This is a genomic window from Novosphingobium sp. GW821-FHT09E05 (assembly GCF_059416165.1).
The window spans coordinates 1,574,091-1,689,433 of record NZ_JBWKOQ010000001.1; the positions used below are offsets into that span (position 1 = coordinate 1,574,091).

General features: G+C 65.8%; 100 protein-coding genes, 3 tRNA genes and 2 pseudogenes (1 of these 105 only partly in view). 62 read left to right on the forward strand and 43 right to left on the reverse strand.

Features of this window, described 5'->3' with window-relative positions; translation table 11 throughout:
* Together grpE and AC07M9_RS07445 are read left to right on the forward strand one after the other, a co-directional pair.
* Positions 1-143, forward strand: partial view of a nucleotide exchange factor GrpE gene (gene grpE, locus AC07M9_RS07440; RefSeq protein ID WP_494882617.1) — the end only. Its footprint begins 433 nt before the window's first position; only the last 143 of its 576 coding nucleotides appear in the window; the start codon falls outside the window, past its left edge; its stop codon occupies positions 141-143.
* A 211-nt stretch (positions 144-354) separates the two neighbouring features.
* Positions 355-618, forward strand: a complete 264-nt coding sequence (locus tag AC07M9_RS07445) for a YMGG-like glycine zipper-containing protein (protein WP_494882619.1) — start codon at positions 355-357, stop codon at positions 616-618.
* A gap of 72 nt (positions 619-690) precedes the next feature.
* Here AC07M9_RS07445 and AC07M9_RS07450 read toward each other — a convergent pair whose 3' ends face one another.
* Positions 691-1,176 (reverse strand): vgr related protein, encoded by a 486-nt coding sequence (locus AC07M9_RS07450; protein WP_494883902.1) that lies wholly within the window; start codon positions 1,174-1,176, stop codon positions 691-693.
* Positions 1,173-1,694, reverse strand: coding sequence for a copper chaperone PCu(A)C (locus AC07M9_RS07455; RefSeq protein ID WP_494882621.1), 522 nt, complete (start codon positions 1,692-1,694; stop codon positions 1,173-1,175). The genes AC07M9_RS07450 and AC07M9_RS07455 overlap by 4 nt, the downstream gene beginning before the upstream one ends.
* Before the next feature lie 219 nt (positions 1,695-1,913).
* On the opposite strand from AC07M9_RS07455, the gene dnaK reads away from it, so the two are divergent.
* Entirely contained in the window at positions 1,914-3,821 is a 1,908-nt protein-coding gene (gene dnaK / locus AC07M9_RS07460; protein WP_494882623.1) for a molecular chaperone DnaK, read from the forward strand.
* Between the two features lie 81 nt (positions 3,822-3,902).
* Positions 3,903-5,033 carry a molecular chaperone DnaJ gene (gene dnaJ, locus AC07M9_RS07465; protein WP_494882625.1) on the forward strand — a complete coding sequence of 377 codons (1,131 nt, stop codon included), beginning with the start codon at positions 3,903-3,905 and terminating at the stop codon, positions 5,031-5,033.
* Positions 5,034-5,209: 176 nt separating this feature from the next.
* On the opposite strand, the gene AC07M9_RS07470 is transcribed toward dnaJ, so the two are convergent.
* On the reverse strand, positions 5,210-7,564 hold the full coding sequence (locus AC07M9_RS07470) for a patatin-like protein (protein WP_494882627.1): 2,355 nt from the start codon (positions 7,562-7,564) through the stop codon (positions 5,210-5,212).
* An 88-nt stretch (positions 7,565-7,652) separates the two neighbouring features.
* Here AC07M9_RS07470 and radA point away from each other — a divergent pair, with 88 nt between their 5' ends.
* The 8 genes from radA to rnr all read left to right on the forward strand — a co-directional run bounded on the left by radA (position 7,653) and on the right by rnr (position 16,084).
* A complete protein-coding gene (gene radA / locus AC07M9_RS07475) occupies positions 7,653-9,020 on the forward strand; it encodes a DNA repair protein RadA (protein ID WP_494882629.1) in 1,368 nt (455 codons plus the stop codon).
* A gap of 12 nt (positions 9,021-9,032) precedes the next feature.
* Positions 9,033-9,560, forward strand: a complete 528-nt coding sequence (locus AC07M9_RS07480) for a CvpA family protein (RefSeq protein ID WP_494882631.1) — start codon at positions 9,033-9,035, stop codon at positions 9,558-9,560.
* 4 nt (positions 9,561-9,564) lie between these two features.
* The gene (locus AC07M9_RS07485) at positions 9,565-9,981 is read left to right on the forward strand and encodes an iron-sulfur cluster assembly scaffold protein (protein ID WP_494882633.1); all 417 of its coding nucleotides are present in this window, start codon (positions 9,565-9,567) and stop codon (positions 9,979-9,981) included.
* Positions 9,982-10,265: 284 nt separating this feature from the next.
* Positions 10,266-10,835 (forward strand): polyhydroxyalkanoate synthesis repressor PhaR, encoded by a 570-nt coding sequence (gene phaR / locus AC07M9_RS07490; protein ID WP_494882635.1) that lies wholly within the window; start codon positions 10,266-10,268, stop codon positions 10,833-10,835.
* Positions 10,836-10,856: 21 nt separating this feature from the next.
* A complete protein-coding gene (locus AC07M9_RS07495; protein WP_494882637.1) occupies positions 10,857-11,294 on the forward strand; it encodes an NUDIX hydrolase in 438 nt (145 codons plus the stop codon).
* A 163-nt stretch (positions 11,295-11,457) separates the two neighbouring features.
* Positions 11,458-13,008 carry a proline--tRNA ligase gene (proS, locus tag AC07M9_RS07500; RefSeq protein ID WP_494882638.1) on the forward strand — a complete coding sequence of 517 codons (1,551 nt, stop codon included), beginning with the start codon at positions 11,458-11,460 and terminating at the stop codon, positions 13,006-13,008.
* 19 nt (positions 13,009-13,027) lie between these two features.
* Positions 13,028-13,612: a DUF805 domain-containing protein gene (locus tag AC07M9_RS07505; RefSeq protein WP_494882640.1), complete on the forward strand. Its 585-nt coding sequence runs from the start codon at positions 13,028-13,030 to the stop codon at positions 13,610-13,612.
* Between the two features lie 201 nt (positions 13,613-13,813).
* Entirely contained in the window at positions 13,814-16,084 is a 2,271-nt protein-coding gene (rnr, locus tag AC07M9_RS07510; protein WP_494882641.1) for a ribonuclease R, read from the forward strand.
* A 128-nt stretch (positions 16,085-16,212) separates the two neighbouring features.
* On the opposite strand, the gene AC07M9_RS07515 is transcribed toward rnr, so the two are convergent.
* A complete protein-coding gene (locus AC07M9_RS07515) occupies positions 16,213-16,668 on the reverse strand; it encodes a universal stress protein (RefSeq protein ID WP_007680300.1) in 456 nt (151 codons plus the stop codon).
* A gap of 171 nt (positions 16,669-16,839) precedes the next feature.
* Between AC07M9_RS07515 and AC07M9_RS07520 the strand changes: the two genes are divergently transcribed.
* The 4 genes from AC07M9_RS07520 to lpdA are packed head-to-tail and all read left to right on the forward strand — an operon-like array spanning position 16,840 to position 20,372.
* On the forward strand, positions 16,840-18,180 hold the full coding sequence (locus AC07M9_RS07520) for a pyruvate dehydrogenase complex dihydrolipoamide acetyltransferase (RefSeq protein WP_494882644.1): 1,341 nt from the start codon (positions 16,840-16,842) through the stop codon (positions 18,178-18,180).
* A gap of 1 nt (position 18,181) precedes the next feature.
* Complete coding sequence (locus AC07M9_RS07525) at positions 18,182-18,571, forward strand: acyl-CoA thioesterase (protein WP_494882646.1); 390 nt, start codon at positions 18,182-18,184, stop codon at positions 18,569-18,571.
* Complete coding sequence (locus tag AC07M9_RS07530) at positions 18,572-18,952, forward strand: acyl-CoA thioesterase (RefSeq protein ID WP_494882648.1); 381 nt, start codon at positions 18,572-18,574, stop codon at positions 18,950-18,952.
* Positions 18,953-18,956: 4 nt separating this feature from the next.
* On the forward strand, positions 18,957-20,372 hold the full coding sequence (lpdA, locus tag AC07M9_RS07535) for a dihydrolipoyl dehydrogenase (protein WP_494882650.1): 1,416 nt from the start codon (positions 18,957-18,959) through the stop codon (positions 20,370-20,372).
* Positions 20,373-20,867: 495 nt separating this feature from the next.
* Here lpdA and AC07M9_RS07540 read toward each other — a convergent pair whose 3' ends face one another.
* Together AC07M9_RS07540 and AC07M9_RS07545 are read right to left on the reverse strand one after the other, a co-directional pair.
* On the reverse strand, positions 20,868-21,320 hold the full coding sequence (locus AC07M9_RS07540) for a hypothetical protein (protein WP_494882651.1): 453 nt from the start codon (positions 21,318-21,320) through the stop codon (positions 20,868-20,870).
* Between the two features lie 248 nt (positions 21,321-21,568).
* On the reverse strand, positions 21,569-21,856 hold the full coding sequence (locus tag AC07M9_RS07545; protein ID WP_494882653.1) for a PilZ domain-containing protein: 288 nt from the start codon (positions 21,854-21,856) through the stop codon (positions 21,569-21,571).
* A gap of 144 nt (positions 21,857-22,000) precedes the next feature.
* Between AC07M9_RS07545 and acs the strand changes: the two genes are divergently transcribed.
* Positions 22,001-23,950, forward strand: a complete 1,950-nt coding sequence (acs, locus tag AC07M9_RS07550) for an acetate--CoA ligase (protein ID WP_494882655.1) — start codon at positions 22,001-22,003, stop codon at positions 23,948-23,950.
* Between the two features lie 28 nt (positions 23,951-23,978).
* Here the strand turns inward: acs and AC07M9_RS07555 are convergent.
* Positions 23,979-24,068: transfer RNA gene (locus AC07M9_RS07555), tRNA-Ser, on the reverse strand.
* Between the two features lie 168 nt (positions 24,069-24,236).
* On the opposite strand from AC07M9_RS07555, the gene AC07M9_RS07560 reads away from it, so the two are divergent.
* The 10 genes and pseudogenes from AC07M9_RS07560 to mazG all read left to right on the forward strand — a co-directional run bounded on the left by AC07M9_RS07560 (position 24,237) and on the right by mazG (position 33,276).
* Positions 24,237-25,271, forward strand: a complete 1,035-nt coding sequence (locus AC07M9_RS07560) for a lytic murein transglycosylase (protein WP_494882657.1) — start codon at positions 24,237-24,239, stop codon at positions 25,269-25,271.
* A complete protein-coding gene (locus AC07M9_RS07565; RefSeq protein WP_494882659.1) occupies positions 25,255-26,226 on the forward strand; it encodes an SPOR domain-containing protein in 972 nt (323 codons plus the stop codon). The genes AC07M9_RS07560 and AC07M9_RS07565 overlap by 17 nt, the downstream gene beginning before the upstream one ends.
* 57 nt (positions 26,227-26,283) lie before the next feature.
* Positions 26,284-27,447 (forward strand): D-alanyl-D-alanine carboxypeptidase family protein, encoded by a 1,164-nt coding sequence (locus AC07M9_RS07570; RefSeq protein ID WP_494882661.1) that lies wholly within the window; start codon positions 26,284-26,286, stop codon positions 27,445-27,447.
* On the forward strand, positions 27,444-28,085 hold the full coding sequence (tmk, locus tag AC07M9_RS07575; protein ID WP_494882663.1) for a dTMP kinase: 642 nt from the start codon (positions 27,444-27,446) through the stop codon (positions 28,083-28,085). Before AC07M9_RS07570 ends, tmk begins: the two co-directional genes overlap by 4 nt.
* On the forward strand, positions 28,082-29,056 hold the full coding sequence (locus tag AC07M9_RS07580; RefSeq protein WP_494882665.1) for a DNA polymerase III delta subunit-related protein: 975 nt from the start codon (positions 28,082-28,084) through the stop codon (positions 29,054-29,056). The genes tmk and AC07M9_RS07580 overlap by 4 nt, the downstream gene beginning before the upstream one ends.
* Before the next feature lie 76 nt (positions 29,057-29,132).
* A pseudogene (gene metG / locus AC07M9_RS07585) lies at positions 29,133-30,704 on the forward strand (methionine--tRNA ligase); the annotation flags it as partial.
* On the forward strand, positions 30,704-31,483 hold the full coding sequence (locus AC07M9_RS07590; protein WP_494882667.1) for a TatD family hydrolase: 780 nt from the start codon (positions 30,704-30,706) through the stop codon (positions 31,481-31,483). The pseudogene metG and the gene AC07M9_RS07590, both read left to right, overlap by 1 nt.
* On the forward strand, positions 31,480-32,262 hold the full coding sequence (locus AC07M9_RS07595; RefSeq protein ID WP_494882669.1) for an MBL fold metallo-hydrolase: 783 nt from the start codon (positions 31,480-31,482) through the stop codon (positions 32,260-32,262). The genes AC07M9_RS07590 and AC07M9_RS07595 overlap by 4 nt, the downstream gene beginning before the upstream one ends.
* On the forward strand, positions 32,259-32,444 hold the full coding sequence (locus tag AC07M9_RS07600; RefSeq protein ID WP_494882671.1) for a hypothetical protein: 186 nt from the start codon (positions 32,259-32,261) through the stop codon (positions 32,442-32,444). The genes AC07M9_RS07595 and AC07M9_RS07600 overlap by 4 nt, the downstream gene beginning before the upstream one ends.
* A gap of 55 nt (positions 32,445-32,499) precedes the next feature.
* Positions 32,500-33,276 (forward strand): nucleoside triphosphate pyrophosphohydrolase, encoded by a 777-nt coding sequence (gene mazG / locus AC07M9_RS07605; RefSeq protein WP_494882672.1) that lies wholly within the window; start codon positions 32,500-32,502, stop codon positions 33,274-33,276.
* A 34-nt stretch (positions 33,277-33,310) separates the two neighbouring features.
* Here mazG and hflX read toward each other — a convergent pair whose 3' ends face one another.
* The 7 genes from hflX to dusB all read right to left on the reverse strand — a co-directional run bounded on the left by hflX (position 33,311) and on the right by dusB (position 42,842).
* Entirely contained in the window at positions 33,311-34,723 is a 1,413-nt protein-coding gene (hflX, locus tag AC07M9_RS07610) for a GTPase HflX (RefSeq protein ID WP_494882673.1), read from the reverse strand.
* A gap of 31 nt (positions 34,724-34,754) precedes the next feature.
* On the reverse strand, positions 34,755-35,348 hold the full coding sequence (gene hfq, locus AC07M9_RS07615; protein WP_494883903.1) for an RNA chaperone Hfq: 594 nt from the start codon (positions 35,346-35,348) through the stop codon (positions 34,755-34,757).
* A 142-nt stretch (positions 35,349-35,490) separates the two neighbouring features.
* Positions 35,491-36,906 (reverse strand): nitrogen assimilation response regulator NtrX, encoded by a 1,416-nt coding sequence (gene ntrX / locus AC07M9_RS07620; RefSeq protein WP_494882674.1) that lies wholly within the window; start codon positions 36,904-36,906, stop codon positions 35,491-35,493.
* Positions 36,907-36,955: 49 nt separating this feature from the next.
* Entirely contained in the window at positions 36,956-39,133 is a 2,178-nt protein-coding gene (locus AC07M9_RS07625) for a sensor histidine kinase (protein ID WP_494883904.1), read from the reverse strand.
* 123 nt (positions 39,134-39,256) lie between these two features.
* The gene (locus tag AC07M9_RS07630; protein ID WP_494882676.1) at positions 39,257-40,690 is read right to left on the reverse strand and encodes a sigma-54-dependent transcriptional regulator; all 1,434 of its coding nucleotides are present in this window, start codon (positions 40,688-40,690) and stop codon (positions 39,257-39,259) included.
* Entirely contained in the window at positions 40,687-41,808 is a 1,122-nt protein-coding gene (locus tag AC07M9_RS07635; protein ID WP_494882678.1) for a two-component system sensor histidine kinase NtrB, read from the reverse strand. Before AC07M9_RS07635 ends, AC07M9_RS07630 begins: the two co-directional genes overlap by 4 nt.
* Complete coding sequence (dusB, locus tag AC07M9_RS07640; protein WP_494882680.1) at positions 41,805-42,842, reverse strand: tRNA dihydrouridine synthase DusB; 1,038 nt, start codon at positions 42,840-42,842, stop codon at positions 41,805-41,807. The genes AC07M9_RS07635 and dusB overlap by 4 nt, the downstream gene beginning before the upstream one ends.
* Before the next feature lie 80 nt (positions 42,843-42,922).
* Between dusB and AC07M9_RS07645 the strand changes: the two genes are divergently transcribed.
* From AC07M9_RS07645 to AC07M9_RS07655, 3 genes are read left to right on the forward strand one after another with little or no spacing between them, the layout of a single operon-like run.
* Positions 42,923-44,098 (forward strand): bifunctional 2-C-methyl-D-erythritol 4-phosphate cytidylyltransferase/2-C-methyl-D-erythritol 2,4-cyclodiphosphate synthase, encoded by a 1,176-nt coding sequence (locus AC07M9_RS07645; protein WP_494882682.1) that lies wholly within the window; start codon positions 42,923-42,925, stop codon positions 44,096-44,098.
* 25 nt (positions 44,099-44,123) lie between these two features.
* Positions 44,124-44,651 (forward strand): hypothetical protein, encoded by a 528-nt coding sequence (locus tag AC07M9_RS07650; RefSeq protein ID WP_494882684.1) that lies wholly within the window; start codon positions 44,124-44,126, stop codon positions 44,649-44,651.
* Between the two features lie 19 nt (positions 44,652-44,670).
* A complete protein-coding gene (locus tag AC07M9_RS07655) occupies positions 44,671-45,165 on the forward strand; it encodes a CinA family protein (RefSeq protein WP_494882686.1) in 495 nt (164 codons plus the stop codon).
* 358 nt (positions 45,166-45,523) lie between these two features.
* Here AC07M9_RS07655 and AC07M9_RS07660 read toward each other — a convergent pair whose 3' ends face one another.
* Positions 45,524-45,970, reverse strand: coding sequence for a type II toxin-antitoxin system RatA family toxin (locus AC07M9_RS07660; RefSeq protein ID WP_494882688.1), 447 nt, complete (start codon positions 45,968-45,970; stop codon positions 45,524-45,526).
* Positions 45,971-45,973: 3 nt separating this feature from the next.
* Positions 45,974-46,927, reverse strand: a complete 954-nt coding sequence (gene lipA / locus AC07M9_RS07665) for a lipoyl synthase (protein ID WP_494882690.1) — start codon at positions 46,925-46,927, stop codon at positions 45,974-45,976.
* Between the two features lie 85 nt (positions 46,928-47,012).
* Between lipA and AC07M9_RS07670 the strand changes: the two genes are divergently transcribed.
* A complete protein-coding gene (locus AC07M9_RS07670) occupies positions 47,013-47,681 on the forward strand; it encodes a carbonic anhydrase (protein ID WP_494882692.1) in 669 nt (222 codons plus the stop codon).
* Positions 47,682-47,760: 79 nt separating this feature from the next.
* On the opposite strand, the gene hisI is transcribed toward AC07M9_RS07670, so the two are convergent.
* Positions 47,761-48,144, reverse strand: a complete 384-nt coding sequence (gene hisI / locus AC07M9_RS07675; RefSeq protein WP_494882693.1) for a phosphoribosyl-AMP cyclohydrolase — start codon at positions 48,142-48,144, stop codon at positions 47,761-47,763.
* A gap of 374 nt (positions 48,145-48,518) precedes the next feature.
* Complete coding sequence (locus AC07M9_RS07680; protein ID WP_494882695.1) at positions 48,519-49,259, reverse strand: ComF family protein; 741 nt, start codon at positions 49,257-49,259, stop codon at positions 48,519-48,521.
* 76 nt (positions 49,260-49,335) lie between these two features.
* Between AC07M9_RS07680 and AC07M9_RS07685 the strand changes: the two genes are divergently transcribed.
* Positions 49,336-50,094 (forward strand): methyltransferase domain-containing protein, encoded by a 759-nt coding sequence (locus AC07M9_RS07685; RefSeq protein ID WP_494882697.1) that lies wholly within the window; start codon positions 49,336-49,338, stop codon positions 50,092-50,094.
* Between the two features lie 81 nt (positions 50,095-50,175).
* Here AC07M9_RS07685 and ppdK read toward each other — a convergent pair whose 3' ends face one another.
* The 3 genes from ppdK to AC07M9_RS07700 form a co-directional block, all read right to left on the reverse strand.
* On the reverse strand, positions 50,176-52,839 hold the full coding sequence (ppdK, locus tag AC07M9_RS07690; protein ID WP_494882699.1) for a pyruvate, phosphate dikinase: 2,664 nt from the start codon (positions 52,837-52,839) through the stop codon (positions 50,176-50,178).
* A 61-nt stretch (positions 52,840-52,900) separates the two neighbouring features.
* A complete protein-coding gene (glyS, locus tag AC07M9_RS07695) occupies positions 52,901-55,129 on the reverse strand; it encodes a glycine--tRNA ligase subunit beta (RefSeq protein ID WP_494882701.1) in 2,229 nt (742 codons plus the stop codon).
* Complete coding sequence (locus AC07M9_RS07700; protein ID WP_494882703.1) at positions 55,126-56,040, reverse strand: glycine--tRNA ligase subunit alpha; 915 nt, start codon at positions 56,038-56,040, stop codon at positions 55,126-55,128. Before AC07M9_RS07700 ends, glyS begins: the two co-directional genes overlap by 4 nt.
* Positions 56,041-56,240: 200 nt before the next feature.
* Between AC07M9_RS07700 and AC07M9_RS07705 the strand changes: the two genes are divergently transcribed.
* The 5 genes from AC07M9_RS07705 (at position 56,241) to AC07M9_RS07725 (ending at position 59,965) form a co-directional block, all read left to right on the forward strand.
* Positions 56,241-57,158, forward strand: a complete 918-nt coding sequence (locus AC07M9_RS07705; protein ID WP_494882705.1) for a TraB/GumN family protein — start codon at positions 56,241-56,243, stop codon at positions 57,156-57,158.
* 3 nt (positions 57,159-57,161) lie between these two features.
* Positions 57,162-58,022: a TraB/GumN family protein gene (locus AC07M9_RS07710; protein ID WP_494882707.1), complete on the forward strand. Its 861-nt coding sequence runs from the start codon at positions 57,162-57,164 to the stop codon at positions 58,020-58,022.
* 156 nt (positions 58,023-58,178) lie between these two features.
* Positions 58,179-58,793 carry a 50S ribosomal protein L25/general stress protein Ctc gene (locus AC07M9_RS07715; protein ID WP_494882708.1) on the forward strand — a complete coding sequence of 205 codons (615 nt, stop codon included), beginning with the start codon at positions 58,179-58,181 and terminating at the stop codon, positions 58,791-58,793.
* Positions 58,794-58,897: 104 nt separating this feature from the next.
* A complete protein-coding gene (gene pth, locus AC07M9_RS07720; RefSeq protein ID WP_494882710.1) occupies positions 58,898-59,473 on the forward strand; it encodes an aminoacyl-tRNA hydrolase in 576 nt (191 codons plus the stop codon).
* A 132-nt stretch (positions 59,474-59,605) separates the two neighbouring features.
* Positions 59,606-59,965 carry a PEP-CTERM sorting domain-containing protein gene (locus AC07M9_RS07725; protein WP_494882712.1) on the forward strand — a complete coding sequence of 120 codons (360 nt, stop codon included), beginning with the start codon at positions 59,606-59,608 and terminating at the stop codon, positions 59,963-59,965.
* Between the two features lie 86 nt (positions 59,966-60,051).
* Here AC07M9_RS07725 and AC07M9_RS07730 read toward each other — a convergent pair whose 3' ends face one another.
* Positions 60,052-61,572 (reverse strand): tetratricopeptide repeat protein, encoded by a 1,521-nt coding sequence (locus tag AC07M9_RS07730; RefSeq protein ID WP_494882714.1) that lies wholly within the window; start codon positions 61,570-61,572, stop codon positions 60,052-60,054.
* Positions 61,573-61,710: 138 nt separating this feature from the next.
* Between AC07M9_RS07730 and ychF the strand changes: the two genes are divergently transcribed.
* Together ychF and AC07M9_RS07740 are read left to right on the forward strand one after the other, a co-directional pair.
* Entirely contained in the window at positions 61,711-62,811 is a 1,101-nt protein-coding gene (ychF, locus tag AC07M9_RS07735; protein WP_494882715.1) for a redox-regulated ATPase YchF, read from the forward strand.
* Between the two features lie 214 nt (positions 62,812-63,025).
* Positions 63,026-63,778: a MauE/DoxX family redox-associated membrane protein gene (locus tag AC07M9_RS07740; RefSeq protein WP_494882716.1), complete on the forward strand. Its 753-nt coding sequence runs from the start codon at positions 63,026-63,028 to the stop codon at positions 63,776-63,778.
* A gap of 52 nt (positions 63,779-63,830) precedes the next feature.
* On the opposite strand, the gene AC07M9_RS07745 is transcribed toward AC07M9_RS07740, so the two are convergent.
* Both AC07M9_RS07745 and mutL read right to left on the reverse strand, forming a co-directional pair.
* Positions 63,831-64,322 carry a hypothetical protein gene (locus AC07M9_RS07745; protein ID WP_494882717.1) on the reverse strand — a complete coding sequence of 164 codons (492 nt, stop codon included), beginning with the start codon at positions 64,320-64,322 and terminating at the stop codon, positions 63,831-63,833.
* Positions 64,322-66,133, reverse strand: a complete 1,812-nt coding sequence (mutL, locus tag AC07M9_RS07750) for a DNA mismatch repair endonuclease MutL (RefSeq protein WP_494882718.1) — start codon at positions 66,131-66,133, stop codon at positions 64,322-64,324. The genes AC07M9_RS07745 and mutL overlap by 1 nt, the downstream gene beginning before the upstream one ends.
* Before the next feature lie 239 nt (positions 66,134-66,372).
* Here mutL and AC07M9_RS07755 point away from each other — a divergent pair, with 239 nt between their 5' ends.
* The 11 genes from AC07M9_RS07755 to AC07M9_RS07805 all read left to right on the forward strand — a co-directional run bounded on the left by AC07M9_RS07755 (position 66,373) and on the right by AC07M9_RS07805 (position 84,039).
* A complete protein-coding gene (locus tag AC07M9_RS07755) occupies positions 66,373-67,419 on the forward strand; it encodes a rod shape-determining protein (RefSeq protein ID WP_494882719.1) in 1,047 nt (348 codons plus the stop codon).
* A 111-nt stretch (positions 67,420-67,530) separates the two neighbouring features.
* Positions 67,531-68,415, forward strand: a complete 885-nt coding sequence (locus tag AC07M9_RS07760; RefSeq protein ID WP_494882720.1) for a rod shape-determining protein MreC — start codon at positions 67,531-67,533, stop codon at positions 68,413-68,415.
* Between the two features lies 1 nt (position 68,416).
* Positions 68,417-68,965 carry a rod shape-determining protein MreD gene (locus AC07M9_RS07765; protein WP_494882721.1) on the forward strand — a complete coding sequence of 183 codons (549 nt, stop codon included), beginning with the start codon at positions 68,417-68,419 and terminating at the stop codon, positions 68,963-68,965.
* Positions 68,962-71,055 carry a penicillin-binding protein 2 gene (gene mrdA / locus AC07M9_RS07770; RefSeq protein ID WP_494882722.1) on the forward strand — a complete coding sequence of 698 codons (2,094 nt, stop codon included), beginning with the start codon at positions 68,962-68,964 and terminating at the stop codon, positions 71,053-71,055. Before AC07M9_RS07765 ends, mrdA begins: the two co-directional genes overlap by 4 nt.
* Positions 71,052-72,164 (forward strand): rod shape-determining protein RodA, encoded by a 1,113-nt coding sequence (gene rodA / locus AC07M9_RS07775; RefSeq protein WP_494882724.1) that lies wholly within the window; start codon positions 71,052-71,054, stop codon positions 72,162-72,164. Before mrdA ends, rodA begins: the two co-directional genes overlap by 4 nt.
* A gap of 111 nt (positions 72,165-72,275) precedes the next feature.
* A tRNA-Lys gene (locus tag AC07M9_RS07780) sits at positions 72,276-72,351 on the forward strand.
* 25 nt (positions 72,352-72,376) lie between these two features.
* Positions 72,377-72,452: transfer RNA gene (locus tag AC07M9_RS07785), tRNA-Lys, on the forward strand.
* 965 nt (positions 72,453-73,417) lie between these two features.
* Positions 73,418-74,575 carry a Druantia anti-phage system protein DruA gene (locus AC07M9_RS07790; protein WP_494882725.1) on the forward strand — a complete coding sequence of 386 codons (1,158 nt, stop codon included), beginning with the start codon at positions 73,418-73,420 and terminating at the stop codon, positions 74,573-74,575.
* 7 nt (positions 74,576-74,582) lie between these two features.
* Complete coding sequence (locus tag AC07M9_RS07795) at positions 74,583-77,390, forward strand: hypothetical protein (protein ID WP_494882726.1); 2,808 nt, start codon at positions 74,583-74,585, stop codon at positions 77,388-77,390.
* On the forward strand, positions 77,390-78,448 hold the full coding sequence (locus AC07M9_RS07800) for a hypothetical protein (protein WP_494882728.1): 1,059 nt from the start codon (positions 77,390-77,392) through the stop codon (positions 78,446-78,448). Before AC07M9_RS07795 ends, AC07M9_RS07800 begins: the two co-directional genes overlap by 1 nt.
* A gap of 86 nt (positions 78,449-78,534) precedes the next feature.
* Positions 78,535-84,039, forward strand: coding sequence for a DEAD/DEAH box helicase (locus AC07M9_RS07805; protein ID WP_494882729.1), 5,505 nt, complete (start codon positions 78,535-78,537; stop codon positions 84,037-84,039).
* A gap of 39 nt (positions 84,040-84,078) precedes the next feature.
* Here the strand turns inward: AC07M9_RS07805 and AC07M9_RS07810 are convergent, their stop codons facing one another.
* The 8 genes from AC07M9_RS07810 to AC07M9_RS07845 all read right to left on the reverse strand — a co-directional run bounded on the left by AC07M9_RS07810 (position 84,079) and on the right by AC07M9_RS07845 (position 90,843).
* Positions 84,079-85,167: a hypothetical protein gene (locus AC07M9_RS07810; protein WP_494882730.1), complete on the reverse strand. Its 1,089-nt coding sequence runs from the start codon at positions 85,165-85,167 to the stop codon at positions 84,079-84,081.
* 39 nt (positions 85,168-85,206) lie between these two features.
* The gene (locus AC07M9_RS07815; protein WP_494882731.1) at positions 85,207-85,467 is read right to left on the reverse strand and encodes a hypothetical protein; all 261 of its coding nucleotides are present in this window, start codon (positions 85,465-85,467) and stop codon (positions 85,207-85,209) included.
* Positions 85,468-85,534: 67 nt separating this feature from the next.
* A complete protein-coding gene (locus AC07M9_RS07820) occupies positions 85,535-85,822 on the reverse strand; it encodes a helix-turn-helix domain-containing protein (protein WP_494882732.1) in 288 nt (95 codons plus the stop codon).
* 3 nt (positions 85,823-85,825) lie between these two features.
* Positions 85,826-86,107, reverse strand: a complete 282-nt coding sequence (locus AC07M9_RS07825; protein ID WP_494882734.1) for a type II toxin-antitoxin system RelE/ParE family toxin — start codon at positions 86,105-86,107, stop codon at positions 85,826-85,828.
* Between the two features lie 254 nt (positions 86,108-86,361).
* A complete protein-coding gene (locus AC07M9_RS07830; RefSeq protein ID WP_494882736.1) occupies positions 86,362-87,411 on the reverse strand; it encodes a helix-turn-helix domain-containing protein in 1,050 nt (349 codons plus the stop codon).
* Positions 87,412-87,414: 3 nt separating this feature from the next.
* A complete protein-coding gene (locus AC07M9_RS07835) occupies positions 87,415-88,056 on the reverse strand; it encodes a hypothetical protein (RefSeq protein WP_494882738.1) in 642 nt (213 codons plus the stop codon).
* A 27-nt stretch (positions 88,057-88,083) separates the two neighbouring features.
* Positions 88,084-88,815 carry a tyrosine-type recombinase/integrase gene (locus AC07M9_RS07840; protein ID WP_494882740.1) on the reverse strand — a complete coding sequence of 244 codons (732 nt, stop codon included), beginning with the start codon at positions 88,813-88,815 and terminating at the stop codon, positions 88,084-88,086.
* Between the two features lie 6 nt (positions 88,816-88,821).
* A complete protein-coding gene (locus tag AC07M9_RS07845; protein ID WP_494882742.1) occupies positions 88,822-90,843 on the reverse strand; it encodes a hypothetical protein in 2,022 nt (673 codons plus the stop codon).
* A gap of 147 nt (positions 90,844-90,990) precedes the next feature.
* Here AC07M9_RS07845 and AC07M9_RS07850 point away from each other — a divergent pair, with 147 nt between their 5' ends.
* From AC07M9_RS07850 to AC07M9_RS07860, 3 genes are read left to right on the forward strand one after another with little or no spacing between them, the layout of a single operon-like run.
* Positions 90,991-91,146, forward strand: a complete 156-nt coding sequence (locus AC07M9_RS07850; RefSeq protein WP_494882744.1) for a hypothetical protein — start codon at positions 90,991-90,993, stop codon at positions 91,144-91,146.
* A complete protein-coding gene (locus AC07M9_RS07855; RefSeq protein WP_494882746.1) occupies positions 91,139-91,900 on the forward strand; it encodes a type II toxin-antitoxin system TacA family antitoxin in 762 nt (253 codons plus the stop codon). The genes AC07M9_RS07850 and AC07M9_RS07855 overlap by 8 nt, the downstream gene beginning before the upstream one ends.
* Positions 91,901-91,946: 46 nt before the next feature.
* Complete coding sequence (locus tag AC07M9_RS07860) at positions 91,947-92,384, forward strand: transposase (protein WP_494882748.1); 438 nt, start codon at positions 91,947-91,949, stop codon at positions 92,382-92,384.
* Between the two features lie 90 nt (positions 92,385-92,474).
* Here the strand turns inward: AC07M9_RS07860 and AC07M9_RS07865 are convergent, their stop codons facing one another.
* The 5 genes from AC07M9_RS07865 to AC07M9_RS07885 form a co-directional block, all read right to left on the reverse strand.
* The gene (locus AC07M9_RS07865; RefSeq protein ID WP_494882750.1) at positions 92,475-93,185 is read right to left on the reverse strand and encodes a carboxymuconolactone decarboxylase family protein; all 711 of its coding nucleotides are present in this window, start codon (positions 93,183-93,185) and stop codon (positions 92,475-92,477) included.
* Between the two features lie 99 nt (positions 93,186-93,284).
* A complete protein-coding gene (locus AC07M9_RS07870) occupies positions 93,285-93,992 on the reverse strand; it encodes an SDR family NAD(P)-dependent oxidoreductase (protein ID WP_494882751.1) in 708 nt (235 codons plus the stop codon).
* Between the two features lie 27 nt (positions 93,993-94,019).
* Positions 94,020-94,349, reverse strand: coding sequence for a putative quinol monooxygenase (locus AC07M9_RS07875; protein WP_494882752.1), 330 nt, complete (start codon positions 94,347-94,349; stop codon positions 94,020-94,022).
* A 36-nt stretch (positions 94,350-94,385) separates the two neighbouring features.
* Positions 94,386-95,159 (reverse strand): SDR family oxidoreductase, encoded by a 774-nt coding sequence (locus AC07M9_RS07880; protein ID WP_494882753.1) that lies wholly within the window; start codon positions 95,157-95,159, stop codon positions 94,386-94,388.
* 62 nt (positions 95,160-95,221) lie between these two features.
* A complete protein-coding gene (locus AC07M9_RS07885; RefSeq protein WP_494882755.1) occupies positions 95,222-96,202 on the reverse strand; it encodes an aldo/keto reductase in 981 nt (326 codons plus the stop codon).
* Positions 96,203-96,352: 150 nt separating this feature from the next.
* Between AC07M9_RS07885 and AC07M9_RS07890 the strand changes: the two genes are divergently transcribed.
* Positions 96,353-97,246, forward strand: coding sequence for a LysR family transcriptional regulator (locus AC07M9_RS07890; RefSeq protein WP_494883905.1), 894 nt, complete (start codon positions 96,353-96,355; stop codon positions 97,244-97,246).
* A gap of 87 nt (positions 97,247-97,333) precedes the next feature.
* Here AC07M9_RS07890 and AC07M9_RS07895 read toward each other — a convergent pair whose 3' ends face one another.
* Entirely contained in the window at positions 97,334-97,855 is a 522-nt protein-coding gene (locus AC07M9_RS07895) for a TetR/AcrR family transcriptional regulator (RefSeq protein ID WP_494882756.1), read from the reverse strand.
* A 150-nt stretch (positions 97,856-98,005) separates the two neighbouring features.
* On the opposite strand from AC07M9_RS07895, the gene AC07M9_RS07900 reads away from it, so the two are divergent.
* On the forward strand, positions 98,006-98,761 hold the full coding sequence (locus AC07M9_RS07900; RefSeq protein ID WP_494882757.1) for an SDR family NAD(P)-dependent oxidoreductase: 756 nt from the start codon (positions 98,006-98,008) through the stop codon (positions 98,759-98,761).
* Positions 98,762-99,202: 441 nt separating this feature from the next.
* On the opposite strand, the pseudogene AC07M9_RS07905 reads toward AC07M9_RS07900, so the two are convergent.
* From AC07M9_RS07905 to AC07M9_RS07925, 5 genes and pseudogenes are all read right to left on the reverse strand, one after another.
* Positions 99,203-99,342: pseudogene (locus AC07M9_RS07905) on the reverse strand (transposase); the annotation flags it as partial.
* A gap of 426 nt (positions 99,343-99,768) precedes the next feature.
* Entirely contained in the window at positions 99,769-100,089 is a 321-nt protein-coding gene (locus AC07M9_RS07910) for a PilZ domain-containing protein (RefSeq protein ID WP_494882758.1), read from the reverse strand.
* Positions 100,090-100,150: 61 nt separating this feature from the next.
* Positions 100,151-100,342, reverse strand: coding sequence for a hypothetical protein (locus tag AC07M9_RS07915; protein ID WP_494882760.1), 192 nt, complete (start codon positions 100,340-100,342; stop codon positions 100,151-100,153).
* Between the two features lie 11 nt (positions 100,343-100,353).
* The gene (locus tag AC07M9_RS07920; RefSeq protein WP_494882762.1) at positions 100,354-104,625 is read right to left on the reverse strand and encodes a translocation/assembly module TamB domain-containing protein; all 4,272 of its coding nucleotides are present in this window, start codon (positions 104,623-104,625) and stop codon (positions 100,354-100,356) included.
* On the reverse strand, positions 104,625-106,937 hold the full coding sequence (locus tag AC07M9_RS07925; protein WP_494882763.1) for an autotransporter assembly complex protein TamA: 2,313 nt from the start codon (positions 106,935-106,937) through the stop codon (positions 104,625-104,627). Before AC07M9_RS07925 ends, AC07M9_RS07920 begins: the two co-directional genes overlap by 1 nt.
* Positions 106,938-107,044: 107 nt before the next feature.
* Between AC07M9_RS07925 and AC07M9_RS07930 the strand changes: the two genes are divergently transcribed.
* From AC07M9_RS07930 to AC07M9_RS07960, 7 genes are all read left to right on the forward strand, one after another.
* Entirely contained in the window at positions 107,045-108,139 is a 1,095-nt protein-coding gene (locus AC07M9_RS07930; RefSeq protein WP_494882765.1) for a YihY/virulence factor BrkB family protein, read from the forward strand.
* A gap of 111 nt (positions 108,140-108,250) precedes the next feature.
* Positions 108,251-110,350: a PQQ-dependent dehydrogenase, methanol/ethanol family gene (locus tag AC07M9_RS07935; RefSeq protein WP_494882767.1), complete on the forward strand. Its 2,100-nt coding sequence runs from the start codon at positions 108,251-108,253 to the stop codon at positions 110,348-110,350.
* A 198-nt stretch (positions 110,351-110,548) separates the two neighbouring features.
* Positions 110,549-111,385: a coniferyl-alcohol dehydrogenase gene (locus tag AC07M9_RS07940; RefSeq protein WP_007686419.1), complete on the forward strand. Its 837-nt coding sequence runs from the start codon at positions 110,549-110,551 to the stop codon at positions 111,383-111,385.
* A 408-nt stretch (positions 111,386-111,793) separates the two neighbouring features.
* Positions 111,794-112,597 carry a crotonase/enoyl-CoA hydratase family protein gene (locus tag AC07M9_RS07945; RefSeq protein WP_494882769.1) on the forward strand — a complete coding sequence of 268 codons (804 nt, stop codon included), beginning with the start codon at positions 111,794-111,796 and terminating at the stop codon, positions 112,595-112,597.
* 57 nt (positions 112,598-112,654) lie between these two features.
* Complete coding sequence (gene ribB, locus AC07M9_RS07950; RefSeq protein ID WP_494882770.1) at positions 112,655-113,965, forward strand: 3,4-dihydroxy-2-butanone-4-phosphate synthase; 1,311 nt, start codon at positions 112,655-112,657, stop codon at positions 113,963-113,965.
* A gap of 1 nt (position 113,966) precedes the next feature.
* Positions 113,967-114,386, forward strand: a complete 420-nt coding sequence (ribH, locus tag AC07M9_RS07955; protein ID WP_494882771.1) for a 6,7-dimethyl-8-ribityllumazine synthase — start codon at positions 113,967-113,969, stop codon at positions 114,384-114,386.
* A 10-nt stretch (positions 114,387-114,396) separates the two neighbouring features.
* Positions 114,397-115,338, forward strand: a complete 942-nt coding sequence (locus tag AC07M9_RS07960) for an aldo/keto reductase (protein ID WP_494882773.1) — start codon at positions 114,397-114,399, stop codon at positions 115,336-115,338.
* Positions 115,339-115,343: the final 5 nt, after the last annotated feature.

The following is a 115,343-nucleotide window of genomic DNA, read 5'->3' on the forward strand; positions in this document are numbered from 1 at the left end:
CCAACCAGCACCAGGCGATGCTGGAAATCCCCTCGACCGACGCCGAGCCCGGCACCGTTCTTCAGGAACTCCAGGCCGGCTACATGATCAAGGACCGCCTGCTGCGGCCCGCCATGGTTGCGGTGGCCAAGAAGCCGGAGTGATCCGGGCCTGAATGGGCAGAACGGCAGTGCCAAAGACTTGGGGCGGGCTTGCGAAAGCCGGCCCCAAGTTGCGTTACGGCGTACGCTTTTACCGGGGTAACCGGGCGGCCGGCCGGACATGTCGTTTTGTTGCCGAGGAACCTCTTGCGGTCACTTCCGTTCACTTGGGCATAGCCAATATATTTGGGCCCTGATTTTTCGGAGAACAGCGATGCGCAAGTTTATCCTCCCTCTTCTCGCAGCCGGTGCGTTCAGCATGGCGGGCTGCGCCAGCAACTACGGCGGTGAAGGCGCCCTTGGCGGCGCTGCGCTGGGTGCGGGCGTCGGCGCGGTTGCAGGCGGCGATGTCGGGACCGGCGCCGCGATCGGCGCCGCAGCCGGTGCTCTGGCCGGCTCGCAGGTCAAGAAGGACGGCGACCGGGGCTGCTACCGCTACGACCGCAATGGCGACCGCTACTGGGATCGCGATTGCTGACCTGACGCAGGACACTCCCCCCGAGGGTCGCAAAGAGGCGTGGGCGAAATGTCGCCCGCGCCTCTCCTCTTTTCAGGCCAGGTCCTGCCCGGCGAAGGGCACGATACCGCGATAGCTCTGCAGTGGCGGCGCGCCCGCCACGTGGATGCCCGAGCGCAGCAGGAAGATGTGGCGCACGATCTCGGCCTGCTGCTCGATACCATAGCGTTCGAGCGTCCAGCCGGGCTTCAGGGCGTAGTCGTAGCGGCACAGCGGGTGGCGCATGAGCGGCAGATACCAGCGGCCCTTTTCCTGCGTCTGCCAGACATGCGTCATCTCGTGGACGAAGAGTCCCTGCAGCCCCGCATCCGCCAGCGAGAAATCCTCGCGATAGAGCGACGTGCGAGGGTGAAAATGCAGGTGGCCACAAGGGGCCATCACCGTGCCGACGGGCTGGAAGGGAAACCACCGCCGACGCCGCACACGCACGGGGCCGCAGTCGATGGCATCTCCGAAGACGGAGCGGACGAGATCGACCTCGCCCGCCGTCAGCGCCCGCTCGCCGCCAGGGGCCGTCAGTGGTGCATTCCTTCCATGTCGTGCCCGCCGTCGGCGCCGCCCATCGCCTCGACGTGGAGCGGCATCGAAAGCTTGTCGCCGTCGGAGAATGTCAGCGTGAGTTCCGCATTGCCGCCGGGCTTGAGGGTGTCCGCGAGTTCGAAGACCATGACGTGCAGGCCGCCCGGCGCGAACACGACCGAGGCGCCGGGGTCGATCGGCAGCGATGCGACGGCCGCCATCGAACCGCCCTTGCTTTCGTGCATCTCCGCCTTGCCCGCGCCCGATACGTGGACGCCGGCCAGCGTCACCGGCTCGGCCCCGTCGTTGCGCACGGTGAAGTACACCGCGGCGGGCCGCCCGGCGATGACCGGGAGCACCAGCTTGCCGTCGCTTGCCGCGAGGCCCGGCTTGGCGTCGGGGCCGGAGAGGGTGGCCTCGTTCGATTCGGTCGGGCTGTCGGGCTCCTTGCCGCAGCCGGCGAGACCCGCAATCAGGGCAGCGGAGGCGATGAGGGCGATCGGGCGGGCGAATTTCACGGTCGGTATTTCCTTCTCATGCCCCGGCAGGCGGCGCAGGCGCCGGCTTGGGGAAAAATCGCTCGGGTAATGCCATTCGCGCAGTCTTGTTCCAAGCAAAACCACCCCTATATCGCGGCTCGACGACTTGGAACGTCATCGAGCCGTGCAAGCCGCCTTGCCTTGTGGAAGGGAGGCGATCCGTGCGGTGTCAACCACTTGACGTGAGGAATGGGGATAATGGCAAAAGTAATTGGTATCGATCTGGGTACGACCAACAGCTGCATCGCGGTCATGGACGGCGGCAAGCCCAAGGTCATCGAGAATTCCGAAGGCGCGCGCACCACGCCCTCGATCGTCGCCTTCACCCGTGATGGTGAGCGCCTGATCGGGCAGCCCGCAAAGCGCCAGGCCGTGACCAACGGCGACAATACGATTTTCGCGGTGAAGCGCCTGATCGGCCGCCGCTTCGACGACCCGGTGACCAAGAAGGACACCGAGCTGGTCCCTTACACCATCGTCAAGGGCAAGAACGGCGATGCCTGGGTCAATGCCGGCGGCGAAGACTACAGCCCGTCGCAGATCTCGGCCTTCATCCTGCAGAAGATGAAGGAAACCGCCGAATCGTACCTCGGCGAGACCGTGACCCAGGCCGTCATCACCGTGCCTGCCTACTTCAACGACGCGCAGCGCCAGGCGACCAAGGACGCCGGCCAGATCGCCGGCCTTGAAGTGCTGCGCATCATCAACGAGCCGACCGCGGCGGCGCTGGCTTACGGCCTCGACAAGCAGGACGGCAAGACCATCGCCGTCTACGACCTTGGCGGCGGCACCTTCGACGTCTCGGTCCTCGAGATCGGCGACGGCGTCTTCGAGGTGAAGTCGACCAACGGCGACACCTTCCTGGGCGGCGAGGACTTCGACTCCAAGCTGGTCGAATGGCTGGCGGACAAGTTCAAGGCCAAGGAGAACATGGACCTGCGGACCGACAAGCTCGCTCTGCAGCGCCTGAAGGAAGCCGCCGAGAAGGCCAAGATCGAACTGTCGTCCACCGCGACGACCGAGATCAACCTGCCCTTCATCACCGCGCGCATGGAAGGCGGGGCGACGACCCCGCTGCACCTCGTCGAGACGGTCACCCGTTCCGACCTGGAGCGCATGGTCGCCGACCTCATCCAGCGCACGCTCGAGCCCTGCCGCAAGGCGATCGCCGATGCCGGCCTCTCGGCCAAGGACATCGACGAAGTGGTGCTCGTGGGCGGCATGACCCGCATGCCCAAGGTGCGCGAAGTCGTGAAGGAATTCTTCGGCAAGGAACCGCACACCGGCGTGAACCCTGACGAAGTCGTCGCCATGGGCGCGGCGATCCAGGCCGGCGTCCTCCAGGGCGACGTCAAGGACGTGCTGCTGCTCGACGTGACCCCGCTGTCACTGGGCATCGAGACGCTGGGCGGCATCATGACCAAGATGATCGACCGCAACACCACGATCCCGACCAAGAAGAGCCAGGTCTACTCGACCGCCGAGGACAACCAGCAGGCGGTGACGATCCGCGTGTTCCAGGGCGAGCGCGAGATGGCGCAGGACAACAAGCTGCTCGGCCAGTTCGACCTCGTCGGCATCCCGCCGTCGCGTCGGGGTGTCCCGCAGATCGAGGTGACCTTCGACATCGACGCCAACGGCCTCGTGAACGTGTCCGCCAAGGACAAGGGCACCGGCAAGGAACAGCAGATCCGCATCCAGGCCTCGGGCGGCCTTTCGGACAGCGACATCGACCAGATGGTCCGTGACGCCGAGAAGTTCGCCGAAGAGGACAAGAAGCGCCGCGAATCGGCCGAGGCCCGCAACCAGGCCGACAGCCTCGTCCACGCGACCGAGCAGCAGATCGCCGAGAACGGCGACAAGATCGACGACGCCCTCAAGGCAGAAGTCGAGGCCGCCATCGCCGCGACCAAGACCGCCCTTGGCGGTGACGACGCCGCGGAGATCAACGCCAAGGCCCAGGAACTGACCCAGGTCGCGATGAAGATGGGCCAGTCCATCTACGAGAAGGAGCAGGCTTCGGCCGCTGCTCCGAACGCGGCTCCGGCCGGTGACGACGACGTGGTCGACGCCGAGTTCTCGGAAGTCGACGAAAACAAGGGCTGACCAGTCCTGATGAAAACCCTGGCCGCCACCGGTGCAATCTGTGCCGGTGGCGGTTAGAGTATTCCGGCGGGGAACAATCACGTGTCAGCTACTGAAATAGACTACTACGAACTGCTCGAGGTCGAGCGCGGCGCCGACGACAAGGTCATCAAGTCGTCCTATCGCCGCCTTGCCATGCGCTATCACCCGGACAAGAACCCGGGCTGCGACGATTCCGAAGCGCGCTTCAAGCAGATCAGCGAGGCCTACGACTGCCTCAAGGACCCGCAGAAGCGCGCGGCCTACGACCGTTATGGCCATGCCGCCTTCCAGCAGGGCGCGGGCGGCGGTGGCGGCGGCCAGGGCGGTGACTTCGGCGATATCGGCGACATCTTCGAATCGATCTTCGGCAGTTCGTTCGGCGGCGGTGGACGCCAGCAGGCGCGCCGGGGCGCGGACCTGCGCTACGACATGGAAGTCAGCCTCGACGAGGCGTTCCGTGGCAAGAGCACCGAGATCACCATCGAAGTCTCGCAGGGCTGCGAGCCCTGCAAGGGCACCGGCGCCGAGCCGGGCACCGCCAAGCGCGGCTGCAACATGTGCGCCGGTCACGGCAAGGTGCGCGCGCAGCAGGGCTTCTTCGTGGTCGAGCGCACCTGCCCGACCTGCCATGGCCGCGGCGAGGTGATCGAGAAGCCGTGCCGCTCGTGCGGCGGCGAGGGCCGGGTCGACAAGCCGCAGACGCTGCAGGTCGATATCCCGCCGGGCGTCGATTCGGGCACCCGCATCCGCCTTTCCGGCAAGGGCGAGGCCGGCCCGTTCGGCGCGCCTCCGGGCGACCTCTATATCTTCCTCCACGTGAAGCCGAACCGGGTGTTCGAGCGCGAGGGCACCATGCTGCTCACCCGCGTGCCGATCACCTTCACCACGGCGGCGCTGGGCGGATCGATCGAGATCCCGGGCATCGACGGAGACCCGATCACGGTGGAAATCCCAGTGGGTATCCAGTCGGGCAAGCAGCTGCGCAAGCGCGGCGCCGGCATGCCGGTGCTGCAGGGCCGTGGCCGCGGCGATCTCGTCGTCGAGATTTCGGTGGAGACGCCCACCAAGCTCTCGGCGCGGCAGAAGGTACTGCTGCGCGAGTTGCAGGCGACCGAGACCGGGGACGAATGCCCGGGCTCCAAGGGCTTCTTCGACCGGTTGAAGGACGCCTGGAACGAGCTGAAGGAATGACGTGAGATGATATGCGACGGCCTGTGTGCCGCCGCATATCATCCGCGCATCTCTCCCACCGTCATCCCCGCGTAGGCCGGGATCCCGCTTTCTCGTTGGCGGTCCGCGTGCCCCAAGAAGGCGCGACCCCACCTATGCGCGGGCGACAAACAGGGAGGTGAAACTCTCTCGCATCGTCACACCCGCCAGCGATCCCGGATCATGTCCGGCATCGCTTCCGAGCCCAGCACCTCGCGGCGGATATGCGCGACCAGCCCCGGATCGGCGCGCAGGCGGTCCTGCTCCTCGTCGAGGATCGCGAGAAACGCCCGGCGCTTGAACCCCAGCAGTTCCGCCGCCGGCATCGCGTGCTCGGGGCCGAGGGTGGAGGCGATCATATCCATGACCCGTTCCGCACCGTGGAGGCGGCCCCAGAGGTAGTCGTTCTCCCGGTAGGCCCGGCTGAAGAAGGCGCCGAAGTTGTAGAACTCGTTGCCCCGCAGCGTCCCGTCGGTGCCGCCCCGGCGGATCGCGTGGCAGTCCTCGGGCGAGATGCGGTCGACCAGCACCGGGTCGAACTCGTTCATCCCCTCCCCGCGCAGCAGGGGCAGGGTGACGGTGTCGTAGAACGGAAAGCCTAGGTAGGCGAGCAGCACCCGCCGCCGCAGCGCCTGCGGCATGGCCGCCAAAGCCGTCGCGAGCAGTTCGTCGACCTTGGCGTCGGCTTCGGCGAGACTGCGCTGGTGCTCGACATGTGCGATCGCCGCCTGCGGGTCCTCGAAGAACCCCCGCGCCAGTCCCGCAAAATCCTCGCCCAGCGCAACCAGTGGCTCGCGTTCGATATAGAGCGCCAGCGCGGCGTAGATCGCCGTGCGCGCCGCGTCGCGGTCCTGTTCCGTGACGCCGGCCTCGGCCTCCCACTCCAGCGTCACCCGGCGCGCGAGAAGGCGCAGGCGGCGGACGCGGAAGGCGAGGTCGTGGGCGCGGAAGAACCCGATCATCGCCGGGGAACTGCCGTTGCGCAGCGCCTCGGTCCGGTCGATCCCGCTCGACGCGAGATGCGCCATCAACCGCGCGCGCACCGGCTGGGGCGAGGGCAGGTCCAGCTCCGGCGCCGCCTCCATCACCATGCGCGAGAGCATCGCGACGAGGCCGCTGAATTTGACTTGCGCATAGCCGTGGTAGGCATACCCCGCCTGCTCGAACGCCGCCGCCTGGGCCTTGGCTCGCCATGCGGCGAGGCGCTTGGGCGTGGGCCGGTCGAGGAACAGGGTATGGCCGAACAGCTTGTCGACTGCCTCCTCGATCTGCGGCCGCATGGCGACGACGATCTCGCGCAGCGTCGCCATCTCGCGCGACTGGCGGGCGAGGGTCTCCAGGTTATCGCGGATCGGCTGCTCGCGCGGGATCGACGAAAGCGAGCCGAAAATCACCGAAAAGAACCCCGGCAGCCCCGGATCGCGCCGCATCTCGGCGCCGAGGTGGTCGGGCGTGGGATCGACGTAGACGAAGCGCCGGTCGATCTCGCGCGTCGCCGGCCGGTCGCGCAGCACCGCCATGGCGTCGGCGAAGGGCGCGTTGACCAGCACGGAGCCGTCGATCAGCGATACCGAATCGAGTTCGCCGCGTCGCGCATGCTCGGGCATGACCCGCGCGAGAAACGCATCGCGCGCCGGCCATGCTGCGCCCTGTTCCTCGACGAGCCGGTCGATCTCCTCGATCCTGAGCGGCGGGAACGCGCCCGGGAAGCTGGCCGACGCCCGTGCGGCGAGCACCAGTTCCGGGATCGCCGCCAGCGCCTTGCCGCTTTCGCGCGCGGTGGCGGCGTGGAAGCCGAAGGTCAGGCGATGCTCGCTTTCCAGCACCAGTTCGGGCGAGTGCAGGCGCAGCGTCTCGAGGTGCCCCTTGAAGTCGGTCGCCGTCACGAACAGGTCGAGCGGATGCTCGGGCGGCAGCAGCGGCTTGCCCGCCGGCGCCTCGGCCATCGAAGTCAGCGCCCGGTAGAGCAGGCGCGAAAAGCCGATGCCGCTGAACGGCGGCTCGAACCAGCGCGAACGGATCAGGCGCGACAGCTTTTCGCGGACTTCGGCACGTGTCTCGGGCGCGACGGTGGCACTGACCGCGTTGCCGGGGCGGTGGAGCAGGTAGGTGACGATCGGGCTCGCCCAGAACTTCGCCGCGCGCGAACCGGGCCGCGCCTCGGGATCGAGCAGCGAATCGACGTCGGCGGTCTCCAGCCACAGGTCGGTCAGCGGCTCCAGCGACTGCCCGGAATGGATCGCCTGCGCCAGGAAGATCGAGTTGATGCCGCCCGCGCTGGCGCCCGCGACGATGTCCGTCAGGATGCGCAGCCGCAAGTTGCCGCCGCTTTCGAGCCGGCGCAGCAGCTCGAGGTAGACCGCTGGCGTGCCGCCCGGCGCGTCCTCGCCGGAGGAAAATGCCCGGCTTGCCTGCAGGGCCTTCCATAGCTCCTTGGTGACGCCGTGCATGTACACGGCCAGGCTGACACCCCCGTAGCAGACCAGCGAGATCCGCAGTTCTTTTTGCTGCATCCCCGTAGTTTGGCGGAAGGATGAAACAATGGCAATGTCGTGCGATAGGCAATTGCGTTCTTCTTCCGTTCCCTATAGTCGATCGGCCATGGCAAAGCCCAAGCGTCGATATGTCTGCCAGGCCTGCGGGGGCGTCTCCACGCGCTGGCAGGGCCAGTGTCCCGATTGCGCGGAGTGGAACACGCTCGCCGAGGACGTGCCGCAGACGGTGTTCTCCGCCAAGCACGACCTGTCCACGGGCGGGCGGCCGATCCACTTCACCCCGCTCGACAGGCCCGGCGAAATCCCCAGGCGGCGCCCCAGCGGCATCGCCGAGTTCGACCGTGCGCTGGGCGGCGGCTTCGTGCCCGGCTCGGCGATCCTGATGGGCGGTGACCCGGGCATCGGCAAGTCGACGCTGCTGCTGCAGGTCTCCGCGCACGTCGCCAATACGGGTGGGCTGTCGGTCTATGTCAGCGGCGAGGAAGCGGCGGGGCAGGTGCGCCTGCGTGCTGACCGGCTGGGCCTCACGAAAGCGCCGATCCAGCTCGCGGCGGCGACTTCGGTGCGCGATATCCTGACGACGCTCGGCATGATGGACCCGCCGGCGCTGCTGGTGATCGATTCGATCCAGACCATGCACTCCGACCAGATCGAGGGGGCGCCCGGCACCGTCAGCCAGGTGCGCGGCTGCGCGTTCGAACTGATCCGCTACGCCAAGGAGAATGGCGTCATCCTCGTCCTTGTCGGCCACGTCACCAAGGACGGCACGATCGCCGGCCCGCGCGTGCTCGAACACATGGTCGACGTGGTGATGAGCTTCGAGGGCGAGCGCAGCCACCAGTACCGTATCCTGCGCTCGCTGAAGAACCGCTTCGGCCCGGTGGACGAGATCGGCGTCTTCGCCATGGAAGGCGCAGGGCTCGCCGAAGTCGGCAATCCCTCGCTGCTGTTCCTTTCGGGACGCGAGGAGGAGATGGCGGGCAGCGCGGTGTTCCCGGCGATGGAGGGCACGCGGCCGGTGCTGGTCGAGATTCAGGCGCTGATCGTCCGGCTGCAGAGCGGGGCGACCCCGCGCCGCGCCGTCGTCGGCTGGGATTCGGGGCGTATGTCGATGCTGCTGGCGGTGCTGGAGGCGCGCTGCGGGCTCAACTTCTCGACCTGCGAAGTCTATCTCAACGTCGCGGGCGGCTACCGGCTGAGCGATCCCGCCGCCGATCTCGCGGTCGCGGCGGCGCTGGTCTCGGCGCTGGGCGACAAGCCGCTGGCCAAGGACGCGGTCTGGTTCGGCGAAGTCTCGCTTGCGGGAGAAATACGCCCCGTCGCCCACGGCTCCATCCGCCAGCGCGAATCGGCCAAGCTGGGCTTCAATGCCGCCTTCGGTCCGTCCGGAGGACCGCCGCCCGAGAAGGGGCTCAAGTTCAGCGGGCTGGCAATGCTGCCCAACCTCGTTGACCGCATCCTGTCGGATGCCTAATCCGGTTGGTCTATGACTGGCTTCGACATCGCCGTCCTGCTCTTCGTCGGGCTGGGTGCAATCACCGGCTTCATGCGCGGCTTCGTGCAGGAAATCCTTGCGCTGGCCGCGTGGGTCTTCGCGATCTTCGCGATCCGCATGCTCCACGCGCCCGCCACCGCCTGGCTCGAACCGCACATCGGCTCGGATTCTGGCGCTGCGGTGCTGGCCTTCGCGCTGTGCCTGGGCATTCCCTTCGCGCTGGTGAAGCTCGTTGCCAAATGGGCGGGAGCCAGGAGCCGGGCCTCGGTGCTGGGTCCAATCGACCGCGTGCTGGGGTTCGGCTTCGGCGCGGTCAAGGGCGTCATCATCATCGTGCTGGGCTTCTCGGTGCTGGTGCTGGGCTACGATACCATCTGGGGTGTAGGCGGCCGGCCCGAATGGATCCGCGGCGCACGCACCTATCCCTTCGTCAACGCCAGCAGCGAGGCGCTGGTCCAGGTGATTGCCGAGCGTCGCCGCGAGGCCGTGGCGGCCGAATCGGTGCAGGGCGCGAACTGACGCCATGGCGGCCGTGCTCTACACGCCCGATGTGCTCGGCCTCGCGATCGAACTGGCGCGCTATCCGCTTTCGGACGACATGCCCTTGCGCGGCGAGGCGCGTTCGAAAAGCTGCGGAAGCACCATCGCCCTCGCCCTGGCGACCGGCGTGGACGGCAGGATAGAGCGCGTCGGCGTTCGCAGCCAGGCCTGCGCCATCGGCCAGGCCTCGGCGGCGATCTTCGCGTCTGCGGGGATCGGAAGCGATGCGCTGCGGATCGAGGCCGCGCGCGCTGCCATCGTAGCGTGGCTCGCGGGTGACGGTCCGCTTCCCGACTGGCCGGGCCTCCCGGCCATCGCGGCGGCGCGGGACTATCCGGCCCGCCACGGTGCAGTCCTGCTGCCGTGGAATGCGGCCTGCGAGGCGCTGTCCTCACACTGAGTTGTCCTTGCTCCGCCGGCGAGTGGGGCTGACACTGCCTTCGCACATGCAGCGGGGGAGGGGCGGTGCGACCTCATCGCCGACCACGCGTTACTCGAAAGTGTCATCGCCGCAGGTCTTTCCCAATATGAGCTACCGACTGTGCCCGGACGGTACTTCGACGCTGAAAACGGAGGATTATCGCGGAGTTTCTGGTGTTTCCCTCTTTTGCTGCGCAGCAAATTGTGTTGCAATGCGATAATACGGAATGGTAACTTAACCATCAGCAGGATTGGGGACAGGAAATGGCTGAGACGGCGCCCGGCGACGACAACACCGTGATCATCAAGAAGTACGCCAACCGGCGGCTCTACAATACCCGGTCATCGAGCTACATCACGCTCGACCACCTTTCCAAGATGACGCGCGAAGGGGTGGACTACAAGGTCCTCGACGCCAAGACGGGCGCGGACATAACCCATACGATCCTGACCCAGATCATCATGGAAGAAGAATCCAACGGCGAGCAGATGCTGCCGGTGAATTTTCTGCGCGAACTGATCAGTATGTATGGCAATTCGATGCAATCGTTGATCCCGCATTACCTGGAAGCCTCGATGGAGAACTTCCGGGCCAACCAGACCAAGCTTGCCAAGGCGTTCGAGGACAGCCTGGGCAACAACCCGCTCGCCAAGCTCGCCGAACAGAACATGGCGATGTTCCGCGCCGCGTCCTCCGCGTTCATGCCCGGTGCCGAAAAGCCCGAGGCGAAGGCGCCCACGGCAACGCCTTCCGCATCCGACCCAGGCGACCTGTCGGCGCTGCGCGACCAGATGGCCGAAATCCAGAAGCGACTCGACGCGCTCGGCAAGTAGAGGCAGCGCGGGATCGCCGTCATGACAGCGCGAATCCCGCGTCCCGCCGCGCGCATCGTGCTCACCGACGATGCCGGGCGGGTGCTGCTGTTCCGCTTCGACCCGCCCGACCGTCCGCCATTCTGGTGCACGCCGGGCGGCGCGGTCGATCCGGGCGAGAGCTACGAGGAAGCGGCAAGGCGCGAACTGCTTGAGGAAACCGGGCTCTCCGCCGAGCCGGGGCCGCAGATCGCCCGCAAGCTCGCCGAATTCATTACCATCGAAGGCGTGCCGGTCATCGCTGACGAGCGCTATTTCCGCGTGCGCCTGCCACTGGGCGCCGACCCCGAGGGGATCGACACCGGCGGCCACACCGCGCTCGAACGCGAAGTGATGCGCAGCTGGCGCTGGTTCGACCCCGCCGCGCTGGCCGCATTGGACGAACCGTTTTTCCCCGAGGATCTCGCCGAGCTGATCTGAGCGCCTCGGATCTACCGCGGACCTCTGGGTACCATTGCGTCAACCCGCTGCAGCGTGCCGTCCCGACGAAATTCACACGGGCTTGCCAGCGGTACGCGATCAAGTCGGGGACGACGCATTCCTCCATTTGAACCTGCGCCCAAGTGCGGCTAACAGCGCTGCCATGAATCAGAAGACGCCCGCCATCCGCCACGCCCTCAACACCAAGCGCGAGGACGATTTCGCGCAGTGGTACCAGGAAGTCGTTTCCGAAGCCGAGATGGCCGAGGAATCGGGCGTCCGCGGCTGCATGGTCATCAAGCCGTGGGGCTACGGCGTGTGGGAGCGCATCCAGCGCCTGATGGACGACCGTATCAAGGCCGCGGGCGTGCAGAACTGCTACTTCCCGCTGTTCATCCCGCTCTCCTACTTCGCCAAGGAAGCCGAGCACGTCGAGGGCTTCGCCAAGGAAATGGCGGTCGTCACCCACCACCGCCTGATCGGCGACGGCAAGGGCGGCCTCGTGCCCGATCCCGAGGCCAAGCTGGAGGAGCCGCTCATCGTGCGTCCCACCTCGGAGACGGTGATCGGCCAGGCCATGGCCCGCTGGGTGCAGTCGTGGCGCGACCTGCCGCTGATGGTCAACCAATGGGCCAACGTCGTGCGCTGGGAAATGCGCACGCGCATGTTCCTGCGTACCAGCGAGTTCCTCTGGCAGGAGGGCCACACCGCCCACGCCGACCGCGACGACGCCATGGCCGAGACGCTGCGCGCGCTCGAGATGTACCGCGACTTCGCCGAGGACGAGCTGGCGATGCCGGTGATCGCCGGTGAAAAGCCCGAGAACGAGCGCTTCCCCGGCGCGGTGGCCACCTATTCGATCGAGGCGATGATGCAGGACGGCAAGGCGCTCCAGGCGGGCACCTCGCACTACCTGGGCACCGGCTTCGCGCATGCGGCGGGCATCACCTATCAGGACCGCGAAGGCGCGCAGCAATATGCGCACACGACCAGCTGGGGCACCTCGACCCGCATGATCGGCGGCCTCATCATGGTCCACGGCGACGACGATGGCCTGCGCGTGCCGCCGCGCGTCGCGCCGCAGCAGATCGTGATCCTCCCGATGCTGCGCGAAACGCCCGAGGACGACGCGCTGCTCGCCTACTGTGAGGACCTGCGCAAGGCGCTCGCCGGGCTGTCCGCGCTGGGCGAGCCGGTCCGCGTGCTGCTCGACAAGCGTCCGGGCAAGGCCACGCAGAAGCGCTGGGCCTGGGTCAAGAAGGGCGTGCCGCTGATCCTCGAGATCGGCGGGCGCGATGCCGCCGGCGGCCAGGTCTCGATGCTGCGCCGCGACCGCCTGTGGAACGAGGCTGCCAAGGCCAACTTCGTGGGCATGGCCAAGGACGATTTCGTCGCGCGCGCATCGACCGAGATCGAGGACATCCAGGCCTCGCTCCACGCCGAGGCCAAGGCTCGCCGCGATGCCAACATCTCGTCGGCTGCCAGCTTCGACGAGCTTGCCGCCGCTTTCGGCGACGACAAACGCTATCCGGGCTGGGTCGAGGTCGAATGGGCTCGCCCGACCGGGGATGAACTGGAAGCGGTGGTGCAGAAGCTGAAGGCACTCAAGCTGACCATGCGCAACACCCCGATCGACGCGACGCCGGCGACAGGTGCCTGTATTTTCACGGGACGCGCCGCGGTCGAGAAGATATACGTCGCCCGGTCCTACTGATTTCACGGGGAAGAACCGGATGCTGACGGCGATCAAATACAACCTGGCCAACCTGGGCAATTTCAGGGGCCGCGAGGGTCGTTCGCGTTTCTGGTTCTACATCCTGTTCCTGGTCATCATCCAGATCGCGATCTCGTTCCTGATCTCGATCGCGATGACCGGGCCGATGATGGGCGACGTGTTCTCCGCCGCGCAGCAGGGCGCCAGCGAGGCGGAAATCCAGACACGCATGTTCGACAGGCTGGCGGGCATGATGCGCGTTTCGGCCTGGACTTCGGCGGTCGTCACGCTGGTCATGATCGGGCTCATGCTCGCGGCGTTCACGCGGCGGCTGCACGATTCGAACAAGCCCGGCTGGATCGCCCCGCTGACCGCGCTGATCCAGCTTGGCGGCATTGCCCTGCAGATCGCCTCGATCGACAAGGCGGTGCGCGTCGTCACGCTCGCCCGCACCGGTGACATCGCCGGCATCCAGGAGGCGCAGGGCGCGCTGATGCTCAACGGCCTCGTCGCATGGATCCCGGTGGTGATCGTCATCGTGTTCGGCGTCTGGCCATCGAGCGACGGCGACAACCGCTACGGCCCGGAACCCGACCACCTCTGAATCGCCTGACAGGCTCCGCAAAACCCCTCGTTGTCCCCGCGTAGGCGGTGACCCCGCTTGTTCTTTCGAGCTCACGGAAGAAAGCGCCCCCCCCGCATGCGCGGGGGCGACGAGGCTATTGGCTGATAGGCAAGCGTGCCAGTTGCAGGCAGCAACACCCGCCCCATTGCATTAGCGCCGCGTCAGCCCCATTGCTGGCCGATGCCACAGAAGAACCGTCCCGCCCCCGGCCTGCCCACGCGCAAGCAGATACTCGAATTCATTCAGGCCTCGACCGAACCGGCCGGCAAGCGCGAGATTTCGCAGCACTTCGGCCTTCAGGGCGCGGAGAAGATCCAGCTCAAGGCGCTGCTCAAGGACATGGCCGAGGAAGGCCTGATCGACGGCAAGCGCACCGCCTTCCACAAGATGGGCGGCGTGCCGCGCGTCACCGTGCTGCGCGTGGTCGATATCGAGGAGGGCGAGGCGATCGCCGTTCCCGACACCTGGCAGCCCGACGATGCCACCCCGCCGCCGCGCATCCGTCTGATCGAGAAGGGCCCCGGCAGGCACAGGGGTTCCGCGCTGCGCAAGGGTGACCGCGTGCTCGCCCGCACCGAAGAGAATGACAACGGGTGGCGCGGCTACCCGATGAAGAAGCTGGAACTGAGCGCCGACCAGGTGCTCGGCGTGGTCGAGATGGACACCGCCGGCAAGCCCTGGCTGGCGCCGGTCGACAAGCGTATCCGCCACTCCTCGCCGATCGCCGATCTTGCGGGCGCCAAGCCGGGCGAGCTGGTGCTGGGCGAGCCGATCGGCAAGTCGGCGCGGCCCTCGGTCAAGGTCGTGCAGGTGCTGGGCGAGCCGCTGGCGCCGCGCGCGTTCAGCCTCATTGCCATCCACAAGCACGGCATTCCCAACCACTTCGGGCAGGAGACGCTGGAAGAGGCGCAGCTGGCCGCGAAGCTGCCGCTCAGCCACGAGCACCGCGAGGACCTGCGCCACCTGCCGATCGTGGCCATCGACCCCTCCGACGCGCGCGACCACGACGACGCGATCTGGGCGCAGCCGGACGGGCAGGGCGGCTTCGATGCCCTGATCGCCATCGCTGACGTGTCGTTCTACGTGCGCCCCGGCGGCGAGATCGACCGTGAAGCTCGCAAGCGCGGCAACTCGGTCTATTTCCCCGACCGCGTCGTGCCGATGCTGCCCGAAGTGCTGAGCGCCGACGTGTGCTCGCTGCGCTCGGGCGAGGACCGCGCGGCGATGGCCTGCCACATCAGGATCGACGCCGAAGGCCGCGTCTCCGACTGGCGCTTCACCCGCGCCCTGGTCCGCATTCACGAGGTCATCGCTTACGAAGAAGCACAGGCGCGCATCGACGAGGACCGGGCGGAAGAGCACCTCAAGCACCTGTGGTCGGCGTGGGCGGCTCTCGCCGCCGCGCGCAAGGCCCGCGATCCGCTGGAACTGGAATTGCCCGAACGCCGTGTCAGGCTCGACGAGCAGGGCCGCATCGCCGAGATCGCCATCCGCGAGCGGCTCGATGCGCACCGCGTGGTCGAGGACTTCATGATCGCCGCCAACGTCGCCGCCGCCAAGGCGCTGGAAGCCAAGACCGCGCCCGTGGTCTACCGCGTCCACGAGACGCCGAGCCGCGAGAAGCTGATGGCGCTGAAGGAATACCTCGCGACGTTCGGCAAGAAGCTGGCCATGGGGCAGGTCATCACGCCCGGCCTGTTCAACCGCATGCTCAAGGACATTGCCGACGAGACCGAGAAGGCGCTGATCATGGAAGCCGTGCTGCGCAGCCAGACCCAGGCCTATTACGGGCCGAGCAATGCCGGCCACTTCGGGCTGGCGCTGGGGTCCTACGCGCACTTTACCTCGCCGATCCGCCGCTACGCCGACCTTCTGGTCCACCGCGCGCTGGTCGATGCCTACAAGCTGGAGCAGCCCAGGCCGCAGGGCGACATTCCGGCGACCTCCGGCCTGTCCGAGCGTGACAAGGGCGATCTCGGCCGGGTCAGCGAGGCGATCAGCATGGCCGAGCGCCGCGCCATGGAGGCCGAACGCGAGACGATCGACCGCTACGTTGCCGCCTGGCTGTCGGCGCGTGTGGGCGAGGTGTTCGAGTGCCGCATCACCGGCGTCCAGAAGTTCGGCTTCTTCGCCACGATCCTGCGGCTCGGCGGCGACGGGCTGGTCCCCGTCTCGACGCTGGGCGACGAGCGGTTCGGCTACGACGAGAAGGCGCGCGTGCTGGTGGGCGAGCAGAGCGGCACGAAATATGCCGTCGGGCAGGTCCTGCCCTTGCGCCTTGCCGAGGCCAATCCGCTGACCGGTGCGCTCAAGTTCGAGCTGGAGGAAGGTGGCGGCCGCATCGAGCCGCGCGGGCGTCCCCAGACGGCCTTCGCCAAGCGCGGCAACCACCTCGTCGGCAAGCGCGGCCGGCCGGCGAACATCCGGCACAAGGGGAAGGGCAAGCGCTGAGCTTTCGATAGTTAAGACGTCGTCCCAGCGAAAGCTGGGACCGCTGGCGAGTCTTTAGGCAGAACCTCGCCGAAAGGTGGGTTCGGCCCTGCTAGCGATCCCAGCTTTCGCTGGGATGACGGGAGCTCTCAGCTGAACCGCTCGATCGCTTCGGCATCCAGCCCGCCCGGCACCACGAACACCGGGCAGGTCATATGCGCCATGCCCGCCCCGGTGAAGTGCGACACCAGCGGCCCCGGCCCACCCTCGCGCGCGGCGCCGAGGACCAGCGCGGAGACCTCGGGGTGTTCCTCCAGATACTTGCGCACCACCTTGATGTCCTCGCCGACGCGCACGGAAATCACCGGCATCTTCGCGCCCTGTGACAGGAGGTTGCCCGCCGCCGCGGTCACCAGCGTTTCGGCGCGGGCGCGGGCTTCTTCCTCGATGGTGGCCTGGACGCCGGCGAAGGCGTTGAAAGGCTGGGGCGGAACTAGCGCGAGAAGGTGCAGCGCACCGTCGGTCTTGGCCGCGCGCCGCGCCGCGAACTGCAGAGCGACAAGCGCTTCGTCGCTTTCGTCGACAATCACCAGGTAGACGCGCATTGCCTGTTCCCTCTCCATCGGGCTTATTGATACGCGAAGGCTGCAGTGCAAGCCACCACCGTTGCGAAAAAAGAAACTGCGGGGCGCTTGTGCGCAAGGGTCAAGTTGTCCAATGAGGGGCGAAATCTCTTTTCCGACCTCCCCCGGACAACAAGGAACGCGATAGTTTCCATGCCCATCGAGATCAAGATGCCCGCCCTGTCTCCCACGATGGAAGAAGGCAAACTGGCCAAGTGGCTGGTGAAGGAGGGTGACACCGTCGCTTCCGGCGACATCATGGCCGAGATCGAGACCGACAAGGCCACGATGGAGTTCGAGGCCGTAGACGAAGGCGTGATCGGCAAGATCAGCGTCGCCGAAGGCACCGAAGGCGTGAAGGTAGGCACCGTGATCGCCGTGCTCGTCGAAGAGGGCGAGGACGCCTCCGCGATCGAGGCCGCTCCCAAGGCCGAGGAACCCGCCAAGGAAGCCCCCAAGGCCGAAGCTCCCAAGGAAGAGTCTCCCAAGGCTGAACCCGCCGAAGCCGCGCCTGCCGCCACTCCCGCTCCCGCCGCCAAGACCGCATCCAACGAGGAGAGCCGCGTGATCGCTTCCCCGCTCGCCAAGCGCATTGCCACCGCCAAGGGCGTCGACCTCGAAGCCCTGACCGGCACCGGCCCCAACGGCCGCATCGTCAAGGCCGACGTCGAAGGCGCGCAGCCCGGCACTGCCAAGCCCAAGTCGGCAGCCCCCGCCGCCGCCAACGACACGGCAGCCGCACCCGCCAAGCCGGCCTCGGTCGAGATGGCCGCGGAGACCCGCGCGCTGCTCGACGACCGCATCCCGCACACCGTCGACAAGCTTTCGGGCATGCGCAAGACCATCGCGCGACGCCTCACGCAGTCGATGCAGGAAGCGCCGCACATCTACCTCACGGTCGACATCCGCCTCGACAAGCTGATGGCGATGCGCGCCGAACTCAACGCCGCGCTGGAAAAGCAGGGCGTCAAGGTCTCGGTCAACGACATGCTGATCAAGGCACTCGGCCTTGCGCTGGTCGACGTGCCCGAGTGCAACGTGACTTTCGCGGGCAGCGAGCTGATCCGCTACCAGCGCGCCGACGTCTCGGTCGCCGTGTCGATCCCGAACGGCCTCATCACCCCGATCGTGCAGGACGCGAACGGCAAGTCGTTCTCGGCGATTGCCAAGGCCACCAAGGACCTGGGCAAGCGCGCCAAGGAAGGCAAGCTCAAGCCCGAGGAATACCAGGGCGGCACCGCCTCGATCTCCAACATGGGGATGATGGGGATCAAGCAGTTCACCGCCGTGATCAATCCGCCGCAGTCGACCATCCTCGCCATTGGGGCAGGCGACAAGCGTCCCTGGGTCATGCCAGACGGGCAGCTTGGAGTAGCGACGATCATGACCGCGACTGGCAGCTTCGATCACCGGGCCGTTGACGGCGCCGACGGCGCGCGCCTGATGGCCGCGTTCCGCGCATACGTCGAGAACCCGCTGGGCATGGTCGCCTGACATGGAGTCTGAGGCCGGAGAACTGGTCATTCGCGTGACCGCGATGCCCACCGACCTCAATCCCTACGGCGGCGTTTTCGGGGGCTGGCTGATGAGCCAGCTCGCGCTGGGCGCCGCCTCGCTGGTGACCCGCCGCACCGGCTTCAAGGCCGTGGTGGTCGGCGCGACCGACTTCACCTTCCCGGGCGCCATGGCCGTGGGCGACGAGCTCAACGTGTATGCGCGGGTCGCAAGGACGGGGCGCACCTCGATGACGGTCGCCACGCGCGGCTTCGGCCGGGCGCGGGCGAGCGAGGATCACGTCGAGGTCGCCACCGGCATTTTCACGTTCGTGGCGCTGGGGGTGGACGATCGTCCGCAGCCTCTGGCCGCTACCGTAGAGGCACAGTAAATGGCGGAAGAGTACCGCGAACCCGTCATCCGCATCACCGCCATGCCCGCCGACGCCAATGCCTATGGCGACATCTTCGGCGGCTGGCTGATGAGCCTGATGGACATGGGCGCCGGCCTCATCGCCGCGCGCCACTCGCATGGCCGCGCGGTGACCATCGCCATGGACGGCATGCAGTTCCACTCGCCGGTCAAGGTCGGCGACGAGGTTTCCGTCTACGGGAACCTGCGCAAGGTGGGCCGCTCCTCGATGACCATCGCCATCGAGGCTTGGCGCCGCCACCGGCATGAAGAAGAGCAGGTGAAAGTGACCGAAGCGGTCTTCACCTTCGTTGCCATCGACGATGCGGGCAGGCCCCGCGCAATCGAACAGGAGAGTTGATTCAGTGGCTGATACTTACGACGTCATCGTTCTCGGTTCCGGCCCCGGTGGCTACGTCGCGGCGATCCGCGCATCGCAGCTGGGCCTGAAGACCGCCATCGTCGAGCGCGAGCTGCTGGGCGGCATCTGCCTCAACTGGGGCTGCATCCCGACCAAGGCGCTGCTGCGCTCGGCCGAAGTGCTGCACCACATGAAGCACGCCAAGGACTACGGGCTGGCCGCCGACAACATCACCGCCGACATCGACGCGGTGGTCAAGCGTTCGCGCGGCGTCGCTTCGCAGCTCAACAAGGGTGTCACGCACCTGATGAAGAAGAACAAGATTACCGTGCACATGGGCACCGGTAAGCTTGTGGCTCCCGGCAAGCTGGAAGTGACCGGCGAGAAGGGCACCGAGACCCTCGAAGCCAAGCACATCATCATCGCCACCGGCGCCCGCGCCCGCGACCTGCCCAAGGCCAAGGCCGACGGCAACCGCATCTGGACCTATCGCCACGCGATGACGCCCAAGGAACTGCCCAGCAAGCTGCTGGTCCTGGGCTCGGGCGCGATCGGCATCGAGTTCGCCAGCTTCTACAACGACATGGGCGTCGATGTGACGGTCGTCGAGATGATGGACCGCGTCGTGCCGGTCGAGGACGCCGACGTCTCGGCCTTCCTTGAAAAGGCGCTGACCAAGCAGGGCATCAAGATCCTCACCGGCGCCAAGGCGGGTGACATCACCACGTCCGACAAGGGTGTTTCGGTCAAGATCACGCCCAAGGGCAAGGCCGAGGAGACGCAGGAATACAGCCACGTCATCGTCGCCATCGGCATCGTGCCGAACGTCGAGAACATCGGCCTCGAAGAACTCGGCATCGAGCCGGACAAGCGCTTCCACGTCAAGGTCGATGGCTATGGCCGCACCAACGTGGCCGGCGTCTGGGCCATCGGCGACTGCGTCGAGGGTCCGTGGCTGGCGCACAAGGCGAGCCACGAAGGCGTCACCACCGCCGAGTCCATCGCCAAGGAACTGGGCAACAAGGACGTCCACCCGCACCCGCTCGACCGCCGCAACATCCCGGGCTGCACCTACTGCCACCCGCAGATCGCATCGGTCGGCCTGACCGAGGCGAAGGCCAGGGAAGAAGGCTACGAGGTCAAGGCCGGCACCTTCCCGTTCCTCGGCAACGGCAAGGCGATCGCGCTCGGCGAGCCCGAGGGCTTCGTGAAGACCGTGTTCGACGCCAAGACCGGCGAACTGCTCGGCGCCCACATGATCGGCGCGGAAGTGACCGAGATGATCCAGGGCTACGTCGTCGGCAAGACGCTCGAGACCACCGAGGCGGAGCTGATGAACACGGTGTTCCCGCATCCGACGATCTCGGAAACGATGCACGAATCGGTGCTCGCCGCCTATGGGCGCGCGCTGCACATGTGAGCCTCGGCTCCGATTGCGATATGAAGAGGGCGGGCCGCAAGGTCCGCCCTTTTTCGTCGGGGCGGAACGTCGGGCCGGAGTGCGGTCAGTTGGTTACGGAATGTCCGGTTTCAGGACCGAGAGCAGGGGCCTGAACGGCAGACTTTGAGTGGCAGCGGACGGTCTCTTTCAATCTGCGCGACGCCCTATCAGGCGATAAAGCACGACGATTACCAGAAGACCTGTTGCGACTCCTACGGCATCAGATGCAAACTTCGACATGTCCAAGTGTTGACCAAGGTGGGACATTCCGAAGCCTATCGCAGCCGCGCAAATGGGAGCTATCCATGTCGGGATGTTATAGCGTTTGAGCAACATGCCCGTAACTTGGAGCACATGCGCTATGTCCGCAAGGAGGGCGTGTCCTGAACGTTGCTGATCGGCGATTTTGGGTGGTTAGTTGCCATCCGCCACAGACATCTCATCCGTAGCCAATTCGCTTGGTAGGGCGTCTAATCAAGGCAAATTTTCGACCCTACCGTCTTCACGAATTCGAAAACGGCCTCCCCCATAACCTCCACTGCTAGCTGTTTCCACCTCGTAGATGACTCCAACCTTCAGAGGCTTCGCTTCAACACCCTTTTCGGTGGGGTCAGAATATTTAAACGGCTCGCCCTTCAGCTTTTGCCCATAAAATATCGGGAAAGCGTTCAAACAATCATCGACGGCGTAATCTTTATACCAAAATACGCCGTTACGAACCAAAACCGGATCGTCATCCGCCCCCGCTGATGCGATTGCATTTTCGTTACGAGCCGTTTGGACATGAATACTTCTGATGCAGTCGGCGCTACGCTGTGATCGTGGATCAACTATGAAGGCGATGCGACCGCCAATTTTTACAGCGCGCAGGTCGTAGGTATACGAACAGCCAGATAACGCGAAGGCGCAGAGGATGCTTCCCACCATGATTAATCGCCGCATTGGCTAAAGGTGTGCTGAAATCAGAACGACCGCAAGGGGCGCTCGCCGCCTGTCCAGATTTTCGCGCTAGAGCTGCGAAACCGTCTTAGCACTCTTCCCTTCAGAGCAACGGCTTGCGAGATGTGGGCGGCGCGCCCCGCTCAAGTGCGGATGGTTCGCTGCGCTCTCAGGCCTCCGTATCTCTCTCCTGAAGCGCAGAGAGCATTGGGAGAACGGCTGCACGCCCCCGGAATTTAGCCCGCGGCGCGAACGATATGCTCGAATACGGCGACGTGCAGCGGCTCGGCGAATTCGCAGCCCACGGCGCCTTCACGCACCCAGCAGATGCGCGCGCTCAGCAGCTGGAGGCCGGGAATGCGGATGCGCAGGGGCACTTCGGGCCGTGCATCGGGCAGCCTGGCGATGCGGAAGCCGCCGGGAGACAGGTCCTCCAGCCGCGCCGCCTTCCAGGGCCGGGTGCCCTGGCGGACCTCGCACAGGATCTCGACGCTGGCGCGCGTGGTGGTCCTGTCGTGCGGCACGGGTTTCTCCTAGGTTGAACGCTCGCTTGCGGCGCAAGGTGTTACCATGAGGTTATCACGGCGACTTGATCCGCATCACAAGCGCCGCCATGTTCGGTGCAAAGGTCCGCATACCGGGCCAGACCGGATCGAGAGGAAGTACCGATGGCCGAGGCCGTATATCCCGTCCCCGCCGACTGGGCCGAAAACGCCCTGATCGACGAGGCCCGCTACCGCGAGATGTACGAAAGCTCGGTCGCCGATCCCGAAGGCTTCTGGCGCCGCGAAGCGCAGCGGATCGACTGGATCAAGCCCTTCAGCGTGGTGAAGCAGGCGAGCTTCCACGAGGAGGACTTCGGCATCTCGTGGTTCGCGGACGGCACGCTGAACCTCTCGGCCAACTGCCTCGACCGGCACCTGGCGACCCGCGGCGACGACATCGCCATCCTCTGGGAACCCGACGATCCGAAGACCCCGGACCGCCGCATCACCTACCGCGAACTGCACGAGGCGGTCTGCCGCTTCGCCAACCTGCTCAGGGCCAAGGGTGTCAAAAAGGGCGAGCGCGTCACCATCTACCTGCCGATGGTGCCCGAGGCCGCGGTCGCCATGCTCGCCTGCGCGCGGATCGGGGCAATCCACTCGATCGTCTTCGCCGGCTTCTCGCCCGACGCGCTCGCGGGCCGCATCACCGACTGCGACAGCCGCGTGGTCCTGACCGCCGACGAGGGCCTGCGCGGCGGCAAGAAGATCCCGCTCAAGGCCAACGTCGATGAAGCGCTGACCCGCTGCGCCTGCGCCGATACGGTGATCGTCCTCTCGCACACCGGCGCCGACGTGCCGATGGTCGAAGGCCGCGACGTGGACTGGGCCTCCGCCGCCGCCGAACAGCCGGCCGCGTGCGAGCCGGTGGAGATGGGCGCGGAGGACCCGCTGTTCATCCTCTATACCTCGGGCTCCACCGGCAAGCCAAAGGGCGTGCTGCACACCACCGGCGGGTATTCGGTCTGGGCATCGATGACGCACGAGTACGTGTTCGACTACCGCCCCGGACAGGTGTTCTGGTGCGCCGCCGACATCGGCTGGGTCACCGGCCATTCCTACGCCGTCTACGGCCCCCTGATGAACGGCGCGACGACGGTGATGTTCGAGGGCGTGCCCAACTTCCCCGATCCGAGCCGCTTCTGGCAGGTGGTCGACAAGTTCGGCGTCGAGATCTTCTACGGCGCTCCGACCGCGCTGCGCGCGCTCATGCGCGAGGGCGACGACTGGGTGAAGAAGACCTCGCGCCGGTCGCTGCGCCTGCTGGGCTCGGTGGGCGAGCCGATCAATCCCGAGGCCTGGGGCTGGTACCACGACGTCGTGGGCGAGGGGCGCTGCCCGATCGTCGACACCTGGTGGCAGACCGAGACGGGCGGCATCATGATCTCCCCGCTGCCCGGCGCCACCGCGCTCAAGCCCGGCTCGGCGACGCGGCCGATGTTCGGCGTGCAGCTCAAGCTGCTCGATGCCGAGGGCCGGGAGATCGAAGGCGCCGGCAGCGGCAGCCTCGTCATCACCGACAGCTGGCCGGGGCAGATGCGCACCGTCTGGGGCGATCACGAGCGCTTCTTCCAGACCTATTTCAGCACGTACAAGGGCACCTACTTCACCGGCGACGGCTGCCGCCGCGACGAGGACGGGTACTACTGGATCACCGGCCGCATCGACGACGTCATCAACGTCTCGGGCCACCGCATGGGCACCGCCGAAGTCGAAAGCGCGCTCGTCGCTCATCCCAAGGTCGCCGAGGCGGCGGTCGTCGGCATGCCGCACGACATCAAGGGGCAGGGCATCTACGCCTTCGTCACCACCAACGCCGAGGTCGAGCCCGACGAGGCGCTGCGCAAGGAGCTGATCGCCTGGGTCCGCCACGAGATCGGCCCGATCGCGACGCCGGACGTCATCCAGTTCGCGCCGGGCCTGCCCAAGACCCGCTCGGGCAAGATCATGCGCCGCATCCTGCGCAAGATCGGCGAGAACGACGTCTCGAACCTGGGCGACACCTCGACGCTGGCCGACCCCTCGGTGGTCGACAACCTGATCGCCAACCGCCCGCAACCCGCATCGGCCTGAGATCGACGATCCGGGAGAAACGGAAATGTGGCGGACAGGGTGGGATTCGAACCCACGGTGAGCTTGCACCCACGGCGGTTTTCAAGACCGCTGCCTTAAACCACTCGGCCACCTGTCCGCACACTTGCGCGCATAGCCCAATGTCGCGTCGGCGCAAGAGGGGCAATGCGGGCCGATGCGGAGATGACGGTTGATCGGTGAGCGGCGCCGGGCTTGCGGCGGCTGTCCACGGCCAAGGAGGCCAGGCCATTTGCAACCTTCGTGCTTTGTGCGAAGTTCCCTCGCGATGACCTTTCGATCCTTCCTGCGTTCGCTGCGTTTTCCATCCATCGCCCTGGCCCTCGTCGTGGCACCGCTGCCCGCGATGCAGGCATGCGCCCAGACGGAGAGTTTTCCCGCCTACCTCGAGCAGGTCGCGTCCCATGCGCGCGCGCAGGGCGTCAGCGAGGCGACGATCGGCAGCGTGCTGACGGGCCTGACACCCAACGAGCGGGTGATCGCCCTCGACACCGCGCAGCCGGGCCGGCAGGCCGCGCCGCCGGCGCTGGCTCCGTACATCTCGCAGCACGTCGGGCCGTCGATCATCGACCGGGGACGGGCGCGCTATGCCTCGCTGGCCTCGATCTCGGCGCAGGTCGAGCGGCGCTACGGCGTGCCCGCGCCGATCCTCTTCGCGATCTGGGGGCACGAAACCAATTACGGCAGCTACACGGGCGACTTCGACCTTGCCCGCTCGCTCGCCACGCTGGCGTGGGAGGGGCGCCGCCGCCAGCTGTTCGAGGGCGAGCTGATCGCGCTGATGAAGATGGTCGACCGCGGCGTGCCGCGCTCCCAGCTCAAGGGCAGCTGGGCAGGGGCCTTCGGTTATCCGCAGTTCCTGCCCAGCGTCTACCTGCGCCTCGCCGTGGACGGCGACGGCGACGGGCGGCCCAACATCTTCAGCAGTTCCGCCGACACCATCGCCTCGATCGCCAACTACTTCCGCGACGCCGGCTGGCGGCAGGGCGAGCCCTGGGGCGTGCGCGCGGGCGTACCCGCCGGTTTCAACGTCGATGCCTACGCCACCAAGCTGGTCGCGCCCAGCTGCGACCGCGTCCATGCCCGCCATTCGCAGTGGAAGACCGTCGCGCAGTGGCGCGCACTGGGGGTGACGGCGCAGGGCGCGATCGGCGGCGACGTGCTGACCTCGCTGTTCCAGCCCGACGGACCGGGGACGCCCGCCTGGCTGTTAACCGGTAATTATCGGGTGATCCTCCAGTACAACTGCTCGAACTACTACGCCATGTCCGTGGGGTTGCTTGCAGATGAGATTTCCCGTTAACCATGCCCTGCCGCTCGCGGCGCTGATCCTGCTGGGAGCCGCCACCGGCGCCCCCGCCGCCGAGCGCAGGCAGGCGCCGCCAGACCTCCCGGTGACCGGCCCGGCCGCCGATTACCCGGTGGTGGTGGGTGATCCCTTCACCATCGACGGCAAGGTCTGGACCCCGGTCGACCAGCTCAACTACGATGCCGTGGGGGAGGCCGTCACCGGCGAAGGCTCGGGCGTGACGGGTGCGCACAAGACGCTGCCGCTGCCGTGCTATGTCGAGGTGACGGCACTCGACAGCGGCCGCACCATCCTTCTGCGCCTCGAACGGCGCGGGCCGATGAGCAACGACACGCTGGTCGAACTGTCGCCGGACGCGGCGGCGCAGCTTGGTCTCGCGCCCGGCGGCAAGGCGCCGGTGCGGGTGCGCCGGGTCAACCCGCCGGAGCAGGAGCGCGCACTCCTGCGCAACGGGGGCCGCGCACCCGATCGCATGGCGACGCCCGAGGGCCTGCTGAAGGTCCTGCGGCGCAAGCTGGCGGACCAGTCGCCGCTGGTGCCCGTGCCGGCAACCGCGCCGTCGATCCCCTCCAGCGTGCCCGCAGCGGCAGCCGCCAAGCCCGCGCCCAAGCCGGAGCCCGTTCCCGCAAGGGCGCCCGTGCCCAAGCCCGCGGCCGCTCCGGCGCCCGCCAAACCACCGGTCGCGGCGGCGCCCAGGCCTGCCTCGCAGCCCTCGCGCGCGCCCGCCACACCGCCTGCGAAGGGCACACTGGTCGTGCAGGTCGCGGCGTTCTCGTCAGAAGCCTCGGCGCGCAAGGTCGCGGGCCAGCTTGGCGGAACCGTCTCGAAGGCCGGAAAATTCTGGCGCGTGAAGGTCGGGCCCTACACCAACCGTGCACAAGCCGCGCCGGCGCTGGAGAAGGTGAAACGCGCGGGCTATAGCGACGCACGAATCCAGAGCGCGGAGTGACCTGAAGGCTCCCGCGCGAAACCAGGCGCCGACCGGGCGCGCGGGAGAATACGGGTCTTGAAGTCCTTTTCGCACGTTCTGAAGCTTGCCCTGATCGCCGCGCTGCCCGCCAGCGCCGTAGGAGCCGCCACGCCGCCGCCCACTCCGCCCGCCCAGCTGGCGACGATCCCGGTCAGCATCCTCGTCGACCTGGGATCGGGTCAGGTGCTCGTGCAGCGCCATCCCGACACGCCGTTCCTGCCCGCCTCGGTGACCAAGGTGATGACCGCCTACGTCGCCTTCGAGGAGATCGGCGCGGGTCGCCTCAGCCTCGACCGCAAGTTCGTGGAGCGCCCCGAAACCGAGCGCGAGTGGTTCGCCAAGGGCACCAACATGTACATCACCACCAAGGACCGGCCGACCGCGCGCGACCTGCTCCACGGGATCATGACCGCCTCGGCCAACGACGCGGCGGTGGTGCTCGGCGAAGGCTATGCCGGGAGCATCGAGGCGTGGGCCGCGAAGATGAACGACGCCGCCCGCCGCCTCGGCATGACGCGCAGCCACTACAACACCCCCAACGGCTGGATGGACGAGGGCAACACTTACGTCACCGCGAGCGACCTGGTGAAGCTCGCCGACGCCATGATAACCCGTTATCCGGACCTTTACCGCGAGTTTTCGGGCCACAAACGCTGGTTCTGGCGCGACGTCGCCATGCGCAGCCATGACCCCACCGTGGGCGTGGTGCCCGGCGCAGACGGCATCAAGACCGGCTACACCCGCGAGGCCGGCTACAACTTCCTCGGCACTGCAGAGCGCGGCGGACGCCGTCTGGTGATGGTGCTGGCGGGCTCGCCGCTGCCCAAGCCGCGCGACGAAGCGGCGAAGGCCCTGCTCGAATGGGGCTTTGCCGCCTGGGACACGCGCCACCTGTTCGACCAGGGGCAGACCGTGGCGCAGGCCCGCGTCCAGGGCGGCGACATGCGCTCGCTCCCGCTCGTCGCCAACCGCGAGGTCCACGCCACCATCCCGCGCGGGAGCAAGCCTGGCGTGACGCTAACCGCACGCTATCGCGGCCCTATTGCAGCGCCGATCCGCAAGGGCGAGCAGGTGGGCGAGCTCGAGATCCGCGTCGCCGGCCTCGCGCCGGGCCGCGTCCCGCTCTACGCCGGACGCGACGTGGCCGTGGCCGGACCGCTGGACAGGCTGTGGAACGGGCTTATCAACCTGTTCACATGACCCAGGGAAAATTCATCGCGCTCGAAGGCGGGGAGGGCGCGGGCAAGTCAACGCAGGCCCGCCTGCTCGCCGAAACGCTGCGCCAGCGCGGCCTGGAGGTCGTCGTAACCCGCGAACCCGGCGGAACTCCTGGCGCCGAGGCCATCCGCGCCCTGCTGCTCGACGGGGTTGAGGGTGACGGGGGCGTCAGCTGGAACCCGCGCGCCGAAGCGCTCCTGTTCGCCGCCGCGCGCTCGGATCACGTCCACCGTCTGATCCGCCCCGCGCTGGAACGGGGCGCCTGGGTGGTCTGCGACCGCTATCTCGATTCGAGCCGCGCCTACCAGGGCGGCGGCAGCGGCTTGTCCGATGACGATATCACCCTCCTGCACCGCATCGGCAGCGAGGGGCTGCTGCCCGACCTCACCCTGCTCGTCGAAGTTGCACCCGAAGTCGCCGTTGAGCGCCTCGCCCGGCGCGACGTCGACGGCTCGGACCGCATCGGTGGCCGCGATAACGCCTATCACGCCCGCGTCGCCGCCGCCTTTTCGGCCTTCGCCGGTGCGGACCCCGACCGCTTCGCCCATATCGATGGCAACGGCGACCCTCAGTCGACGCATTCGCTGGTGCTCGCCGCGCTGGCCCCGCTGCTGCCATGAATTCTCGGACGCCCTCTGTAGGCCAGGACGCCGCGTGGCAGGAATGGCTTGCCGCCATCGCTTCCGAGCGCATGCATCACGCCTGGCTGCTGAGCGGCGCCAAGGGTCTGGGCAAGCGCGCCTTCGCCCGTGCCGCCGCTGCCGAACTCGTTCGGCTGCCCGGACACCCGGCGCCGGACGTGGACACGCATCCTGACATCCACATCCTCGAACACCTCCCCGCCAACGACGACGAGGCGAAGAAGAAGGCTGAGGGAAAGGCCTACCAGACCAAGCGCAACATCACCGTCGACCAGGTGCGCGAGATGATCCGGCGACTGTCCACCAAGCCCACACTCGGCGACAAGCGCGCGATCGTCATCGATCCGGCCGACGACATGGAAAAGAGTGCCGTCAACGCGGTGCTCAAAGCGCTGGAAGAACCGCCCAGCGGGACGTTCTTCCTGCTCGTCGCCCACCAGCCCGGCCGCCTGCTGCCGACGATCCGTTCGCGCTGCCGCATCCTGCGTTTCGCGTCGCTGGATGCCGGAGAACTCGACGCCGTGATACGCCGGGACGCGCCGCATGCCGGCGCTGAAGCCCGTGCCGCAGCGATTGCCGCCTCGCACGGCTCGCCGGGGATCGCTCTCGATTTTGTCGAGCACGACCTCGGAGCCCTCCATTCATTGATGACGCGCATCATACGCGAAGGTGACGCGCGGTTCCATTTGCGCGGTGCCTTGGCTGATGAGATGGGAGCCCGCCCTTCGCGCGACCGGCAGGTGGCGACGCTCGAACTGGCCCGGTCGGTCCTCGTTCACGAACTGCGGCAGTCCACGCGCGATCGGCAACTGCGGATCATCGACGCACATGGCGTCCTCACCGAGCTCTCCACGCAGGCGACGACCTACAATTTCGACGCCGGACTCCTGATTATGGAAATTGGCGGGTTGCTGGCCTCGGCCGCGATGCCTAGAGAAGCCGCTCGCTAGTTCATTTTCGCGAAGGCTTGCAAGGCCGGCCGACTTGAGAATGTACATGAGCATTTGATATCAAACATCACAGAAAGAGCGACGCCGTATGGGCGAGCCCTATTATATCACGACCGCCATCAGCTATCCGAACGGCAAGCCGCACATCGGCCATGCCTATGAAGCGATCGCCGCCGACGTTATAGCCCGCTTCAAGAAAGCGGAAGGCTTCGACGTCCGCTTCCAGACGGGCACGGACGAGCACGGCCTGAAGATGGCCCAGAAGGCGCGCGACCTTGGCATCACGCCGGCGGCGCTGGCGACGGAAATGTCACAGCATTTCATTGATATGTGTGACAGTCTTAACGTTGGATATGATCTGTTCATCCGCACCACCGAACCCCGGCATCATGCCGCGACGCAGGAACTGTGGAAGCGCATGGAAGCTGCCGGCGATCTCTATCTGGACCGCTACGACGGGTGGTATTCGGTCCGCGACGAGGCCTATTACGACGAAACCGAACTCATAACTGGCGAGGACGGCGAGAAACTGTCCCCCCAGGGGACTCCCGTCGAATGGACCGTTGAGGAATCCTGGTTCTTCCGCCTGTCCAAATATCAGGACAAGCTTCTCGATCTTTACGGATCGACCGATTTCATCCGCCCCGACAGCCGCAGGAACGAGATCCTGCGCTTTGTCGAAGGCGGCCTGCGCGACCTGTCCGTGTCTCGCACCAGCTTCGACTGGGGCATCAAGGTGCCTGGCTCCGACAACCACGTGATGTACGTCTGGGTCGATGCGTTGACCAACTACATCACCGGACTTGGCTTCCCGGACGAGAGCGGCGACTACGCCAAGTACTGGCCGGCGGACCTGCACCTGATCGGCAAGGACATCGTGCGTTTCCACACGGTCTACTGGCCCGCCTTCCTGATGAGCGCGGGGTTGGCGCTGCCCAAGCAGGTCTTTGGACACGGGTTCCTGCTCAATCGTGGCCAGAAGGAATCGAAGTCACTTGGCAATGTGACCGACCCGATCGCCCTGGCCGACACCTTCGGCGTCGATGCAGTACGCTATTTCCTCCTTCGCGAGGTCGCCTTCGGCCAGGATGGATCTTGGTCGCCGGAAGCCATCGTGACACGCACCAACGCTGAACTGGCGAACAGCTTCGGCAACCTCGCTCAGCGCAGTCTTTCCATGATCTTCAAGAATATGGATGGCGAAGTTAAATCAGGACTTCCAGAGTCCGACGCCGATGCGGCGCTGTTCGCGGCGGTGGCCGAGGGAATCGCGGGATTGCGCAAGGCCTTCGACGAACTCGCGTTCAGCGACGGCCTGGAGGCCTGGATGCGCGCGGTCTTCGCCTGCAACCAGTACGTCGACGAACAGGCCCCCTGGGCGCTGCGCAAGTCCGATCCAAACCGCATGGAAGCCGTATTGATGACGCTATTCCGTGTCGTGCGGGATCTGGCGATCGCAGTGCGTCCTGTGGTTCCGACCTCCATCGATGCCCTCCTCGACCAGATGGGCCAGACTGCCGGCGCGCGCGATTATGCCTCTTTGGAGGACGCTGAGTGGTTTCCGGTGCTGGTTGCTTCGGGTTACAAGGTGGATAAGCCGGTGGGCGTGTTCCCGCGCCTGGAACTGCCGCAGGATGTTGCCGCCTGATGCTGATCGATTCGCACTGCCATCTCGAGTACGAGGGTCTCGTCGAGGACCAGTCAGAGGTGCTCGCCCGAGCACGGCAGGCGGGAATCGGCGGGTTTCTCAATATTTCCACGCGGCGGCGCGAATGGGACAAGGTCATCGCCACGGCTGCCAGAGAGCCCGACGTCTGGGCTTCGGTGGGAATCCATCCGCACGAGGCCGACCAGCATGCGGATTTGGGTGAGGGTGCTTTAATCGAAGCCGCGTCTCATCCCCGGGTCATCGGCATCGGCGAAACCGGCCTCGACTACTATTACGACAAGTCCGACCGCGCCGTGCAGCAGGCCTTGTTCCGCACCCACATTGCGGTCGCGCGCAAAACCAGCCTGCCGATCATCATCCATACGCGGGATGCTGAAGCCGATACGGCCGACATCCTTGAGGACGAGATGGGGAAGGGGGGCTTTCCCGCGCTCATCCACTGTTTTACCGCCAGCGCGGACTTCGGACGCAAGGTGCTGGACTTGGGCCTTACCATCAGCATTTCCGGTATCGTGACATTCAAGAACGCCAAGGACCTGCAGGAGGTTGTTCGGACAATACCCGAGGACCGCTTGCTGGTTGAAACGGACTCGCCGTTTCTGGCGCCGGTTCCCCATCGCGGCCGGAAAAGTGAGCCGGCCTTTACGGCGGACACCGCCCGTTTCGTCGCCAATCTGCGCGGCGTAACGCCGGAGCAACTGGCCGAGACGACCACGCGCAACTTCTTCGGCCTGTTCACAAAGGCCGCATACGCATGAAAGTCACGATCCTCGGCAGCGGCACATCGACCGGTGTGCCCCGCCTGGGCGGCGAGGATGGCAAGGCGGACTGGGGACTTTGCGATCCGGACGAGCCGCGCAATCGCCGCACGCGCGTCGCGATCCTGCTTGAAAGCGATATGGGTTCGCGCATCCTGGTAGACACACCGACGGACTTGCGTGCGCAGCTGCTCACCAACGGCATCCACCATCTCGACGCGGTCTTCTGGACTCACGACCATGCCGACCACTGCCATGGCATCGACGACCTACGGCCGCTTCGCTACGGGCGCGCGGGGCCGATACCGGGTTTTGCCCACACGGAAACGGTTCGCCGCCTGCGCCAGCGGTTCGGCTACGTATTTGCCGGGCAACATGGCTATCCCACGCTCATTTCACTCGACAATCTGGACACCCTGCGATTGTGTGAAGGGTTCCGGGTGGGCCACGTGCAGATGCCTCACGGCGGGATGGACTCCACCGGATTCCTCTTCGATGCCGACGGAAAATCGGTGGCTTACGCTACGGATTTCAACGAAATCACGCGCGGAATGGTCGATCTCTTCTATGGATGCGATGTTCTGGTCGTAGACTGCCTGCGCCGGGAACCGCATCCGACCCACGCTCATCTCGCCATGTCGCTCGAACTTGCGGAGGTCTGCCGCGCAGGCAAGGTCGTGCTGACGCATCTCGACAAAAGTATGGACTATGCGACCCTGAGCGCGTCAGTGCCTGCGAATGTGCAGGTAGGCTACGATGGGCTGGTGATCGCGCCATGAACCAGGGCGGTATTATCGTTTCGGTGATCGCCATCGGCGCGTGCCTGGTTCTGGCGCTGCGCAATTCGGAAATCCGCTCGCTGGGCGCCGGCAAGGCCTTGCGCATGGCAGCTATCTGGGCGGCGATCATCATCGGATTGGTTCTGCTGATCCAAGTATCCGGTTTCCGGATCGAACCTTGAGGTTCTCGTCCTTGGCATGCTCTACATTTTACATAATCATTATTATCGGCGTCTTATGACTGAAACCGCACCCGGTGAAATCGACCGCCTCCTTTCCATCATGGCTCGCCTGCGCGATCCGCAGACCGGTTGTGAATGGGATCGCGAACAGACGTTCGCCACGATCGCCCCGTACACGATCGAGGAAGCGTACGAAGTCGCCGAAGCCATCGCGCACGACGATCTTGATTCCTTACGCGACGAGCTAGGCGACCTGCTGCTTCAGGTCGTGTTCCATGCTCGCATGGCCGAAGAACTCGGGCACTTCGCCTTCGCCGATGTCGCAGCGGCCATTTCGAACAAGCTGGAAACGCGCCATCCCCACATCTTCGGCGACGACATTTCCGACGATCCGCAGACGGAGCGTTGGGAACAGATCAAGGCTCGTGAACGCGCCATCAGGGGCGCAACCGGCGCCATCGACGGCGTGGCGGTATCGCTCCCGGCGCTGATGCGCGCGGAAAAGCTCCAGAAGCGTGCCGCGCGGGTCGGTTTCGATTGGCCCAATCCCAGCGGCGCCGCCGCCAAGGTTCATGAAGAAATGAATGAACTCGAGGAAGCTGGCCCGGCAGACAAGCTCGAGGAAGCTGGAGATCTGCTGTTCGCTGCCGTCAATCTCGTGCGACTGAACGGCATTGCACCCGAAGATGCCCTCCGCGCCGCGAACGCCAAGTTCGAGCGACGCTTCCGAGCCATGGAAGCGCTTGCCAAGGGCGATGACGTCAACTTCGCCAGTCTTTCGCTCGAAGAGCAGGAGGCCTACTGGCAGGCGGTCAAGCGCTCGGAAAAGTGAAATAGTCACGGCTAATGGCCGGGACCAAGACCTTTCAAAGCGACATGAAACGGCCAAGTTCACGCGCGGACAGGCGAACCTGAAGTCTCAGCAGCGGCCCTTGCGCACCCTCGCCCGCGTCTTCCTCGCCCACGATTTCGCCCCGGGCGTGGAGGAAGGCCAGGCGCTGGCCATCAGCGGCGGGAACGACAAAGCTGTATAGCTTGGAATCGAGCGTCAACGTGCGACTGGTGACCGCCAGCATCTCGTCGCATCCTTCGCCCGTCAGCGCGGAAACCGGAACGATGGTATCGCCATCGCGATGAGCCATGACCTCGCGCAGCGATTTCGCCTGCTCCGGTTTAAGCAGGTCCCACTTGTTCCACACCTCGATGATGGGAATCTGGGGCTCGCCATCGGCCTTGTCTTCCTTCTCCTCCTGAGCCCACCCGGCAGCACGCTCTTCGCGGGCGGCGTTTCGCAGCGTCCGCGCGTCGGGCTGCGGATGCAGGACGCCGAGGTCGGCAAGAACATCGAGAACCTGGCGTTTCTGCGCTTCGGTATCGGGATTGGCGATGTCGCGGACATGGACGATGACGTCCGCCGCCGTTACTTCCTCGAGCGTTGCACGGAACGCGGCGACCAGCTGGGTCGGCAGATCCGAGATGAAGCCCACAGTGTCGGACAAGATGGCCTTTTCCATGCCGGGCAACCGAATCGCGCGCATCGTCGGGTCGAGCGTGGCGAACAGCAGGTCCTCCGCCATCACCTCTGCGCCGGTCAGGCGATTGAACAGCGTCGATTTTCCAGCGTTGGTGTAGCCGACCAACGCCACGATCGGCCAGGGCGCTTTTTCGCGCCGGTCGCGATGAAGACCTCGGGTGCGGCGCACCTGCTCCAGCTCCCGGCGGATCTTGGCCATGCGGTCGCGGATCAGGCGGCGGTCCGCCTCAATCTGTGTTTCACCCGGTCCGCCGAGGAAGCCGAAGCCGCCGCGCTGGCGTTCGAGGTGGGTCCAGCTCCGCACGAGGCGGCCGGCCTGGTAATCGAGGTGCGCGAGTTCGACCTGGAGGCGGCCTTCCGCGGTTGCGGCGCGCTCGCCGAATATCTCGAGGATCAGCCCGGTGCGGTCGATGACCTTGCGCTTGAGCTTGTCTTCGAGATTGCGCTGCTGGATCGCCGTCAGCGAGCCGTCGACGATGACCAGCTCGGCCCCGTCGAGTTCGCAGGCGACGGAGATATTCTGGATCTGGCCTTCGCCGAACAGTGTCGCGGCGCGCGGCTCGCGGATGACGATCGCAATCGCCTCCACCACTTCGAGGCCGATCGCGAGCGCAAGGCCCCTCGCCTCTTCGAGGCGTGCTTCGGTGTCGAGATCCGCCATCTGGCCCCGCGGGCCACGCATCTGCGGGTACACGACGAGGGCACGCGCGCCGCGCGTGACCTCGTCCTTCAGTTCATCGTTCAAATCGGTTCAGCTTCAATCCGGAGTCGCGACGTCAATCGTCGTTTTCCTCATGCGCCTGAAGATCGACCGGAGTCACGGGCTGAATCGTCGATACGGCATGCTTATAGGCCAGCTGCACATAACCTTCGCGCTCCAGCAGCATGCAGAACAGGTCATAGGCGGCCACGCGACCCTGCAGCATGACGCCATTGATCAGGAACATGGTGACCTGCACGCCGGCGTTGCGGATGCTGGACAGGAATACGTCCTGCAGCACGCGCGTCTTCTTCGCCGTCTCCGAGCCGCTCGAGAACTGTCGCGCATCGACCGGGGTCGAGGGCATGATCGTCGAGATCGCATGCTTGTAGACCAGCTGCGACTGGCCATCGCGCCGGAGCAGGATCGAGAAATTGTCGAACCAGGTGACAATGCCCTGCAGCTTCACGCCCTTGACGAGGAACATGGTAACCGGGGTCTTGTTCTTGCGCAAAAGGTTCAGGAACTGGTCCTGGAGGTTCTGTCCCTTGCCCGATGGCGGGGCAACGGCAGCCTGCGCCGATACGGCCGCGCCTGCGGGAACCTCGGCCGGCTCAGCGGCTGGCGGCGGCGTGGGTTTGGGCCTCGCGGTGAGCGTACGACCAGCCATGATATTCTCCATCTTTTTGGCGGCCGCTTATGCGGTCCGCGATCTGGCACCGGATTACCCGGCACCGTTCTCGAATCGAATCCTACCTATTTGCTGCAATGCAGTAAACTGCATTTTTGCAGCGAAAATGTTACAGTTTTGGTTATGCCGGGCCCTGGAGGGCCTCGTCCGCGTCAGCCTCGTCCTCGCGGCGCTCGGACATGCCGAGCAGCTTGAGCTTGCGGTGAAGTGCCGAGCGTTCCATCCCGATGAAGGCTGCCGTCTTCGAGATATTGCCGGAAAACCGGCGTATCTGCACGCGCAGGTATTCTCGCTCGAAACTCTCGCGCGCTTCCCGAAGAGGAGCGCTCATCATCACCGGAGCCCCGGCATCGCCCCCTCCCCGGCTGTTGAAGATTTCCGGCGGGAGCATGTCCGCCTCGATCCGCGCCAGTTTCTCGCGCGGCGCCATGATGACCGTGCGCTCGACGACGTTGCGAAGCTGGCGCACGTTGCCTGGCCATTCGTAAGCCTGGAGCGCCGTCATCGCCTCGCCGCTGACTGCCGGCGGGGTGACGCCCTGCTCACTGGCGTAGCGCGCGAAGAAGTGGTCGATCAACGCGGGAATGTCATCGCGCCGCTCGCGAAGCGCGGGTATCGAAACCGGAACGACGTTGAGACGGTAGAACAGGTCCTCTCGGAAGCGGCGCTCGGCGATTTCCTTTTCTAGGTCGCGCGACGTGGAAGACACGACGCGCACATCGACGCGGATCTGCCGGGTGCCGCCAACGCGCACGAAAGCCTGGTCGGTGAGCACCCGCAGGATACGCGCCTGCGTTGAAAGCGGCATGTCTGCCACCTCGTCGAAATAGAGCGTGCCGCCGTCGGCGGTTTCGAGCAGGCCGGGACGGATCAGGGCGCCGTCGGCTTCCTCGCCGAACAGTTCCTGCTCGAAGCGTTCCGGCGTGATGCGCGCGGAATTGACGCTGACGAAGGCATTGTCCGCGCGCGGGCTCCAGGCGTGAAGTTGCCGGGCGGCCACTTCCTTGCCCGATCCGGCGGGACCGGTGATGAGCAGCCGGCTGCCGGTGTTGGCGATACGCTTCAAGGTGGCGCGGACCTGGTTGATCGCACCACTGGACCCCGTGAACTCGTCGGACCCTCCGAAGCCCTGTCCCTGCTTGAGCTGAGCGTTCTCGCGGCGCAGGCGCTCGGTCTCGGTGGCACGGCCGACGAGATGGAGCAGTTTTTCAGCTTCGAAGGGCTTTTCGATGAAGTCCATCGCTCCCCGGCTGATCGCGGCTACGGCGGTGTCGATGTTGCCGTGGCCGGAGAAAATGATGACCGGCAGTTCCGGCTCGCGGGACTTGATCGCGTCGAGCACTTCGAGGCCGTCCATCGGGCTACCGTGAAGCCAGACATCAAGCAGGACAAGCGAGGGACGGCGCGCATCGACGGCCGCCAGCGCACTCTCGCTGTCACCGGCCGTGCGGCATTCATAGCCTTCGTCGCTCAGCACGCCGGCGACCAGTTCGCGGATGTCGCGTTCGTCGTCAACGATCAGGATTTCGAGTGCCATCAGCTTTTCTTCTTCGTCTTGGGTAAAGCGGGTGAGGAAAGGTAGGGCATCATTGCGCGGCCTCGACCTTGCGTCCCTGTTCGAGCGCGAGCGGATCGTGGGCGAAGCGCATGGTCACTGTGGTGCCGCCACCTTGCGCGGAGGTGAACGTCATCTCCCCGCCGTGCTCCTCGATGATCTTGTTGACGATGGCGAGACCAAGGCCGGTCCCCTTCTCGCGCGTGGTCACGTAAGGTTCGATAATGCGCTCACGGTCCTTTGGCAGGCCGACGCCGTTGTCCGTAACCCGTACGAGAATCGACAGATCGTGGTCGACGACTTCCACGAAGATCGCGCCGTGATAATCCTCGCCGCCATCTTTCGATTTTATTTCAATCGCTTCAACGGCATTTTTCAGAACGTTCGTCATGGCCTGCCCGAACTGGTGTCGATCGCAGTCGATGACGCCGACGTTGCGTTCGCTGGAGAAGGCGAAGGCAATGTCGGGCCGCGCAACTTCCTGCAGGAACAGGGCCTGGCGCGTCAGCGCAACCGGGTCTTCGGCGCGGAAAACCGGCTTGGGCAGACGCGCGAAAGACGAGAACTCGTCGACCATCTTGCGCAGTTCACCCACCTGCCGGATGATTGTGCGGGTAAGATCTTCGAACAGTTCGGGATTATCGGTGATCTGCTTGCGATAGCGGCGGCTGAGGCGTTCTGTGGCCAACTGGATAGGCGTGAGCGGATTCTTGATCTCATGGGCGATACGACGAGCGACGTCGGACCATGCCGCCGTGCGCTGGTCGAGCAATTGACGGGTAATGTCCTCGAAGGTGATGACGTAGCCGGTGGCATCCCGGCTGGTCTTCACCGCCAGCGTGAGGAGATCGCCGCTCCGGTTGTACTGGACGATGCCGTCCGAGGAGCCTTTTTCGACCAGTGCCGCAATCGCCGGTGCCAGTTCCGCGATCGGCATTCCCTCGGGCATTTCACCGCTACGGTCGGTGAGAAGCTTCTGGGCCGTGCTGTTCATCAGCAGGATGCGGCCCTGTTCGTCCAGCGAGACGATCCCCGACGTGACGGACTCAAGAACGGCCTCGATGAACAGGCGGCGTTCGTGCAACTGCCGGTTCGCGCCAAGAAGCGCCTGCGTCTGCTTCTCGATCTGCCCGGTCATGCGGTTGAAAGCGCGATTGAGCAGGCCGATCTCGTCGGCACCGGTGCGCCCCTCGATGCGCAGCGCATAGTTTCCCGCACCGACCCGGCGAGCAGCATCGACAAGTTCATACAGCGGTGCGACCTGCCGGTCGGCGAAGCGCAGCGCGAACCAAACCGCGAGGCCGACCAAGGCCAGCGAGGCGACGAACAGCGCGACGTTGAAGCGCAACTGCAGAACGCGAGCGCGACTGGTGAGGACTTCGTAGGCCTGGACGATATTTTCGGCCCGCTCGCCCTGGCTCAGTGACAGCAGGTCGGAACTGCGGATGACGAGGAGGTAGACGCCCGAGGAACGCTCTATCGGCGTGGCCGCGACGATGCGGTTGTCCTTGGCGTTGACGACATAAGGATCGCCCGCGCCCAGCCGATTAAGGACGTCCTGACTGATGCGATTGTTCTCCGACTTGCCGTCGGGATCGACGATGATCGGCGTGCGCTGGTTACCGTTGGCGTCGATCTGGATGAGCGCGGCGACACTGAGGTTCCGCCGCAACACCTGCTCCGCCAGGAACGCCTGAAACTCGCGACTGGCGACAGGGTAAACGGCCAGCGTGTCTCGCGAATCCTGGGCCATTGCGACCGATTCGTAACCCACGTCGCGCAAAGTCTGTTCGTAGTAGCCATGCGCCAGCTTGTTTGCGTTCTCGAGCAGCCCGCGCGAGCTGTCGGAGAACCAGAACTCGGCGCCTGACTGGAACAGCCACGAAGCGAAAACCACGACCAGCAACGTCGGCACGGCCGAAATCAACGAGAAGATGAATACCAGGCGCACATGCATGCGGCCGGTGCCGCCGATGTTCTCGGCCGCGCGGCGCAGTGCCATACGGCGGCCTAGCAACACAAGAAGCGCCATCGCCGGCACGAGGGTGCCGACCAGCAGGCTGGCGGTGAGGTTCGACGGCAACAGTTCGCGTCGGTCACCGCCGTTGTTGAGCGCGAGCCAGGTCGCTATCGTCATGGCGAGGAATGCTACGACGGAAAGCACTTCCATCACCGCAAAGAAGTTAGCCCGGCGCGCAGCCACCTGCATCCGCCGCCACCAGCGCGGCCATGCTCGCTTTTGAGCGCGCTCCTGGACTGAACTCTCCATCATCGTTGCAACCTTACAACAGCACTGTGTCTCGGCTGCAAGAGGGAATCCACCACGGTAGAACTACGATCGACGAGCGAATTCCTCGGGGTCGAGTGCCAGCTCGCCAAGGCGCTTGCGCAAGGTGTTGCGATTGATCCCGAGCGCCTGCGCGGCGCGCAGCTGGTTTCCTGCTGTTTCGCGCAGGACCTCGGCGAACAGAGGGCGTTCGAACGCAGCCATGGCGCTGTCGTAGATCGTCCCGCTGGCGGGGCGCGTCACCGTGAGCCAGTGCGCCACTGCGCCGGCGATGTCGTAGCCGTTGGCATGGCCGGTAGGCTCGCCTTCGCCCGCCAGTGGCGTCGCCGGTGCCTGTACCAGAAGAGGCAGGATCGAATCGACATCGATGAGGTCCTCCCGCGCCAGCAGCGCGAGGCGGTAGATGAAATTCTTGAGCTCACGCACGTTGCCGCGCCACGGCTGCCGACTGAGCAGTTCTGCCGCCTCGCGGGTGAGCTGGCGGCGTGGCAGGCCTTCATTCGCCGCGTGCTGGAGGAAATGCCGCGCCAGAACGTCGATGTCGTCCCGGCGATCGCGCAGCGGCGGCATGTGAATGGGGACGACATTGAGGCGGTAATAAAGATCCTCGCGGAAGCGCCCGGCGGCGATCTCCGGTTCGAGGTCCTTGTTGGTGGCCGCCACGATACGGGTGTCGAGACGGATTTCCTCTCGTCCGCCTACTCGCCGCACCGTACCGGACTGGAGCGCGCGCAGCAGGCGGGTCTGCGCCTGCATCGGCATGTCGCCGATCTCGTCGAGGAACAGCGTACCGCCCGCTGCCTGCTCGAACTTGCCGACATGTCGGGCGACGGCGCCGGTGAACGCGCCCTTCTCGTGGCCGAACAGTTCACTTTCGATAAGCTCCGCCGGAATCGCGGCGGTGTTGACGGCGATGAAGGGACCGGTCCGGCGGTTGCCGAGCTGATGGATCGCCTCTGCGACAAGCTCCTTGCCGGTACCGGACTCGCCGAGGATCAGCACGGTCAGATCGTTACGCAGGACTCGCGTGATCATGCGGAACACGGATTGCATTGCAGCGCTGCGGCCGACGAGGGGCAACCCGTCGGCAACCGGGTCCTCACCCGCCTGCCGTCCCTGCGCTGCGCCGGCAGCCTGGCGTACCGTGCGTGCCAGTTCGTCGATGTCGAAGGGCTTGGGAAAGTATTCGAAGGCGCCGGTATCGGTAGCGCGGACCGCCGTGTCGAGCGTGTTCTGCGCCGAGAGAATGACAATCGGCATCTGGGGATGGAGTGCTCGAACGCGGTCGATGGTCTCGATGCCGTCGCCATCGGGAAGCATCACATCGGTCACCAGCGCCGCAAAACTGCCGCCGGCCAACTGCCGGTCGCGCTCGGCGATGGTCTGGCAGTGAACTATCGCGAAGCCCTCGTCCTCGAGCGCGGCGGTGATGACGATGGCGATGGACATGTCGTCCTCGACCAGCAGGACGTGCGTCATGCGGGCTTCCTTCGCGGCCGACTACGCTGTTCGCGGGCCAGGGGCAGGTGGATGCGGAAGTGCGTCAGACCCGCCTCCTCGTTGCGCTCGTGGGTGATGCGGCCGTTCATGTCGCGCACCAGTTTACGGACCAGCGGGAGGCCAAGGCCCTGCCCGGATTTCTTGGTGGTGACGAACGGCTCGAAGATGTGGTCGCGCATGGCGGCATCAATGCCCGGCCCGTTGTCGCTCACGCGCACCTCGATCGGCAGGCGCAGCGGCGCGCTGCCATCCTCGGTCTGAAGCTGCAGGCCGCTGGCGAAACGCGTGCGGATGATCACACGTGGGTCGTCGGCATCCTGACAGGCTTCGGCGGCGTTCGAGAGCAGGTTGATCATGACCTGGACAAGCCCGTCCGGGCTGCCCAGCACCGGCGGCAACGAAGGATCAAATTCCTCGACGAGACGGAAGCGGCGCCCCTTCTCTCCATTGGCAGCGTCGAGCACGTCGATCGCCCGGCGCGAAGCTTCGTGGAGATTGCAGGCTTCGACCGGCGGAGTGGTACGCCCGCTCAGCTTCTGCATACGCTCTATAAGCCCGGCGATCCGGTCGACCTCCCCGGTTATCAGGTCGGTCAGCGAACGGTCGCGATCGTCGATCCGACGGGCGAGCAACTGGGCGGCGCCCCGGATACCGGCGAGCGGGTTCTTGATTTCGTGCGCCATGATCTCGGGACCGCGCAGGACCGCATTGTCGGGCCCGCCCGAATCCTCTCCGAGCGCGTCAGTGGCGCTGTTGTCGTGGATGGTGAGGACCTGCCAACCCGGCGTGTCCGCGATCGGTGCGACGTTGATGTCGATCCGCCGAGCCCCCTTGCCCTTGAGCTGAACGACGATCTCGCGCGCGGAGACCGGCGTCTCGTAGTCGCCGAGGCGATCGAGCAGGCGCCGGTCGGAGATGGAGATGATCTCTCGCAGTGAGGTTCCCACGAGCCGCCGGGCAGACTGGCCGAAAAACTGCTCCGCCGCCGGATTGAGCGACGCGATCGTCATGCCCGGCTCCAGAAGCACCACGGCCTGCGGCAGGCTGGCGAGCAGTCGCTGCGCCTCGGGAATCGCGGCTCCTAGGGCGAGGCTCATGCCGCCTGGAGCTGTCCATCGGCGGATCCGCCATCCCGGTAGGGGGCGTAGAATTCGGCCAATTCGCGAAGAACTTCATCGGGATCGCTTATGAAGTTCACCTTGTTCCTGAACTCGGCCGAGCCCCGCACGCCCTTGATGTACCAACCCAGGTGCTTGCGGGCCATGCGTACACCGGTGTCGCTGCCGTAGTGATCGAGCATGTCCTCGTAGTGCCGGCGCATGATGTCGTACTGTTCGCCGATCGTCGGGTCGGCGGCGACCTGGCTGCCGCGCCACCACTGCATGACCTGCCCCAGGAACCAGGGGCGGCCGTAGGCGCCGCGCCCGATCATCAGGCCGTCGGCGCCCGACTGCTCGAGCGCCTGCGCGGCATCGTCGATGGTGCATATGTCGCCATTGACGATGACGGGGATCGAGACGGCGTCCTTCACCGAGCGGACGAAAGCCCAGTCGGCCTCGCCCTTGTACATCTGGTTGCGGGTCCGGCCGTGGACGGTAATCATCTGCGCGCCGAGATCCTCGGCTATGCGCGCAAGTTCGGGGGCGTTGAGGCTGTCGTGGCACCAGCCCATGCGCATCTTGACGGTGACCGGCACCTTGACTGCCTTGACCGTCGCCTCGATCAGCCGGGTAGCCAGCGGAATCTGCCGCATCAGCGCCGAGCCTGCATCGCCGTTGACGACCTTGCGGACCGGGCAGCCCATGTTGATGTCGATGATGGCGGCCCCGCGGTCCTCGACGAGCTTCGCCGCCTCGGCCATCTGTTCAGGCTCGCAGCCGACGAGCTGCATCGAGACCGGATCCTCGATCACGTCCCACATCGCCTTCTGCAGCGACACGCGGGTTTCGCGGATAGCAGCGGGGCTGGCGATCATCTCGGTCACGTTGAGGCCCGAACCGAAGCCGCGGACCATCTTGCGGAACGGGAGGTCCGACACCCCCGTCATCGGGGCGAGCACGACCGGGCAGTCGATCGTCACGGGACCGACCTGGATGGGCTTCAATGCCGGAGGATTGGGCAATGGATTCATGATCTGTGCAATGCTGCCTAAAAAACAGGCAGCGCATAGTGGATTGCCCTGCGCCGAGCAAGCGCTTACCGGCGAAAACAATGTCGCAATCCGTTACAGAGCCGCAGAATACCACCGTGCATCGCGGGAGCGTCGCCGCGCTGGTCGTCGCGGCGGGCCAGGGGCTGCGCGCCGGACAGCCGCTGCCCAAGCAATTCGCACTCTGGCGCGGCAAGCCGGTGGTCCGCCATTCGGTCGAGGCGCTGGCCGAGGCCGGTTGCGATCCGATCGTGGTCGTGATTCCCGAGGGGGCCTACGCGATTGCCAGCAAGGCGCTGGCCGGCATCGCCGGCGTGAGCTTCACTACGGGCGAAGCGACGCGGCAGCAGTCGGTGGGCGTCGGGCTCGAGGTCCTTGGCGGATGGGCGGTGGACCGGGTGCTGATCCACGACGCTGCGCGCCCGCTCCTGCCGCTTGCGGTCATCGAGCGCCTGCACGAAGCGCTGGACATATGGGACGGGGCCATTCCGGTGCTGCCCGTGGTCGACAGTCTCGCCCATGCCGGGCCCGGCGAGGTCATGGGCGCGCCCGCCCCGCGCGAGGATTTGCGCCGGGTGCAGACGCCGCAGGCCTTCCGCTTTGACGCCATCCTCGCCGCGCACCGCGCTTGGGAGGGGGCATTCGATGCCGGCGACGATGCGCAGGTGGCGCAGGCATGGGGCATGGAAATCGCCCTGGTCGAAGGAGACGAGAGCTTGCACAAGCTGACTTATGCCGCCGATTTCGCGCCTTCCCAGCCTCCGGTGCGGGTGGGCACCGGGTACGACGTCCACCAGTTGGAGGAAGGCGAGGAACTGTGGCTCTGCGGGGTTCGGGTCGAGCATACGCATGGACTTTCGGGCCATAGCGACGCCGACGTTGCCATTCATGCTCTGGTGGACGCGATGCTCGGCGCAGTCGGGGCGGGCGACATCGGCCAGCATTTTCCGCCCAGCGACGCGCAGTGGAAGGGCGCGGCCTCGGACCGCTTCCTCGCCCATGCCGCTAAGGTGGTGTTAGCGGCGGGTTACGGGCTGGGTAACGCCGATGTGACGATCATCTGCGAGGCGCCCAAGATCGGCCCGCACCGCGAGGCCATGCGTGCAAGACTGGCGGAAATCCTCGGCGTTGACATCGCTCTCGTCAGCGTGAAGGCAACGACCACCGAGAAGCTGGGTTTCACCGGAAGGCGCGAAGGCATCGCCGCACAGGCCGCAGTCAGCCTGATCCGCCTGTAAAACACCGGTCGGACGAGGAATTTTCATGCACGCATTCGCCAAGACGATCGCCTTCGTGGCCGCCCTGACCCCCGGCCTTGCGGCAGCGGCGGAACCGGTCTGCCTCACCAAGAAGGAGGCGACCGCGCTCATCGCCTATGCCCTGCCCCAGGCGATCAACGGCACCGCCAAGCGCTGCGCCCCCTCCCTGCCCGCCGACGCCTTCCTGCGCCGCCAGGGACCGCAGCTGGCGACCCGCTACGCCGGGCAGAAGGACCGCTACTGGCCGCAGGCGAAGCCCGCGTTCATGAAGACGCTCGGCGCCGAAGGCAGCGGGTCGGCGAACATGGTGCGCAACCTCCCGGATGAGACGGTGCGCCAGCTTGCAGACGTCTTCGTGGAAGGCTTCGTCTCGCAGCGGATCGCGCCCAAGTCCTGCACCAAGCTGGACCTCGCGATCGACCTGCTCTCGCCGCTGCCGCCCGAGAACACCGCCGGCCTGATCGCGCTGACGCTCGAAGTGGCGAGCGCCGCCGATCCCAAGCTCGGCAAAGTCGCCCTCTGCCGCGACTGACGCCCGAAAGGACCTCGCCATGAACCGCTTCTTTCCCGAAGACCTCGTCGCGCTCGCCCAGCGCGTGATCGACGAGAACAAGGCGCTGGGCCGCACCGTGGCGCTGGCCGAAAGCTGCACCGGCGGCCTCGTCTGCGCGGCCCTGACCGAAATCCCCGGATCCTCCGCCGTGCTCGACCGCGGGTTCGTCACCTATTCGAACGAGGCGAAGATGGAGATGCTGGGGGTTCACGCCGACATCATCGATTCGTTCGGCGCGGTCTCTCCGGCGACGGCCTGGGCCATGGCTCAAGGCGCGATCAGCAAGAGCCGCGCGGATATCGCAGTCGCCATCAGCGGCATCGCCGGGCCCGGCGGCGGCAGCGAGATGAAGCCGGTCGGCACCGTGGTCTTCGCCTGCGCCGTGCGCGACGACGAGAACGTCCATGCCGAGCAGAAGCTGCTGGAAGGCAAGACCCGCGCCGAGATCCGGCACCAGGCGGCGATCATCGCGCTGGAACTGCTGCTGCCCTGAGGGTGGGCGCACCGGCGGGCACGCCTGACGGTTCCGCTACCAATACCAAGGAAAAAACTCTCGTCGCCCCCGCGAAGGCGGGGGCCCCGCTTGGTTGCGCGTCGCCGAAAGGGGGGGGGGGAGGAAGCGGGATCCCCGCGTTCGCGGGGATGACGGGGTGGGTGCCGGGACGGATGCGTGCGCGCGGTGCGGATACCAAGGGCAGTTTGAGTGCGCGGCGCGGCGTCATCTGTCGTCCCATACTCGATCCGGGACCACTGGCGGTTCTTCAGGAGCGACCCGGCGTCAGGCACAACCTAGCCGAGAAGCCGCGCGGCGCGGCCAGCGGTCCTCGCTTTCGCGAGGGCGACGGCCCTGCTCAGCCGTCCTGCGCCACCCCGTAAAGCTCCGCCGCGCGCGTCTCGAACGCGGCAACCATCTTGCGGAAAGCCTTGTCGAAGTACTGGCCGGCCAGCTTCTCGAACAGGGCGTTGCGGAACGTGAACTTCACGTCGAACTCGACATCGCAGGTGTGCCCATCGACGGGATGGAAGGTCCAGCGGTTCTCAAGGTCGCGCATGGGTCCGTCGATGTAGTGGACGCGCAGTTCGCGCGGGCGGTCCTTCTCGACGCGCGAGGTGAACTTCTCGCGCAGCGCCTTGAAGCCGACGAGCATGTCGGCGACCATCTCGGAGCCGTCGTCCGACTTCACCCGCGTGGCGACGACCCAGGGCAGGAATTCCTGGTAGCGGCCCACATCGGCGACGAGGTCGAACATCTGCTCGGCGCTGTACGGCATGCGCTTCGTTTCATGGATACCCGGCACGGCTCAGGCTTTCACGCCCACGAGCGCGGCCTTGGCGAGCTTCGCCTCGCGGGCGGCGCGCATCTCGGCGAAGTCGGCGCCGGCGTGGTAGCTGGAACGCGTCAGCGGCGAGGCGGCCACCTGCAGGAAGCCCTTGGCACGGGCGATGGCGCCGTAGGCCTTGAACGCCTGCGGGGTCACGAACTCCTTGACCTCGGCATGCTTGGGCGTCGGGCGCAGGTACTGGCCCATGGTCAGGAAGTCGATGTCGGCGCAGCGCATGTCGTCCATCACCTGGTGGACTTCGAGCCGCTCCTCGCCCAGCCCCATCATGACACCGGACTTGGTGAAGATCGACGGATCGTGGCGCTTCACTTCCTCGAGCAGCCGCAGCGAGGCGTAATAGCGCGCGCCGGGGCGGATCGTGGGATAGAGGCGCGGCACGGTCTCGAGGTTGTGGTTGTAGACGTCGGGGCGCGCCATGACGATCGCCTCGACGGCGCGCTGCATCTTGTTGCGGAAGTCGGGCGTCAGGATCTCGATCGTGGTGCTGGGAGTCGCGGCGCGGATCGCCTCGATGACCTTCACGAACTGCGAGGCACCGCCGTCGGGCAGGTCGTCACGGTCGACCGAGGTGATGACGATGTGCTCGAGGCCGGTCTTAAGCGCCAGTTCGGCGACATTGGCGGGCTCGGCGGGGTCGACGCGGCCGGGCATGCCGGTCTTGACGTTGCAGAAGGCGCAGGCGCGCGTGCAGGTATCGCCCAGGATCATCACCGTCGCGTGCTTCTTGGTCCAGCACTCGCCGATGTTCGGGCAGGCCGCTTCCTCGCACACGGTGTTGAGCTTGAGGTCGCGCATGAGCTGGCGGGTCTCGCCGTAGCCCTTGCTGGTCGGCGCCTTGACGCGGATCCAGTCGGGCTTGCGCTGGCGCTGCGGGGCGTCTTCGGGGCTCGGCACGGAAGAAAGATCGTTCATGCCGCCCAGATAGTCACATGTGCCCGGCCTTGCCAGCAGGAATATCCGGGGTAAGGGAAAGCGAAACTTCAGAATGGAGGCTTCCATGACCGCAGAAACCCCCGCCCCGACGGACGAGCGCGTCTTGAACCATCTTCTCGATGGCTACCGCCGGTTCCGCAGCACCGGCTGGACATCCAACCGCGAGCGCTGGGACCAGCTTGGCAAGGGCCAGTCGCCCGAGGTCATGGTCATCGCCTGCTCGGACAGCCGGGTCGACCCCAGCCAGATCTTCGACGTCGATCCCGGCGAAATCTTCGTCGTGCGCAACGTCGCGGCGCTGGTGCCGCCGTTCGAGACGACCCCCGGCCACCACGGCGTGTCGGCCGCGCTCGAGTTCGCGGTGCAGGTGCTCAAGGTCAAGGAAGTCGTGGTCATGGGCCACGGCCTGTGCGGGGGCTGCAAGGCAGCGCTGACGCAGGACCTCAAGGGCGCCGAGCTGGGCCAGGGCGGGTTCGTCGCCGACTGGATCTCGATGCTCGACGAAGCGCGGGCGCCGGTCGCCGAAACGCTGGGCACGACGGGCCGCGAAGCCGAGCGGGCGATGGAACAGGCCGCGGTCAAGGTGAGCCTCGACAACCTGATGACCTTCCCCTGCGTGCGCAGCAAGGTCGCCAGGGGCGAGCTGCGGCTGCGCGGCGCGTTCTTCGCCATCGCCGACGGCGTGCTGCACTTCCTCGACGACAAGAGCGGCGCGTTCGAGCCGGTTTCCTAAAGCCTCGCCTCGGGATCCCGTGCGCCAGCGCATGGAGGCACCGCCGCTCGTGGTGCCTCCATGCGCTGGCGCCTGGTCATCAGATCCGATCGCCTATCCGCGCCAGACCATCGCCCTCGATCCGGCGGTAGAAGCAGCTGCGCGCGCCCGTGTGGCAGGCCGGGCCTTCGGGGCTCACGATCAGTTGCAGCGCATCCTGATCGCAGTCCACGCGGATCTCCTCCACGCGCAGGAAATGCCCCGAAGTCTCGCCCTTGAGCCAGAGCTTCCCGCGCGAACGCGAGTGGAAGTGCGCCAGTCCCGTCTCGCGCGTCTTCTCCAGAGCCTCGGCGTCCATGTAGGCGACCATGAGGATATCGCGGGTGGTCGCATCGACGGCGATGGCGATCAACAGGCCCTGCGCATCGAAGCGGGGCAGGAACGCCGTTCCCAGTTCGCGTTCCGCGGCACCTACATCTGACATATCATACATTTCCCATTGCCGGCCTGCGGCAGAATTATTGTTGCACGATAACCACAGCACACCGTCAAAATCCATATCACCCGCCGAATCCTCTTTCAAAAAACAGCGATTCGATGGACTTTGACCTTGCAGCTGGGGGGCTGCTACTGACCCACAGGTCGCTCACAGGCAAGTGTCTGAAAAGACACGGGCCTGACCAGGAAAGCGCCACGGTTCAGGGAATGCGATCATGAGGGATCGGGCCAGGCGTGTTCAGGGGCGCAGCCGAACTGCGAAAGCAGGGCCCAAACAGTTTCGTCACGAGGACGCCCGGAACCCAGGTTCCGGGCGTTTTCGTTTGGGTAGCGCCTCCGCCGAGCCCTTACCGGCCATCGTCACGTCGCATCCAGCGCCTCGTCCAGCACGCGAGCGAAGCAGGCGATCACCACCCGCTCCGCCCCCGCTCGCCTCAGCGCGGAAACGCAGGCACCGCTGGTGGCCCCGCTCGTCAGGACATCGTCCACCAGCACGACCTTCGCGCCCTTGAGCAGGGCCTTGCGGCCGGCGTTCACGCCGATCACCCCCGAGAGCGCCCGTTTGCGCGCGAGTTGGCCCAGCCCACCCAGCGAGGGGGTGGCCTTGCGCCGCTCCAGCCCGTCTATGCAGATGCGCCCCCCGGTCCGCCGGGCCAGCTCGCGTGCCAGCTCCGCCGCCTGGTTGTAGCCCCGCTTCCACAGCCGCCAGCGGTGGAGCGGCACCGGCACGAACAGCCACGCCTCGTCCACGAACTCCAGCTTGGAGACGATCAGCCCCGCCATCATCGGCGCCAGCCCCAGGCGCGCCCCGTGCTTGAAGGCCAGCACCAGCTTGCGCGAGGTATCGTTGTAGAGCGTGCCCGCCGCAATCCCGGCATGGCGCGGGGGATCTGCCAGGCATGGCACGCAGGTTCCGCCCTCGGGCATCGAATCGCCGAACGGGCGGCCACAGGCTCTGCAGGCCGGCTCGCCCGGTATCGCCAGCGTCGCCCAGCAGGCCATGCAGAGCCCCGTCTGCGCCCCGATGCCGTCGCCGCACAGCGGGCAACGCGGCGGGAAGATGAGGTCGACGAGCGGCAGCAGGACCTGACCGATGGACATGCGGCCATCCTATCGCCGCCCCGGAGAGCCACAACGGCGGTTGCAAGGTTTTAACCGACGCGGCAGGGGGGCAGGCATGGCAAGCAAGGCTCCCCCCCGCATCTTCTCCCCGCAACGCCGCCTCGCCGCGCGCCGGCGCATGCTGGCGCTCCAGCAGCGACCCGACCCGGCGCGCTACCTGATCGACGACATGGTGGAGGACGTGCTCGAACGCCTGTCGTTCCTGCGTTTCGAGCCCCGGTCGGCGCTGGTCATCGGCGATTACTCGGGCGCCCTCGCCCGCACCCTGTCCGCCGCCGGCGTCTCCGTCACCGAGGCGGAGCCGGGCGCCGGCTTTGCCGAGGAGCAGCCCTACCCCTTCGAAGGCTTCGATCTCATCGCCAGCCTCGGCACGCTCGACACCGTCAACGACCTGCCCGGCGCGCTCTTCCATATCCGCAAGGCGCTGAATCCCGGCGGGATGACGATCGCCAGCTTCCTGTCGTCGGGCAGCCTGCCGGTGCTGCGCGAGGTCCTGCTCGCCGCTGACGGCGAGCGCCCTGCCCCGCGCGTACACCCCGCGGTCGATGTTCGCGCCGGGGCACAGCTGCTGCAGCGGGCCCTGTTCGCCGATCCGGTGGCGGACCAGCGTTCGCTGAGCGTCGCGTTCCGCAGCCTCCATCGCCTCGCCGGGGACCTGCGGGCGCAGGCACTGTCCAACGTACTGGCCGACCCGGGCCCGGCGCTCGGCAAGGCGGCGCTGGCGCGCGCGCGCAATGCGTTCGCGGCTGCCGGAGACGATGGCCGTACCGTCGAACGGTTCGAGATATTGACGCTATCGGGCTGGAAACGCTGAAATAAAAAGGCGCAGGCTCGATATGAGCCTGCGCCTTGGTGTTTCAGAGGTCCCGGAGCATGTCCGGGACGCCTCGGGGTATCAGCCGAGCGCCGCCTGCGCCGCCGCCAGCCTGGCGATCGGCACGCGGTACGGCGAGGCGCTGACGTAGTCGAGACCGACCTTCTCGCAGAACGCGATCGAAGCCGGATCACCGCCATGCTCGCCGCAGATGCCGAGCTTGATCGCGGGATACGTGGCCCGGCCACGCTCCGCCGCCAGTTCGACGAGCTGGCCGACACCCTCGATGTCGAGGCTGACGAACGGATCGCGCGGGTAGATGCCCTTCTCGACGTAAGGGCTGAGGAAGCGCGCGGCATCGTCGCGCGAAACGCCCAGCGTTGTCTGCGTCAGGTCGTTGGTGCCGAACGAGAAGAACTTTGCCTCCTCGGCGATCTCACCGGCCATCAGCGCCGCGCGCGGCAGCTCGATCATGGTGCCGACCAGATACTCCAGCGTCTGGCCCTTCTCGGCGAAGACCTTGGCGGCGGTATCGTCCACCAGCTTGCGCAGGATCTGCAGCTCGCGCCTGGTGGCGACGAGCGGGATCATCACTTCCGGCACGATCGCCTCGCCCGAAGCCTTGGCCACGTCGCAGGCCGCCTCGAAGATCGCGCGGGCCTGCATCTCGTAGATCTCGGGGAAGGTGATGCCGAGGCGGCAGCCGCGGTGGCCGAGCATCGGGTTGAACTCGTGGAGTTCATCTGCCCGGCGCTTGAGGGTGTCGACGCCGATGCCGATGGTGTCCGAAAGCTCCGCGAATTCCGCGTCGCTGTGCGGCAGGAACTCGTGCAGTGGCGGGTCGAGCAGGCGGATGGTGACGGGCAGGCCCGCCATCACCTCGAAGATCGACTGGAAGTCCGCGCGCTGTTCCGGCAGCAGCTTGAAGAGGGCGGCGCGGCGGCCGGCCTCGTCCTCGGCAAGGATCATCTGGCGCACGGCCGAGATGCGGCCCGCGTCGAAGAACATGTGCTCGGTGCGGCACAGGCCGATGCCCTCGGCGCCGAACTGGCGCGCCATCCTGCAGTCGGCGGGGGTTTCGGCGTTGGTGCGCACCTTCATGCGGCGGTGCTTGTCGGCCCAGACCATCAGCGTTGCGAAGTCGCCGGCCAGCTCGGGCTCGATGGTCGGCACGAGGCCGGCCATGATCTCGCCGGTCGAACCGTCGAGGGTGATGATGTCGCCCTCCTTCAGTTCGCGACTGCCGATGCGCAGGGTGCGGGTCTTCATGTCGATCGACAGGCCCGAGGCACCTGAGACGCAGGGACGGCCCATGCCGCGCGCCACGACGGCGGCGTGGCTGGTCATGCCGCCGCGCGCGGTGAGGATGCCCTTGGCGGCGTGCATGCCGTGGATGTCCTCAGGCGAGGTCTCCACGCGCACCAGGACAACGGCATCGCCGCGCTCGGCGCGCTTTTCCGCCGTGTCGGCGTCGAGCACGATCGCACCCGAAGCCGCGCCGGGCGAAGCGGGCAGGCCCTTGCCGAGCACGTCGCGCGCGGCCTTGGGGTCGAGCGTGGGGTGCAGCAGCTGGTCGAGCGCCATCGGGTCGATGCGGCGGATCGCGGTGGCCTCGTCGATGAGGCCCTCTTCCACCATGTCGACGGCCATCTTGAGCGCGGCCTTGGCGGTGCGCTTGCCCGAGCGGGTCTGCAGCATCCACAGCTTGCCGCGCTCGACCGTGAACTCGATGTCCTGCATGTCGCGGTAGTGCTTTTCGAGCAGCTCGAACACCGCGGCCAGTTCGCGGTAGGCGTCGGGCATCGACTCTTCCATCGACAGCGGCTTGGCGCCGGCCCGCTCGCGCGCGGCCTTGGTCAGGTACTGCGGGGTGCGGATGCCGGCGACGACGTCCTCGCCCTGCGCGTTGACCAGCCACTCGCCGTAGTAGGCCTTCTCGCCGGTCGCCGGGTCGCGGGTGAAGGCGACGCCGGTGGCCGAGGTATCGCCCATGTTGCCGAAGACCATGGCCTGCACGTTGACGGCCGTGCCCCAGTCACCCGGGATGTCGTTGAGGCGGCGGTAGACCTTGGCGCGGTCGGAATCCCAGCTGTCGAACACGGCCTGGATGGCGCCCCAGAGCTGTTCCTGCACGTCCTGCGGGAAGGCGCGGCCGAGTTCGCTGTCGACGATGCCCTTGTACTGGGTGACGATCTTGCGCCAGTCGGCGGCGGTCAGTTCGACGTCGTTGTCGTAGCCGTTGTCTTCCTTGGCGATCTCGAGCGCTTCCTCGAAGAGGTGGTGCTCGACGCCCAGGACGACGTCCGAATACATCTGGATGAAGCGGCGGTAGGAATCCCAGGCGAAACGCTCGTCGCCCGAGGTCTTCGCGAGGCCCTCCACTGTCTCGTCGTTGAGGCCGAGGTTGAGGACGGTGTCCATCATGCCCGGCATCGAGACGCGCGCGCCCGAGCGGACCGAGACGAGCAGCGGATCGGCGGCATCGCCGAGCTTCTTGCCCACGGTCGTCTCGATGTGGCCGAGCGCTTCGGCGGCATCGGCGCGCAGCTGGTCGGAGAAGTTCGCGCCCTCGGCGAGGTACTTCACGCACTCCTCGGTGGTGATGGTGAAGCCGGGGGGCACCGGCAGGCCGATCCCGGCCATTTCGGCAAGGTTCGCGCCCTTGCCGCCCGTGATCACCTTGTCGCGCGAACGGGGGTCTTCATGCTTCACCCCGCCACCGAACGTGTAGACCTGCCTGATCATCTATCCCCTAACTTTCCTGTACAGGATTTGCGCAAGTTGAACGGACCGAGGGGGAATCCTCCTACCCCTCGATCCGCGAGAAATCAGCGACATTGTGCACTGCAGCACGGAAACGGGCAAGCAGTGCAAGTCGTGAATATCGTTTGCCGGAATCGGCGTCGTTGACAGTAACTTCGTCGAAGAACGCGTCGATCGGCGCGCGCAGCATTGCAAGTGCGGACATTGCGACTGCGAAGTCCTCCGCTGCAACTGCGCTGGCGGCCTGCGGTTCAGCGGCATCGAGCGCGTCGATGAGCGCCTTTTCGGCGGGCTCGGGCTCGTAGGCCAACTGCTCGCGGGCTTCGCGGGCAGCGGCGTAGACGTGCTTCATGTCGGGATCGTCGACGTTTTCGAGCGGGTCTTCGTCGCCGGTAGGCTCGATCGCGTCGGCCTTCCAGTCCTCCTTGCGCAGGATGTTGGCGGAGCGCTTGTAGCCGGCGAGCAGGTTGGCGCCGTCCTCGGTCGCGACGAAAGCCTGGAGTGCATGGACGCGGGCGAGCAGGCGGACCAGATCGTCCTCCCCGCCGAGCGCGAACACCGCGTCGATCAGATCGTGGCGGACGCCGGCCTCGCGCTGCTGGACCTTGAGGCGGTCGGCGAAGAAGTCGACGACCTTTGCCACCGCTTCCGTTTTTGCGTCGGCTCGAATGACAGCAGCTTCAGATTTATCGAACGGTACGAAATTGCCATTATCAAACCGGGCTAACGTTTCACTACGGAATGGGTCAACCATCGCGAAGTCTAACCCCCTGGCGAGTTTTAGTCTGATCGCATTCTGCTGCAAAATCGCCAAAACGCCCAAGGCTGCGCGCCGCAATGCAAACGGGTCTTTGGAGCCTGTGGGAAATTCACCGATCATGAAAAAGCCCGCAATCGTATCCAGCTTGTCCGCCAGCGAAACCGCCACCGTAACCGGCGCGGTCGGCACGTCATCGCCCTGCCCGACCGGCTTGTAGTGGTCGCGGATGGCGTCGGCGACGGCGCCGGGCAGGCCCTCGGCGCGGGCGTAGTAGCCGCCCATCAGGCCCTGGAGTTCGGGGAATTCGCCGACCATCTCGGTGACGAGGTCGGCCTTGCACAGACGCGCGGCGAGTTCGGCCTCGTCGGCATCGGCGCCCTTGACGATGCCCTCCTCCACCAGCCACCTTGCCAGCTTCGCCATGCGCTCGACCTTGTCGGCGACGGTGCCCAGCTTCTCGTGGAAGGTGATGCGGCCCAGCTTCTCGGCGTGGACGGAGAGCGGCGTCTTCTTGTCCTGCTCCCAGAAGAAGCGGGCGTCGGAAAGGCGCGCGGCGAGGACCTTGCGGTTGCCCGCGACGATCCCCTCGCCGCCGTCGACCGCGTCGATGTTGGCGGTGCAGACGAAGGCGTCGGCGAGCTTGCCCGCAGCGTCCTCGCACACGAAATACTTCTGGTTCACGCGCGCGGTGAGCTGGATGACTTCGGGCGGCACGTCCAGGAACGCCTCGTCGAAGCGGCCGAGCAGCGGCACCGGCCACTCGGTGAGGCCGGCGTTCTCGATCACCAGCCCCTCGTCCTCGACCAGCGTCAGGCCCGCGGCGGCGGCGGCGTTACGGGCCTCGTCGCGGATCAGGTCCTGGCGTTCGGCGTGATCGACGATGACGTGGCAGGCGGACAGCTTGCGCGCATAGTCATGCGCGCCGCCGATGGTGATGTCGCCCGGCGCGTGGAAGCGGTGGCCCTTGGTGGCATAGCCCGAGCGGATGCCGCCGACCTCGCACTCGACGAGGTCTTCGCCCAGGATCGCGACAATGCCGGAGAGCGGCCGAACCCAGCGCGGCGACTCCGTGCTGATCGAGGCGGCGCCCCAGCGCTGCGACTTGGGCCAGGGGAAGGCGCGGACGATCGCCGAGATCGCCTCTGCCAGCACGTCGCGGACGGCGCGGCCGGGCTTCTCGATGACCGCGAAGTAGGTGTCCTTGCCCTTGAGGTCGCGGACTTCGAGCTGGTCCTTGCTCAACCCGGTCTTGCGCAGGAAGCCTTCGAGTGCCTGCTCGGGCGCGCTGGTGGCGGGGCCCTTGGTTTCCTCGCTCACGGCCTCGGTGGTCTCGGCAAGGCCGCCCGCGATCAGCGCGAGGCGGCGCGGGGTCGACCATACGGTGACATGCACCAGCACGACGCCGGCCGCGTCCATTTCCTTGCGGAACAGCTTTTCGAGGTCGGCGCGCGCACCGGCTTGCATCCGGGCAGGGATTTCCTCGCAGCGCAGTTCGAGAAGGAAGTCGGTCATACTGTCCACCCGGGGAATTTGGCTTCCCACTTGTCCTTGTTGGTATCGATCCAGGCCTGGCACGATCCCTTGGCGAGGTCGCGCACGCGGGCCATGTAGCTGGCGCGTTCCTGTACCGAGATCACGCCGCGCGCCTGCAGCAGGTTGAACAGGTGGCTGGCCTCGATCGCCTGGTCGTAGGCGGCGAGCGGGATCTGCGCGTCGATGCAGCGCATGCACTCGGCCTCGGCGGCCTTGAAGCCGGCGAACAGCGCGTCGGTGTCGGCGATCTCGAAGTTGTACTTCGACTGCTGCTGCTCGTTGGCGAGGAACACGTCGCCGTAGCTGACGCCTTCGTTGTTGAAGCGCAGGTCGTAGACCGAGTCCACGTTCTGGATGTACATCGCGAGACGTTCGAGGCCGTATGTCAGCTCACCAGCGACGGGCTTGCAGTCGAAGCCGCCCATCTGCTGGAAGTAGGTGAACTGCGTCACTTCCATGCCGTCGCACCAGACTTCCCAGCCCAGGCCCCAGGCGCCCAGCGTGGGGCTTTCCCAGTCGTCCTCGACGAAGCGGATGTCATGCGCCAGCGGATCGACGCCGATCGCGGCGAGGCTCTGGAGGTAGAGTTCCTGGAGGTTCTCGGGGTTGGGCTTCAGGATCACCTGGTACTGGTAGTAGTGCTGAAGACGGTTCGGGTTCTCGCCATAACGACCGTCGGTCGGGCGGCGCGAGGGCTGGACGTAGGCGGCCTTCCACGGCTCGGGCCCCAGCGCGCGCAGCGTGGTGGCGGGGTGGAACGTGCCGGCACCCATCCGCATGTCGTAAGGCTGCAGGATCAGGCAGCCCTGCTTGCTCCAGAAATCATGGAGCGTCAGGATCATGTCCTGGAAGCTGAGCGGCTGTTGTTCAGCCTTTGGCGCGGCGGTCATCGTTTTTCCGTGAATGTCTAGGCTGGGAGCCTTTGGCGGATCGGGCCTGCCAAATCAACCGCACAAAGCGGCAGGCTGGCCCCGCCGGGTCACGCCGCGATTGTTTTCCTCGCGCACATCATATGGTGCATAGAGCGGCGCCCGGCGCTAGGGCCGCCCGAGTGCTCCGCGTTCCACCCTCCCGCTCCACAGGACTGCCCATGCCCTTCGTCCGAAACTGGTCCCGCCTCCTGCTGGGCGCCGCCGCCTGCGGCCTCCTTGCGCTTCCGGCGGCGACGGCCTTCGCGCAGGCCGACGCTCCCGCGGCCGCGGCGCCTGCCGTTCGCCCGGCGCTCTGGAAAGTGGCGGACGAGGATACGACGATCTGGCTGTTCGGCACGATCCACGTCCTGCCCGAAGACGTGCGCTGGTACGCCGGCCCGGTCGCCTCCGCCTTTGACGGCGCGCAGGAACTGGTGACCGAAATCCCGATCGACGACGCGGGCGAATCGCAGAATGTCATCGTGCGCAAGAGCGTGCGCGAGGATGGCAGGACACTGCGCGAGACGCTGCTGCCCGACCAGAGGCAGGCCTACGACGGCGCCATGGCGTCCCTGCGCATCCCCCCTGAGGCGTTCGACCGCAACGACGCATGGCTCGCGGCGCTGATGTTGACGCTGATCCCGCTCAAGGAAGCCGGCTACAGCACCGAAAGCGGCATCGACGCACAGGTGGCGGCCAGGGCCCGGGCGCGCCACATGGTCAACCACGCCTTCGAGACCGCCGAGTTCCAGATCGACCTGTTCGACAAGCTGCCCGAGGACACGCAGCGCGCCTACCTGGGCGAAGTGATCGAGGCGCTTCCCACCGTGCGCACCGACATCGACGCCATGGTGGCCGCCTGGAAATCGGGCGACGCCGAGCATCTCGCGCAGCTGCTGAACGAGGACGAGAGCGACCCGCAGATGCGCCAGGTCCTGATCACCGACCGCAACGTGACCTGGTCGAAATGGCTCAAGGCCCGGCTCGCCAGGCCCGGGACGGTGTTCGTCGCCGTCGGGGCCGGGCACCTCGCCGGGACGGGCAGCGTGCAGGAGCAGCTCGCCGCTGCCGGCGTCGCCTCGACGCGGGTGCAGTAAGAGATGGTGCGCCGCCCCGTTTTCCTTCTCGCTTCGCTGGCGCTTGGCCTGTCCGCCTGTTCGCCCAAGCCGGATGACGCCGACCCGGCGCTCTGGCGCGTCGAGGACGGGCATGGCCACACGGGATGGCTGTTCGGCACGATCCATTCCTCCGATCGCCCGCTCGAATGGCGCACGCCGAAAGTCGCAGCCGCGTTCGATCGGTCCGGCGCGGTCCTGGTCGAAGTCGGCAACCTCGCGGACGAGGCGGACGTCGCGGCGACGTTCGCCCGGCTGGCGCGCAGCGAAGGAGAGCCGCCCCTGTCCGCGCGCATCGACCCGGCGGACCGACCCGCTCTCGCCGCGTTGCTGGAGAAGGCGGATCGCGCGGACGGCGACTTCGCGGGCATGGACACCTGGGCCGCCGCCCTGACGCTGGCGCGCGCCGGGGGGAAGGACGAAGATGCCCGCAACGGCGTCGACCGGTCCGTCATAGCTGCGGCGGGCGGGCGGCCGGTGGTCGAACTGGAAGGCGCCGCCGCGCAGCTCGGCCTGTTCGACGATCTGCCCGAGCGCGAGCAGCGCGACCTTCTTTCCACCGTCGTCGCCGAGGCCGCCGCGCCGGAGCGCGACCTTGCGAAAAGCTGGCGTACCGGCGACATGGCGGCGATAGAGAAGGAGACCCGCTCGGGCCTGCTCGCCGATCCGGAACTGCGCGAGGTGCTGTTCACCGGCCGCAACCGCCGCTGGATTACGCGGATCGCGCAGGCGGTACGGACGGACCGCAAGCCCTTCGTCGCGGTGGGCGCAGCGCACATGGCGGGACCGGAAGGGCTTCCCGCGATGCTGGCGGCGCAAGGCTTCACCGTCACGCGCGTCGAATAGAGGCCGGCAGGCCACACGCGGCTTGCATTTTCGCCGTCTTGCCGATAAGGGGCGCGCCTTCCCGTCATGGTCATCCCTGGAGGCGTGACGGGCGGTGCTACGGCGATGAGCGGCGGCGCACCGAAATTCAATCCAGTTTTTCGAAAGGCACGTTCCATGAGCGATACGCTTAACCTGCCGGCCGAGACGCGCGAACGGGCTGGCAAGGGAGCCTCCCGTGATCTGCGTCGTAATGGCCGCGTCCCCGCTGTTGTCTACGGCGGCAAGGAAGAACCCCTTGCCATCCACCTCGAGGAAAAGGAGCTGACCCGTCAGCTCATGACCGGCCACTTCTTCAACTCGATCATCGAGATCGAAGTCGGCGGCAAGAAGTTCCGTACGCAGCCCAAGGACGTGGCTTTCCACCCCGTCTCCGACCGTCCGCTCCACGCTGACTTCCTGCGCGTCGCCAAGGGCGCGACTGTGCACGTCAACGTGCCCGTCGTGTTCGAGAACGAAGAAGCCTCGCCGGGCCTGAAGCGCGGCGGCGTGCTCAACGTCGTTCGCCACGACCTGGAACTGGTCTGCGACGCCGAGAAGATCCCGCACGAGATCACCATCGACGTCACCGGCTTCGATCTGGGCGAATCGATCCACTTCAGCCACGTGAAGCTGCCCAAGGGCGTCGAGAGCGCGATCACCGACCGTGACTTCACGATCGCCACGATCGCCACTCCCTCGGCGCTGCGCAGCAGCTCGGAAGGCGAAGAGGACGCAGCCGAAGGCGAATAAGCCTCAGGCGGTCTGTGAAAACGGCCCCTCCCGCCCCGGCAGTCCGGTGCGCGGGAGGGGCCTTTTCTTTTGGTATCGCGCGGGCAGCCGCGCCGGAGACTTGAATGGCCACGCAGCTTTGGGTCGGTCTGGGCAACCCCGGCCCGCAATATGCCTTCAACCGGCACAACGTCGGCTTCATGGTGGCCGACGCGCTGGCGGACATCCACCGTTTCGGGCCGGTACAGAAGAAGTTCCAGGGCTGGCTCCAGGAAGGCCGCATCGGCACCGACAAGATCCTGCTGCTCAAGCCCGCCACCTTCATGAACGAGAGCGGCCGCTCGGTGGGCGAGGCGATGCGCTTCTACAAGCTGGACCTCGGCGCCCTCACCGTCTTCCACGACGAACTCGACCTCGCGCCGTTCAAGGTGAAGGTGAAGCAGGGCGGCGGCCATGCCGGCCATAACGGGCTGCGCTCGATCGACCAGCATCTCGGCGCCGACTTCCGCCGCGTGCGGCTCGGCATCGGCCATCCCGGCCACAAGGACCGCGTCACCGGCTACGTCCTCGGCAATTACGCCAAGGCCGAGATCGACCCCCTCGCCGACATGCTGGGGGCCATCGCCGCCGAAGCGGATCGCCTGGCGAGCGGCGACGACACCCGCTTCATGAACGACGTGGCGATGCGCCAGCAGGACTGACGGGTGTCGAGTTAGCTTACAAATAGCCCATATAAACTAACGGATAAATCGCGTAACCCGCGGAAAACGTGGATTGGCACGCCTTCTGCTTAATAGCCCTCAATCCGTTCAGACTACCAAGGGGTTAATCGAATGATCCGCAAGACCATGCTCGCTCTCGCTCTCGCAACCGGTGCCACGATGGCGCTCAGCGCTCCGGCGCAGGCCACCAGCTGCTCGTGGGTGAAGGTGAATGGCAAGTGGAAGTGCGTGTCCAGCAGCTCATCCTCGGGCGGCACCACCACCTCCGGCGGCACGACATCTTCGGGTGGAACGACCTCGTCGGGTGGCACCACGTCCACCTCGGGTGGCACGACTTCGGGTGGCACCACCACCTCGGGCGGCAGCACCTCAGGCGGCGGCACCGCCGTTCCCGAACCGGGCATGCTGGGCATGCTGGGTGTCGGCCTCGTCGGCCTTGCCTATGCCCGCCGCCGCAAGGGCCGCGCCTGACCGAAGACATCGCCTGTCATTTCCCCGGGAGTGGGAATGACAGGCGAGGCGGCCGCTTCCGCAGCACCGCAAAAGCCGTCGCCGGGTCAGCCGGCGGCGGCTTTTGCCTGTTCCAGCCCTTGCCCGATTGCCGGGTCGTCCGGCGCGATGGCCTGCGCCGCCTCGAGCAGGCGCCGCGCCGCGGCAAGGTCCCTGCCCGCCGTCACCCGCGCCATGGCCGCGACGTAAAGATACTCGGCATTGCCCGGCTCCAGAACTACCGCCCGATCCGCGTGCCCGATCGCCGCCGCCGAATTCTCCAGGCCAATCTCGGCGGAAGCGAGCCGCTTGAGCACTTCGGCATCCTCGCCCCGCTGCAACAGACGCGCGTAGGCCGCCGAAGCACGCGGCCAGTCCTGCCTGGCCAGGGCCTCCTCTCCTTCCCGCGCAGCCGCCATGGTCGCCCTGAGCCGGGCAGGTTCCAGCCGCGCGGCCAGGCCGGCCGCTTCGGGCGCACCGGCGCGCCGGGCCGCGCGCAGCGCACAGTCGAGAATATCCGGCGTTGCCAGCGTGGCGGCGGCCAACGGCGCGATCGTCCGCCACGCGCGGCGCGCGTCGCCGGTCGCGAGCTGCGCCTCGGCCAGCATCAGGTGCGCATGGGAATTGCCAGGAGCGAGCAAGACGCTGCGCGTGAACAGCAGCCGCGCCTGCTCCGAATGGCCGAGCCGGAGCAGTGCCTCGCCATAGATCATGCTGAGCGGCGAGCCTGCCGGCAGGGCGTTCTCCCGTGACAGCAGGCCATCGCGCACGTTCGCCCACTCGCCCCGGTCGGCCATGATGCGGAAGCGCAGCAGTTCGGCCTCGGCATTGTCGGGCGCGATCGCCTCGACCTGCCCGACCAGCTGCGCCGCGCCTTTCAGATCGCCGTCGTCGCGCAGGATGCCCGCCAGCGCCAGCATCGGCGCCGCCCGGTCGGGATGGCTCTTCACCGCCTGCCGGTATGCCGCGCGCGCCGCGTCCCGCCGGCCTTGCGCCATCGCGAGATCGCCTTCCATGACGAGCGTTTCGTAAGACCCGGCGGAAACCGCCTTCATGCGCGCCAGCAGCCGCGACGCGCGCGGCAGGTCACCTTCCAGCAGGAGGAACCGCGCATAGGCGGTCAGCAGCCGCATGTTGCCGGGATCGCTCATGCCGCTTTCGAAGGCGGCGTGCGCGCCCTCGCGATTGCCCTGGGCCAGCAGTGCGAGCGCGCGGATGCGCCAGCCGTTGGGTGTCGTATCCCGCCCCAGCCGTGACAGCGCCCCGGCCGGGTCGCGGCGCAACAGCGCGATTTCCGCGCCGCGGCGATTGTCACCCTCGTGCCCGCCGGCACGCTTCAGCCGCTGGAGCGTCCTTTCCGCCCCCTCCGCATCGCCGAGCAGCAGGTCCGCATCGACCAGAACGGCCAGCATCTCGCTGTCCTGCGGGCGCGTCTTCAATGCTTCGAGCACGTCCGCGCGCGCTTTCTGGTAGTTGCCCAGCGCGATTTCGCTGCGGGCTTCAGCCAGCAGCGCGTCCGGCCTTTGCGCGCATCCGGCCATGGTACCAAGGAGGACAGCGGCAACGGCAAGGCGCAGGTTCAGGGTCATCCGGCAGGCTCTACACGCAGCACCTGAAATTTCCCTCAAATTCGAAAGCGATCCGCACACAACTGGTAAAGTCATCCGGGCACCGCTATGGGCGCCCGACGAACCTGGCATGTGGTCAGGCAGTTTTCGGAGTGTTCGATGGGTTTTCGTTGCGGGATCGTGGGCCTTCCCAATGTCGGCAAGTCGACCTTGTTCAATGCGCTGACCGAGACGCAGGCGGCGCAGGCGGCCAACTATCCGTTCTGCACGATCGAGCCCAACGTCGGCCAGGTCGGCGTCCCCGACCCGCGCCTCGACACACTGGCCGCGATCGCCGGCTCGGCCAAGATCATTCCGACGCAGCTGTCGTTCGTCGACATCGCCGGCCTCGTGCGCGGCGCCTCGAAGGGTGAAGGCCTGGGCAACCAGTTCCTCGGCAACATCCGCGAAGTCGATGCGGTGATCCACGTCCTGCGCTGCTTCGAGAACGACGACATCCAGCACGTCGACAACAAGATCGACCCGATCGCCGACGCCGAGACCGTCGAGACCGAGCTGCTGCTATCCGACCTCGAAAGCCTGGAAAAGCGCGTCCCCGCCGCCCAGAAGAAGGCGACGCAGGGCGACAAGGAGGCCAAGATCGTGGCGTCCGTGCTCGGTCAGGCGCTCGAACTGCTGCGCGAGGGCAAGCCGGCCCGCCTCACCAAGCCCCGCGACGAGGACGAGGAGCGCGTCTTCGCGCAGGCCCAGCTGCTCACCGCCAAGCCGGTGCTCTACGTCTGCAACGTCGAGGAGGAAGCGGCATCCGAGGGCAACGCCTTCTCGCAGCGCGTCTTCGAGAAGGCAGCGGCCGAAGGCGCCAGCGCGGTCATCGTCTCGGCCGCGATCGAATCCGAGCTGACCGGCATGGACCCCGAGGACCGCGTCGTCTTCCTCGAGGAAATGGGCCTGGCCGAAGCCGGCCTCGCCCGCATCATCCGCGCCGGCTACCAGCTGCTCGAGCTGCTGACCTTCTTCACCGTGGGCCCCAAGGAAGCGCGCGCCTGGACCGTCCACAAGGGCGCCAAGGCTCCCGAGGCGGCGGGCACCATCCACTCCGACATGCAGCGCGGCTTCATCCGCGCAGAGACCATCGCCTATGACGACTTCGTCTCGCTGAACGGCGAGGCCGCCGCCAAGGAGGCCGGCAAGCTGCGCCAGGAAGGCAAGGAATACGTCATCCACGACGGCGACGTCCTGCACTTCAAGTTCAACGTCTGATCCGGCCGGGCGCCAGGACCGCCCCGCCGGTTCCTCGCCACAGTAAGTTGCGATCGTTTGCACCTTTGTGCGGATGCGTGCGTTGGTACAGTGGGAGGCGACAAGGAGCGTTGGCCTGATGGTCGATGACACTGCGCCTGGTACAGCAACACCGCATCACTCGAGCGAGGAGCCTTTCCGCACCTTTTTGCCGCTCTTGGATGGTGAGTTCACGATGGTCGATCCGAACCGCAATGCGGTGCTCTATCGCATGGTCATGGCGAAGCACGTGTGCCCTTACGGCCTCAAGTCGAAGCACCTGCTGGAAAGCAAGGGTTACGAGGTCGAGGACCACTGGCTGACGACGCGCGCGCAGGTCGATGCCTTCAAGGCCGAGCACCACATCCAGACGACGCCGCAGACCTTCATCTCCGGCCAGCGCATCGGCGGCAATACCGACCTGCGCAGATTCCTCGGGCTCGACGATCCTGCGAAGGACACGGGCTACGGGGCGATCGTCTGCGTGTTCCTGACCGCGGCCGTCATCGCGTTGGCGGCGAGCTGGGACGCGCTGGGAACGTCGCTGACGGTACAGGCAGCCGAATGGTTCGTCGCGGTCTCGATGCTGCTGCTGGCCATGCTCAAGCTGCAGGACCTTGAAACCTTCACCACGATGTTTCTCGGATACGACCTGCTGGCACGGCGGTGGGTTCCCTATGCCTATGCCTACCCGTTCCTGGAGTGGTTCGCGGGGGCTTTCATGGCCGCCGACATATTGCCCTGGCTCTCGATCCCGGTCGCGCTTTTCATCGGAGGCGTCGGTGCGGTATCGGTCTTCAACGCGGTCTACGTGCAGAAGCGGGAGCTGAAATGCGCCTGCGTCGGAGGGGCGGGCAGCGTCCCCCTCGGCTTCGTGTCCGTGCTCGAAAACCTCTTCATGGTGGGCATGGCGCTATGGATGCTGATCCGGCCCGCCGGGATGGGATAAGGCGTATTCCGAGGGGCCGGTTCGACCCGCGCGGACCGGCGGAGCCCCGGGCCTATGCGCGGCAGCTCATCGAACCGTCGGCCTGGTAGGCGACCCGCTCCTGGGCATCATGGACGATCAGGCGGGCGGGCCAGTGCATGTCGTCGGCGCCGGTCCCGCCATCGGGCAGGCGCACGAGGTCGATCCAGCTGGCGAGCCCGACGTAAGTGGAACGCGCGCCTCCCGGCAGTTCGGCGCTCACGTCCTTGGCGGAAAAGCGCTTGAGGTCTGCGCCGACGCGCATGAACGCCTCGTCCTTGCCGGCTATGAACAGCGCATCCTTCTGCGTGCCCTTGCGGAACGTGCAGCCCGGCTTGTCGAGGCCATAGCGCTCGACATCCATCTCGGTGATGACAACGGGCAGGATTGGCTTGAAGGGCTCCTTGCTCATCCGCTCCACCATGGCCACGTCGTGAGCGGCCTCGGCGGGCGTATCGGCGGAATTGCCGTCGCCGCATCCTGTCAGGGAAGCGAGACCGGCCAGCACTACAATCGTCTTTCGCATCACTTTCGCCCGAAAAGTTTTTCTATGTCCTGATGGGCAAGCTTAACCCACGTCGGGCGGCCATGGTTGCATTGGCCCGACCGCGGGGTGCGTTCCATTTCGCGCAGGAGCGCGTTCATCTCGGCGACCGAGAGGACGCGCCCTGCCCGCACCGAGCCGTGGCAGGCCATCGTCGCCAGCACGAGGTCGAGCTTTTCGCCCAGCAGCAACGCATCGCCGTTGCGCGCGAGATCGTCGGCGACATCGCGGACCAGCGCGCTCACATCGCTGCGCGAGAGCACGGACGGCACCGCGCGCACCAGCATCGCAGCCGGCCCGAAGCGTTCGAGCACGAGGCCGTGGCGGGCGAGATCGGCGATCTTGTCCTCGAGCGCGTCGCAGGCGGTTTCCTCCAGTTCCACGACCTCGGGCAGCAGCAGCGCCTGTGAGCGGTTCATGGCCTCTTCGGCGCCGGCCGCCTTGAGCTTTTCCAGCACGAGCCGTTCGTGCGCGGCGTGCTGGTCGACGATGACCAGGCCGTCCTGCGCCTCGGCGACGATATAGGTGCTCGCCACCTGCCCCCGCGCAACGCCAAGCGGATAGCGCAGCGCCTCCTCGCTCGCTTCGGCGGCGGGTTCGGCGCGGGCGGCGGGCTGGGCCATGGCGTCGGCCTCATAGGCGCGCCAGGCGGCCCCCGTCTCCGACAGGCGCGGCGTCTCGTACCGGGGCGAGGAACCGCCGTACTCGCGCGCGAACAGTGAGCCGAGCGACGGCGCGGGCGGCGCCATCGGCTCGACCTGCCACATGTTCATCGCGGCCGTCGCTGCGGGCTGCGCGCTCTTCTGGCCGGCGCCTTCGAGCGCGTGACGCAGCGCGCCGACCAGGAACCCGCGCACGAAGGCGGGATCACGGAAGCGTACTTCGGTCTTGGCGGGATGGACGTTGACGTCGACTTCCTCGGGCGGAATTTCGAGGAACAGCGCCAGCACGGCATGCCGGTCGCGCGCGAGCATGTCCGAATAGGCACCGCGCACCGCACCGACGAGCAGGCGGTCCTTCACCGGGCGGCCGTTGACGAAGAGGTACTGGTGGTCTGCCACGCCGCGGTTGTAGGTCGGCAGCCCGGCGACGCCGGTGAGGCGCGAGGCGCCCCGCTCCGCCTCGATCAGCACGCCGTCCTCGGCGAGTTCGCGCGCGACGAGGCGGGCGACGCGCGCCGCCAGTTCCTCGCGCGGCTGGACCGACAGCACGCGCCGTCCGTCGTGCTCCATGACGAACCCCAGGTCCGGGCGCGCCATCGCCAGCCGGCGCACGACGTCGAGGCAGGCGGCATATTCAGAACGCGGCGAGCGCAGGAACTTGCGGCGCACGGGCACCTTGGCGAACAGATCCTCGACCCGGATCCGGGTGCCCGGAGGCAGCGCCGCCGGACCGTCCGCGGCAACGGCGCCGTGGTCGACCACGCGCTTCCAGCCCTCGGGCGCATCGTGCGGACGGCTTTCGATCGTGAGCCGCGCCACCGAGCCGATCGAGGGCAGCGCCTCGCCCCGGAATCCCAGCGTCGCGACCAGTTCGATCTGCTCGTCCGGCAGCTTCGAGGTCGCATGGCGTTCGAGCGCCAGCGCGATTTCGTCGGGTCGCATGCCGCAGCCGTCGTCGGTGACCTCGATCATGTCGAGCCCGCCCGAAGCCAGGCGCACGGTCACCTGCGTCGAGCCGGCATCGATCGCGTTTTCAACCAGTTCCTTGAGCGCGGAGGCCGGCCGCTCGACCACTTCACCGGCTGCGATGCGGTTTACGAGGTGTTCGGGCAGGCGGCGGATCGTGGGCATGGACTGACTCGGCTGATGGCGCACGGCGGGGCTGGTGCCGCCATGCAGCGACTGTCACACAAACCTAGCGACGAAGCGCGGGTTATTCGAGACGGGAACCCGGTGATACCCCCCGGAAAAGGACACAAAATTTTAGCCTTTCCCGAATCGATGGGCTAAGGGGTGCCCTCCCTCACCAAAAACCCTGTCGCAGGTTCCGAGGTGCATTCGGAAAGCGATTGGCAACAAACGGATTTTAGATGGCCGGCGTCTTCTCGCGATTCTTCAAACTCGGCTCCCAGAACATGGCGATCGACCTGGGCACGGCCAACACCCTCGTCTATGTGCAGGACCGCGGAATCGTCCTGAATGAGCCGTCCGTGGTCGCCATCGAGACGCTCAACGGCGTCAAGAAGGTCAAGGCCGTCGGCGACGATGCGAAGATGATGATGGGCAAGACCCCGGACAACATCGAGGCGATCCGCCCGCTGCGTGACGGCGTCATCGCCGACATCGAGATCGCGGAGGAAATGATCAAGCATTTCATCCGCAAGGTCCACGGCAAGAAGAACCTCTTCCGCTATCCCGAGATCGTGATCTGCGTGCCTTCGGGCTCCACTTCGGTGGAACGCCGCGCCATCCGTGACGCCGCCAGCAACGCCGGCGCCAGCCAGGTCTACCTGATCCTCGAGCCGATGGCGGCCGCGATCGGCGCCGACATGCCCGTCACCGAGCCGGTCGGCTCGATGGTGGTCGACATCGGCGGCGGTACCACCGAAGTCGCGGTGCTCTCGCTGCGCGGCCTCGCCTACACTACCTCGGTGCGCGTGGGCGGCGACAAGATGGACGAATCGATCGTCTCCTACGTCCGCCGCCACCACAACCTCCTGATCGGCGACGCCACGGCGGAGCGGATCAAGAAGGACTACGGCATCGCCATCATGCCCGCCGACGGCATCGGCGAGACGATCCACATCAAGGGCCGCGACCTCGTCAACGGCGTGCCCAAGGAGATCACCATCTCCCAGGCGAACATCGCCGAAGCCCTCGCCGAGCCGATCGGCGCAATCATCGAGGGCGTGCGCATCGCGCTCGAGAACACCGCGCCCGAACTCGCCGCGGACATCGTCGACCAGGGCATCGTGCTCACCGGCGGCGGCGCGCTGATCCAGGGTCTCGACCAGTACCTGCGCGAGGAAACCGGCCTGCCTGTCTGCGTCGCCGAGGACCCGCTGTCCTGCGTGGCGCTCGGCACCGGCCGCGCCATGGAGGACCCGATCTATCGCGGCGTCCTGATGTCCGCCTGATCGATTGCGGGACCGGTGGCCTGTCCGCAGCGGGCGGGCCACCTCCCAGACGAACGCGGTAACACCTTCCTGCCGGGGTGACGCCGCGATGATGACAGGAGTGCATGGCGCATGGCACCGCCAGCAAATCGGCGCTCCGGCTTTTCGCGCAGGGCGCAGTACACGACGTTCTTCAGCTATGCCGCCGGCGTCCTCGGCGCGGTGGTGGGGCTGATCCTGCTTGTCGTCGCGCTCGTCAGTCCGGACGCCTTCGCGGTGTTGCGCGGCGCCGCCGCCGACGTGACGGAGCCTGCCGCGCAGACCACCGCCGGCGCGCGGACCACGAGCAAGAACTTCATCGGCACTGTCTCGGGTTTCTTCAAGACCGGCAGCGAGCACGCGCGGCTCGAGCGCGAACTCGCCGAAGCCAAGGTCCGTCTCGTCGAGGCGCAGGCCATCAGGGACGAAAACCGCCGTCTCAAGCAATTGCTCGACTTGCGCGAGCCCGACGCACAGCCGGTGGCCTTCGCGCGGCTGGTCGGGTCGACAAGCGCCAGTTCGCGCCGTTTCGCGACGCTCGGAGCCGGCGCGGACCGTGGGGTGGTCAAGGGCATGCCGATACGTTCGCCGATGGGGCTGGTGGGCCGTGTGCTCGAAGTCGGTTCGTCGAGTTCGCGGGTCCTTCTGGTCACCGACACCGAAAGCCTCGTGCCCGTCCGCCGTGCCCGCGACGGCGTTGCCGCCTTCGCGCAGGGGCAGGGTGACGGCACGATCCGCATCCGCCTCGTGAACCTCGGGCTCAATCCGCTGCGCAAGGGCGATGTGATGGTGACCACGGGCTCGGGTGGTCTCTACCGGCCGGGAACGCCCATGGCGGTGGTGACCGAACTGCGCCGAGACGGCGCCATAGCCCGCGTGCTCAGCAATCCGTCCGACACCGACTACGTCATCATCGATAGGGCCTGGGCTCCGCCACCACCGCCTCCGCCTGCCGACACGCAGCCCGGAAACCGGTAGGATGGCCCTGCTCCCCCGCCCGGACAGCGTGGCCAGGCCCAGGATCAATCGAAAGCCATCCGCGCTCGTCGCGCGCAGCCTGCCGTGGCTGACGGTCATGCTCGGCTCGCTGACGCCGGGTTTCTTGCTGATAGCCTCCGCCCCCGTGCTGCCCCCGCTCGGCTTCCTGTCCTTCCTCGCATGGCGTCAGTTGCGGCCCGGTCTTCTGCCGGTCTGGGCCGGGTTGCCGCTCGGCCTGTTCGACGATCTGTTTTCCGGCCAGCCGTTCGGCAGCGCGGTCCTGCTGTGGTCGATCGCCGCCATCGTGCTGGACGTCATCGAGGCGCGGCTCCCCTGGCGCAACTTCCTCACCGAGTGGCTGGTGGCGATCGGGCTGATCCTGGCCTATATCGTCCTGTGCCTCGGCATCTCCAACCTGGCCGGAGCATCCGCTCCCTTGCGCATCATTGGTCCACAACTCGTGATTTCGATGTTCTCCTACCCGCTCGTGGGACGCCTCATGGCCCTTGTCGACCGCTTCCGGCTCACCCCGTTCGTGCTCATTCGATGAAGATCGACTTCCGGCGCTGGATTCGTCCGCCGCATGTCAGCGCCGGCACCCTGCGCAACAGTTTCGACCGCCGCAGCGTGGTACTGGGCGCGATCCAGGGCGGCATCGGCGTGCTGCTGGCTTCGCGGATGACTTACCTGTCGGTGTTCGAGAATGAGAAGTACAAGCTCGAAGCCGAGAGCAACCGCGTCAACCTGTCGCTGATCCCGCCGCGCCGGGGCTGGATACTCGATCGTAACGGCCAACCGCTCGCCTCGAACCGCGCGGATTTCCGCGTCGACGTCGTGCCCGAGCAGATGAAGGACGCCGAGCGCACCATTGCCGAGCTGGGCCGGTTGCTCTCACTCTCCCCGATCGACCTGCAGGATCTTCAGGACAAGATCGACAAGGCCCATGGCTTCGCGCCCGTCGAAGTGGCGACCGGGCTCGACCTCGAGCGTTTCTCCGCCGTCAGCGTTCGCCTGCCCGACATGCCGGGCGTCGTCACCCAGCGTGGCTTTTCCCGCTTCTATCCCACCGGCCCCTCGGTCGGCCATCTCATAGGCTACGTCGGCGCCGCCTCGGCCGAGGAGTATGAGAAGGACCACGATCCGGTCCTCATCACGCCGGGCTACAAGGTGGGCAAGGACGCGCTCGAGAAGATCTTCGAAAAGGACCTGCGCGGCAAGCCCGGCGCCAGGCGCGTCGAAGTCACCGCCTCGGGCCGTATCGTGCGCAATCTCGACACCCGCGAGGACGTGCCCGGCGAAACCATCAAGCTGACCGTCGATGCCGGTATCCAGGACTATGCGGCGCGGCGGATCGGACCGGAATCGGCGGCGGTCGTCGTCATGGACTGCCGCAACGGCGACGTGCTCGCGATGGCGTCGATGCCCAGCTACGATCCCAATAGCTTCTCCGACGGCATCGGCCGCCTCGAATGGAAGATGCTGTCGGACGACGATCACGTGCCGCTCCGCAACAAGGTCCTGCGCGGGCTCTACCCGCCGGGCTCGACCGTCAAGCCGATGGTCGCGCTATCCTTCATGGAAGCCGGGCTCGACCCCGACGAATCGGTGTTCTGCGGCGGTGGCCTGCGCGTGGGCAACCGCGTGTTCCACTGCTGGAACCACCGCGGCCATGGCCAGGTCAACATGGCCAAGGGCATCTACCAGAGCTGCGACGTCTATTTCTACCACTTCGCCCAGCGCATCGGCATGGACCCGATCGCGGCGATGGCGCGGCGGCTGGGTCTCGGCCACGAGTTCCCGCTTCCGGTCGTTGGCCAGTCCTATGGCACCGTGCCTGACCCGGCCTGGAAGCTGAAGAAGTATGGCAAGGAGTGGCAGACCTTCGACACCGTCAACGCCACGATCGGCCAGGGCTATTTCCTCGTGAATCCGTTGCAGCAGGCGGTCCAGGCCTCGCGCCTCGCCAGCGGTCGGATCATCATGCCGCGCCTGATGCATGGCCAGGACGACAAGCCAGCGCCCTCGCTCGGCGTGCCGGCCGAACACCTCGCCTATATCCACCAGGCCATGTCGGACGTCGCCAACGGGCCGGGGTCCGCCCCGCACGCCCGCCTGCCCTTCCCCGACATCAAGCTGGCCGGGAAGACCGGCACGGCGCAGGTCGTCGGCCTCAACATCGGCAACGGCAAGGGCGGTCAGTGGAAGCACCGCGACCATGGCCACTTCATCTGCTTCGCCCCCGCCGAGAATCCGATCTACGCCTGCTCCGTCGTGGTCGAACACGGCGGCGGCTCCGGCGCGGCCTACCCGATCGCACGCGACGTCCTGACCTATGTCTTCGACAAGCAGAAGGGCATGGACATCCTGACCGAGCTTGAGACGAAGTGGGGCGGCACCGCCAAGGAACGCCTCGACGCCCGCTACCGCGCCTATTCCGCCCAGTACGGCGTCGGCGCGCCCGTGGTCTCGCCGGATGCGGTGCAGGCGGCCGAAGTACCGCAGGACCCGCGCCAGCCTATCGTCAGCGACGCCCAGTCTCCGGCGCCCGAACCCGACGCAGCGCCTGCACCGGCGCCCGATGGCGTGACGCCGGCGGCGCAACCTGCCGTGCCCGGCCCCACCGGAGGAAACCCGCAATGAGCCGCTCGATCGTTCCCGAGGCGATCTCGCGCCAGCCCTGGCAGATGCTCATCCCGCTCTGCGGCCTGGTCTGCCTCGGCGCGGCGGTGCTCTATTCGGCGGCCGGCGGGGGCCTGCAACCTTATGCCCTGAGCCATGTCGTGCGCTTCTGCGTGTTCCTGGTCATGGCGGTGGCGATATCGCATACGAGCCGCAACCTGTTTCGCCTTGCCGCCTACCCCGTCTACGGGGGTATTCTCATGCTGCTGGTCCTGGTCGAACTGATAGGTGCGGTCGGCGGCGGCAGCCAGCGCTGGCTGAACCTCGGTTTCATGTCGCTGCAGCCGTCGGAACTGATGAAGCCCGCCATCGTCCTGGTGCTGGCCCGCTTCTACGAAACCCTGCCCCACGCGATGACGGCCAGCTGGCGCGGCCTCGTACCCGCCGGCGTCCTGATAGGCCTGCCTGCGCTGTTCGTGATGATCCAGCCCGACCTCGGCACCGCGCTGGCGATCTGCTTCGGCGGCGTGGTGACGATGTTCCTCGCCGGCCTGCCGCTGTGGTGGTTCGTGAGCGCCGGCGGGGCGCTCATGGTGATCGCACCGGTCGCGTTCTTCACCCTGCTCCACGACTACCAGCGCAACCGCGTGCTGGTGTTCCTCGACCCCGAGAGCGATCCGCTCGGCACCGGCTATCACATCACCCAATCCAAGATCGCGATCGGCTCCGGCGGCATCTTCGGCAAGGGTTTCGGCAACGGTACACAGAGCCACCTGCAGTACCTGCCGGAGCCCCACACCGACTTCGTGTTCGCCACCATGTCCGAGGAATGGGGCCTCATGGGCGGCTTCTTCGTACTGGCGGTCTTCGCGATCGTGCTGGGGTGGGGCATGGGCGTGGCCCGCCGCGCCCCCGACCGCTTCTCCAGCCTCCTCGCTGCCGGCATGACGGCGACGATGTTCTTTTATGTCATGATCAATCTGATGATGGTCATGGGGCTGGCGCCGGTGGTGGGCATCCCCCTGCCCTTCATGAGCCACGGCGGCACGTCGATGCTCACCAACATGATCTGCCTCGGCACAATCATGGCGGTAAACCGCTGGAATCAGGGGCGCGGATCGCTGCGTTGAGCGGAGCCGCAAACTTTTTCAAATTCCCTCTTCCCATCCTCGAAACAGGCTTTATAGGGGCCTCTCCGCCGCCAAGCGGAAGGCTGAAAAGCCTCTCGAGGCAGGTAGCGTGGACGCATAGCTCAGTTGGTAGAGCAGCTGACTCTTAATCAGCGGGTCCTTGGTTCGAGCCCAAGTGCGTCCACCATACCTATCCCGAACCCACTTTGTGGGGACGCATAGCTCAGTTGGTAGAGCAGCTGACTCTTAATCAGCGGGTCCTTGGTTCGAGCCCAAGTGCGTCCACCAAATTTCTCAGTATTTTCAAGCGGTTACAAGAGGTAAATTTGCCTCTTCGAGGTGCCGCGATCCTAGGATCCTCTTTAGGATCGCTATTGGATCCTTAAACCGACCCCTGCTGTCGCACGACTTACGCATCGGGCCGCCGGCGGCTCGCGATAAGTACTTGCAGGCTATGGGTTGGAATAAGAGTCGATCGTCAGACCTGGATGGTCTCGATCTCTCCAATCGCGATAAACTCGTACAGCTTCGATTTTTGGTCCCTTGCATCTACCTCGCCTGGGGGATTTGGGCCGCGAGGGGCTAGACTGCCTGCACTCTTCCTTCCAGGCTCATTTTTTTTCGCACTTTCCTCCCCCTTCACAATCCGCAGGAATGTTCGTCAGAGCTGACCCGGCAACCGGCAGTTTCACGCCCCGGCACCGAACATGCTGCGGGTATCGGACAACTGCCCGCGGATGCCGCCGGGGTCCTTGGCTTAGTCGCCCAGCACGTGGCACTTCCTTAGGCGATATCCTTCGAACGACACCCCCTCACGCTGCGGATCGGGATCGCCCTGAACTCACTCGAGCGGCATGGGTCGAAGTCTTGCCGCACGATATACGCGCGCTTACAACCGTTCGCTGCGCCCATATGCCTCGTGCCCGACCAACTCAAGCGCTCGGTTGTCGTCGCCATTCAGCCGACCGCAGCTCAAGGCGAACCAATGCTCATTGATCGGAATTGGCGGTAAAGGTCGCAATGCTTTGAATGCCCTGTCCAGGCGCGATTCTGACAAAGAATGCTCAATCATGTATTCCCATTCTCCACAAATACTTGCGTTCGTCGGGTCACTTACGGCATCGCGTGCTTGCTTCCGGGTCGCACAAATGCACATTGGGGCTGGGGGAGCGCGCCGCCGGCTGCTCGACGATGATGATTGGAGCCGCTGACGTATGCCAAGTATTGCGAAACCGTTCAGTCCAGAGGCCGCGTTGAAGCGCTCGCTTCGCGCGCATCTGCGCCAGCTCGGCTTTACCAAGGACGAGGCCGGCGAGCTTGTGCTGCCCGGGGTCGGCAAGGAGATGATCCGGCGGATGCACCGCGGGCAACGACGCGAACGGCTCGCGGCGGCCCAGCCCTTCCTGGCCAGGGCATTGGAACGCGCCCTTCCCAGCTTTGCCGAGGGTGCCGAGATCGACCCCGCAAAAATCCGCCTCAGTCTCCGTCTGATCAAGAGCGACACGCCGGAATCGGACCTGTTCCGGGTGGCAACGCTGACCTGGTCGGTCCCTGTGTCAGCCGGTTTCGGCCGGCGGATGCGCTATCTTGTCTGGGACGAGGCGCATGACCGGCTCGCCGGCGTGATCGCGCTCGGCGATCCCGTCTATAATCTCTCGGTGCGCGACGCGCTGATCGATTGGACCGTGGACGACCGGGCCAAGCGTCTCGTCGGCATCCTGGACGCCTACGTGCTGGGCGCCGTGCCACCTTATAATTTCCTGCTCGGCGGCAAGGCGATCGCCTGCCTGATTCGCTCGCGTGACGTGTTCGACGACTTCCAGCGGCTGTATGGCCGATCGATCGGCGTCATCTCGAAACAGGCCAAAAAGGCGGCATTGGTTGCCGTCACCACCACCTCCTCGATGGGGCGCTCGTCGGTCTATAACCGGCTCCGACTTGGCGGCACTTCCTATTTCGAGCGCATCGGATTCACCGAAGGATGGGGCCATTTCCACATCACCGATGCGCTATTCGACCGGATGCGCGATTATCTGCGTGATCGCGACCATCGCTACGCCGACAAACACAAATTCGGCGAAGGCCCGAACTGGCGATTACGGACCATCCGTGCGGCGCTCGCGGCCCTGGACTTCAATGAGAATATTCTGCGCCACGGCATCAAGCGCGAGGTTTTCATCTCGAAGCTTGCCGCCAACGCCTATGACGTTCTGCGTGCGGGTGCCGCGGCGCCCGACGTCTCGGACCTGCTGAGCGTTGCCGACATTTCGGATCTCGCGCGTGAGCGATGGATGGTTCCCCGCGCCGAACGTGGCGAGATCGACTATCGCGGTTGGCAGCGCGACATGATCCCGCGCCTGATCAAAGGCCGGCTCGATTCGACGCGGCTCGCCGAGCGCCGCGCAGGCTGATCCGGCCATGCTGGACGACGCGCAACGCCAGCTCGAAGCCCGCTTCACCGAATTAGCGGCGATGCGCAAGCCGCTGAACTATCCGGTCTATGCCCTGGAGCATGGGCTCGAGTCCGAGCTGGTGGAGGCCATCGCCAAAGCCGCAAGCCTCGAGCTCCGCCAATCAGGATTGCAGAAAGCCCATTGGCTGGTCTGGGCCGCGCTGGCGGCGGAAGCCGGCTACCGCTATGCTGGTGAAGAATATTGGCCGGCGCTTGAGCGCGCGCGCGGCGAATGGCGGGCCAATGATTTCCGCGACCGGCTGAGGATCTGGTTTCGGACGTTTCACACGACCTATGGCGGCCCCGTGCCCAAGGGGCGATGGGCCGCGCATTTCAACATCATCGCCTGGCCGATCAACAGCGCGATCCTGCCGCGCTACCTGCAGGATCATTTCGCGCGGCACCTCTATAATCTGCGCTATGAGCTCGCCCATCGCGCCCAGGCTGACCCGAGCAACATCGGCCGGTTCCTGTTCGACAGATATGACGGCAGTTCCTCGCGCTTCGCTTATTTTCTCCAGCAGACCGAGTTGACCACCATGCTCGTGCTGGCGCTACGCGAAGATGAGAGCGGTGCGCTACCGCGAATCTCGCCCACGCTGCTGACCCGCATCGTCGCCGATCTCGAAGCCAAGCGCCTCGCACGCGACTACCTGCGCGAGGCACGCGCGGTGATCCGCACACGGAGATTCGCGCTGTCGTCGCCCTTGCGGGCCGGCACCCGCCTCGCCGGCGCTGCGGGCGGTGGCCAGCCCGCCGCCATTCTCGGCCCGAAGCTTGCAGCCAGGCTCCAGCCTGATCGCGGCCTGTCGCTCGCGCTGACCATTCCCGACTTCGCAGCCGCATTGGCGCGCGCCGGGCTCGACGCCACCGCGCTGCGCGGCGTCCGTGTACGCCCGCCCGGCGATGCGGAGCGTTGGACGCCGGCCAGCAACCTGCTCACCTTGGCCGGGCAGGCACGCGAGATCACCGTGTTCCCTGCGCCGGCCGCACCGGTCATTGCGCTGCAGGGCGAAACGCAGCCGCTCCGCATGATCTTCGGCCCGCTCTGTCAGCTCGAGGAACGATCATGCTGGGTGCTGCGGCGGTTCGGCGACGGTCTCTATCGACAAGTCGTCCAAGGGCATGTCCGCCCGGATCAGTCCTATGTCATCCTGGCCCGCAGGTCGCTGCCCGATGCCGACGTCGCACTGGCCGGTCTTGTCCCGCTGCCCGCCGCGATGCCAAACATGGTCGCCTATCGCCTGAAGGTGGCGGACCGGATTACCGATGACCAGGCGGCTGCTCTCGCGCGGCTGACGATCGGCACCAAGGCAGCGATATGGGTCGAGCCGGCGGGCCTGGCGCCGCGGCCGGCGGGCGCCGAGACAGTCGCACGCTGGCTCTCGACCGAACCCGTCATCCTTCGCATCCGCGCCGACCATGACGTTTCCGGATTCGTGGCCCGGCTCGACGGTGCAGAGCCCGAACGGATCGCCACGGCGTCCAACGAGGTCCTGCTTGCGCTGGGCGACCTGCCCCTTGGCCGCCACCAACTGGAGTTGGCCGCAATCCCGGGCGCGTCAGGACCCGGATCAGCGGGCACGGTCGCCACCATGATGTTCGCGTTTGAGGTGGCGGCGCCGCAGCCCTGGCCGGAAGCGGTGCGCGACAAGGCGGGCTTCCGCCTTGTCGTGTCACCGGCCAACGCACCGCTCGAAGACGTTCTCGCCGGCCGGGCCCCGCTCAGCGTAATCGGTCCGGCCGGCCGCCAGGTGCAATGGTCGCTCGACACCTTCGACGCCGGGGGCAATCTCGCCACCGCCAACCGCGGTGGTGCAACCGGCTCGCGATCGACCGAAACCGACATCACCCAGGTCATCGCGCGCCTGCGCAGAAGCAATTCCGAAGCGATCGATCGCGCGCATCGCGTGGACATCAGCGCGGCCATCGACGAACTCGGGGTCCAGACCCTTCGCTTCTCCCATGCGGTCGAGCCGCTGCGCTGGATATTCGAGCCCAAGCAGCATGCAGTGCGCCTCATCGACGAGACAGCGCACGAAGAGCCGATCGAGGTGACCGGGCTTCCGCTGGCGGCACCATTGGAACGGATGACGCTTGCGGCTCCGGCGCTGATCGACGGGCAAGCGGTCGAAAGCCCCGGCATGCTGCTGACCGCGCGCTACCGGGGACGAAGCCAGACGGCGTTCATCAGCGTCCCGGCGAGCGCGACCCTGCACAGCTTTGCCGAGCTGGATCTCGTTCAGCGCTTCGACCTGCCGGACAGCGCCACCGAAGCGCTGCTCTTGCTAGTGCGCACCCTGGCGCTGTGGACAAGGGCGCACGCACTCGGTCACCTCGCCATCGTCCGCAAGGCGGTGACTGTCGACAAGCTGCGCGACAAGGTTGCAATGCTCGCCGTCGGGGCAGATTTTGCGTCGCTACTCAAGAATGGCGGACCCGCGGCGCTGAGGGCAGCGCGGGACATGGTCGGCGGTTCGCCCGGCTTTCGGTCGCGGATGTGCAGCCATGCATGGGACCTATCGCTGCGGGACTCGATCCCGGCCTTCGCGTCCTATGCTGACACCTATCAGGTCGAGTCCGATGCCAAGCGTGCTGCCGCCGCGCTGGCGCTCGCCTTCGATCCGCTGCGGCTGCGGTTCGGCTATGGTTCCGAAGCCGAGGCCAAGGCCGAGCGGCTGCTGGCGAACCGGACATTGTTGCGCGGCGCTTATCTCGCACGCGCGCATGCCCGGGCGCAAGCCGATGGCGCCGCCATCGCGGTGGCAGGCTGATGCGCAGCCTCTATCCCGCCGACCTGCTCCTGTCCGTCGGCGACGGCCTGGCCGTTTCCGATCCAGGCGCGATCGGCCAGTTGCTCAAACCCGCGCTACGGCGCGCTGTGCATATTCTCGCGCCGGCTGCGCGCAGCGATCTCGTCCGCTTCGTCGCCGACCCGCTTGCGGCCTTCAGCGACCAGCGCGACGCCGTCGAGCGCGCGCTGGACGAGATGATCGTCTATGGGGATATCCTCGCCATGCGGCGCCAGTCGCTCGATAGCTGGGGCGCACCCGCCGAGGTGCTGCGGCCCGCGCCGCCGACCTTCGTGCGGCGGGGCAATGGCGAATTCATCATCCTCGGCGTCGCCGGCGACCACCCGACCGCACTCAGTCAGGAACTCGACGCCTTGTTGGTCGATGACGGCATGGTCCGCCGGCTCGTGACCCAGGGCGAGGATCTTTCGGCGCACCTTCGCCTGTTGGGCTTCGCCCAGCTCAGCGAGCAGGCCTGGTTGCGAACGCCGCCGGCGGAAAGTGCCGCGGTCCATCTCGCGCGCTGGCAGGCCAAGCTCGATGCCGCGCCGGCGCTCGATCATGCGGTCGATGGCCTCGACCTTCTCGATGGCGCCTGCGATCCGCTCTTCTATCGCGGCCGATGGACGGCCCCGGGCACGCAGAGCGGCATATTCGTCGCGCGGCGACCCCAGCTTTATGGCGCGCCACTGTGGAGTCTGGTGCGCGTGGAACAGGGCCGGACCCGGCGTCTGATCGACCTCTATGCCGATGACGACCGGCAACGCCCCTGCGATCTGGCCTGGCGCATACAGGCAGCACTCGATGCCGAACGCGCCACGCCCCAGCGCGCGCGTATCCGGCGGTCGACTGGATCGGCATCGATCGATCTCTTCTCTCCGCTCCCTGCGTTTGCAGAACGCCGCCTGGCGCTGGTCGGGACCAAGGTCGCGGGCGCGCAATGCCTGTACAGTTTCACACTGCCAATCGCCCGCCTGGCCGAGGAGGTCGGCGCGCTCCGCGCGCAGCTGTGGATGGCCGTCGATGAGGAAGATGCATGACCGCGACTGTCCAGGAAACGATCGATACGCTGCACGAGACCCTGCGCGGTTACATCGAGGCAACCTATCATATCGCCGACCCCGGCGTGGTCGCGCAGCGCCGGCAACTGCTCGAAGCCGCCGGCGGGATCTTCCAGATTCCCTTCCTGGAATCGACCCCGCGCTATGTCACCGGCAAGCGTTTCGCCGAGATGGCCGACATACCGGCGGCGGCGCGCGAAGCCTATGAACGTCTGTCCGACCCCGCGTTGGGCCAACCGCTGCTGTTCGATCCGCCCTATGCGCATCAGGCCGATGCGATCGGCACGATTCTGCGCGACAGCCGCAACCTGATGATCATGACCGGAACGGGCTCGGGCAAGACCGAGTCCTTCCTGCTTCCCATCCTGGGCAAATTCGCGATCGAGGCGCGCGAGCGCCCCCAGCAATTTGCCGACCATGCCGCAGTGCGGGCAATGGTGCTCTATCCGATGAACGCGCTGGTCAACGACCAACTCGGCCGCCTGCGCCTCCTCTTCGGCGACACGCGGGTGATCGAGATGTTCGAGCACTGGGCGGGTCGCCCCGCAACCTTTGCCCGTTATACGAGCCGGACGCCCTATGCCGGCGTCCGCAACCGCAAGAAAGATGGGCGCCGCCTGAAATCGATCGGCGAGTTCTTCGTCTCGCTCGAGCAGGCGGCAGACCGGCACACTGCCGGCACCCCCATTGTGGCGTCGGAGGACAAGCGCGCGTTCGAGCTCGTCCAGACGTTGCGCCAGAAAGGAAAATGGCCGGCCAAGGGCCGCATTGCCGACTGGTTCGGATCGGGCAATTGGCTGGACAGCCAGGGCCAGTTCCGCCGCGCGATCGCGCTCGACGACGATGCTGAACTGATCACCCGCCATGAGGCCCAGACAGCGCCCCCGGACCTGCTCATCACCAACTATTCGATGCTCGAATATATGATGCTGCGGCCGATCGAGCGCCCGATCTTCCAGCGCACACGCGCATGGCTGGAAGCCTGCCCGGACGAGAAATTCCTCATCGTCCTCGACGAGGCGCACCTCTATCGCGGTGCGCAGGGCGCCGAAGTCGGCCTGCTGCTGCGCCGGTTGTGCGAGCGGCTCGCGATCCCGGCCGAACGCTTTCAGGTCATCTGCGCGACCGCCAGCTTCAGCGAAGCGGGCAAGGCGAAGGCCGGCGCCTTCGGCGCCGCGTTGAGCGGCGCCGATCCCGCATCGTTCGATCCGGCGCCCGGTGATTACAAGCTGCGGCCCGATCCGGCCGTGGGTGGGCCGGAAGATCTCGATGCTCTGCTGAGCGTCGACCTTGGCGGCTTTTATGCCGAGACCGAAGCTGAGCGCGACGCCGCCATCGCGCCTTTTCTCGCCTTTCGCGGCGTCAATGGATCGCTTGGCCATGGCCCGGCGCTTCATGCCGCGCTGGAAACTTACGGCCCCTTCTCCAAGCTCGTGAACGATACGATGCGTGCGGCCCGCTCCTTTGGCGAGCTTCGCGAGTTGATCTTTCCCGACGCGCCCGCGGGCGCCGGCGACCGCGCCGTCAACGCCTTGCTCGCGCTCGGCAGCCGGGCGCGGCTGAAACCCGACGATGCCAGCCTGCTTCCCTGCCGCGTCCATGCGTTCCATCGCGGCTTGCCAGGTCTCTGGGCCTGCATGGACCCCGAGTGCGAGACGCTTCAACCCGATGCCCGCGGCGGCCCGATCGGGCGCCTCTATGCCCAGCCGCGCGGGCGCTGCGGCTGCGGCGCGCCCGTGCTCGAATATTATACCTGCCGCTATTGTGGCACGTCCTATGCCCGGGCCTATGTCAAGGACGTCGCCAATCCCGAACATCTCTATGCCGATCCCGGCGAAGCCTTGCTGACCGAAGGCGGTGCGACCACTGCGTTTCAGCCGCTCGATCTGCTGCTCGAGACACCGCCGACCGCGACACAGGGTCTGGAACGCGTCTATGATCTCATGTCCGGCCTGCTCGATCCTGATCCGTTGGGGCCGCGCACGCGCAGCGTCTATCTGAAGCCGCAGATCGCAACGCTGGCCCCGCCAACGAGCGACGACGATGCGGATGAGGATGACGGCGAGGCCGGCGACGAGGCCGCGCCGACCGCCGGGCCCGGCGAATTCGTCCCCTGTGGCTGCTGCAAACGCCGCGTGCGCGGCGGCAAGTCGAGCGTCCAGGATCATGTCACCAAGGGCGATCAGCCGTTCCAGGCACTGCTCGCCGCCCAGATCAAGGTCCAGCCGCCTGGACCGACACCAGCGACCGAGTTCGCGCCGTTGCGCGGGCGCAAGGTGCTCGTCTTCTCGGACTCGCGGCAAGTGGCGGCGCGGCTTGCTCCCACCCTGCAGCTCTTCTCGCTGCGCGACACGCTGCGCGCGCTGCTGCCGGTCGGTTATCGCGACCTGCTGCAGCACCCCGGGTTCGGATCATCGCTGACGCTCGATCGCGCTTGGCTGGCGGTTGTCGTGGCCGCCTACCGGCTCGAGGTCCGTCTCCGCCCCGAGCTTGAAGGGCCGGAGACGATGCCACGGGTCGAGGACACGCCGCCGGGCGCCATTCCCGACACGCCGCAACTGTTCGAGCTGCTCGGCAAGAAGCCACCTGCCAATCTCACCAAGGCGATCTTCGAGGTCCTGCGCGACAACATTCTTGGCCTCGAGCCCCTCGCGATCGCGTCGCTGATTGAAGCGCCGAGCATCACCAAGAAGCTGCTCGAACTGCCGGACCTGCCCGGGCTCGCCGAAACCCCGGAGCAGAAGCTCGCCGTCGTGCGCGTCTGGCTGCGGGCATGGCTGCGCAAGAACGGCGTGTGGTTCCGGGACATGTCCGATAGCTGGTGGGGACCGGGCCAACTCGTGCGCGCGCACAAGGGCGTGTTCACCACGCTCAAATATGTGTTCTCGTCCGGCGATCTTAAAAAGGGCTTCGGAAAACTCTGGCTGCCGACACTGCTGCAATATTTCACCGAGGATCCTCCTGCGGGCCGCCGGATGGAAGCCCGCAATCTATCACTGGCGCTCGGCGGGGCTTGGCGGCGCTGCGCGCAATGCACGTCGGTCCATCGCCCTATCGAAACGGTGGCGGTCTGCATCGATTGCGGCTCGGCGGATGTTCACGCTTTCGAGCCCGACACCGACCTCGTGTTCAATGCCCGCAAAGGCTTTTACCGCAGGCCGGTGATGGACGCATTGGCCATCGAACAGCCCATGCTCATGTCACTGATCGCTGCCGAGCATACCGCGCAGCTCAACGCGGCGCAGGCCGATGAAGCCTTTTCCCAGGCCGAGCATCACGAGATGCAGTTCCAGGACATCGATCTCGCCTGGCGGACGATCGATCAGCACAAGAACACCAGCATCGACGTCCTCAGCAGCACCACGACGATGGAGGTGGGCATCGACATCGGCGCCCTGTCCGGCGTCGCCTTGCGCAACATGCCACCGGGACGCGCCAATTATCAGCAGCGCGCCGGCCGCGCCGGACGGCGCGGCAATGCCGTCGCGACCGTCATCGCCTTCGGCAGTGCCGACAGCCATGACGATCATTATTTCACCAATCCCCGCGAGATGATCCGCGGCGAAGTGATCGATCCCCGGCTTACCCTAGAAAATCCCAACATCGCCCGGCGGCACATCCGCGCCTTCCTGCTCCAGCGCTATCACGAGGCGCGCATCCAGCACCTCGATCCGTCGGATGAGAGCCTTGCCAACCTCTTCTCGGTGCTGGGAACGGTGGGCGACTTCAAGGATCCCGCCAAGCCGCTCAATCGCGCCGATCTCGCCGCTTGGCTGCAGCAGGATTATGCCACTCTGGCTGAGGCGATCGATCGCTGGCTGCCCGAGGAGTTGAGCAGCGCCGACCGCGCTGCACTGCTCGGCACCTTCTCCGCCGACCTGCTGCATGCGGTCGACGAGGCGATCGACGGCACCGCCGCAGCGCCGCTGCCGCCGACGGTCGAGAGCGACGATGATGCAGAGGACGATCTGCCCGCAGTGGCGCCTTGGGTCGGTGCCGACGATCCGGCGCAGTTGGCCGACCCCGACGTGCCCCCCCCCGAGATCGACCCGCAGCCCGACAACGATGCGCTGGTCGACGCCGCAGCGGACAATCTACTCGATCGCCTGCTCTATTGGGGCGTGCTGCCTCGCTACGCCTTCCCCACCGATGTCGCCCCCTTCTACGTGTTCAGCCCGAAATCCACCGCCTATCGGGCCAAAATGGAATTCGCGCCGAGCCAGGGCCTCAACATCGCCTTGTCGCAATATGCGCCGAACAAGCAGATCTGGATCAAGAACAAACAATATACGTCGCGGGCAATCTACTCGCCCTATCGCGATGATCGCTACAATGCCTGGGGCAAGCGCCGGCTCTATTTCGAATGCAGCCACTGCGGCCACGCCATGACCGACGAATATGACCACGACCGCCGCGGCACCTCGATCACCTGCGAGGCGTGCATGACCCCGCAGAGCTTCGGCCCGGCCAAGCCGTGGTTCCGTCCGCCCGGCTTCGCGCACCCCTGGTATCAGCCGGCTCCCTCGACGCCGGACGAGCCCAACGAAACCGCCTATGCGACGCGCGCCAAGCTGGTGATGCCGTCCGGCGGGACAGGCGGCATCCTCCTCAATCCGCGATTGAGTGCGCTGGAGGCGCGGCCGCGGCTGCTGGTGTCAAACTCGGGACCCGAAGGCGACGGCTATGACTATTGCAAGAAATGCGGGCGCATCGAATCGGTGAGCGCACCCGTCGACAATATCCGCCAGCCCCACCCCCTTCCCTATCCGAACAACAACGAGCCGCTATGTGAGGGCATTCCCTGGCGCGGCGTCGTTCTCGGTGCCGACTTCCCGACCGATATCGCGCTATTCGCGCTTCGCCTCGAAGGCCCGTTCCGGCTGCCGCCCGCCAATTCCGAGACCCTCTCGGCGATGCGGACGATCTGCGAGGCGCTGGCAAAGGCCGCCTGCCGGCTTCTCGAGATCGAAGTCGGCGAGATTCTTGCCGAATATCGACCCGCCCTCAACAGCGCCGCCGGCGCTGCCGGGACGCTGGTGGAAATCTTCCTCTACGACACGCTGGCTGGCGGCGCCGGTTTCTCGCCCCAACTGGCGTTCAGGGGCCTCGAACTGTTCGAAACCGCGCTCGACATCCTCGAAGCCTGCCCCGAGGGCTGCGACTCGTCCTGCTATCGGTGCCTGCGCAGCTTTCGCAACCGGCTCGACCATGCCCTGCTCGATCGCCATGTCGGCGCCCAGATCGTACGTCATATCCTGACAGGCGAGACGCCGGCCTTTGCGCCGGGCCGCGCAGCGATGGCGCTGACCGTCGTCGGCGACGAGCTCGAGCGGCAGTTTTCCGCCCATTTCGACATCATCCGCGCCTTCCATGCGATCCCCGCCGTTAAGGCACCACTGATCGTCCGGCGCAAATTGGACGATGCCGAGACCTTGATCGACATTCATTCCCCGGTCGCACGCGATATCCCAATTTTCGGAACACAGGATATGAGCGCGATCATCGTCGACGAGCAGATGGTGCGGCGTCATCTCGGCGCGGTCGTGGAGCGGATCAGCCTCGCGCTCTGACACAGCGCAGGCTGGTCGCATCCCCCCGCGCGGAGTGAATCAGCCCTTGAGGGTCGGGAACAGCGTGCCGACGGCGCCGATCGCGCCACCGACGACCATCATCGCGAAGAGCGGCCAGGTGAACTGATCGGCCTTCAATACGGCGATCGCGGCGGGCGCCGCCGCGCCGACCGCGATGAAGCCGATGCGCGCTATCGTCCAGCCGAGCGCACCGCGAAAGCGCGCTTCCAAGGTGATGTCGCAGCGATCGACGACATCGGACGGTTTCGCTTGATCGGGGATCTTGAGGCTGATGCGCAAGCCGGCCGGCACTGACATCTGCGCTGGCGTCGAGGTGAAGTGCGACCGATTGAGGTCGTAGCGCGAATCCAATGTATTGCTTGCCGACGTGGTAAAGCGCACGGTCGGGTCGCTGCTTTCGCAGGCGAGCTTGGACGGGTGGGCAAGCGGTGCCCCGCCGGCCGGCGAATAGCTGTACAGCTCAAGCCAGTAACGCCAGCCGAGCCAGAGCGAATATCGGCCATCGACCGGAAGGATCTCAACAGAACCCTTGCGCCGGCTCCACCACCAGCGATCGTTGGTGTTGAGCGCGAAAACGGTAAAGAAGGACAGCCCCTTGCCCGGTGCGAAGCGTGGGTCGGCGCTGAGCGCCGTCGCCGTCGCCTCGAACGCTGCCATCGCCTTGGCGCCTGGGGCATATTGGCTGTTGCGATGGAGTTCCGCCCCGACACTCAGCGCGAATTTGCCGGTTGGTCCTTTGCCCTGGGGGTCGAATGCCGGCAGCAGATCGCGCTCGCCTCGCTGCAAGGCAGCGCGGAGGGCCGCGTCGTCGAGCGCGGCGACGAAGCTGTCGGCGTTGAGCGTGAAAATCCACGAGGAACCGACGATCTCGACCTTCGCCACCGTCGCGAAACGGCACGGAATAAGCCATGTGGTCTGGGCCGCCGCATCAACCGACAGGTAACAGATCAGGACCGGCTCGCCGGCGAGGCTGCGCTGGCTCAGCAAGCCGTGGACATATTTCTTGTCGTACCGGAACTGAAAGCTTGTGCCCGCCGGATGCGCCAGCGCACGAATGATATCGTCGGCGTAGCGCTGCTGCGCGCTCGACGAGATGAGAATGAGCATCCGCCCCCCTTCGACCGGCCGGCGCAACTGCGCCCTCCCTTATTTTACAAAATTGGGGGCACCATTCTTCACCTTCCATTTGAGGTGAATCCAGCCAGGCGGGATATAGTGCGAAATGCCGTTCGCATCGAAGATGCGATGACCGCGGCTCTCGCTGACGTTCAGCTTGAGCGGCGCACTGATCCGGATTTTTTCACCGCCCAGGAACTGATATTCGCGCCACTGCTCGCTCGAAATATCCGCGAATTCGAGATCGGTGGCATTCTTAAATTCCGGCACGTCCGCGACTCTGGTGGCCATGGCAAACTCCTGCGATCAAACTTCTATAGGGACGATCCGAGCTTCCAGCACTCTGATCCTCCTTTGGCTAAACGCGCGCCGCGACGCTTGCGACCGCGGTGGGATTCTCGGCGATGATGCTGAGCAGGATACGCGCGGCCCGCTCCGGCTGCTTGCGCCCCTGCTCCCAATCCCGCAACGCCCCGACCGTGAAACCATAGGTCCGCGCGAAGACTTCCTGCGTCATGCCGTTGGCCTGCCGGATAGCCTTCACATCGACCGGCTCGTGTACCCGCGCGCGGGTCGTGTCGCCGTTCGCATAGGCGATCGCATCGTTCAGCCCGGCGGCAATCTTGTCGAACGCTCTCTTAGTCATCGCTTACTTCCCATAAGCCGCGGCAAGGAGCTTGGTCAGCTTTGCCAGATCGTTGCGCTCGGCCTTCGTCAAATTATCCTTTTCGCCCTTGGCGAACACCGTAATCAGAAACGTCGGCACGCCATCGCCGGCATAATAGCTGATGATCCGATACCCGCCCGACTTCCCGCGCCCTGGTTTCGCGACGCGGAGCTTTCGCGCGCCGCCGCAGCCCGGCATGATCGCTCCGGCTTCCGGATCGGCGGCGATGATCGAGACCACATTGTCCCGCTCTTCATCGGTCATTCCGGCATCATCCGCAGCCGCGAGATAGGCGTTTGTCTCGACTACCGTGTGCATAGGATATACGGCCTGGCCGTAGTTTGGTCAAGCCGGGAAAGATGTCCCCTCACCAATGCCTCCAGACCTAGCCTAGCGCTCATATCGTGATCGCCGGGCTCGAGCCTAGCGCGAACGATAGGATGCTTGATGCCACGGGTCACGGCATCACGCACGGCGCGGCGCGGCGCGCCACATCAAAGAGTTGTCGGACAACGCCGTTAAACCGACTTCAGATCGGGTGTCCGACGCACCGGCGGAGCGGTGTCACCGGCAAGTCCGAATAGGAGGTTTTCGAGTTCCTCTTCAGGCATGAGCAGCTTCGCAGCGATCGCGCCGCGCGACAGCCCTTCCTTCCAAAGCTCTTGCAGGACCATCTGCCAAATACTTGATCTCTCTGGAGGAAGACCGTCTGGTTCCGACGTCCGATAGCGTCGGTTGACCTGGATATATTGCCACTCCGTCATCAGCCCGAGCTTGTTCAACCGATAAGCCAGCGCGACGGCGGCGACGCCCCAGCGCTTCTTCGCGCGGAGGATTTGATCGATGCTGCTGACATAGGGGATCGTGGAAACCAGATCGGCATGGGGCATCAGAAACGCCGACGCGAACTGGTTGGCTTCGGTTTCCGCTTCGCGGCCCTGCGGTCCGCCATGCCGATGGAGGACGAGATGGGCGAGCTCATGCGCTGCATCGAACCGGCTGCGTTCCGTCGACTTGAAAGTGTTCAGGAAGACGAAGGGCTGGCCGTTGCGCCAGCAGGAGAAGGCATCGACGTTCTTCGTATCCTCGGCCAGCGAGAAGACGTGGACTCCCTTGCTCTCCAGCAGCTTGATCATGTTGCCGATCGGCTTCTCGCCGATCGACCAATATTGCCGGAGCATCCGTGCTGCGGACCCTGGATCGCGCTCATGGCCAAGATCGAGAATGTCCGCTGTCGGGAGAGTGAACCGCTCGGAGACCCAGTCGATCACTTCGTAGGCGAGCGAGCCGGCCGCCAGCGCGGCGTCGCGCTCGCGCGCCGACATGCCGGTCAAGCTGCGAAAGCTCGCCGCACTCGCATCGATCGGATCGATATCGTCCTGGAAAAAGAAGTCCCTGGGATAGTCGAGGGCATCGACCAGCCCGGAAACGGTGCTTTCGTCCGGAATCTGCTGACGGTTGACGATGCGCGACAATGTGACAGGCGCGATACCTGCCTTTTCGGCGAGACTCTTCGCCGTGAACCGGCGCCGTTTACGCGCCAGCTCGAGCCGCTCCGGATTGAACATGACCTACTTGCGGAGAACGACAGGCTCGAACTCGACAGCGCCGCCGTCCTCGCGTTCCTTGAGCCGGATCGCATCCCACTCGCCCATGCCGACGATGAAGATCCGCTCGATGAAGCCTTTGAAGTTGCCGCCGCTGACGCCCGAGGACAAGGACAGCTCCGCGCGGACATCGTCGCCAGCTACCGACACGCAGAAATGCCAGAGGCCCGAATTGATCGGCTTCTCCACATGCGTATCGGGCTCCCATTCGGGCAGCGCAAACAATGAGCCCTGCGCATCGTCGATCGCGCGCTCGGCTCCCGCCCCCTTGCCCGAGATCGCCTTGGGCGAGTGGAAATCGGACGCCGCCACATCGACGCTCTGATAGCCGACCAGCAGGCCGAGTTCGGGATGTTTCACCAGCGAGATATTGTCGATCGTCTCATTAACCCAGCCACGCGAGCGGAAGAGCGCTCGAATATTGCGAGTGCCATGGATATAGGCGAACTGCCCGGCAGCGCTGACGGGATCGTTCTCCACGGCGTCAGCACGGGCACCTACGACTTCCCGCACCACCTGGATGAGTTCATCGCGCGTGACACCGAAGGTCTCAGCCAGCCTAGCATCGACCGACCATTCGTCCTTGTAGATCCGCGCAGTGAGCATAACTGGCACCCGATAATATTTATAACCTCATTCGTGGTCGCAAATATTATCGGGTGCGTCAAGCGGCTTCTGACGCAGGTCGGGAACATGGCTTCTCTTCCGCGTTCCGTCGTCAGGCGTAACGGGCAAAGGGCACAACGTTGGTAATAGGTTCGCTGCCTCTATCAGATTCGTGAGATGAAGCTCCCAGGTATCGAGCGCCCGGCGCGTCTCCGGATCACAGCGATACCGGTTGTACACGCCGGCGATACCGGCGCGCGTGCCGCTGATATGATTGAGCACGGCTTCCGTAACCTCGATCGGCACGCCGAGCGCCTGCATGTTGGTCGCACCAGTCCGGCGCAGATCGTGGATGCGCCACGGGACGAGCGCGACCTCCTCCGGCTCCTCGCCGCGCTGCTCGGCACGCTCGCGCATGATCTCCAGCATCCTCGCATCAAGCGCCTTCTTCAACTTCGAGAAGCTGGACACCGGCGTGGTGCCGGTCGTGGTGAACACCAGCCCCTTCGGCTTCGGACCGAGACGCTTCAATTTCATCATAGTCAGTTCGCTCAGCGGGACCCCGTGTTCCTCGTCATTCTTGGCCCGGTCGCCCGGCAATTCCCACATTGCGGCATCGAGTTCGAGTTCGCACCAATCGACCGCCGCCACTTCTTCGCGGCGCTGGAGCGTCAGGATGAGCACGCGGAAATACGCCGTCCAGACATCGGCGAGATCGTTGGCCGCCAGCCAGGCGCAGATCAACTCCTCGCGGTTCAACAGCGCTTATGCCGCCGGAACAAGAGGAGGCTTCTCCTCCGTCTTTTCCCACACTTTCGTGATGATCTTCGCAGCCAGCGCTACCTTGTTCTCCGGTAAAAATCGCCCGTAATGCTGGGCAACCACTTCCGCCGTGTCCTGGATTGCATAGCCGGCCTGATCGTAAGAGCCCGTTTCTTTCAGCACATGGGTGGCCAAAACATCCCTCACGCTATGTGGTCCATGCGGAAGAAGGCCCTTGATCGCTCCCCGCCCGGTATAGGGATTGTATATGCCATATCGCTGGATGACGAGGCGCCAGGCCTCATAGAAGGTCGATTGATTATAGGCGGCATCCTGGCTTACCGATTTGACGGTCTTCACGAAGAAGGTTCCCGGATCTTCGGCCCCGTTCAGAAGCACAGCGCGATGATCGCAGCCCCACGCATCGATAAAACGATAAAGATCGCCCACATTGGGGAGCAGCAGCCGAAAAGGCTTTTTCGCGAAAAAGGACGAGTTCCCATTTTTGAATGCTGCCGCAGGAATGAAGGCTTCCCACCCCCGGTCCCTGTCATTCCAGCGCATTTCTCCGCACCGGCGCATTTCGAGTTGTCGTTCCGACAAAGGCCGTTCGTTTCGGGGACAGAAAAGCAGTTCCCGGAGGTTCTTTTGGCGCACGCCAAGGTGCAGGCCAAGACGGATGATCAGAAAGGAACGGACGCTTTCTGCCGCAGCCTTCGGATATCGATCTTTACGCGGCATGAGCCGTAGGACCTCGTCCGCAATGCGCCGATACTCTCCGACGGGACTATCCGCTTCAAGGACGGCCATGATTGGTTCGAACGTATCCCGGTGGACGCGGGCGACACGGAGGATTTCCCTCACCCGCATCATCCCATGCTGGTAGAAAGCCTCACATGTCCCGTCCCAGTCGGCAATTGCTCGTTCGATATCGTCCTGCGACACCAGACCATCGATCGGGCGTAGCGATCGAGCCAGATCCGGGCGCTGTCGCAGCCACCCGGTGTCAGTCCGCGTCAATGCGAGACCAAGCTGGACCATGTTGACTTCCCATATGGTATAGAAGCCACGGCGACGCTCTCGCCATTGAACATACCAGTCCCACACTGCCGGAAAAACCAATAGCGCCAAGGTGAGTCTGGCCGGAGAAGCACCAAAGCCGGCGACCGGTCCCTTGGGGTCTGCCACCATCGCTCCGAACAATAGGCCAAGATGATCGACCTTCTGAAGCGCGGTCTGCTCGTTCCAGACACCGTTACGCTGATAGCCTCTTTCCGTCAGTGTCGTGGTCTTAAACTGAATGAGATGCGCCACTTCTGCTATCAGGCGCTGCGGAGCGTCACGCGTGGCGGCGGCGAGGTCGATCTCCACATCGTCCAGCCCCTCCTCCCCAACTTCATTCTGCCGGTTCAACGAGGCTTCTGCCTGTAGACCGACCAGATCCGGGAACCGGAGGGCGTAGCGGTGACGCATGGCCATTGCCTGATAGAGGCGATAATCCGTCGCCCCCGACACGATCACCTTGCGAACCCAATCGAGAATTTCGCGGCGTTCCTTCAATGGCCTCTTGTCGAAATCATCGGGCAAGTGCCAGGCGATCCGCCGTCTTTCCGACGGCGTCATGTCACCAAGCTTCGTATGACCGTTTGCCGCCCGGCCACTGTGCGGAAGCTTGGCAGCAAAATAGCCAACCGGGAGGCGATATCGATTTTCGATACGAGCGAGCATGTTCAGGCTGGCGACGGCGCGGGGCGCCTTGGTGCCCGCAACCCAATGCTCGATCGTCTTTCGATCGAACCGGTCTTTAGGGCCTGTGATCGCCCTGTGCAGATGCCAGACCGTATCACCGTGGCGTTCCATGTGCAGTGCCAAGGCTTCATGAAAAGCGGGCTTGTCCGCCCACAATGTGGATTTCGGTTCTGGAAGCTCGACAATCGGACGCGGCTTGGGACCACGTTTCTTTTTGGGAGATACCGAGATAGCCCGAGCTTTAGAAATATGTTTGCGACGGGCCTTCGGTATCATGAAAAATAGATTTTCCTGTAATGGCTTAGGGGCGGGTCAGGCTCCATACAGGATCGAAGCCGTCACGAAAGTGGGATGTCGAAATATCCCCAGTAGCGGGCTAATTTTGTCCGCCCGGGCATTCCATCCTCCCGTTCGGGAAGACCTATGATTACGACAGCCAGCCAAATTGGTTTTGAAATCGCGCGCAAGGCGCTCGGCGTCATCCAGCGCAAGTTGGCGCTTGCTATCAATTCGACGTCCAATGACAACCGAACGCTTGCGCTCCTGGTCCCGCATGGAACAGGACGGGGATATGGCTGATCGATCTTCTTCCCCATTGAGCGTCTCCGTCGACGCCGACGAACGCGCCTTGCTGGAGGCGGCGGCGAAGCACACAGGCGTTGACTTGAGCGATTTCATCCGCGGCAAGGCGATCGAGGCGGCGGAGACGGCGTTGCTCGAGCGGCGACTTGTCACCATCCCCGCTGAGGACTGGAATAAAATCGAGGCGTGGGTCGACACCCCACCCAAGGACATAGCTGCGCTTCGGCGGTCTTCGGCGATCCGATCTTTGGGATCGACGCGCCCCCTTACTGGCCACGACGACAGATATGCGTTCGACTGCGGACGCGCGTCGTTGAACCACTGGTTCTGGCACCATGCATGGCAGGACCAGGAAACCGACATGGCACGAACCCATCTGGCGGTCGATCCGATCACCGGCGATATTATCGGCTATGTCAGCCTTTTAGCGACGGAGATTAAGCGAGCATCCCAGACGTCCGCGGGAATAGCGCCAGATATCTGGCTCACTGCTATTCCCGCAGTCCTGCTCAGTCAGCTCGCCATCGATCAGCGCTATCGGCGGCTCGGACACGCCCGATCGTTGATCGGCTTTGCGCTTGCGAGTGCGGTAAGGGTTTCCAGGAACATCGGTTGTTTCTGCATACTGATCCATCCGCTCGATGACCGCATTCGTGCCTTGTTCCAGGGGTTTGGGTTCGAGGACATTCCTGGTGATCCAGCCGGCGGCATGGCGATCCGCATTATCGATCTGGAGCGCAATGGCCTCTAAGCCCATCTAGTTTACTGTCCATGGCCACACAGCGGAGATACGCTGGATGACGCCCATGGGCTTCCCCCACGGCCACCGCAAGACAACGACGCTGGTGGCGGGGCTGCGCATGAGCGGAATGGTCGTGCCGATAGTGCTCGACGGGCCGATCAACGGCGACTGGTTCGAAGCCTACGTCAGCCAGTGCTCGTTGCCGAACTCAAACCCGGCGATGTCGTCATCATGGATAATCTGTCGAGTCACAAGCGCGCTTCGGTGTGCGATCGGATTGAGGCCGCAAGCGCAAACCCTGCGCTTCCTTCCGCCTTACAGCCCGGACTTTAATCCAATCGAAAAGGCCTTCTCTCGGCTCAAGGCCATGCTCCGCAAGGTCGGTGAGCGAACCGTCTCCGGCAACTGGGACCTCATCGGCAAACTCGTCGACATCTTCCAACCCGGCGAATGTGCCATCTACTTCGCCTCCTGCGGATACGACTCAGACTGATCAGAATCCGCTCTAGAACCAACGTCAGCTTCGACCGAAAGCTCACGTGGGCCCGAGTTTTAGGCGGCTGAAGCGCCAGTTTGAGCTATGTCAGCCTTGGAGCTTGGCGAACGCGTCCTTGGCAACGACGGCCGCGTTCATGGCGTTCGGCCAACCCGCATAGAAGGCGATATGGGTGATGACCTCGGCGACCTGTTCTTCGGTCATCCCGTTGTCCATCGCCTTGTTGATGTGGAAGACGATTTGCGCGGGCAGGTTGGCAGTGATGAGCGCGCTCATCGTCACCAGGCTGCGATCGCGCGGGCCGAGCGTCGGGCGTAGCCAAAGGTCGGCAAACAGGACGTTCGTGGTGTAATCGGCCAGAGCACCGAACGCCGGGCCGACCAGGTCGTCGACGGCCGCGACGCGGTTTGCTTCTACCGTCGCGTCCTGTTCTAACAATTCGACGGAAGCTGGCGCGAGTTGATCCTCGCCGATCCCGCGCTCGGCGAAGACCTGCTGTGCAACGGCTACCGCTGTCGTGCCGTTGCCCCATCCGGAATAGAAAGCGAGCTGGGTGATCGCTTCCGAAATCTCGCTGGGCTTCACTCCATTGTCGAGCGCAAGCGCGATATGGCGAGCCAGCTCGATCGGCTGAGAGCGCTGGATCAGCGACGCGACGGTCACGAGGCTGCGATCACGCGGAGTGATGATGTCGCGCTTCCACAGGTCGCCGAGGATTGTCTCACGGGTGTATTGGGCCAGCGCGGGCGAAACCGCCATTGTGTCGCCGGGCTCAATCTTTTGGGTAGTTGCGGTCATGGGTCGCATTCCTTGTTTCAGGTGAAGGTGCAGGCTCAGTCCAGCGGCACGCCGGAAAGCTTTCGGAGGTAGTCGAGCAGTCGCCGCTGTACGGCCGGATCATGGGCGACGAGCGCCACGGGCCGGCGCTGTCGGTGATGGAAATATTCGCCGGTTACGCGGGGCGGCCGGGTCGTTGCTGACGGCGAGCCATGCCTGCGTATCTGCGCCCTTTTCCAGGTTATCCGGCGCGCTGGCGCCGCCCATCCGGGTCGGCACCCAGCCGGGGTCGACGGCGTTGACCATCACATCCGTCCACCGCTCGGACACGGCCATCATCAGAATGGTGTCATGCAGTTTGGTGTCGGAATAGGCCTGGCTCGCATTCCAGCGACGACGTTCCCACTGCGCATCGTCGAGAGCCGCGTTGCCGCCAGTATGCATGCCCGAGCTGAGGTAGATCATCCGGTTCGGCCGAGGTATGCCAGCGGTGAGGACATAGGGCGCGAGCACGTTCACCGCGAAGATCCGCGACAGGCCGTCGTCAGTGCCTTCACGCTGCGGATCGTTATAGCCAGTGCCGACATTGTGGATCACGGCATCGAAGCGGCCGATCGAATTTACCTGCTCAACCACGGAGCGCATCGCCGCGATGGTGGAGAGGTGGCCCGTGACGACGGCCGAGCAGGATGGCACGGCGGAGCGAGCTGCATCCGCCCGCAGCGGATTGCGCGCGTGCAGGACGACATCGTGCCCTGCGGCCGCAAGCTGCTGGCCAGCGAGCAATCCCAGGCCGTCTGATGATCCGGTGATAAAGACACGGGCCATGCTGCTGCTCCTCTGCTATGCCGTCGCTCAGGCCGGGTCGGTCAGGCGGCGGCTGTGGTGATGTTCAAGCGGCGACGCGAGCAGTGGCATGAGCTGCTCGACCACACGGGTGACGTTGGGATGCACCGCGTGCGCCGCGAGCGCCGCTTCGGATGCCCAGCCGTCGAGCAGCACGAAGGTGTCGAGGTGGTCGCGCTCGTGATAGAGGTCGTAATAGAGGCAACCGGCCTCGCCGCGGGCCGGACCGACGAGTTCGAGGAGGAGTTCGCCAACCCTCTCGCGATGCTCGGGCTGCGCGTGCACGGTGCACACGATGTGAATTTCGTCGGCCTTGTTGATAGGCTGTTCGGTGGTCATGAAACGACCTTTCGTGACATATGCTGTTTGAGTGGTTCAAGCCTTGCCGGCATAGACGCGGGTCATGCCGCCATCGACGACCAGGTCGATGCCACGGATATATTTGCTGGCGTCTGATGCGAGGAACACGAGCGCGTCGCCCATCTCGCGCGAGGTGCCGACCCGCCCGGCGGGGATTTCCCTGGACACCCGTTCGACATAGGCATCGACGTCGGCCTGGCTCATGCCCTGCTCGTCGCTATAGCCTTCGGTCGGCACGACGCCGGGGCTGATCGTGTTGACGCGTATATCGCGATCCTTGAGATCGGTGGTCCAGCTGCGCGCCAGCGACCGCACCGCGGCCTTGGTCGCCGCATAGACACCGAAGCCGGGCAGGCCCATGTCCGCAGTGATCGAGGCGTTCAGCACCACCGAGGCGCCGTCTTTCAACACATCCAGCATCACCTGCACGGTGATGATGACGCCCTTGAAGTTGACCGCGATCTCCTTGTCGATCTGCGCTTCGGTGAGGTCGGGGAACGGCGTGGCGTGGCCGAGGCCGGCATTGGCGAATAGGATGTCGAGCTTGCCGTGACGCTGCTTGATCGCCTCGGCGACCGCGGCCATCTCGCTCTTGCTCGAAGCGTCGGCCTCGAAGCCCGCGGCATTCTCACCGAGCCTAGCGACTGCGCCGTCGAGCGCTTCCTTGCCGCGGCCGGTGATGTAGACGAAAGCGCCTTCCTCGATCAGGCGCTCGGCCGAGCCGAAGCCGATGCCCTTGCTACCGCCGGTGACAAGCGCCACCCGACCCTCCAACATGGGGGTGTTCATTATCTCTATCCTTGTGGCGTGAGGCGGGTCGGACGGCGGCGCTGCCGCCGCCCGACTTCCAATCAGCGGTCGATCGCAGCCTGCATCGCCGGCGTGTAGCGTTCACCGGTCACGGGAACCTTGGCGAGCAGATCGCTGAGCGCGTCGAGATCGGCTTTGGTCAGTTCGACGTCGGCGCCGCCGGCATTTTCCTGCATACGGCTGATCTTGGTCGTGCCGGGGATCGGTACGATCCAGGGCTTCTGGGCGAGCAGCCACGCGAGAGCGACCTGCGCCGGGGTGGCCTGCTTTGCCTCGGCGATCTCGCCGATATGCTTGACCAGATTGGCGTTCGCCTCCCGCGCTTCATCCTGGAAACGCGGAAGGTTGGCACGGACATCACCTTCCTTGAAGGTGGTGCCGGCGTCGATCTTACCCGTCAGGAAGCCCTTGCCGAGCGGGCTGAACGCCACGAGGCCGATGTTCAGTTCTTCCAACGTCGGGATGATCGTATCCTCGAGTTCGCGGGTGAACATCGAGTACTCGCTCTGCAGTGCTGTCACCGGCTGCACGGCATGGGCTCGACGGATGTTGCTGACGCCCGCCTCGGACATGCCGAAGTGCTTGACCTTACCTTCGGCGATCAGATCCTTGACCGTCCCGGCGACGTCCTCGATCGGCACGTTCGGGTCGATCCGATGCTGGTAGAACAGGTCGATCACGTCGGTCTTCAGTCGCTTGAGCGACTGCTCGGCAACAAGGCGGATGCGCGCCGGGCTGCTATCGAGGCCGGCGGAGGGGCTGCCGTCCTTGAACCCGAACTTGGTCGCGAGCACGACCTGTTCGCGGAACGGCGCGACGGCTTCGCCCAGCATCTCCTCATTGGCCGCGCCATAGGCTTCCGCGCTGTCGAAGAAGGTGATGCCGCGCTCGTGGGCGGCACGGATCAGGGCGATGCCATCGGAAAGGTCGGTTGCGGGTCCATAGCCGAACGTCAGGCCCATGCAGCCCAGGCCGAGCGCCGAAACCTCCAGGCCTTCAGATCCAAGAATACGTGTTTTCATGATGTCGTCCTTCTACTGCTGCCGGGCACGCCCGCATTCGATGACAGCCAGATAGACCTGTCCCTCGATCAGGATTAGACATGAAAGTCGGCAATCGGTTATGAGGACTGCTCATGAAACAAAATTGGCCAAGTGCGGTTCGAGGTCGGTGTGATCAAAGAGAATCTGAATGACCTTGCCGCGTTCGTGGCGATCGCTCGCGAACGGAGCTTTACGAGAGCGGCGGCAAAGATGCGGGTGTCCCAGTCAGCGCTGAGCCATACGATGCGCGGGCTGGAGGAGCGGATAGGCATCCGGCTCCTCACCCGGACCACCCGCAGCGTCGCGCCAACCGAAGCAGGTGAGCGATTGCTGGAGGCGGTGGGTTCGCACCTAGACCAGATCGAAATCGGCCTCGAGGCGGTTGGCGACCTTCGCGACAAGCCGGCAGGTCACTTTCGGATCACGTCCACCGAACCGGCGGCCGAGCAGATCCTGTGGCCGGCGATCGAGCGGGTGGTGTCGAAATATCCGGATATCAGTGTCGAGGTGGTCATCGACTATGGCTTGGCTGACATTGTCGCCCAACGGTTCGATGCCGGGGTGCGGATAGGCGAGGCTATCGCCAAGGACATGATCGCCGTCCGCATCGGCCCGGACCTCCAAATGGCTGTAGTCGCGACGCAGGAGTATCTGGAGAGGAACGGCATCCCGGAGACGCCGCAGGATCTGGTGCGGCACAACTGCATCAATCTGCGGCTCGCAACCGCCGCCGGACTCTACGCCTGGGAGTTCGAGAAGGACGGGCGAGAGATCAATGTGCGGGTCGAGGGCAACCTCACGTTCAATACACCTGGGATGATCCGAAAGGCCGTACTGGGAGGACATGGGCTGGCGTCGATCCCGATCGACCAGATCGAGCAGTACCTGTCCGACCGTCGCCTCGTTCGCGTGTTGGCAGAATGGTGCCCGCCCTTTGCCGGCTATCACCTCTATTACCCTAGCCGGCGGCAAAACTCTCTGGCTTTTCGGCTGCTGCTTGGTGAGCTGCGTTACCGAGGTTGATCTCAGCATATAACAGCGCCCCGAAAGCGAAGGATCGACCTGTCTGGCAGCAGCGCGCCCATCAACGACAAGATGCGCTGAGCGGGTCTACTGACCTGTGCGGTAGCGGAGCCCATCGACGAGCAGCATGACCAGTCCCAATGCCTGATCGGGGCGATCACCCGCTGACGCACACAAGGTGGCGGCGGCGTTGAGAAAATCATCCGCGTTTACGTCCCGGCGAATTCCGCCTGATGCCAGGGCCGCATCGAACAAGGTGCGGAACGCTGGAAAAAGTCGCTGCTCTCTCTTCACCGGCATGAAGTCGTATGCCGGATCGCCCGAGTGCAGGGCCTGAGCAAGACCGCGCTTCGTTGACGCCAGTTTCACGAATTCCCCCATCCACAAAGCGAGCGCCTCGAAAGGAAGGTGCCCGGTCGCGATGCGGTCGGCAGCATCAGCACACGCATCGATCTCATGCGCGAACACCGCGGCGATGAGATCGGCGCGGGTCGGAAAATGCCGATAGACAGTGCCCACCCCGACACCGGCCCGCTCGGCAATGTCGCGCACCGGCGCTTCGGTCCCGGCTTCGGCAAACACATGCTTGGCGGCGTCGAGAAGCGTCATGAGGTTGCGCTGCGCGTCCGCCCGGACCCGTCGCGTCGGCTTTTCTCCCGAACTCTCTCCAGTCACGACCGACAACCTCAATTCCCATTGCATAACGGAACACGTTCCGGTTATAAACGGAGCATGTTCCACTTCTATAAGGACTGACCAATGCAACACAAGCGGATCGCGCTCATCACGGGCGCAAATCAGGGTGTGGGTTTTCAGGTCGCCAAGGAACTTGCGGCAGACGGGGTCACCGTGCTCGTCGGAGCGCGCGACACTGCCAAGGGCGAAACGGCCGCACGGGAGATCGGCGAAGGCGCCGTTGCCATGCAACTCGACGTGACGGACGCGTCGTCCATCGCCGCGGCCGCGGAGCGCATCCGTTCCGAGTTCGGCCGCCTGGACCTGCTCGTCAACAATGCGGCGGTCTCGCGGTCGACGCGCAACGATATCGCCCTCGAGGACTATGCGTCGCACTATTCCGTGGCCGTAGTACCGCTCGAAGAAGTCCGCGCGATCTGGGAAACCAATGTCTTCGGGCCGCTAGCCGTCTATCAGGCGGTGCTTCCGCTGCTTCGGCTCTCATCGGACGCGCGTGTCGTCAATGTCGGCAGCGGCGCCGGCTCGCTGACATTGAACGCGGATCCTGCATTCCCGTATCGCAAGGGGTATAGCCCCGCCTACGCCGGCTCGAAAACGGCGCTCGAAATCGTCGCTCTGTCCATGATGATCGAGCATGAGGAGGACAACATCAAGATCAACCTCGTGTCACCGGAATTCACCAGCACCGCGCTGAACAATTATGAGGGCCTTGCCACTTTGGAGGACGGTTCGCGCGAGGTTGTGCGCGTTGCAAAGTTCGGGCCGGACGGTCCATCCGGCACATACACCCGCTGGGACAACCAGACGATCCCGTGGTGACCTGACATCGGGGGCTTCCCGTACAAGCGGAAGCCTGCGTCCCGCCACGGTGGTCCAGAATGAAGTTTACCACCAACCCATCTAAGCTGGCGAGTTTGTCCGATGCTGAGCTGGTTGGCTACTATGACCGCTTCCGGGCGAAGCGGTCATAGCCGGATTTCGGCAAATATGGCAGCTTTGGCCTGCTGCCGGTTTGGCGGACACCGAGATAGGCTCAATCAAGCTACACCAGTTTCCCGTTCGAAATCTATGGGGCTGAGATAGCCGAGGGTCGAGTGCCGCCGGGTCGGGTTATACAACCGACCACCACAAGACCCACGGTACCGGCGCGATCGACGAGGCGACGGTAGCCTATTGCTGGCCCCCCTGGATCGGGGAGCGTGTCCGCGTTCATGATCTGATTGTCAGAGCGTCAGGTGCGATAGCACGCTGCAGCCGTATCGATAACTCCCGAACCCATTTACGCAGCACATTCGCGTGCACATCCAGATCACGAGCAGCCTGCGCAACAGCAACACCCTGCTCACGGACCAATCTACCGCCTCGAGCTTAAACTCGCGGCTGAACTTCCTTCTCTGCATTCCTGCTCTCCGAAAGGTGAAAACACCTTATCTCGGTGTCCACCAAACCGGCAGCAGGCCAGTTCTAGCGCTTGCGGAAGGCACTGAGTTCGTGTCTTGCTGGCGCTCTGGCAGGACTTGGGAGCCCTAAACGCCAGGAGACCCTCTTGGTCGTTATCAGAGGGTTCATGCTAATTTTGGATATGATCATGGACCAAAAATCGCAGGAAATAGCGGGGTTTAAGGTTCAAAATTTAACTATGCGACTGGAAAGCTGGATAAAAAATTCAACCAGCCGCACAGTGGGTAAAAGTACGATATTTCAATAACTTGAATAGACCTTATTTCTCTTAATCAGCGGGTCCTTGGTTCGAGCCCAAAAAAAGTGCGTCCACCACCTCCCCTTACAGATTTGACGAGCGCACGCCCCTCAGGGGGATTGCCATTTCACGCCTGCGTGATGGTGATGCCGTAGGTTTCGCCGAGTCCCTCGATCACGCGGTCCTTGAGCGCGGAGACGAACTCCACGCCGACCCTGTCCTCCTGCAGCCATCGCACCTGGGCCTCGATCGGCTTGAGGTGGGCGATGTTCAGGCGGACCTTCTCACCCGGCACGAAGGCGTCCGAGCTGCCGATGATGCTGCAGCCTCCCTGCGAGATGTCGCCGAGTTCGACCGGAAAGACGTGCCAGCTCGACTTGCGGCAGCGGGCTTGCAGCAGGACCGTGCGACGCGGATTGAGGCGATCGCCGTTTGCATTCTCCTGCACGCATATTCCCCTCTGCGCCTCTAGAGGAAATCCCATAGCATCAAGAAGTAAACCGGGCGTTTCAGTTTGCGACCGGGCCCCGCTCGATATCGCTGTCGGCATCAACCGGCGGCGCGCCCGTCGCGGCGATCTGCGCATCGATCGCCTTGGCCTTGTCGACGATGGCCTTGCTTGCGCTGTCATAGCGCTCGTCGAAGTCCGGCTTGCGGCTGCAGCCCCCGAGAAGCGCTGCAGCCGCAAGCAGCGGGATCACAAGCCGACGCATCAGTAGTCCTTCTTGATGCGCACGTTGAGGCTGTTGACGCCCGATCCGCCAGCCTGGCTAAGCACCGAGAGCCACTTCGTGACGCTTACCTCGAGCTGCGTGGCGGTGAAGCCGCGCGCGTCAGTGATGAGTTCGACGTAGATGTCGTCGGTCAGGTACTGGCCGGCGGCCAGTGCCGTGCCGCGTCCGCTCGCCTCGTCGGCACCGAGAATGCGAAGGCGGTCGATGCCCGCTGCGGAACGCAACTTGCCCAGCGGGTTGAGCCCGCCGCCGCTACCGCGCAACGAGTTGAGCGAGGAGGCCAGCTGCACCGCCTGGAGCGCCGAAAGGTTGGCGATCGAACTGCCGAACAGGATGCGCGAGAGCACTTCGTCATCAGGCAGGCTGGGCGTCGACGAGAAGTCGATCTGCGGGTTGAAGGCCTGCCCGCTGACGTTCACGCTCACGGCGATGTCATCGATATCCTCGGTCGCGGTGATCGCCACCGTGGGGTCGATCGTATTCCCGCCGGTGAACGAGACGAGACCCTTGGTGATCTCGAACGACTTGCCGGCAAAGCCGAGCGTGCCCCGGACCAGTTCTACTTCGCCGGCGACGGACGGGGCGGCGCTGGTGCCGGTGATACGGAAGTCCGCGCTCCATTCTGATTCGAGGCCCATGCCCGAGACATAGAGCTTTTCCGGCGCGCGCAGGCGCAGGTCGAGGCGGATGAGAGCGAAGGCGCTGGTGGCGGTCGGCGCCGGCTCGTCGCCGGTGATCCGCTTAGGGCCGACGGGGGGCTTGAAACGCACGCCGGTGAGACGCGGCACCTGCGCCGAGCCTTCGCGCACGATCTGGTAGCGTGTCTCCGGTAGCCTGATCTCGCCGGCCAGCAGCGCCGTCTCGCCTGCCGCCTTGGTGAGGTGCAGGTTGCCCGTGGCGGTGGCCGAAAGCGCGTCGCTTCGCGCGAGCCGAGCCCGGTCTAGCTTGACGGTGAGGTCCATCGGATAGCCTGCATCGGCTGCAAGGCTGACGTTGCCGCTGGCGCTGACGGTGCCATCGCCTGCCTTCGCGGTCAGCGAGGTGAGTTCCAGCGTGCTGCCGGTGAACTTGCCGGCCAGCGCCATGGAACTGAGACGGGTGCCATAGGCCTGGTTTTCATAGACCAGATCGCGTCCCTGGACGACGCCGTTGATGCACGGGTCGGACACGCGGCACGAGAAGTCGGCGGCCAGGCCGATCGGACCCGAGAGCGTCTGTCCGGAAAGGCCGGCGAAGGAAAACAGCGTGTCGGCGGGACCGTTGTACCGGATGCCGCCGCCCAGCGGCGCCTCCATCAGGCGCGTGCTCCACGAGCCCGTTCCCGGTCCGAGCGGCTTAAGGCTGGCGACCATGCGGCCGATCACCGTGCCGCGGCGGCGGAACACCATGCGCGCCTCGCCGCCGTCGTCGAGCAGCTTGCCGACGAAGTTGATGTCGACGGGCTGGCTCACGGCGCTGGAACTGGTACGGGTGAAGTCGTCGAGCGTCAGGCGTGCGTCGGCGCGGGGGAACGCCGTGGAGCTGGCCTGCGCGAAATCGAAGCTGCCGCTTGCCTTGCCGCCGATGCCGTAACCCGGGGCAAGGGCATTGACGATGGCCATGTCTATGCCTTCGAGACGGCTCTGGATCTTGATACCGTCGCCGTAAGTGCCTGCTACCTTGGCGCTACCGCCACCAAAGGCGATCTGCGTGGGCAGGAGTTCGTAGGTTCCGTTCTTCGGAATGATCCGGGCCGGCGTGGTGGTCTTGAGGTCGAGCCCGCGCACCTTGCCCTGCAGCGCCACGCGCCACAGTTCGGGCTGGAGGTCGGCATTGAGGCCGACGCGGAACGGCACTCCGCTGACACCCTCGACAAGCGCCTTGGCCTTGCCGCGACCGTCGCGGTAATCGACGATCACGCGGGCCGCCGCGAGGTCGAGCGCGCCGATCGAGGTCCCGGCGATCTGAGCATCGGCGACGATGTAGGGCTGGTCGTAGAGTACCGCGCGCCCGTCGATGATGGCCGAGCCGATCGACAGGTTGGCGGGCCCCGCGAACGTGGCATTCTGCGCGCGGAGGTTGAAGTCCACCGCTTGGTACTTGCCCTCGGCATCGAGCCGCACGAGTCCGCCGATGCCGTTGCCGTTCGCGGTCAACTGGCCGGAGAACGGCCCGCTCTTCGTCTGGACGATGCGTCCGGCGAAATCGACGCCCGAGAGGTTGGCCTTGTTGATCTGTACCGAGGTCGCGGCGCCCAGTCCCAGGTTCACATCGGCAGTCAGGGGGCCGTAGTCCGTGTCGGCCTTGGCATCCAGATGATAGCCGCCGCGAGCGCCGGTGATCCTGGCATCGAGATTGGCGAGACCGATTCCCAGGCCCGGCTTCTCGGCCGTGACGTGGGCGTCCGGGTTCTGGATGGTGCCCGTCACCCGCACGCCCAGCGCGCCGTATTGCGTGGACGTGCCGTTTGCGGCCAGCGAGATGCGCCCATCGGGGGACCAGCTGCCCTGACCGCTCGTGACGCGCAGAAGCGGCGCGTTCAATCGAACGGCGGAGAAACGGGCCACCCCGTCCGAACCGTAGCGCACGTTGGAGGACGCCGAGAAATTACCGCCGAGATACGTCTGCAGGCTCTCGTTCATCAGCCGCGTCGAGCGGGCGCGCACGGTGCCCTGCAGCGCGAAGCCCTGGCCCTCGGTCCTGAGGTCCATGTTGGTGCGTATGTTGAAGATACCCACGCTGTCGACGCGATAGTTGTCGATCCGGCCGTCGATCGCGCCGGTGTAGAGGCCCTTGCTCATGTCGGCGAGGAGGATGAGCTTCGCATCGATGCGATCCGAACGGATGCGCATGTTGTCCGACAGGATGCGCGGCCCTTCGATGGCGAGGTCGCCGTTCAGGCTGACGTTGGCCAGCGTGCCACCGGCCACGGTGTCCAGCCCGGTGATGCGGCTGACGCGGGCGGCGACGGGGATGAGGATGTGATCGGCATCGACCGTGGCGGCGCCTCTGGCGGTGAGGTTGTCCAGCCCCATGTCGTTCATCACGATACGCCGGGCAGCGATCTGGTAGGCCGCCCTGGGCGTCGCGAAGGCGCCGTCCAGCGTGAGGTTGGCGTTGATCCCCGCGCCGCTCAGGTTCTCGGCGAGGGCCGAGGGCTTGAGCAGCACGAACGCAAGCTTGAGATGGTCGAAGGTGTTGTCCGACAGGTCGACCACGCCCTTGGGCGTCAGGTTGAACGCATCGCTGGAAATCATGCCCGAGAGAGCCGCGCGCCGCTTGTCGAACGCCGCGACGACGTCGAGGTTCATGACCGGACCGAGCAGGTTGGCGGTCGGGCCGGTGAACATCCGCGCGATCCGCGTCGGTCCCTTGATCGAGAACGTGCCGTTGCGGGCCGTGAGGGCCAGACGCGCCAGATCGCCGTCGCCGAGGTTGGCGGCCAGGTTGCCGTTCCATGCCGCCCAGTCACCCTTGCCGGCAAGCTTGAGCGTGATCGGCTCGTCAAGGCCGCCCAGCGTGGCGATGAGGCCGCCCCGGGGTGCCTGCATGTCGAGATCGATGCCGAGGCGGTTGCGTTCGGGAACGGCGTCGAGCAGCACGGAGAAGCGGTCGCCGCCGCCCCTGCCATCGTTCACGCCGGGCACCGCAATCGTGCCGCCCTTGGCGTTTATCTGCGCGCGGCCGTCGGCGATGTGGGCGTGGCCCGAGACGGTCATGATGCGGCGCAGGCCGGAGACGGGGGGCTCGGCGACGAAGCGGTCGATGCGCAGGTTGCCTATGTCGATGTCGAGGTCGGGCAGGAGCGGCGCGTCGCTCGGCGGGGTCGCGCGGAATTGCGGCGAGCGGCGCAGCACGACGCGCTGCGCCGTGGCGCTGCGCACGTCGACGTGGTTCTCGAGGTAGGCGAAGGGGCGCCAGTCGACGCGGATCTCGGGCGAATAGAGGAATTCGCCGCGCAGATCGTGGACCGAAAGACCGCGCAGGACCATCTTGCCGTAGAGCGAGCCATCGATCCGCGCCACCGAGATGCGCATGCCGTTCTCGAACTCGAGGCTGGCGATCTGGTCGGCCACGAAGCGGCGGCCCGGGCCGGTGTTGATGCCCAGCACCACCGCGACCACGAAGGCGACCACGGCCAGCAGCACGAAGACGATCGTCTTAAGTGCCCTCACCCGGATCTTGTGCCAGCGCAAGGAGCCGGAGTGCTCGGTCGAAACGGTATCCACCTGCGGTTCGGTGCCCTGGTTCATGTCGTCGAGGCCTGGCATCAGAAAGCCTGCCCGATCGAGACGTAGATATTGAAGCGCGATTCGCCCGGCTTGCGCCCCAGCGGGGTCGCAAGGTCGAGGCGGACCGGGCCGAAGTTCGTGTAGAACCGGCCGCCGATGCCGACGCCGTAGCGCAGGTTCGAGAACTGCGGCATGGTTTCGGCATAGGCCTGCCCGGCATCGACGAAGGCGACGACGCCGTAGTTTCCGAAGCGGTAGCGCGCCTCGAACGAACCTTCGTTCAGGCTGCGTCCGCCCACCGGGTTACCATCGGGCGCCTGCTCGCCGAGCGCCTGGTAGGCGTAGCCGCGGACCGAGCCGCCGCCGCCCGAATAGAGCCGCCGCGAAGGCGCGATGTCGAACAGGCCGGCGCCCTGGATCGTCCCGACGCGCATGCGCGCCGCGAGCACCAGGCTGTCGCTGACCGGATAGTACGTCGATGCGTCGAGACGCGCACGGAAGTAGGGATCGAAACCTCCGCGCACGGTTGCTTCCGGCTGGAGCAGCGCGGTCACGCGGTAACCCTTGGTCGGGTTGAGCAGGTCGTCCGAAGTGTCAAAGCCCACCTGTCCGTTCAGGCCTGCGACGTAGTAGGTGTTGCGCTTGCGGCCATTGGTTGCGGCATCGTAATCGGTTTCCGCCGTCGCCAGGAACTCGACGCCGAAGGCGTAAGTGTAACGCTTCTGCCAGATCGGCGTCGAATCGCGGGCGATGCGCGCCGCGATGCGGCCGGTGTAGGCGCTGTAGGCGTCGTAGTCGTTGTGGAACGCCTCGGCGACCAGTTCGAACGTACGGTCGCGCTTGCCGGCGTTCGAGCGGCGGAACGTCGCGCCGGCGCCCTGCTGGCGGGTGCCGAGGATGGCATTGGCGATGAGCGCCCCCTCCGGCGGAAACATGTTGCGATGGGTCCAGGTCGCCTGCGTGGTGATGCCCTCGCCTGCCGCATAGCCCAGCGATCCTGAAATCGTGCGGGGCGGACCGGCGTCCTGCTTGACGTAGAGGTCGACGTATTGCGTGCCGTCGCCGACGGCATCGCCCGTCTTGCGCGGTTCGACCGAGACGGTGGAGAACAGGCTCGTGGCGACGAGCGCCTTGCGCAGGTCGTCCACCTTGCGGCTGTCGTAGAGTTCGCCGCGCTTGAAACGGGCGAGCACCTGAATGTGATCAGCGTCGAAAGCGAGGTCGCCATCGGTGGTGAAGCCGCCGAAGCGCCCCCGCGGACCAACCGTCACCGGCAGGGTGTAGACGCCCTCGGCCGTGTCCTGGTCGAGCAGAATGTCCCGCTGGCCCACCACCGCGAAGGGGTAGCCATTCTCGGGAAGCGCGACCGCGATCTTCGCCTCTGCGCCCTGCACGCGCTCCGCGACGATCGGCTCGCCTACCTTCAGCGCGAAGTTGTCGGCGATGAGGTTCGGCGGTTCGGTGGGATCGGCCTTCAGGACGATATCCGAGAACACGTAACGCTTGCCCGGCGTCACGGCGATCACCGCGGCCATCTCGGGGTTCGTCTGATCTGCCGGCGCATCCAGCCGGGTACGCACTACGGGACTGTACCAGCCTTCGGAGGCCAGCACGGTCTCCATCAACTGGCTGTCTTCGGTCAACCGGGCGGAGATCATGGCCGTGTTGGCCGCCTTGCCGTTCCCCTTCTTGAGCGCGGAAAGGGCGTTGAACTCGCTCTTAAGACTGGTTTCGGTATCCTTGTCGGCAAGGTCCAGGCCCTGAAGATCGACGCGGTAGCGAACCTCGAGGCTTTTCTCGTCCGACGAGGCATCTTCCGCGAACCTCACGGGCGCGACTTCGAACTGGTCGATCGGCGGCAGCGGTGCGTTCAGTTCGGCATCGCGGACCGGGGCATCGCCGACTTCCTCGGTCGCGTCGCCATCCGCCAGAGCGGGATTTCCAAGAGGAGCGGTCTGGCCCGCTTCCGGCGCCGCGCCCGATTGCTGCTCGGCGATGCGGCGCTCGAAAGCCTCGATCGATTCGAGAGGCTTGTCGAGTTCAGGATCCTCGGAAGCGTCGAGATTGGGGATCGAGGAGTTGAACTCGGCGTCCGGAATGATCGCCTCGACCTGCGGGAGCGGCGGCTCGACCGGCGGGGGCGGCACGGGCACCTTGCCCGCCTCGAGGTCGGACGCATCTGTCGCGGCAGGAGCGGGCGCGGCGGTGCCGGTCGCCGGCGCGTCCTGCGCCAGTGCGGGCACGGCGGCTGACATGGTCGCGGCAACAAGAACGATCGCGATGGCCGTGCTTGCGCTCCCGTGGCGCAGACGGCGGGAACAAGCCGCCCGGTGGTCAATTAGCCTAGTCATGGACAACGCGACGAATCACCCCTTTGCCGGGCCGGCATGCCCGACCCCTCCTGAAAATGCGTATCGCATCGCCTCCGCGAAAGTTCCCTCGTTCACACAGGCCAATGATGAATAACGCAAAAACCATCGCGGAAGAACCCGTCGCGGTGAATGCGAAAGGCGCCGAGGATATTCCGGGCCATGACGCCAACAGCCCCTGGAAAATGCCCCGCGCCGCGTGGCTGCGGGTGTTGAAGCGCGTGTGGGTCATGATCGGCTTCCACGAACTCGGACTACTGTCTGCCGGCCTGGCCTTCTACGTATTCCTCGCGTTGACCCCGCTCATCGCGGCGACCGTCATGGTCTATGGGCTGGTTGCGGATGTGGAGATGGTGCGCAAGCAGATGGCCAGCATCGTCGATGTCGTGCCGGCGGACGTCGCCCGGGTGCTGGAAGAGCAGTTGCTCAACATCATCTCGACCAATTCCGGCGTCACCGGCCTGGCGCTGGTGATCGCCCTGTTCTTCGCCGTCTACGGCGGCATGCGCGCGGCGGGCGGCATGATGAGCGCGCTCAACATCATAAACGAGGAACGCGAGACGCGCGGTATCGTCTCGATAACCCTGCGCACGGGCGGCCTGACGCTGGCCGCGATCCTGCTGGCGTTGACCGGCGTCCTGTCGGGCGGCGTCTTCGCCTGGCTGCAGACGCAGACGAGCATCTACCTCGGCGATGCGACGCAGATGCTGTTCAAGCTGCTCACCTGGACGTTCGCCGTCGCCCTCGGCAGCGCGGGGTTCGCGCTCATCATGCGGTACGGTCCCGATCGCCGCCCCGCCAAGTGGCGCTGGCTCGCGCCCGGCTCGCTCCTCGCGACGCTGCTGTGGCTGGCCGTTTCGTTCGGCTTCTCGCTCTACGTTGCCTATATCAGCAACTACAGCGCGACGTACGGGTCGCTGTCGGCCATCGTCGTGTTCCTGATGTGGCTGTTCCTGTCGGCCTATGCCGTGCTGCTCGGCGCGCTGCTCAACGCCGAGATCGAGCGCCAGACGTTCTGCGACACCACGGTCGGCCCCGCTCGCCCGGCAGGAGAACGCGGCGCCGTGCTCGCCGACCTTGTCGACGATGCTGTTCCGTCCGTGGAGCAACTCGAAAAGCGCAAGCGCCGCCGTGCGGATACCGAACGGCGCAGGGCCGATGGCGCGGTCGGGGCCGAGACCTGACGGGCACCGCGCCGCGCCCCTGATCTGCGCGCTTCGCATGCGTTGCGATTTACATTGGCTCAAAAGCCGATACCCTTTCCCGCAAAACGTACACGGGAGAGGACATCCACCATGCGCAGCCTTGCATCCGCGCTCGCCATCGTCGCGCTCGCGCTGGCTTCGCCGGCTGTAACCGGCGCGGGTTCGTCCTTTGCCGAGGCTGGCGCGGGGGACCACTGGACCGCCGTCGGCGGCGCCTTCGACGAGAGCGGTTATTCGCGCCTGACACAGGTGGACGCCGGCAACGTCTCCCGCCTCGGTCTCGCTTGGTCGCTCGACCTGCCGGACGAGGTGACGCTGGAGGCAACCCCGCTTGAAGTAGACGGCACGATCTACTTCACCGGCTCCTACGCAAAGGTCTACGCGGTCGAGGCCGCGACCGGCAAGCTGCTGTGGACCTACGACCCGGAAGTGTGGAAGCACCACCCCGAGAAGATGTTCTTCTCCTTCGGCGCCAACCGCGGCATGGCGTTCGAGCGCGGCGCGGACGGCGTGGGGCGCGTCTTCGCCGCGGCGCTCGACGGACGGCTGTTCGCGCTCGACGCCCGGACCGGCAAGGAACTGTGGGTGATCGAGAGCGTGCCCAAGGGCGCCCTCAACATCTCCACCGGCGCGCCGCGGGTGATGGGCGGCAAGGTGATCATCGGCAACGGCGGCGCGGACTTCGGCGCACGCGGCTTCGTTACCGCCTACGACGCGGTGAGCGGCAGGCAGCTCTGGCGCTTTCACACGACACCCGGCTCGCCCGAGCAGAACGCCGGCGACCCCGCGATGGAGCAGGCGGCGAAGACCTGGGGGCCGGAGTTCTGGAAGGCCACCGGCGGCGGCGGCACCGTATGGAACGGCATGACCTACGACGCCGCGACCAACCGCATCTACATCGGCGTCGGCAACGCCGGGCCATACGACCCCGACAAGCGCGATCCCGGCAGCAAGGGCGACAACCTCTACACCACCTCGATCGTCGCGCTTGATGCCGATACCGGACGCTACCTGTGGCACTACCAGGAGAACCCGCGCGACAGCTGGGACTACAAGTCGACGCCCAACATGGTGCTCGGCACCCTGTCGATCGACGGCAAGCCGCGCCGTGTCCTCATGCATGCGCCGACCAATGGCTTCTTCTACGTGCTCGACCCCAATACCGGAAAGCTGCTCAACACCCCCGGCATGACCACACTGGTCGAGTGGGCGAAGGGCATCGACCCGAGGACCGGCAGGCCGCTCGAGAACCCGAACATCCGCTACGAGACCGGGCTGACCAGGATGTGGCCCGGCACCGTCGGCGGCCACAACTGGCAGCCGATGAGCTTCAACCCGCAGACCGGCCTCGTCTACATCCCGGTCCAGCAGATCGGCGCCCGCTTCTCGCGCACCGACGGGTCGGAGAACGCCTTCAACGTCATGGGCCTGCATCTGGAGCCCATCACCGAGCGCGAGGGCGACGGGCACGGCTACCTCGTCGCCTGGGACCCGGTCGTCCAGAAGAAGGTCTGGGAAGTGCGCCATGCCAACCTCTGGAACGGCGGCACCCTGACGACGGCGGGCGACCTCGTCTTCCAGGGCACGGCGGAAGGCGCGTTCAAGGCGTGGGACGCGCGCAGCGGCAAGCCCCTGTGGTCGTTCGACGCGCAGCTCGGCATCGTCGGCGCGCCGATCAGCTATGCGGTGGGCGGGCGGCAATATGTCTCGATCCTCGTCGGCTATGGCGGCACCACGGCGGCTTACGGCAAGTTCATGGACGTGGGCTGGAAGTACGGCCGCCAGATGCGGCGGATTCTGACGTTCACGCTGGACGGCAAGGCGACGCTGCCGCCCGGCGAGCCCGCGACCTTCGAGATCGCCGCGCTCGACGACCCCAACCTCAAGCTTGACGAGGCGGACATCGCTGCCGGGCGCGACCTGTCGGTGCGCTGCGCCGCCTGCCACGGCGTCGGCCTGCAATCGACGGGCACGCCAGGGCCGGACCTCAGGGAGTCGGGTATCGCGCTCGACCTCGCCGGGTTCACCGAACTGCTCAAGTCGGGCCCACTGATCGAGCGGGGGATGCCGCGTTTCGACATGCTGAGCGATACCGAGATCCGCCAGATCCACGCCTACATCCGCGCCAAGGCGCGCGAGGTGCTGGGCAAGCGTGCAAAGGACGCAGCGGCACCGATGCCCAAGCTGTAGGGTCATGGATACCTCCCCTCCCCAACCCGTCGCCCCCGCGAAGGCGGGGGTGACGGAAATGGGGCGGTATGGCTCATCGTGCCTGCGATGACCCGGCGGGGCGGTTGATGCGCAGGCCACAGGCGGCCTAGCTACGGCGCAACAAATCAGGGGGCCGGCGCCAACCCGTGCCGCGCCCGAGAGAGGAAGGACCACAATATGAGTGATGTTCTCGGCTACAAGGGCAAGCGCGTCATCGTCAGCGGCTGCTTCTCGGGCATGGGCGAGGCGACGGCAAAGCTGCTGGTCTCGCTGGGTGCCGAAGTCCACGGCTTCGACTTCAAGGAAAGCGCGGTGCCGATGGCCTCGTTCACGCAGATCGACCTGCGCGACCCTGCGACCATCGAGGCGGCGGTCGCCGGTGTCGGCGGCAAGGTCGACGCGCTGTTCAACTGCGCAGGGCTTCCCGGCGGCGGCGGTTTCCCGCCGATGGACACGATGAAGGTCAACTTCCTCGGCACTCGCCATCTTACCGAGCAGGTCGTCCCGCTGATGGGCGACAAGGGCGCGATCGTCTCGATCGCCTCGACCGGCGGCCTCGGCTGGAGCCGCCGCATCCCCGTGCACATGCAGCTTCTCGCGACGCAGGGCTTCCAGGCCGGCCTTGAATGGGCGGAAGCCAACCTCGACCAGGTCGCCGAGGGTTACGCTTTCTCGAAGGAGGCGGTGATCGTCTGGACCCAGTTCATGGGCGCGCAGCTCATCAAGAAGGGCATCCGCATCAACTGCTCGCTGCCCTCGCCCACGCAGACCCCGATGATGGCGACCTTCCATGCCACCTCGGGCAAGGACGTCGTCGACGCCGCCGCCGAGCCGCTCGGCCGCTACACCACCGCCGAGGAGCAGGCCGGACCGCTGGTGCTGATCAACTCGGACCTCGCGGGCGTGGTCAACGGCGTGGTGCTGCCCGTCGACGGCGGTTTCATGGGCGGCCTCGCCACCGGCCAGGTCGACATCACCAAGATGATGAGCGCGGCCAAGAAGCAGGACGCCTGAGCCAGACACGCTGCAAGGCGACACAGGTTTACACGGTTTACACGGTCCAGGGGGCAAACTGCCCCGGAGGCCCGGAATGTGTCGCCTTGTGCCGAAAAAATGTCGCTTTGCGCTGGAAAAGTGTCGCCTTGTGAGTGACACCTGTCGCCTTGTGACGCGAAAAGTGTCGCCTTGCGTCGGGCGCACAGTGGGATGAAAAGCGGGGTTCGGACAGGGGCCTCGGTCAGGGTCATAAGCTGAAAATACCGCGGTCCGCCGGCTGTAGGAAAACGGATAGTGGCACCTCCGCCACCCCTGCGTCGGCGCCCCCTCCCCATCCTGCCCAACAGGCAGGGTCGAGCAACGGCAGCCTCGACAGGATCGGCGGCAGGCTTCAACAAGCACCCACGAAGACAGCGGAGACGACCAATGGACGAGGCGGTACTCTACGAGATCGACGAGGAAGGCATCGTCCTCCTCACCCTCAACCGCCCGGACCTGCGCAACCCGATCTCCGACCCCGAGATGGTCGAGGCCCTGACAGCCGCCCTCACCCGCCTCGATGCCGACCCGGCGGCGCGCGTCGCGATCCTGACCGGCGCCGGCAAGGGCTTCTCCTCGGGCGGCAACATCAAGGAAATGAAACCCGGCGGCAATCTCAACGCCGGCTCCCCGGCTGCCACCCGCCTCGCCTACAAGCGCGGCATCCAGCGCCTGCCGCTCGCCTTCGCCGCGCTCGAAGTGCCGGTGATCGCGGCGGTGAACGGCGCCGCGATGGGCGCGGGCTGCGATCTCACCTGCATGTGCGACCTGCGCATCGCCGGCGAGAGCGCGAAGTTCGCGGAGAGCTTCGTCAAGCTCGGCCTGATCGCGGGCGACGGCGGTTCGTGGCTGCTGCCGCGCGTGATCGGCTGGTCGAAGGCCGCCGAGATGGCGCTGACCGGCGACCCGATCGACGCTGCGGAGGCGCTTGCCTGCGGTCTCGTCAGCCGCGTCGTGCCTGACGCCGAGCTTCTGGATGCCGCCCGTACCCTCGCCCGCCGCATCGCCGCCAACCCGCGCCACGCGGTGCGCATGACCAGGCGCCTGCTGTGGGAAGGCCGCCGCGCGGACCTTGCGACCCTGCTGGAAATGGCCTCGGCCATGCAGGCCGCGGCGCACGCCACGGCGGATCACGAGGAAGCCGTTGCCGCGTTCCTCGAAAAAAGATCGCCGCAATTCAACGGCTCTTGATTTCAATGTGATCCAATCTTATCCGCATCACATCATAATGTGAGATTGGACATTCCAATGGCTACCGATGTGATCGAAAAGATCCGCAAGCTCGTAAACGACGGCGGCATGAGCAAGGCCGGCCTCGCCCGCGCCGCCGGCCTCCACGCCAATACCCTGCGCGACTGCACCGAGCCCGACTGGAACCCCACCGCCGAAACCCTCGGCAAGCTCGAGCGCGTCCTCTTCGCCAACGACGACCGCGACATGCTCGTGCCGATCGAGGAAATCATCGACGAGGCGCGCAACGGCCGCATGTTCATCCTCGTCGACGACGAGGACCGCGAGAACGAGGGCGACCTCATCATCCCCGCGCAGATGGCGACGCCCGCCGCCGTGAACTTCATGGCGACCCACGGGCGCGGCCTGATCTGCCTCGCGCTGGCCACCGCCCGCGTCGACGAACTTGGCCTCAACCTGATGAGCCGCAACAACGGCACCCGGCACGAAACCGCCTTCACCGTCTCGATCGAGGCGCGCGAGGGCGTCACCACCGGCATCTCGGCGGGCGACCGCGCCCGCACCATCTCGGTCGCCATCGACGGCTCCAAGACCCGCGACGACATCGTCACGCCCGGCCACGTCTTCCCCCTGCGCGCCCGCGACGGCGGCGTCCTCGTGCGCGCCGGCCACACCGAGGCGGCAGTCGACATCTCCCGCCTTGCAGGCCTCAACCCCTCGGGCGTGATCTGCGAGATCATGAAGGAGGACGGCACCATGGCGCGCATGGACGACCTGGTCGGCTTCGCGCGCCTGCACGACCTCAAGATCGGCACCATCCGCGACCTCATCGCCTACCGCCGCCGCCACGACCGCATGATCGAGAAGCGCAACGAACTGCCGTTCCACTCGCGCAACGGCGGCGACTGGGTTGCGCGCTCCTACTTCAACCGCGCGACCGGCGACGAGACCGTCGCGCTGGTGAAGGGCCGCATCGATCCCTCGAAGCCGACGCTGGTGCGTATGCACACGCTGTCCTTCTTCGCCGACATCTTCGGCGAGGACACCGGCGACCGCACCGACATGCTCCAGCGCTCGATGAACATGATCGCCGAGGAAGGCTCGGGCGTCATCGTCGTCATCAACCGGCCGATGAACAAGCTGCTGTCGCGGGTGATGGACATCAAGCAGGAGTTCCGCAACGGCGGCACCCCCGACCTCGAGGAACTGCGCGACTACGGCGTGGGCGCGCAGATCCTGGCCGAACTCGGTGTCCACGACATGATCCTTTTGACCAACACGCACCATTCCCTTGTCGCGCTGGAAGGCTATGGGCTCAATATCGTCGGCGAACGTCCCATCGTCGACACCACTGAAGGATCGAACTGACATGGCCCGTTTCCTCATCGTCGAAGCCCGCTTCTACGACGCTCTCAACGACATGCTGATCGCCGGCGCCAAGGCCGCGCTCAAGGCGGCCGGGCACAAGGCCGAGGTCGTCACCGTGCCGGGCGCGCTGGAGATCCCGGCGGCGATCTCGCTCGCCGACGCGACCGGCGACTATGACGGTTACGTCGCGCTGGGCGTCGTCATCCGCGGCGAGACCTATCATTTCGAGATCGTTGCGGGCGAAAGTGCCCGCGGGGTCATGGCGCTGACCATGGACGGCATTGCCATCGGCAATGGCATCCTTACCGTGGAGAACGAGGCGCAGGCGCTCGAACGCGCCGATCCGGCCCGCAAGGACAAGGGCGGCGAGGCTGCGAAGGCCGCCCTCGCTCTCTACGGACTGAAGGACAAGTTTGCCTGAGGAGCATTTGATGACTGAAACGAGCCCGGTCGATCATCCCGCCATTGCCGGCATCCCGCTCGTGCTGGGCGGCAATGTCTTCGGCTGGACGATCGACCGGGATCGCAGCTTCGCCGTGCTCGACGCCTTCTTCGAGGCGGGAGGCCGGATGATCGACACCGCCGAGGGCTATTCGAACTGGGTGCCCGGCAACAAGGGCGGCGAATCCGAGGCGATCATCGGCGAATGGATGGAAAGCCGGGGCGTGCGCGCCGACATGCGCGTGGGCACCAAGACCGGCCAGGGCGGCGGCCCCGGCGTCCTGCGGCCGGACGTCGTGGCGCCTGCCCTGGAAGGTTCGCTCGAACGGCTGCGCACCGATTACGTCGACCTCTATTATGCCCACCGCGACGACGCCGAGACGCCGCTCGACGAGGTCGCCGATGCTTACGGCGCGGCGTTCCGGTCGGGCAAGGCGCGCGAGATCGGCGCCTCCAACTATACCGCCGAGCGGCTCGCCGGGGTGCTGGATGCCGCCGACCGGCTGGGCGCGCAGCCGTTCACGGTGCTCCAGCCTCTTTACAACCTCGTCGCCCGCGACAGCTTCGAAGGTCCGCTGCAGGACCTGTGCGCGGCCCGGAGCATCGCGGTGCTGCCGTACTACGGCCTCGCCTCGGGTTTCCTCTCGGGCAAATACCGCGCGGCGGACGACTGGGCCGGTTCGGACCGCGCCCGGGGACTCGACAAGGCGGCAGCGGACGGCGGATGGGACATCCTTGCCGCCCTGCGCGAGGTGGCCCGCGAACTGGGAGCCGCTCCTGCGCAGGTCGCCCTCGCCTGGCTGAACACGCGGCCCGCAGTCGCCGCGCCCCTCGCCAGTGCGACCGGCACCGAACAGGTCGCGGACCTTGCCCAAGGCACGCAGATCCGGCTGGATGACACTATCCTTGCCCGCTTCGACGCGAGCATATAAGTATC

Coding starts and splice junctions, on each gene's coding strand:
- AC07M9_RS07445 (WP_494882619.1), top strand. CDS start 355: ATGCGCAAGTTTATCCTCCCTCTTCTCGCAGCCGGTGCGTTCAGCATG.
- dnaK (WP_494882623.1), top strand. CDS start 1,914: ATGGCAAAAGTAATTGGTATCGATCTGGGTACGACCAACAGCTGCATC.
- AC07M9_RS07470 (WP_494882627.1), bottom strand. CDS start 7,564: ATGCAGCAAAAAGAACTGCGGATCTCGCTGGTCTGCTACGGGGGTGTC.
- radA (WP_494882629.1), top strand. CDS start 7,653: ATGGCAAAGCCCAAGCGTCGATATGTCTGCCAGGCCTGCGGGGGCGTC.
- AC07M9_RS07480 (WP_494882631.1), top strand. CDS start 9,033: ATGACTGGCTTCGACATCGCCGTCCTGCTCTTCGTCGGGCTGGGTGCA.
- AC07M9_RS07485 (WP_494882633.1), top strand. CDS start 9,565: ATGGCGGCCGTGCTCTACACGCCCGATGTGCTCGGCCTCGCGATCGAA.
- phaR (WP_494882635.1), top strand. CDS start 10,266: ATGGCTGAGACGGCGCCCGGCGACGACAACACCGTGATCATCAAGAAG.
- AC07M9_RS07495 (WP_494882637.1), top strand. CDS start 10,857: ATGACAGCGCGAATCCCGCGTCCCGCCGCGCGCATCGTGCTCACCGAC.
- proS (WP_494882638.1), top strand. CDS start 11,458: ATGAATCAGAAGACGCCCGCCATCCGCCACGCCCTCAACACCAAGCGC.
- AC07M9_RS07505 (WP_494882640.1), top strand. CDS start 13,028: ATGCTGACGGCGATCAAATACAACCTGGCCAACCTGGGCAATTTCAGG.
- rnr (WP_494882641.1), top strand. CDS start 13,814: ATGCCACAGAAGAACCGTCCCGCCCCCGGCCTGCCCACGCGCAAGCAG.
- AC07M9_RS07515 (WP_007680300.1), bottom strand. CDS start 16,668: ATGCGCGTCTACCTGGTGATTGTCGACGAAAGCGACGAAGCGCTTGTC.
- AC07M9_RS07520 (WP_494882644.1), top strand. CDS start 16,840: ATGCCCATCGAGATCAAGATGCCCGCCCTGTCTCCCACGATGGAAGAA.
- AC07M9_RS07525 (WP_494882646.1), top strand. CDS start 18,182: ATGGAGTCTGAGGCCGGAGAACTGGTCATTCGCGTGACCGCGATGCCC.
- AC07M9_RS07530 (WP_494882648.1), top strand. CDS start 18,572: ATGGCGGAAGAGTACCGCGAACCCGTCATCCGCATCACCGCCATGCCC.
- AC07M9_RS07540 (WP_494882651.1), bottom strand. CDS start 21,320: ATGGTGGGAAGCATCCTCTGCGCCTTCGCGTTATCTGGCTGTTCGTAT.
- acs (WP_494882655.1), top strand. CDS start 22,001: ATGGCCGAGGCCGTATATCCCGTCCCCGCCGACTGGGCCGAAAACGCC.
- AC07M9_RS07560 (WP_494882657.1), top strand. CDS start 24,237: ATGACCTTTCGATCCTTCCTGCGTTCGCTGCGTTTTCCATCCATCGCC.
- AC07M9_RS07565 (WP_494882659.1), top strand. CDS start 25,255: ATGAGATTTCCCGTTAACCATGCCCTGCCGCTCGCGGCGCTGATCCTG.
- tmk (WP_494882663.1), top strand. CDS start 27,444: ATGACCCAGGGAAAATTCATCGCGCTCGAAGGCGGGGAGGGCGCGGGC.
- AC07M9_RS07580 (WP_494882665.1), top strand. CDS start 28,082: ATGAATTCTCGGACGCCCTCTGTAGGCCAGGACGCCGCGTGGCAGGAA.
- AC07M9_RS07590 (WP_494882667.1), top strand. CDS start 30,704: ATGCTGATCGATTCGCACTGCCATCTCGAGTACGAGGGTCTCGTCGAG.
- AC07M9_RS07595 (WP_494882669.1), top strand. CDS start 31,480: ATGAAAGTCACGATCCTCGGCAGCGGCACATCGACCGGTGTGCCCCGC.
- AC07M9_RS07600 (WP_494882671.1), top strand. CDS start 32,259: ATGAACCAGGGCGGTATTATCGTTTCGGTGATCGCCATCGGCGCGTGC.
- mazG (WP_494882672.1), top strand. CDS start 32,500: ATGACTGAAACCGCACCCGGTGAAATCGACCGCCTCCTTTCCATCATG.
- hfq (WP_494883903.1), bottom strand. CDS start 35,348: ATGGCTGGTCGTACGCTCACCGCGAGGCCCAAACCCACGCCGCCGCCA.
- ntrX (WP_494882674.1), bottom strand. CDS start 36,906: ATGGCACTCGAAATCCTGATCGTTGACGACGAACGCGACATCCGCGAA.
- AC07M9_RS07625 (WP_494883904.1), bottom strand. CDS start 39,133: ATGCAGGTGGCTGCGCGCCGGGCTAACTTCTTTGCGGTGATGGAAGTG.
- AC07M9_RS07630 (WP_494882676.1), bottom strand. CDS start 40,690: ATGACGCACGTCCTGCTGGTCGAGGACGACATGTCCATCGCCATCGTC.
- AC07M9_RS07635 (WP_494882678.1), bottom strand. CDS start 41,808: ATGAGCCTCGCCCTAGGAGCCGCGATTCCCGAGGCGCAGCGACTGCTC.
- dusB (WP_494882680.1), bottom strand. CDS start 42,842: ATGAATCCATTGCCCAATCCTCCGGCATTGAAGCCCATCCAGGTCGGT.
- AC07M9_RS07645 (WP_494882682.1), top strand. CDS start 42,923: ATGTCGCAATCCGTTACAGAGCCGCAGAATACCACCGTGCATCGCGGG.
- AC07M9_RS07650 (WP_494882684.1), top strand. CDS start 44,124: ATGCACGCATTCGCCAAGACGATCGCCTTCGTGGCCGCCCTGACCCCC.
- AC07M9_RS07655 (WP_494882686.1), top strand. CDS start 44,671: ATGAACCGCTTCTTTCCCGAAGACCTCGTCGCGCTCGCCCAGCGCGTG.
- lipA (WP_494882690.1), bottom strand. CDS start 46,927: ATGAACGATCTTTCTTCCGTGCCGAGCCCCGAAGACGCCCCGCAGCGC.
- AC07M9_RS07670 (WP_494882692.1), top strand. CDS start 47,013: ATGACCGCAGAAACCCCCGCCCCGACGGACGAGCGCGTCTTGAACCAT.
- hisI (WP_494882693.1), bottom strand. CDS start 48,144: ATGTCAGATGTAGGTGCCGCGGAACGCGAACTGGGAACGGCGTTCCTG.
- AC07M9_RS07680 (WP_494882695.1), bottom strand. CDS start 49,259: ATGTCCATCGGTCAGGTCCTGCTGCCGCTCGTCGACCTCATCTTCCCG.
- AC07M9_RS07685 (WP_494882697.1), top strand. CDS start 49,336: ATGGCAAGCAAGGCTCCCCCCCGCATCTTCTCCCCGCAACGCCGCCTC.
- ppdK (WP_494882699.1), bottom strand. CDS start 52,839: ATGATCAGGCAGGTCTACACGTTCGGTGGCGGGGTGAAGCATGAAGAC.
- glyS (WP_494882701.1), bottom strand. CDS start 55,129: ATGACCGACTTCCTTCTCGAACTGCGCTGCGAGGAAATCCCTGCCCGG.
- AC07M9_RS07700 (WP_494882703.1), bottom strand. CDS start 56,040: ATGACCGCCGCGCCAAAGGCTGAACAACAGCCGCTCAGCTTCCAGGAC.
- AC07M9_RS07705 (WP_494882705.1), top strand. CDS start 56,241: ATGCCCTTCGTCCGAAACTGGTCCCGCCTCCTGCTGGGCGCCGCCGCC.
- AC07M9_RS07710 (WP_494882707.1), top strand. CDS start 57,162: ATGGTGCGCCGCCCCGTTTTCCTTCTCGCTTCGCTGGCGCTTGGCCTG.
- AC07M9_RS07715 (WP_494882708.1), top strand. CDS start 58,179: ATGAGCGATACGCTTAACCTGCCGGCCGAGACGCGCGAACGGGCTGGC.
- pth (WP_494882710.1), top strand. CDS start 58,898: ATGGCCACGCAGCTTTGGGTCGGTCTGGGCAACCCCGGCCCGCAATAT.
- AC07M9_RS07725 (WP_494882712.1), top strand. CDS start 59,606: ATGATCCGCAAGACCATGCTCGCTCTCGCTCTCGCAACCGGTGCCACG.
- AC07M9_RS07730 (WP_494882714.1), bottom strand. CDS start 61,572: ATGACCCTGAACCTGCGCCTTGCCGTTGCCGCTGTCCTCCTTGGTACC.
- ychF (WP_494882715.1), top strand. CDS start 61,711: ATGGGTTTTCGTTGCGGGATCGTGGGCCTTCCCAATGTCGGCAAGTCG.
- AC07M9_RS07740 (WP_494882716.1), top strand. CDS start 63,026: ATGGTCGATCCGAACCGCAATGCGGTGCTCTATCGCATGGTCATGGCG.
- AC07M9_RS07745 (WP_494882717.1), bottom strand. CDS start 64,322: ATGCGAAAGACGATTGTAGTGCTGGCCGGTCTCGCTTCCCTGACAGGA.
- mutL (WP_494882718.1), bottom strand. CDS start 66,133: ATGCCCACGATCCGCCGCCTGCCCGAACACCTCGTAAACCGCATCGCA.
- AC07M9_RS07755 (WP_494882719.1), top strand. CDS start 66,373: ATGGCCGGCGTCTTCTCGCGATTCTTCAAACTCGGCTCCCAGAACATG.
- AC07M9_RS07760 (WP_494882720.1), top strand. CDS start 67,531: ATGGCACCGCCAGCAAATCGGCGCTCCGGCTTTTCGCGCAGGGCGCAG.
- AC07M9_RS07765 (WP_494882721.1), top strand. CDS start 68,417: ATGGCCCTGCTCCCCCGCCCGGACAGCGTGGCCAGGCCCAGGATCAAT.
- mrdA (WP_494882722.1), top strand. CDS start 68,962: ATGAAGATCGACTTCCGGCGCTGGATTCGTCCGCCGCATGTCAGCGCC.
- rodA (WP_494882724.1), top strand. CDS start 71,052: ATGAGCCGCTCGATCGTTCCCGAGGCGATCTCGCGCCAGCCCTGGCAG.
- AC07M9_RS07795 (WP_494882726.1), top strand. CDS start 74,583: ATGCTGGACGACGCGCAACGCCAGCTCGAAGCCCGCTTCACCGAATTA.
- AC07M9_RS07800 (WP_494882728.1), top strand. CDS start 77,390: ATGCGCAGCCTCTATCCCGCCGACCTGCTCCTGTCCGTCGGCGACGGC.
- AC07M9_RS07810 (WP_494882730.1), bottom strand. CDS start 85,167: ATGCTCATTCTCATCTCGTCGAGCGCGCAGCAGCGCTACGCCGACGAT.
- AC07M9_RS07815 (WP_494882731.1), bottom strand. CDS start 85,467: ATGGCCACCAGAGTCGCGGACGTGCCGGAATTTAAGAATGCCACCGAT.
- AC07M9_RS07820 (WP_494882732.1), bottom strand. CDS start 85,822: ATGACTAAGAGAGCGTTCGACAAGATTGCCGCCGGGCTGAACGATGCG.
- AC07M9_RS07825 (WP_494882734.1), bottom strand. CDS start 86,107: ATGACCGATGAAGAGCGGGACAATGTGGTCTCGATCATCGCCGCCGAT.
- AC07M9_RS07830 (WP_494882736.1), bottom strand. CDS start 87,411: ATGTTCAATCCGGAGCGGCTCGAGCTGGCGCGTAAACGGCGCCGGTTC.
- AC07M9_RS07835 (WP_494882738.1), bottom strand. CDS start 88,056: ATGCTCACTGCGCGGATCTACAAGGACGAATGGTCGGTCGATGCTAGG.
- AC07M9_RS07845 (WP_494882742.1), bottom strand. CDS start 90,843: ATGATACCGAAGGCCCGTCGCAAACATATTTCTAAAGCTCGGGCTATC.
- AC07M9_RS07850 (WP_494882744.1), top strand. CDS start 90,991: ATGATTACGACAGCCAGCCAAATTGGTTTTGAAATCGCGCGCAAGGCG.
- AC07M9_RS07855 (WP_494882746.1), top strand. CDS start 91,139: ATGGCTGATCGATCTTCTTCCCCATTGAGCGTCTCCGTCGACGCCGAC.
- AC07M9_RS07860 (WP_494882748.1), top strand. CDS start 91,947: ATGACGCCCATGGGCTTCCCCCACGGCCACCGCAAGACAACGACGCTG.
- AC07M9_RS07865 (WP_494882750.1), bottom strand. CDS start 93,185: ATGACCGCAACTACCCAAAAGATTGAGCCCGGCGACACAATGGCGGTT.
- AC07M9_RS07870 (WP_494882751.1), bottom strand. CDS start 93,992: ATGGCCCGTGTCTTTATCACCGGATCATCAGACGGCCTGGGATTGCTC.
- AC07M9_RS07875 (WP_494882752.1), bottom strand. CDS start 94,349: ATGACCACCGAACAGCCTATCAACAAGGCCGACGAAATTCACATCGTG.
- AC07M9_RS07880 (WP_494882753.1), bottom strand. CDS start 95,159: ATGAACACCCCCATGTTGGAGGGTCGGGTGGCGCTTGTCACCGGCGGT.
- AC07M9_RS07885 (WP_494882755.1), bottom strand. CDS start 96,202: ATGAAAACACGTATTCTTGGATCTGAAGGCCTGGAGGTTTCGGCGCTC.
- AC07M9_RS07895 (WP_494882756.1), bottom strand. CDS start 97,855: ATGACGCTTCTCGACGCCGCCAAGCATGTGTTTGCCGAAGCCGGGACC.
- AC07M9_RS07900 (WP_494882757.1), top strand. CDS start 98,006: ATGCAACACAAGCGGATCGCGCTCATCACGGGCGCAAATCAGGGTGTG.
- AC07M9_RS07920 (WP_494882762.1), bottom strand. CDS start 104,625: ATGCCAGGCCTCGACGACATGAACCAGGGCACCGAACCGCAGGTGGAT.
- AC07M9_RS07925 (WP_494882763.1), bottom strand. CDS start 106,937: ATGACTAGGCTAATTGACCACCGGGCGGCTTGTTCCCGCCGTCTGCGC.
- AC07M9_RS07930 (WP_494882765.1), top strand. CDS start 107,045: ATGAATAACGCAAAAACCATCGCGGAAGAACCCGTCGCGGTGAATGCG.
- AC07M9_RS07935 (WP_494882767.1), top strand. CDS start 108,251: ATGCGCAGCCTTGCATCCGCGCTCGCCATCGTCGCGCTCGCGCTGGCT.
- AC07M9_RS07940 (WP_007686419.1), top strand. CDS start 110,549: ATGAGTGATGTTCTCGGCTACAAGGGCAAGCGCGTCATCGTCAGCGGC.
- AC07M9_RS07945 (WP_494882769.1), top strand. CDS start 111,794: ATGGACGAGGCGGTACTCTACGAGATCGACGAGGAAGGCATCGTCCTC.
- ribB (WP_494882770.1), top strand. CDS start 112,655: ATGGCTACCGATGTGATCGAAAAGATCCGCAAGCTCGTAAACGACGGC.
- ribH (WP_494882771.1), top strand. CDS start 113,967: ATGGCCCGTTTCCTCATCGTCGAAGCCCGCTTCTACGACGCTCTCAAC.
- AC07M9_RS07960 (WP_494882773.1), top strand. CDS start 114,397: ATGACTGAAACGAGCCCGGTCGATCATCCCGCCATTGCCGGCATCCCG.